Source organism: Streptomyces sp. NPDC088730 (assembly GCF_044751215.1).
Classification (GTDB): Bacteria; Actinomycetota; Actinomycetes; order Streptomycetales; family Streptomycetaceae; genus Streptomyces.
Genome location: NZ_JBIVLK010000013.1, coordinates 57672 through 171673, shown reverse-complemented (window position 1 = coordinate 171673; position 114002 = coordinate 57672). Strand labels below are relative to the sequence as shown.

105 protein-coding genes, 2 tRNA genes, 2 pseudogenes and 1 riboswitch (2 of these 110 cut by a window edge) are annotated in these 114002 nt (G+C 70.2%); of the genes and pseudogenes, 79 read left to right on the top strand and 30 right to left on the bottom strand.

Annotated elements, in window-relative coordinates; all coding sequences use genetic code 11:
- Together ACIP89_RS30285 and ACIP89_RS30280 are read left to right on the top strand one after the other, a co-directional pair.
- Positions 1-54, top strand: a tRNA-Gln gene (locus ACIP89_RS30285) (it extends 18 nt beyond the left edge of the window).
- Between the two features lie 28 nt (positions 55-82).
- Positions 83-155, top strand: a tRNA-Glu gene (locus ACIP89_RS30280).
- 90 nt (positions 156-245) lie between these two features.
- On the opposite strand, the gene ACIP89_RS30275 is transcribed toward ACIP89_RS30280, so the two are convergent.
- Entirely contained in the window at positions 246-887 is a 642-nt protein-coding gene (locus tag ACIP89_RS30275; protein WP_402117681.1) for a MerR family transcriptional regulator, read from the bottom strand.
- Positions 888-1047: 160 nt separating this feature from the next.
- Here ACIP89_RS30275 and ACIP89_RS30270 point away from each other — a divergent pair, with 160 nt between their 5' ends.
- A complete protein-coding gene (locus ACIP89_RS30270) occupies positions 1048-1560 on the top strand; it encodes a DUF4188 domain-containing protein (protein ID WP_402117679.1) in 513 nt (170 codons plus the stop codon).
- A 109-nt stretch (positions 1561-1669) separates the two neighbouring features.
- Here the strand turns inward: ACIP89_RS30270 and ndgR are convergent, their stop codons facing one another.
- Positions 1670-2386: an IclR family transcriptional regulator NdgR gene (gene ndgR, locus ACIP89_RS30265; protein ID WP_024490257.1), complete on the bottom strand. Its 717-nt coding sequence runs from the start codon at positions 2384-2386 to the stop codon at positions 1670-1672.
- 174 nt (positions 2387-2560) lie between these two features.
- Here ndgR and leuC point away from each other — a divergent pair, with 174 nt between their 5' ends.
- The 4 genes from leuC to ACIP89_RS30245 all read left to right on the top strand — a co-directional run bounded on the left by leuC (position 2561) and on the right by ACIP89_RS30245 (position 5746).
- On the top strand, positions 2561-3985 hold the full coding sequence (leuC, locus tag ACIP89_RS30260; RefSeq protein WP_401932073.1) for a 3-isopropylmalate dehydratase large subunit: 1425 nt from the start codon (positions 2561-2563) through the stop codon (positions 3983-3985).
- 5 nt (positions 3986-3990) lie between these two features.
- The gene (leuD, locus tag ACIP89_RS30255; RefSeq protein WP_401932364.1) at positions 3991-4584 is read left to right on the top strand and encodes a 3-isopropylmalate dehydratase small subunit; all 594 of its coding nucleotides are present in this window, start codon (positions 3991-3993) and stop codon (positions 4582-4584) included.
- Between the two features lie 104 nt (positions 4585-4688).
- A complete protein-coding gene (locus ACIP89_RS30250; protein WP_024490260.1) occupies positions 4689-4916 on the top strand; it encodes a hypothetical protein in 228 nt (75 codons plus the stop codon).
- A gap of 143 nt (positions 4917-5059) precedes the next feature.
- Positions 5060-5746: an HU family DNA-binding protein gene (locus ACIP89_RS30245; protein WP_402117677.1), complete on the top strand. Its 687-nt coding sequence runs from the start codon at positions 5060-5062 to the stop codon at positions 5744-5746.
- A 90-nt stretch (positions 5747-5836) separates the two neighbouring features.
- On the opposite strand, the gene ACIP89_RS30240 is transcribed toward ACIP89_RS30245, so the two are convergent.
- Both ACIP89_RS30240 and cofC read right to left on the bottom strand, forming a co-directional pair.
- Positions 5837-6040: a hypothetical protein gene (locus ACIP89_RS30240; protein WP_024490262.1), complete on the bottom strand. Its 204-nt coding sequence runs from the start codon at positions 6038-6040 to the stop codon at positions 5837-5839.
- A gap of 10 nt (positions 6041-6050) precedes the next feature.
- Positions 6051-6734 carry a 2-phospho-L-lactate guanylyltransferase gene (gene cofC, locus ACIP89_RS30235; RefSeq protein ID WP_401932082.1) on the bottom strand — a complete coding sequence of 228 codons (684 nt, stop codon included), beginning with the start codon at positions 6732-6734 and terminating at the stop codon, positions 6051-6053.
- Between the two features lie 159 nt (positions 6735-6893).
- Between cofC and ACIP89_RS30230 the strand changes: the two genes are divergently transcribed.
- From ACIP89_RS30230 to ACIP89_RS30220, 3 genes are all read left to right on the top strand, one after another.
- The gene (locus ACIP89_RS30230) at positions 6894-7646 is read left to right on the top strand and encodes a lysophospholipid acyltransferase family protein (RefSeq protein WP_401932085.1); all 753 of its coding nucleotides are present in this window, start codon (positions 6894-6896) and stop codon (positions 7644-7646) included.
- A complete protein-coding gene (locus ACIP89_RS30225) occupies positions 7643-8653 on the top strand; it encodes an NAD(P)H-dependent glycerol-3-phosphate dehydrogenase (RefSeq protein ID WP_401932088.1) in 1011 nt (336 codons plus the stop codon). Before ACIP89_RS30230 ends, ACIP89_RS30225 begins: the two co-directional genes overlap by 4 nt.
- 91 nt (positions 8654-8744) lie before the next feature.
- Positions 8745-9902: a D-alanine--D-alanine ligase family protein gene (locus tag ACIP89_RS30220; RefSeq protein ID WP_402117676.1), complete on the top strand. Its 1158-nt coding sequence runs from the start codon at positions 8745-8747 to the stop codon at positions 9900-9902.
- 50 nt (positions 9903-9952) lie between these two features.
- Here ACIP89_RS30220 and ACIP89_RS30215 read toward each other — a convergent pair whose 3' ends face one another.
- Entirely contained in the window at positions 9953-10441 is a 489-nt protein-coding gene (locus ACIP89_RS30215) for a DUF3515 domain-containing protein (protein ID WP_401932375.1), read from the bottom strand.
- 20 nt (positions 10442-10461) lie between these two features.
- Positions 10462-10695, bottom strand: a complete 234-nt coding sequence (locus ACIP89_RS30210) for an Lrp/AsnC family transcriptional regulator (protein ID WP_401932096.1) — start codon at positions 10693-10695, stop codon at positions 10462-10464.
- Between the two features lie 319 nt (positions 10696-11014).
- Here ACIP89_RS30210 and ACIP89_RS30205 point away from each other — a divergent pair, with 319 nt between their 5' ends.
- Positions 11015-11986: a thiamine-phosphate kinase gene (locus ACIP89_RS30205; protein ID WP_073738743.1), complete on the top strand. Its 972-nt coding sequence runs from the start codon at positions 11015-11017 to the stop codon at positions 11984-11986.
- Positions 11987-11996: 10 nt separating this feature from the next.
- Positions 11997-12806, top strand: a complete 810-nt coding sequence (gene thiD / locus ACIP89_RS30200) for a bifunctional hydroxymethylpyrimidine kinase/phosphomethylpyrimidine kinase (protein ID WP_401932100.1) — start codon at positions 11997-11999, stop codon at positions 12804-12806.
- Between the two features lie 120 nt (positions 12807-12926).
- Here thiD and rpmB read toward each other — a convergent pair whose 3' ends face one another.
- Entirely contained in the window at positions 12927-13112 is a 186-nt protein-coding gene (gene rpmB, locus ACIP89_RS30195; RefSeq protein ID WP_003965989.1) for a 50S ribosomal protein L28, read from the bottom strand.
- Positions 13113-13370: 258 nt separating this feature from the next.
- On the opposite strand from rpmB, the gene ACIP89_RS30190 reads away from it, so the two are divergent.
- From ACIP89_RS30190 to mutM, 9 genes are all read left to right on the top strand, one after another.
- Positions 13371-15014, top strand: a complete 1644-nt coding sequence (locus ACIP89_RS30190; protein ID WP_402117674.1) for a DAK2 domain-containing protein — start codon at positions 13371-13373, stop codon at positions 15012-15014.
- 150 nt (positions 15015-15164) lie between these two features.
- Positions 15165-17390: an ATP-dependent DNA helicase RecG gene (gene recG, locus ACIP89_RS30185; protein WP_402117673.1), complete on the top strand. Its 2226-nt coding sequence runs from the start codon at positions 15165-15167 to the stop codon at positions 17388-17390.
- A gap of 109 nt (positions 17391-17499) precedes the next feature.
- Positions 17500-18084 (top strand): 16S rRNA (guanine(966)-N(2))-methyltransferase RsmD, encoded by a 585-nt coding sequence (gene rsmD / locus ACIP89_RS30180; protein WP_401932107.1) that lies wholly within the window; start codon positions 17500-17502, stop codon positions 18082-18084.
- A gap of 26 nt (positions 18085-18110) precedes the next feature.
- The gene (gene coaD, locus ACIP89_RS30175) at positions 18111-18590 is read left to right on the top strand and encodes a pantetheine-phosphate adenylyltransferase (RefSeq protein ID WP_401932273.1); all 480 of its coding nucleotides are present in this window, start codon (positions 18111-18113) and stop codon (positions 18588-18590) included.
- Between the two features lie 98 nt (positions 18591-18688).
- Complete coding sequence (locus ACIP89_RS30170) at positions 18689-19789, top strand: cell division initiation protein (RefSeq protein ID WP_402117671.1); 1101 nt, start codon at positions 18689-18691, stop codon at positions 19787-19789.
- Positions 19790-19951: 162 nt separating this feature from the next.
- Positions 19952-20623, top strand: coding sequence for a YceD family protein (locus tag ACIP89_RS30165; RefSeq protein ID WP_401932276.1), 672 nt, complete (start codon positions 19952-19954; stop codon positions 20621-20623).
- A 2-nt stretch (positions 20624-20625) separates the two neighbouring features.
- Entirely contained in the window at positions 20626-20799 is a 174-nt protein-coding gene (gene rpmF / locus ACIP89_RS30160) for a 50S ribosomal protein L32 (RefSeq protein WP_003965982.1), read from the top strand.
- A 19-nt stretch (positions 20800-20818) separates the two neighbouring features.
- Positions 20819-21646, top strand: a complete 828-nt coding sequence (gene rnc, locus ACIP89_RS30155; protein WP_402117669.1) for a ribonuclease III — start codon at positions 20819-20821, stop codon at positions 21644-21646.
- Positions 21647-21761: 115 nt separating this feature from the next.
- Positions 21762-22616: a bifunctional DNA-formamidopyrimidine glycosylase/DNA-(apurinic or apyrimidinic site) lyase gene (mutM, locus tag ACIP89_RS30150; RefSeq protein WP_073738751.1), complete on the top strand. Its 855-nt coding sequence runs from the start codon at positions 21762-21764 to the stop codon at positions 22614-22616.
- Positions 22617-22790: 174 nt separating this feature from the next.
- Here mutM and ACIP89_RS30145 read toward each other — a convergent pair whose 3' ends face one another.
- Together ACIP89_RS30145 and ACIP89_RS30140 are read right to left on the bottom strand one after the other, a co-directional pair.
- A complete protein-coding gene (locus tag ACIP89_RS30145) occupies positions 22791-23210 on the bottom strand; it encodes a winged helix-turn-helix transcriptional regulator (RefSeq protein WP_401932115.1) in 420 nt (139 codons plus the stop codon).
- Between the two features lie 109 nt (positions 23211-23319).
- Positions 23320-24327, bottom strand: a complete 1008-nt coding sequence (locus ACIP89_RS30140) for a CAP domain-containing protein (protein ID WP_401932117.1) — start codon at positions 24325-24327, stop codon at positions 23320-23322.
- A 144-nt stretch (positions 24328-24471) separates the two neighbouring features.
- Between ACIP89_RS30140 and ACIP89_RS30135 the strand changes: the two genes are divergently transcribed.
- The 4 genes from ACIP89_RS30135 to ACIP89_RS30120 all read left to right on the top strand — a co-directional run bounded on the left by ACIP89_RS30135 (position 24472) and on the right by ACIP89_RS30120 (position 31201).
- Positions 24472-24753 carry an acylphosphatase gene (locus ACIP89_RS30135; RefSeq protein ID WP_329160551.1) on the top strand — a complete coding sequence of 94 codons (282 nt, stop codon included), beginning with the start codon at positions 24472-24474 and terminating at the stop codon, positions 24751-24753.
- Positions 24754-25191: 438 nt separating this feature from the next.
- Entirely contained in the window at positions 25192-25404 is a 213-nt protein-coding gene (locus ACIP89_RS30130) for a hypothetical protein (protein WP_024494492.1), read from the top strand.
- A gap of 351 nt (positions 25405-25755) precedes the next feature.
- On the top strand, positions 25756-29640 hold the full coding sequence (locus tag ACIP89_RS30125) for an AAA family ATPase (protein WP_402117667.1): 3885 nt from the start codon (positions 25756-25758) through the stop codon (positions 29638-29640).
- A 142-nt stretch (positions 29641-29782) separates the two neighbouring features.
- Complete coding sequence (locus ACIP89_RS30120) at positions 29783-31201, top strand: sugar porter family MFS transporter (RefSeq protein ID WP_402117665.1); 1419 nt, start codon at positions 29783-29785, stop codon at positions 31199-31201.
- A gap of 53 nt (positions 31202-31254) precedes the next feature.
- On the opposite strand, the gene ACIP89_RS30115 is transcribed toward ACIP89_RS30120, so the two are convergent.
- Positions 31255-32220, bottom strand: a complete 966-nt coding sequence (locus ACIP89_RS30115; RefSeq protein ID WP_402117664.1) for an LLM class flavin-dependent oxidoreductase — start codon at positions 32218-32220, stop codon at positions 31255-31257.
- 368 nt (positions 32221-32588) lie between these two features.
- Entirely contained in the window at positions 32589-34406 is a 1818-nt protein-coding gene (locus ACIP89_RS30110; RefSeq protein WP_402117663.1) for a pentapeptide repeat-containing protein, read from the bottom strand.
- A 685-nt stretch (positions 34407-35091) separates the two neighbouring features.
- Here ACIP89_RS30110 and ACIP89_RS30105 point away from each other — a divergent pair.
- The 3 genes and pseudogenes from ACIP89_RS30105 to ACIP89_RS30095 all read left to right on the top strand — a co-directional run bounded on the left by ACIP89_RS30105 (position 35092) and on the right by ACIP89_RS30095 (position 40483).
- Positions 35092-37518 (top strand): hypothetical protein, encoded by a 2427-nt coding sequence (locus tag ACIP89_RS30105; RefSeq protein ID WP_402117661.1) that lies wholly within the window; start codon positions 35092-35094, stop codon positions 37516-37518.
- A gap of 171 nt (positions 37519-37689) precedes the next feature.
- Positions 37690-38131, top strand: a pseudogene (locus tag ACIP89_RS30100) (transposase family protein); the annotation flags it as partial.
- 1218 nt (positions 38132-39349) lie between these two features.
- Positions 39350-40483: an IS630 family transposase gene (locus ACIP89_RS30095; protein WP_402117659.1), complete on the top strand. Its 1134-nt coding sequence runs from the start codon at positions 39350-39352 to the stop codon at positions 40481-40483.
- Between the two features lies 1 nt (position 40484).
- On the opposite strand, the gene ACIP89_RS30090 is transcribed toward ACIP89_RS30095, so the two are convergent.
- From ACIP89_RS30090 to ACIP89_RS30080, 3 genes are all read right to left on the bottom strand, one after another.
- The gene (locus ACIP89_RS30090; protein ID WP_402117658.1) at positions 40485-40949 is read right to left on the bottom strand and encodes a GNAT family N-acetyltransferase; all 465 of its coding nucleotides are present in this window, start codon (positions 40947-40949) and stop codon (positions 40485-40487) included.
- A gap of 665 nt (positions 40950-41614) precedes the next feature.
- On the bottom strand, positions 41615-41950 hold the full coding sequence (locus ACIP89_RS30085; RefSeq protein ID WP_402117657.1) for a helix-turn-helix domain-containing protein: 336 nt from the start codon (positions 41948-41950) through the stop codon (positions 41615-41617).
- A complete protein-coding gene (locus tag ACIP89_RS30080) occupies positions 41947-43062 on the bottom strand; it encodes a tyrosine-type recombinase/integrase (protein WP_402117656.1) in 1116 nt (371 codons plus the stop codon). Before ACIP89_RS30080 ends, ACIP89_RS30085 begins: the two co-directional genes overlap by 4 nt.
- A gap of 275 nt (positions 43063-43337) precedes the next feature.
- On the opposite strand from ACIP89_RS30080, the gene ftsY reads away from it, so the two are divergent.
- Positions 43338-44534, top strand: a complete 1197-nt coding sequence (ftsY, locus tag ACIP89_RS30075; RefSeq protein ID WP_402117654.1) for a signal recognition particle-docking protein FtsY — start codon at positions 43338-43340, stop codon at positions 44532-44534.
- Between the two features lie 79 nt (positions 44535-44613).
- Here ftsY and ACIP89_RS30070 read toward each other — a convergent pair whose 3' ends face one another.
- Complete coding sequence (locus ACIP89_RS30070; RefSeq protein ID WP_401932130.1) at positions 44614-45273, bottom strand: bifunctional DNA primase/polymerase; 660 nt, start codon at positions 45271-45273, stop codon at positions 44614-44616.
- A 427-nt stretch (positions 45274-45700) separates the two neighbouring features.
- Here ACIP89_RS30070 and ACIP89_RS30065 point away from each other — a divergent pair, with 427 nt between their 5' ends.
- The 6 genes from ACIP89_RS30065 to ftsH all read left to right on the top strand — a co-directional run bounded on the left by ACIP89_RS30065 (position 45701) and on the right by ftsH (position 55491).
- Complete coding sequence (locus ACIP89_RS30065) at positions 45701-47176, top strand: hypothetical protein (protein ID WP_401932133.1); 1476 nt, start codon at positions 45701-45703, stop codon at positions 47174-47176.
- A 365-nt stretch (positions 47177-47541) separates the two neighbouring features.
- Positions 47542-48894 (top strand): ammonium transporter, encoded by a 1353-nt coding sequence (locus ACIP89_RS30060; RefSeq protein ID WP_401932136.1) that lies wholly within the window; start codon positions 47542-47544, stop codon positions 48892-48894.
- A complete protein-coding gene (locus ACIP89_RS30055; RefSeq protein ID WP_003965965.1) occupies positions 48891-49229 on the top strand; it encodes a P-II family nitrogen regulator in 339 nt (112 codons plus the stop codon). The genes ACIP89_RS30060 and ACIP89_RS30055 overlap by 4 nt, the downstream gene beginning before the upstream one ends.
- 32 nt (positions 49230-49261) lie before the next feature.
- Positions 49262-51715, top strand: coding sequence for a [protein-PII] uridylyltransferase (locus ACIP89_RS30050; RefSeq protein WP_402117653.1), 2454 nt, complete (start codon positions 49262-49264; stop codon positions 51713-51715).
- Positions 51716-51846: 131 nt separating this feature from the next.
- A complete protein-coding gene (gene ffh, locus ACIP89_RS30045) occupies positions 51847-53397 on the top strand; it encodes a signal recognition particle protein (RefSeq protein WP_401932141.1) in 1551 nt (516 codons plus the stop codon).
- A 171-nt stretch (positions 53398-53568) separates the two neighbouring features.
- Positions 53569-55491: an ATP-dependent zinc metalloprotease FtsH gene (gene ftsH, locus ACIP89_RS30040; RefSeq protein WP_401932144.1), complete on the top strand. Its 1923-nt coding sequence runs from the start codon at positions 53569-53571 to the stop codon at positions 55489-55491.
- A 139-nt stretch (positions 55492-55630) separates the two neighbouring features.
- Here ftsH and ACIP89_RS30035 read toward each other — a convergent pair whose 3' ends face one another.
- A complete protein-coding gene (locus ACIP89_RS30035; RefSeq protein WP_402117652.1) occupies positions 55631-56485 on the bottom strand; it encodes a methyltransferase domain-containing protein in 855 nt (284 codons plus the stop codon).
- Between the two features lie 516 nt (positions 56486-57001).
- On the opposite strand from ACIP89_RS30035, the gene ACIP89_RS30030 reads away from it, so the two are divergent.
- From ACIP89_RS30030 to ACIP89_RS29945, 18 genes are all read left to right on the top strand, one after another.
- A complete protein-coding gene (locus ACIP89_RS30030) occupies positions 57002-57595 on the top strand; it encodes a hypothetical protein (protein ID WP_073739095.1) in 594 nt (197 codons plus the stop codon).
- 157 nt (positions 57596-57752) lie between these two features.
- Positions 57753-58196 (top strand): 30S ribosomal protein S16, encoded by a 444-nt coding sequence (gene rpsP, locus ACIP89_RS30025; RefSeq protein ID WP_384136853.1) that lies wholly within the window; start codon positions 57753-57755, stop codon positions 58194-58196.
- 2 nt (positions 58197-58198) lie between these two features.
- The gene (locus tag ACIP89_RS30020) at positions 58199-58438 is read left to right on the top strand and encodes an RNA-binding protein (RefSeq protein WP_024492228.1); all 240 of its coding nucleotides are present in this window, start codon (positions 58199-58201) and stop codon (positions 58436-58438) included.
- Positions 58439-58517: 79 nt separating this feature from the next.
- Positions 58518-59096: a ribosome maturation factor RimM gene (gene rimM / locus ACIP89_RS30015; RefSeq protein WP_401932408.1), complete on the top strand. Its 579-nt coding sequence runs from the start codon at positions 58518-58520 to the stop codon at positions 59094-59096.
- Positions 59096-59917 (top strand): tRNA (guanosine(37)-N1)-methyltransferase TrmD, encoded by an 822-nt coding sequence (gene trmD, locus ACIP89_RS30010; protein ID WP_401932154.1) that lies wholly within the window; start codon positions 59096-59098, stop codon positions 59915-59917. Before rimM ends, trmD begins: the two co-directional genes overlap by 1 nt.
- A gap of 165 nt (positions 59918-60082) precedes the next feature.
- Positions 60083-60433 (top strand): 50S ribosomal protein L19, encoded by a 351-nt coding sequence (gene rplS / locus ACIP89_RS30005; RefSeq protein WP_024492231.1) that lies wholly within the window; start codon positions 60083-60085, stop codon positions 60431-60433.
- 45 nt (positions 60434-60478) lie between these two features.
- Positions 60479-61249 carry a signal peptidase I gene (gene lepB, locus ACIP89_RS30000; protein WP_401932414.1) on the top strand — a complete coding sequence of 257 codons (771 nt, stop codon included), beginning with the start codon at positions 60479-60481 and terminating at the stop codon, positions 61247-61249.
- Complete coding sequence (lepB, locus tag ACIP89_RS29995; RefSeq protein ID WP_401932160.1) at positions 61242-62303, top strand: signal peptidase I; 1062 nt, start codon at positions 61242-61244, stop codon at positions 62301-62303. The genes lepB (ACIP89_RS30000) and lepB (ACIP89_RS29995) overlap by 8 nt, the downstream gene beginning before the upstream one ends.
- On the top strand, positions 62212-63105 hold the full coding sequence (gene lepB / locus ACIP89_RS29990) for a signal peptidase I (RefSeq protein WP_402117696.1): 894 nt from the start codon (positions 62212-62214) through the stop codon (positions 63103-63105). The genes lepB (ACIP89_RS29995) and lepB (ACIP89_RS29990) overlap by 92 nt, the downstream gene beginning before the upstream one ends.
- Before the next feature lie 99 nt (positions 63106-63204).
- A complete protein-coding gene (gene lepB / locus ACIP89_RS29985) occupies positions 63205-64110 on the top strand; it encodes a signal peptidase I (protein WP_401932500.1) in 906 nt (301 codons plus the stop codon).
- Between the two features lie 49 nt (positions 64111-64159).
- Entirely contained in the window at positions 64160-64909 is a 750-nt protein-coding gene (gene lepB, locus ACIP89_RS29980; protein WP_401932162.1) for a signal peptidase I, read from the top strand.
- Complete coding sequence (locus ACIP89_RS29975) at positions 64899-65387, top strand: NUDIX hydrolase (protein WP_401932164.1); 489 nt, start codon at positions 64899-64901, stop codon at positions 65385-65387. The genes lepB (ACIP89_RS29980) and ACIP89_RS29975 overlap by 11 nt, the downstream gene beginning before the upstream one ends.
- A gap of 61 nt (positions 65388-65448) precedes the next feature.
- Positions 65449-65757, top strand: coding sequence for a DUF2469 domain-containing protein (locus ACIP89_RS29970; RefSeq protein ID WP_003965949.1), 309 nt, complete (start codon positions 65449-65451; stop codon positions 65755-65757).
- An 84-nt stretch (positions 65758-65841) separates the two neighbouring features.
- Entirely contained in the window at positions 65842-66201 is a 360-nt protein-coding gene (locus ACIP89_RS29965) for a YraN family protein (protein WP_401932167.1), read from the top strand.
- A complete protein-coding gene (locus tag ACIP89_RS29960) occupies positions 66201-67826 on the top strand; it encodes a YifB family Mg chelatase-like AAA ATPase (RefSeq protein WP_402117650.1) in 1626 nt (541 codons plus the stop codon). The genes ACIP89_RS29965 and ACIP89_RS29960 overlap by 1 nt, the downstream gene beginning before the upstream one ends.
- A complete protein-coding gene (gene dprA / locus ACIP89_RS29955; RefSeq protein WP_402117649.1) occupies positions 67823-69136 on the top strand; it encodes a DNA-processing protein DprA in 1314 nt (437 codons plus the stop codon). Before ACIP89_RS29960 ends, dprA begins: the two co-directional genes overlap by 4 nt.
- Positions 69137-69435: 299 nt before the next feature.
- On the top strand, positions 69436-70272 hold the full coding sequence (gene whiG / locus ACIP89_RS29950; RefSeq protein ID WP_073739112.1) for an RNA polymerase sigma factor WhiG: 837 nt from the start codon (positions 69436-69438) through the stop codon (positions 70270-70272).
- Between the two features lie 118 nt (positions 70273-70390).
- The gene (locus ACIP89_RS29945; RefSeq protein ID WP_401932131.1) at positions 70391-70969 is read left to right on the top strand and encodes a TetR/AcrR family transcriptional regulator; all 579 of its coding nucleotides are present in this window, start codon (positions 70391-70393) and stop codon (positions 70967-70969) included.
- On the opposite strand, the pseudogene ACIP89_RS29940 reads toward ACIP89_RS29945, so the two are convergent.
- A pseudogene (locus tag ACIP89_RS29940) lies at positions 70875-71745 on the bottom strand (murein hydrolase activator EnvC family protein). The gene ACIP89_RS29945 and the pseudogene ACIP89_RS29940 overlap by 95 nt on opposite strands.
- A 276-nt stretch (positions 71746-72021) precedes the next feature.
- On the opposite strand from ACIP89_RS29940, the gene rpsB reads away from it, so the two are divergent.
- The 5 genes from rpsB to ACIP89_RS29915 all read left to right on the top strand — a co-directional run bounded on the left by rpsB (position 72022) and on the right by ACIP89_RS29915 (position 76642).
- Positions 72022-72960 carry a 30S ribosomal protein S2 gene (rpsB, locus tag ACIP89_RS29935; protein ID WP_401932064.1) on the top strand — a complete coding sequence of 313 codons (939 nt, stop codon included), beginning with the start codon at positions 72022-72024 and terminating at the stop codon, positions 72958-72960.
- A gap of 101 nt (positions 72961-73061) precedes the next feature.
- The gene (gene tsf / locus ACIP89_RS29930; protein WP_401932062.1) at positions 73062-73898 is read left to right on the top strand and encodes a translation elongation factor Ts; all 837 of its coding nucleotides are present in this window, start codon (positions 73062-73064) and stop codon (positions 73896-73898) included.
- A gap of 158 nt (positions 73899-74056) precedes the next feature.
- Positions 74057-74833, top strand: a complete 777-nt coding sequence (pyrH, locus tag ACIP89_RS29925; RefSeq protein ID WP_401932059.1) for a UMP kinase — start codon at positions 74057-74059, stop codon at positions 74831-74833.
- A 166-nt stretch (positions 74834-74999) separates the two neighbouring features.
- Positions 75000-75557 (top strand): ribosome recycling factor, encoded by a 558-nt coding sequence (gene frr / locus ACIP89_RS29920; protein ID WP_024488459.1) that lies wholly within the window; start codon positions 75000-75002, stop codon positions 75555-75557.
- A complete protein-coding gene (locus ACIP89_RS29915; RefSeq protein WP_401932056.1) occupies positions 75557-76642 on the top strand; it encodes a phosphatidate cytidylyltransferase in 1086 nt (361 codons plus the stop codon). Before frr ends, ACIP89_RS29915 begins: the two co-directional genes overlap by 1 nt.
- 72 nt (positions 76643-76714) lie before the next feature.
- Here ACIP89_RS29915 and ACIP89_RS29910 read toward each other — a convergent pair whose 3' ends face one another.
- Positions 76715-77242, bottom strand: coding sequence for a hypothetical protein (locus ACIP89_RS29910; RefSeq protein ID WP_401932054.1), 528 nt, complete (start codon positions 77240-77242; stop codon positions 76715-76717).
- A gap of 157 nt (positions 77243-77399) precedes the next feature.
- Between ACIP89_RS29910 and ACIP89_RS29905 the strand changes: the two genes are divergently transcribed.
- The 5 genes from ACIP89_RS29905 (at position 77400) to ACIP89_RS29885 (ending at position 83467) form a co-directional block, all read left to right on the top strand.
- On the top strand, positions 77400-78062 hold the full coding sequence (locus ACIP89_RS29905) for a histone deacetylase (RefSeq protein WP_402117648.1): 663 nt from the start codon (positions 77400-77402) through the stop codon (positions 78060-78062).
- Positions 78063-78132: 70 nt separating this feature from the next.
- Positions 78133-79239 carry a 23S rRNA (adenine(2503)-C(2))-methyltransferase RlmN gene (gene rlmN, locus ACIP89_RS29900; protein ID WP_123523265.1) on the top strand — a complete coding sequence of 369 codons (1107 nt, stop codon included), beginning with the start codon at positions 78133-78135 and terminating at the stop codon, positions 79237-79239.
- Between the two features lie 186 nt (positions 79240-79425).
- A riboswitch (TPP riboswitch) is annotated at positions 79426-79542 on the top strand.
- An 82-nt stretch (positions 79543-79624) separates the two neighbouring features.
- The gene (locus ACIP89_RS29895; protein WP_402117647.1) at positions 79625-80728 is read left to right on the top strand and encodes a thiamine ABC transporter substrate binding subunit; all 1104 of its coding nucleotides are present in this window, start codon (positions 79625-79627) and stop codon (positions 80726-80728) included.
- 86 nt (positions 80729-80814) lie between these two features.
- Positions 80815-82428, top strand: coding sequence for an ABC transporter permease (locus ACIP89_RS29890; RefSeq protein WP_401932016.1), 1614 nt, complete (start codon positions 80815-80817; stop codon positions 82426-82428).
- A 13-nt stretch (positions 82429-82441) separates the two neighbouring features.
- Complete coding sequence (locus ACIP89_RS29885; RefSeq protein WP_402117646.1) at positions 82442-83467, top strand: ABC transporter ATP-binding protein; 1026 nt, start codon at positions 82442-82444, stop codon at positions 83465-83467.
- Between the two features lie 11 nt (positions 83468-83478).
- Here the strand turns inward: ACIP89_RS29885 and ACIP89_RS29880 are convergent, their stop codons facing one another.
- Complete coding sequence (locus ACIP89_RS29880) at positions 83479-84171, bottom strand: response regulator (protein ID WP_402117645.1); 693 nt, start codon at positions 84169-84171, stop codon at positions 83479-83481.
- Complete coding sequence (locus ACIP89_RS29875) at positions 84165-85385, bottom strand: sensor histidine kinase (RefSeq protein ID WP_401932187.1); 1221 nt, start codon at positions 85383-85385, stop codon at positions 84165-84167. The genes ACIP89_RS29880 and ACIP89_RS29875 overlap by 7 nt, the downstream gene beginning before the upstream one ends.
- Before the next feature lie 142 nt (positions 85386-85527).
- On the opposite strand from ACIP89_RS29875, the gene ACIP89_RS29870 reads away from it, so the two are divergent.
- Together ACIP89_RS29870 and ACIP89_RS29865 are read left to right on the top strand one after the other, a co-directional pair.
- On the top strand, positions 85528-86820 hold the full coding sequence (locus ACIP89_RS29870) for a glycosyltransferase 87 family protein (RefSeq protein WP_402117642.1): 1293 nt from the start codon (positions 85528-85530) through the stop codon (positions 86818-86820).
- A complete protein-coding gene (locus tag ACIP89_RS29865) occupies positions 86745-87902 on the top strand; it encodes a glycosyltransferase family 4 protein (RefSeq protein WP_401932003.1) in 1158 nt (385 codons plus the stop codon). Before ACIP89_RS29870 ends, ACIP89_RS29865 begins: the two co-directional genes overlap by 76 nt.
- Before the next feature lie 323 nt (positions 87903-88225).
- On the opposite strand, the gene ACIP89_RS29860 is transcribed toward ACIP89_RS29865, so the two are convergent.
- The 5 genes from ACIP89_RS29860 to ACIP89_RS29840 form a co-directional block, all read right to left on the bottom strand.
- A complete protein-coding gene (locus ACIP89_RS29860; protein ID WP_401932001.1) occupies positions 88226-89347 on the bottom strand; it encodes an LOG family protein in 1122 nt (373 codons plus the stop codon).
- 78 nt (positions 89348-89425) lie between these two features.
- On the bottom strand, positions 89426-90610 hold the full coding sequence (locus ACIP89_RS29855) for a hypothetical protein (RefSeq protein WP_401931999.1): 1185 nt from the start codon (positions 90608-90610) through the stop codon (positions 89426-89428).
- Positions 90592-91329 (bottom strand): ABC transporter ATP-binding protein, encoded by a 738-nt coding sequence (locus ACIP89_RS29850; protein ID WP_401931996.1) that lies wholly within the window; start codon positions 91327-91329, stop codon positions 90592-90594. Before ACIP89_RS29850 ends, ACIP89_RS29855 begins: the two co-directional genes overlap by 19 nt.
- A 256-nt stretch (positions 91330-91585) precedes the next feature.
- On the bottom strand, positions 91586-92965 hold the full coding sequence (locus ACIP89_RS29845; RefSeq protein WP_401932197.1) for an aspartate aminotransferase family protein: 1380 nt from the start codon (positions 92963-92965) through the stop codon (positions 91586-91588).
- Complete coding sequence (locus ACIP89_RS29840; protein WP_401931993.1) at positions 92950-93456, bottom strand: Lrp/AsnC family transcriptional regulator; 507 nt, start codon at positions 93454-93456, stop codon at positions 92950-92952. Before ACIP89_RS29840 ends, ACIP89_RS29845 begins: the two co-directional genes overlap by 16 nt.
- 163 nt (positions 93457-93619) lie before the next feature.
- Here ACIP89_RS29840 and ACIP89_RS29835 point away from each other — a divergent pair, with 163 nt between their 5' ends.
- The 4 genes from ACIP89_RS29835 to ACIP89_RS29820 all read left to right on the top strand — a co-directional run bounded on the left by ACIP89_RS29835 (position 93620) and on the right by ACIP89_RS29820 (position 100485).
- A complete protein-coding gene (locus tag ACIP89_RS29835) occupies positions 93620-95059 on the top strand; it encodes a gamma-aminobutyraldehyde dehydrogenase (RefSeq protein ID WP_401932200.1) in 1440 nt (479 codons plus the stop codon).
- A gap of 230 nt (positions 95060-95289) precedes the next feature.
- Positions 95290-96453: a PotD/PotF family extracellular solute-binding protein gene (locus tag ACIP89_RS29830; protein ID WP_402117695.1), complete on the top strand. Its 1164-nt coding sequence runs from the start codon at positions 95290-95292 to the stop codon at positions 96451-96453.
- Positions 96454-96735: 282 nt separating this feature from the next.
- Positions 96736-98502, top strand: coding sequence for a glycosyl hydrolase family 28-related protein (locus ACIP89_RS29825; protein WP_402117641.1), 1767 nt, complete (start codon positions 96736-96738; stop codon positions 98500-98502).
- 48 nt (positions 98503-98550) lie between these two features.
- Positions 98551-100485, top strand: a complete 1935-nt coding sequence (locus tag ACIP89_RS29820; RefSeq protein WP_402117639.1) for a glycosyl hydrolase family 28-related protein — start codon at positions 98551-98553, stop codon at positions 100483-100485.
- A gap of 172 nt (positions 100486-100657) precedes the next feature.
- On the opposite strand, the gene ACIP89_RS29815 is transcribed toward ACIP89_RS29820, so the two are convergent.
- Positions 100658-100819 carry a hypothetical protein gene (locus ACIP89_RS29815; RefSeq protein ID WP_402117638.1) on the bottom strand — a complete coding sequence of 54 codons (162 nt, stop codon included), beginning with the start codon at positions 100817-100819 and terminating at the stop codon, positions 100658-100660.
- Positions 100820-100896: 77 nt separating this feature from the next.
- Between ACIP89_RS29815 and ACIP89_RS29810 the strand changes: the two genes are divergently transcribed.
- The gene (locus tag ACIP89_RS29810; RefSeq protein WP_401932208.1) at positions 100897-101067 is read left to right on the top strand and encodes a hypothetical protein; all 171 of its coding nucleotides are present in this window, start codon (positions 100897-100899) and stop codon (positions 101065-101067) included.
- Between the two features lie 25 nt (positions 101068-101092).
- On the opposite strand, the gene ACIP89_RS29805 is transcribed toward ACIP89_RS29810, so the two are convergent.
- The 3 genes from ACIP89_RS29805 to ACIP89_RS29795 form a co-directional block, all read right to left on the bottom strand.
- The gene (locus ACIP89_RS29805) at positions 101093-101899 is read right to left on the bottom strand and encodes an SAM-dependent methyltransferase (RefSeq protein WP_402117636.1); all 807 of its coding nucleotides are present in this window, start codon (positions 101897-101899) and stop codon (positions 101093-101095) included.
- A gap of 65 nt (positions 101900-101964) precedes the next feature.
- Complete coding sequence (locus ACIP89_RS29800; protein WP_401931980.1) at positions 101965-102669, bottom strand: glycerophosphodiester phosphodiesterase; 705 nt, start codon at positions 102667-102669, stop codon at positions 101965-101967.
- A 23-nt stretch (positions 102670-102692) separates the two neighbouring features.
- Positions 102693-103727 (bottom strand): adenosine deaminase, encoded by a 1035-nt coding sequence (locus ACIP89_RS29795; protein WP_401931978.1) that lies wholly within the window; start codon positions 103725-103727, stop codon positions 102693-102695.
- A gap of 124 nt (positions 103728-103851) precedes the next feature.
- On the opposite strand from ACIP89_RS29795, the gene ACIP89_RS29790 reads away from it, so the two are divergent.
- Positions 103852-104634, top strand: coding sequence for a DUF4190 domain-containing protein (locus tag ACIP89_RS29790; RefSeq protein WP_402117634.1), 783 nt, complete (start codon positions 103852-103854; stop codon positions 104632-104634).
- A gap of 60 nt (positions 104635-104694) precedes the next feature.
- On the opposite strand, the gene ACIP89_RS29785 is transcribed toward ACIP89_RS29790, so the two are convergent.
- Positions 104695-105249, bottom strand: a complete 555-nt coding sequence (locus ACIP89_RS29785; RefSeq protein WP_401932124.1) for an NADAR family protein — start codon at positions 105247-105249, stop codon at positions 104695-104697.
- Positions 105250-105464: 215 nt separating this feature from the next.
- Between ACIP89_RS29785 and ACIP89_RS29780 the strand changes: the two genes are divergently transcribed.
- The 8 genes from ACIP89_RS29780 to ACIP89_RS29745 all read left to right on the top strand — a co-directional run.
- Positions 105465-106979 (top strand): gamma-aminobutyraldehyde dehydrogenase, encoded by a 1515-nt coding sequence (locus ACIP89_RS29780; RefSeq protein WP_401931972.1) that lies wholly within the window; start codon positions 105465-105467, stop codon positions 106977-106979.
- A 43-nt stretch (positions 106980-107022) separates the two neighbouring features.
- Entirely contained in the window at positions 107023-108273 is a 1251-nt protein-coding gene (locus tag ACIP89_RS29775; protein WP_401931969.1) for a spermidine/putrescine ABC transporter substrate-binding protein, read from the top strand.
- 58 nt (positions 108274-108331) lie between these two features.
- The gene (locus tag ACIP89_RS29770) at positions 108332-109480 is read left to right on the top strand and encodes an ABC transporter ATP-binding protein (RefSeq protein WP_401932217.1); all 1149 of its coding nucleotides are present in this window, start codon (positions 108332-108334) and stop codon (positions 109478-109480) included.
- A complete protein-coding gene (locus tag ACIP89_RS29765; RefSeq protein ID WP_390092805.1) occupies positions 109477-110403 on the top strand; it encodes an ABC transporter permease in 927 nt (308 codons plus the stop codon). The genes ACIP89_RS29770 and ACIP89_RS29765 overlap by 4 nt, the downstream gene beginning before the upstream one ends.
- Complete coding sequence (locus ACIP89_RS29760) at positions 110403-111206, top strand: ABC transporter permease (RefSeq protein ID WP_073739146.1); 804 nt, start codon at positions 110403-110405, stop codon at positions 111204-111206. Before ACIP89_RS29765 ends, ACIP89_RS29760 begins: the two co-directional genes overlap by 1 nt.
- Positions 111207-111229: 23 nt before the next feature.
- Positions 111230-112645 (top strand): NAD(P)/FAD-dependent oxidoreductase, encoded by a 1416-nt coding sequence (locus ACIP89_RS29755; RefSeq protein ID WP_402117633.1) that lies wholly within the window; start codon positions 111230-111232, stop codon positions 112643-112645.
- A 127-nt stretch (positions 112646-112772) separates the two neighbouring features.
- Entirely contained in the window at positions 112773-113231 is a 459-nt protein-coding gene (locus tag ACIP89_RS29750) for a hypothetical protein (RefSeq protein WP_402117632.1), read from the top strand.
- A gap of 83 nt (positions 113232-113314) precedes the next feature.
- A protein-coding gene (locus ACIP89_RS29745; RefSeq protein WP_402117630.1) for a chitinase crosses the window boundary here: on the top strand, positions 113315-114002 show its 5' portion. The gene runs 1142 nt beyond the window's last position; only the first 688 of its 1830 coding nucleotides appear in the window; the start codon lies at positions 113315-113317; its stop codon lies off the right edge, out of view.

Genomic DNA, 114002 nt, shown 5'->3' with positions numbered 1-114002 from the left:
GCAACACTACGGTTTCTGGTACCGTCATTCTAGGTTCGAGTCCTGGTAGCCCAGCGTAAAACAAGCAAATCGCAGGACACAGGCCCCCGTTGTGTAGCGGCCTAGCACGCTGCCCTCTCACGGCAGTAGCGCCGGTTCGAATCCGGTCGGGGGTACAGGAGAGCAACAGACAGAAGGCCCCTCACTCCGGTGAGGGGCCTTCTGCTTGTGTGCGCCCGCGTGCCGTGTGCACGTGTGCGTACGGCTCAGAGCCCGAACCGCCGGGCGGACTCCTCCTCCTGGGCCAGCCGCCGCAGAGCGGCCAGCAGCGGTTCGTACAGGACCGCTGAGGCGACCGCGTGCTCCACCTGCTCCGCCTCGGTGGGATACGTCTCCATCATGTCCAGGTCCTGGACCGCCACTTGGTGCATCAGCCGCGCGTGCTCCGCCAAGTAGTCGCCCTCGCAGGGGTATCCCAGGCGGATGAGTGTGGCCAGTGACGCCACCACGGACCGGTGGGCGGGGGAGAGCGAACCGATCTCCTGGGCGGTCCTCCAGCCCAACCGGTCCAGGAGCCGGTCGGTTTCGGCCCGTGCGGCCACCGTCTCCGGCGCCTCCTCGTCCGGTTCCGGGCCGTGCGGGAGTGCCCAGAGCGAGGCGCCCAGGCGCATCGTCCGGCCCAGCGACTCGTCGTCGGCCTGCTTCAGCACCTCGCGGGCGGTGGCGACCGGCAGCCGGCCGACCTGGAGCAGCGCCCGGACCAGCCGCAGCCGGCGCAGATGGCTCTCGTCGTACTCGGCCTGAGTGGCGCTCACCCGCCCGCCGGGAGGCAACAGCCCCTCGCGCAGGTAGTACTTGATCGTCGCGGTCTTGACGCCGCTCCGCTCACTCAGTTCCGAGAGCCGCATGCCGTGCCTTCCCTTGCTCCCACCCTTGGGCAGTGCCACTATCCCACCATTGGATAGTGGCACTCTCCAATGTGATCAATGCGCAATGCGATCAGCGCGATCAGCGCGATCAAGGTGATCGGCGAGGTCGGCGCGACCGAAACGAGGCCAGGGGGCCCGCGTGTTCACGAAACCGGTTCCGGGACGGATAACCGCCGCAGCCGAGGGGGAGGTGGTGGTCCTGCTGATCGGGATGCGGATCAACCACTTCCGGGGAGTCCACCACTGGCTCCCGGTCCTCCTCGCGATGCCGCGCATGCTGCGGGAATTGGGCAGGGACAGCAGCAGGGGCCTGCTCGGGCACACCCTCCTGTTCGGCTCGCCCAGGACGTACTACGTCGTCCAGTACTGGGAGTCGAAGGAGAAGCTGTACGCGTACGCGGCGGCGCCCGACATGTTCCACCGCAGGGCGTGGACGATGATCAACCGCAAGGAGAAGAAGTCCCGCCGGCATGTGGGGCTGTGGCACGAGGCCTATGTGGTCCCCGAGGGCGGCTACGAGTCCGTCTACGCGGATATGCCGGCGTACGGACTGGCCGCGGCGACCGGGTCACTGCCGGTCGAGAGCCGGGGGCGCCGGGCGGCGGACCGCTTCGCGCACCGTTCACCGGCGAAGTCGGGTGAAGCGGGGTGAAGCTGGGTGCAGCGGGGTGAGGCGAGGTGGAGCGGGAGGTGACGTGAGGTTCTGAAGGGGCCGCCACGACGCTGGGGCGGCCGGTGCTGGAGGGCGGGGGCGGGCCGGCTCAGCCGGTGCGGCGCAGCGCCTCGCTCAGCCGGGCAGCCGAGTCGATGATGGCCTGGGCGTGCATCCGGCCCGGGTGACGGGTCAGCCGCTCGATCGGCCCGGAGACCGAGACCGCCGCCACCACCCGGTTCGAGGGGCCGCGTACCGGTGCGGAGACCGAGGCGACGCCCGGTTCCCGCTCGCCGATCGACTGGGCCCATCCCCGGCGCCGTACGCCGGAGAGCGCCGTCGCGGTGAAGCGGGCGCCCTGGAGGCCACGGTGCAGGCGCTCCGGCTCCTCCCACGCCATCAGGATCTGGGCGGACGAACCCGCCTTCATGGTGAGCGTGGAGCCGACCGGCACGGTGTCCCGAAGGCCGGACAGCCGCTCCGCCGCCGCCACGCAGATCCGCATGTCGCCCTGCCGGCGGTAGAGCTGAGCGCTCTCCCCGGTGATGTCGCGAAGGTGGGTGAGCACCGGTCCGGCCGTGGCGAGCAGCCGGTCCTCGCCCGCCGCCGCCGCGAGCTCCGACAGCCGGGGGCCGAGAATGAAGCGGCCCTGCATGTCCCTCGCCACCATGCGGTGGTGTTCCAGTGCCACGGCCAGTCGGTGGGCCGTGGGTCGTGCGAGCCCGGTCGCCGCGACCAGCCCGGCGAGGGTGGCCGGACCGGACTCCAGGGCGCTCAATACCAGAGCTGCCTTGTCGAGAACGCCGACGCCGCTAGAGTTGTCCATACGACGATACTCGCGTCTCACTCTGTGAAACGCAAGTTCAATTTTCCGGGGAAGTTGCGAACCTGTACGGGCGGCCCCACAACGGCCCGTAGCCACCGCCCCGCACGGGGGTCCGGACGGGGGCGCACCGAATCTCTAGTTGGGCCGGCGACGACGCCGGCCGGAGGGAAAGCGATGGGTAGGACACTCGCGGAGAAGGTTTGGGACGACCACGTCGTCCGGCGCGCCGAAGGCGAGCCCGACCTCCTCTTCATCGATCTGCACCTGCTGCACGAGGTGACCAGCCCGCAGGCCTTCGACGGTCTGCGGCAGGCCGGACGCCCGGTGCGGCGCCTCGACCTCACCATCGCCACCGAGGACCACAACACCCCCACCCTCGACATCGACAAGCCGATCGCGGACCCGGTCTCCCGCGCCCAGCTGGAGACCCTGCGCAAGAACTGCGCGGACTTCGGCGTCCGGCTGCACCCGCTGGGCGACGTGGAGCAGGGCGTCGTGCACGTGGTCGGCCCGCAGCTGGGACTGACCCAGCCCGGCACCACGGTCGTCTGTGGCGACTCCCACACCTCCACGCACGGCGCGTTCGGCGCGCTGGCGTTCGGCATCGGCACCAGCCAGGTCGAGCACGTACTGGCCACCCAGACGCTGCCGCTGGCCCGCCCGAAGACGATGGCGATCACCGTCGAGGGCGAACTGCCCGACAGCGTCACCGCCAAGGACCTGATCCTCGCGATCATCGCCCGGATCGGCACCGGCGGCGGCCAGGGCTACATCCTCGAATACCGCGGCTCCGCCATCGAGAAGCTCTCGATGGAGGCCCGGATGACCATCTGCAACATGTCGATCGAGGCCGGAGCGCGGGCGGGCATGATCGCCCCCGACGAGACCACCTTCGACTACCTCCGGGGCCGCGACCACGCCCCGCAGGGCGAGGACTGGGACGCCGCGGTGGCGTACTGGGAGACGCTGCGCACCGACGACGACGCGGTCTTCGACGCCGAGGTCGTCATCGAGGCCGCCGAACTGGCGCCGTTCGTCACCTGGGGCACCAACCCCGGCCAGGGCGCACCGCTGTCGGCCAGCGTCCCCGACCCCGCCTCGTACGAGGACGCCTCGGAGCGCAACGCCGCGGAAAAGGCCCTGGAGTACATGGGGTTGACCGCCGGGCAGCCGCTGCGCGAGATCAACGTGGACACCGTCTTCGTAGGTTCCTGCACCAACGGCCGGATCGAGGACCTGCGCAACGCCGCCGCCGTCATGGACGGCCGCCAGGTCGCCGACGGGGTACGGATGCTGGTCGTCCCGGGTTCCGTGCGGGTCGCCCTGCAGGCCGTCGAGGAGGGCCTGGACAAGGTCTTCAAGGCCGCCGGCGCCGAATGGCGGCACGCGGGTTGCTCGATGTGCCTCGGTATGAACCCCGACCAGCTGGCGCCCGGCGAGCGCTCCGCCTCCACCTCGAACCGCAACTTCGAGGGCCGGCAGGGCAAGGGCGGCCGCACCCACCTGGTCTCCCCGCAGGTCGCCGCCGCCACCGCCGTGCTGGGCCATCTGGCCTCGCCGGCCGACCTGTCCGACGCCCGTACGCCCGCCGGAGTCTGAGAATCATGGAAGCTTTCACCGCACACACCGGCCGGGCCGTCCCGCTGCGCCGCAGCAACGTCGACACCGACCAGATCATCCCCGCCCACTGGCTGAAAAAGGTCACCCGGGACGGCTTCGAGGACGGGCTCTTCGAGGCCTGGCGCAAGGACGAGAACTTCGTCCTCAACCGCCCGGAGCGCAAGGGTGCCTCGGTCCTGGTGGCCGGCCCCGACTTCGGCACCGGCTCGTCCCGTGAGCACGCCGTCTGGGCCCTGCAGAACTTCGGCTTCAAGGCGGTCGTCTCCTCCCGGTTCGCCGACATCTTCCGAGGCAACTCGCTGAAGAACGGGCTGCTGACCGTGGTCCTGGACCAGCAGGTCGTCGACGCCCTGTGGGAGCTGACCGAGGCCGACCCGACCGCGGAGATCACGGTCGACCTGGAGAAGCGCCAGGTGCTCGCCGAGGGCATCACGGCCGACTTCGAGCTCGACGAGAACGCCCGCTGGCGGCTGCTGAACGGGCTGGACGACATCAGCCTCACCCTGCAGAACGAACCGGACATCGCGGCCTACGAGGCGGCCAGGCCCGCCCACAAGCCACGTACAATTCACGCCTGAGCAGCGCCTTTCCAGTACTGCGCCCCCTGCCTTCTGGTAGGGGGCGCAGTCGCTTGTTGAGACCCCGTCGGGCGACAACTCGCCCCAGATGGCACAATCGGTGCATGGAACGCGACAGCCAACTCAAGCTTTACGGCCAAGTCGCCGACCAATTGAAGGAAGCGCACTCGCGAGTGCGTGCACTGCAAGTCCCGGAGAGCGTACGGATGGCGCTGTCCCGGAAGCTGCTGGTCGTCACGGCCGCGGCGAAGCACGATCTACCGGATGCGGCAAGGCGTCTGGACCGGTTGATGAAGGACCTCGATGAGGGCCGATTCCCCGAAGGTGACTGACTCTGCGGAACTGCGCAGCGGTCGACTTCGTTGCGGCACTAGGGTGATTAGCCCGTTTCGTGTTTGATTTGCGGTATATATCTGCCTAACGTGCGAAAAAGCTTGAACACTTTCGTTCTGGCTATGTCTCCGAAGGGGAAGACGTGAACAAGGCGCAGCTCGTAGAAGCGATTGCCGACAAGGTCGGCGGCCGACAGCAGGCCGCGGACGCCGTCGATGCGGTGCTCGACGCGATCGTTCGTGCGGTCGTCGCAGGTGACCGTGTTTCGGTCACCGGCTTCGGCTCGTTCGAGAAGGTCGACCGCCCGGCCCGCTACGCCCGCAACCCGCAGACGGGTGAGCGGGTGCGGGTCAAGAAGACGTCCGTGCCCCGTTTCCGTGCGGGACAGGGCTTCAAGGACCTGGTGAGCGGCTCGAAGAAGCTCCCCAAGAACGATGTGGCGGTGAAGAAGGCGCCCAAGGGCAGCCTCTCGGGCGGTTCTTCCACCCGTACGACGGCCAAGGCGGCCGCCAAGAAGGCCACCGCGAAGAAGGCCGTGGCGAAGAAGGCCACCGCCAAGAAGACCGTGGCGGCGGCGAAGAAGACCACCGCCCCCGCCACCGCCACCGCCAAGAAGGCGACCGCGAAGAAGACGTCCGCGGCGGCGAAGAAGACCACGGCGGCCGCGAAGAAGGCGACCCCCGCGGCGGCGAAGAAGACGACGACCGCCAAGAAGGCCGTCGCCAGCAAGACCGCGCCCGCCAAGAAGACCACGGCGAAGAAGGCGCCCGCGAAGAAGACCACCGCGCGCAAGACCACGGCCAAGAAGGCCACCGCACGGAAGAAGTGAGACCCAGCAGCACAGGGCTCCTCACACGCGCCGGGCCGGGCTCCCCTCGGGGAGCCCGGCCCGCGGGCTGTTCAGGGCATGGCGGCGGGCTCAGAAGGTCTGCAGCGTCACCAGCGTGATCCGCAGCCCGGCCCCCTCACCCCGGCCCTCGATCCGTACCCGCTGGCCCGGCCGCAGCAGCCGCAGGCCGCCGGCGTCGAAGGCCTGGGCGTCGAAATCCACCGGGGTGCCGTCGTCGAGCAGCACACTGCCGGTGCGGGTCTCGGGGTCGTACGTGTACGAGGTCGCCTGCATGAACGGCAGCCTAGCGGTCCATCGAGGGGACCCCGGCGGCCCAGCGCCCCGCCGTGTGGGGGCCGACCCCCAGGACGAGCGCCGCCCGCAGATCGTCGCCGGTGTCCACGTCCTGGCGCACCGAATCGATGCCGGAGAGCGTGATTTCCGCGGCTCCCGACGCGAGGTGCCGGTCCCGGGACCGACCGCCGAAATCGGGGCGCAATTCCACTCCTGGCCCAGCGGACAGAAATGTTGTTCCGATTCCCGCCGCATCGGTCACAAATGCGCGCGGAAAAGCGGCCGAAAAATCGAGCACCCGGGCCAATTCCGGGTGGCGAAGTGCGGGCAGGTCCGCGTTGAGCACGGCGACCGCCGCTCCGGGCCGGGCCGCGCGCACCGCACGCTCACCGTGCGCGAGGGCCGCGTTGAGCCCGGCGGCGGGGGAGTCGGCCACGACGCGGGCACCGAGGGCCGCCAGCGCGGTGCCCGCCGTCGCGTCGTCCGTGACTACCACCACATCCGCGACGGCCGGGCAGGCCAGCGCGGCGTACACGGTGTCCTGGGCGAAGGCCAGGGCCAGCCGGGGCCGCAACAGGGCGCCGGACGCGGGCATCAGCCTGCTCTTGGCCCGCGCCAGCGGCTTCAACGGGACGACCAGGGACCAGCGGCCGGTCGGGTCGGTGTTCGTGGCGGTCTCCCCCTCGATGCGCATCACCGCCTATTCTCGCCTGCCGGTGCGACAGCCTGGAGGGTCGGTCCCGAAGGTGAGGCGTACGGTGTTCTCGACAGAGCAGGGGCCTGGGGCGAGACTTGACCGTCGGTAGTCAGTCAGTAGTGCTCCACAGCCAGGTCCGTAGAGAAGGGTGTCCGGGTGTCCCGCCGCAGAATCGGCTTCTGGTACCGCTTGGCAGCGGTCATCGCAAAACCGCCGCTGGTGGTTCTGTTCAAGCGCGACTGGCGAGGGATGGAACATATTCCGGCCGATGGCGGCTTTATAACTGCGGTCAATCACAACTCGTATCTCGACCCGCTTTCGTACGGGCACTTCCAGTACAACACCGGCCGGGTGCCGAGGCTCCTCGCGAAGGCGGGGCTCTTCAAGACCCCCTTCGTCGGGATGATGCTGCGGGGCACCGGCCAGATTCCCGTGTACCGCGAGACCACCAACGCGCTGGACGCCTTCCGGGCCGCCGTCGCCGCCATCGAGCGCGGTGAGTGCGTCGCCTTCTACCCGGAGGGCACCCTCACCCGCGACCCCGAGATGTGGCCGATGGGCGGCAAGACCGGCGCTGCCCGCGTCGCGTTGATGACCAGGGCCCCGGTCATCCCCGTCGCCCAGTGGGGCGCCAACCTGGCGATGCCGCCCTACGCCACGGACAAGAAGCTGCGGCTCTTCCCCCGCAAGACGCTCCAGGTCCAGGCCGGTCCGCCGGTCGACCTCTCCCGCTTCTACGACAAGGAGCCGACGCCCGACGTCCTGCGCGAGGCGACCGAGGTCATCATGCTCGCGATCACCGAGCAGCTGGCGGACGTACGCGGGCTGCCGGCCCCCGCAGAGCTCTACGACCACCGAAAGGCCCGCGCGGAACAGCGGCGCAAGGCCGAACGAGAGGGACCCAAGTGACCCACCCCGTAAAAGCAGCCGTCTTCGGAACCGGCTCATGGGGTACGGCCTTCGGCGTGGTCCTGGCCGACGCAGGCTGCGAGGTCACCCTCTGGGGACGCCGTGCCGAGGTCGCCGAGGCCGTCAACACGACCCGTACCAACCCCGACTACCTGCCGGGCATCGAACTCCCCGCATCGGTCCGGGCCACCACGGACGCGGCGGAGGCGCTGCGCGGCGCCGACTTCGCGGTGCTCGTCGTGCCCTCCCAGACGCTGCGCGCCAACCTCGCGGCCTGGGCCCCGCACCTGGAGTCCAAGACGGTACTGGTCTCCATGATGAAGGGCGTCGAACTCGGCACCGCGAAGCTGATGAGCGAGGTCATCGAGGACGTCACCGGCGTCGGCGCGGACCGCATCGCCGTCGTCACCGGGCCCAACCTCGCCAAGGAGATCGCGGAACGCCGCCCCGCCGCGGCCGTCGTCGCCTGTCAGGACGAATCGGTGGCCCGCCGCCTCCAGGCCGCCTGCCACACTCCCTACTTCCGCCCCTACACCAACACCGACGTGGTCGGCTGCGAACTCGGCGGCGCCGTCAAGAACGTCATCGGGCTGGCCGTCGGCATCGCGGACGGCATGGGACTGGGGGACAACGCCAAGGGCTCCCTCATCACCCGCGGCCTGGCCGAGACCACCCGGCTCGGCCACGCGATGGGCGCCGACCCGCTGACCTTCTCCGGACTGGCCGGCCTCGGCGACCTGGTGGCGACCTGCTCCTCGCCGCTCTCGCGCAACCACACCTTCGGCACCAACCTCGGCCGGGGCATGACCCTTCAGGAAACCATCGCCGTCACCAAGCAGACCGCGGAGGGCGTCAAGTCCTGCGAATCGGTGCTCGATCTGGCGCGCAGGCACGGTGTGGAGATGCCGCTGACCGAGACGGTCGTCGGCATCGTCCACGAGGGAAAGCCCCCGATGGTCGCCCTCAAGGAGCTCATGTCGCGCAGCGCCAAGGCCGAGCGGCACTGAGGCCGGCGCCCCTCCCCGGCGCCGGGTTCACCCGCCGGGCGGCACCGGCGGCGCTGACTCGACCCGTACCAGCAGGTACGCTCATCGCGATATGAGCAGCGAGAACCTCCCCCAGAGCACGGAGCAGCAGCTCCGCAAGCCGCGTGTGGCCGTCGTGTTCGGCGGCCGCAGCTCCGAACACGGCATTTCGGTGGTCACGGCCGGTGCCGTCCTGAACGCCATCGACCGGACGAAGTACGACGTCCTGCCGATCGGCATCACGACGGACGGCCGCTGGGCGCTCACCGCCGACGACCCCGAACGCATGGCCATCACGGACCGGAAGATGCCGGACGTGGGCCAGCTCGCCGAGTCCGACGAGGGCGCGGTCGTGCTCTCCGTCGATCCCGGCAGCCGCGAAGTGGTCTACAGCGAGCCCGGCGCGGTCCCCAAGGTGCTCGGCGAGGTCGACGTCGTCTTCCCCGTTCTGCACGGCCCCTACGGTGAGGACGGCACGCTCCAGGGCCTCCTGGAACTCTCCGGGGTGCCGTACGTCGGCGCCGGCGTCCTCGCCTCCGCGGTCGGCCAGGACAAGGAGTACATGAAGCGGGTCTTCACCTCCTTCGGGCTGCCCGTCGGCCCGTACGTCGTCGTACGCCCCCGTGAGTGGGACCAGGACCCGCAGGCCGCCCGCAAGCGCATCGTGGAGTTCGCCGGTGACCACGGCTGGCCGCTCTTCGTGAAGCCGGCCAGGGCCGGCTCCTCGATCGGCATCACCAAGGTCGAGGACGCCTCCGGCCTCGACGAGGCGATCGAGGAGGCCCGCCGCCACGACCCCAAGTTCCTCGTCGAATCGTTGCTGCGCGGCCGCGAGATCGAGTGCGGGGTGCTGGAGTTCGAGGACGGGCCGCGCGCCAGCGCACCGGCCGAGATCCCCCCGGTCACCGCGCACGACTTCTACGACTTCGAGGCCAAGTACATCGACGCGGCGCCCGGCATCGTGCCGGCCCCGCTCACCGAGGACCAGACCGCGGAGGTCCAGCGGCTCGCCGTCGAGGCCTTCGAGGCGGCGTCCTGCGAGGGGCTGGTGCGCGCCGACTTCTTCCTCACGGAGGACGGCGGCTTCGTCATCAACGAGATCAACACCCTGCCGGGCTTCACCCCGATCTCCATGTACCCGCGCATGTGGCAGGAGAGCGGCGTCGGTTACCCGCAGCTGGTGGACCGGCTCATCCAGGCGGCGCTGAACCGGCCGACCGGACTGCGCTGAGACCTCGACCGCGCGGCCGAGGGCGTGCGCTCCGCACCGGGGCGCACGCCCTACAGGCTGTCGGGGACGGTCTTCCTGACCGCCGGGGCGAAGGCCGCCAGCGGACTCGCGTCATGCGCGTACGCCGCCGACAACGTCACCTCGACGTACGCCTTGCGGAGCGTGGTCGTGAACCGGGGCCGGCCGTCGTCCAGCTGCTCCAGCATCCAGTTGACGCCGCTCGCGTCGATCGCCTTCGACTGGGCGTCATCCATCTTCGCCGGGCGTGGGACACCGCAGCGCAGTACGATCTCCCCGTCCCCCCACCCGGCGGTCAGGTCCGAGCCGGACCCCGGGTCACTGCGCTCCTGACCGGCGACGGCACTCGGCAGCTCCTTGTGCAACGCACGGCAGTAGGCTGCGGCTTCCGGCGACGGGGTGGGAACCGTGACCGACGCCGAGGCATCTCCGGAGGAGCAGCCCGCCGCGGCCATGAGCACCAGGGCAGCGGACGGACCGAGGATCACGGGACGGGAAAGCCGGCGGCGGGTAGACGTCACCGGCCCAGCCTAGACGGGGGTTACAGGTGCACGACCGGGCAGGTCAGGGTTCTGGTGATGCCGTCCACCTGCTGGACCTTGGCGACCACCATGCGCCCCAGCTCATCGACCGTGTCGGCCTGTGCACGCACGATCACATCGTAGGGACCGGTGACGTCCTCTGCCTGGATCACTCCCGGGATTCTGGCGATGGTCTGGGCGACTGTCGACGCCTTGCCCACCTCGGTCTGAATAAGGATGTACGCCTGTACCACGGAACCTCCAGGGCGGCCACGAGGATCATGTGGGGGAAAGGGACGCCACGGTATCGCGTCGCCCCGGGCCGCGGGGAGACCTGCGGTCCGGATGACGCCCACAGCGTGGCGTACAGAACACACAAGTTGACGTATCTCTTGACAGTACCGACAGCAGTGACGGCCCGCGACCGCAAGTCCAGCGGTGCGGACGGGGGACCCGCGTGCCCGTGACGACCAGGACGGACCGCCCCCGGGGCCGGTCCGCGGTCCGGGCGCCCGCAGGCCGCCGAAACAGGCCGGACGCCCGTCCGGCGCGACAGATGAGGGGTGACACTCGGTGAAGGGAACCGTGGGCGAGTTGGGGGAGTTCGGGCTCATCAGAGAGCTGACGTCCCGGCTCACCACCACTCCGGCGGTACGGCTGGGCCCCGGCGACGACGCCGCGGTCGTGACCGCTCCCGACCGCAGGGTCGTGGCCAGTACCGACATCCTGCTGGAGGGACGGCACTTCCGGCGCGACTGGTCGACGGCGTACGACGTCGGCCGCAAGGCCGCCGCGCAGAACCTCGCCGACATCGCCGCCATGGGCGCCGTGCCCACCGCGCTGCTCCTCGGCCTCGTCGTCCCCGCCGAACTCCCCGTGACCTGGGCCGGGGAGCTCATGGACGGCATCCGCGACGAGTGCCAGGTCGCCGGGGCGGCCGTCGTCGGCGGCGATGTGGTGCGCGGCGACACCATCACCGTCGCGATCACCGCGCTCGGTGATCTGCGCAACCACGAACCCGTCACCAGGGCGGGCGCCCAGCCCGGTGACGTCGTCGCCGTCACCGGCTGGCTCGGCTGGTCCGCCGCCGGGTACGCCGTGCTCTCCCGCGGCTTCCGCTCGCCTCGCGCCTTCGTCGAGGCCCACCGGAGGCCCGAACCGCCGTACCACGCGGGCCCCGCGGCCGCCGGGCTCGGTGCCACCGCGATGACCGACGTCAGCGACGGACTCGTCGCCGACCTCGGGCACATCGCGGAGGCGAGCAAGGTCCGCATCGACCTGCGTTCGGGCCGGATCGACATCCCGTCCCAGATGTCCGACATCGGGCAGGCCGTCGGCGTGGACCCCCTCCAGTGGGTGCTCACCGGGGGAGAGGACCACGCGATCGTCGCGACGTTCCCGCCCGACGTGAAGCTGCCGGCCCGCTGGAAGGTGATCGGCGAGGTCCTTAACCCCTCGGCACTGCCCCAGGTGACCGTCGACGGAGCCCCCTGGACCAGCAAGAACGGCTGGGACCACTTCGGGGACATCGAGGACGCCCAGTAGATTGCGGGCCATGCCCATATCTCCCGCCGTACCTCCCCGTGTGCTCACCGTCGCCGGATCCGACTCCGGCGGCGGTGCCGGCATCCAGGCGGACCTGAAGACGATGCTGGCGCTCGGCACGCACGGCATGAGCGTGCTGACCGCCGTCACCGCGCAGAACTCGCTGGGTGTGCAGGGCGCCTGGGAACTGCCCCCGGAAGCCGTCCGCGCCCAGTACCGCAGCGTCGTCGACGACATCGGGGTGAACGCCGTCAAGACCGGCATGCTCTCCTCCGCCGCCCTCGTCGAGACCGTCGCCGCGCTGATCGCCGGGACGGACGCCCCGGCCGTCGTGGACCCGGTGGGCGTCTCCAAGCACGGCGACCCGCTGCTCGCCGCGGAGGCACTGGACTCGGTGCGCACGAAGCTGCTGCCCGTCGCGACCGTGGCCACTCCGAATCTCGACGAGGTGGCGCAGATCACCGGCGTGAGGGTCACCGACGAGGCCGGGATGCGACGGGCCGCGGCCGGACTGCTCGGCTTCGGACCCCGCTGGGTGGTGATCAAGGGCGGGCATCTGCCGGGCGATCCGGTGGACCTGCTGACCGACGGCTCCGAGGAACACTGGCTCCGCGCCCCCCGCCACGACAACCGCCACACGCACGGCACGGGCTGCACCCTCGCCTCCGCGATCGCCTGCGGACTGGCCAGGGGCCAGGACGTGCCCACGGCGGTACGGGCCGCCAAGTCCTACGTGACCGGGGCGATCGCGGCGGGCTTCGCACTGGGCGCGGGGATCGGCCCGGTCGACCACGGCTGGCAGCTGCGGAACGCCGGCTGACGGGGCCGGGGAGGGGGCCGAAGACACCCTCCCCGGCCCGCACGGGCACAGCAAAAAGCCGGTCCACCGAGATGGACCGGCTTTTTGGGCAACCGGTAAGGCTGCGCTACGACGGGAACGTCAGCGCGCGACCTTGCCGGCCTTGATGCACGAGGTGCAGACGTTGAGCCGCTTCGGCGTCCGCCCGACCACGGCACGCACGCGCTGGATGTTGGGATTCCAGCGACGGGACGTACGGCGGTGCGAGTGCGAAATGCTGTTGCCGAAGCTCGGCCCCTTGCCGCAAACGTCGCAGTTGGCAGCCACGGGTCACTCCAAAACTTCAGATGCACTTACAGTGAATTCCGGCACGCCGGATTCAATGACTGAAGTGGCGGTACCGGGGGAATGTCCCGACTCTCGTCGGGCAACCGAAGCAGCATACAACGGCTGCGTCGGAGATACGAAACTACCATGGGATCCACAGCTGCCCGCCCCGCCCCTGACCCCGCCGGGGAGCACCGGCCGGGGCTACCCTGCGGTGCAGCCCGCCGCCCCAGGCCCCGTTCCGAGGAGGACCGACAGGTGCCGCAGACCGCCGACGACCTGGACGCCGTCGCGGTGCGTACCTGGTGCTCACTGGCGCTGGACGCACTCGGCCGGGAGCGCGAGGCGATCGACGCGATCAACGTGTATCCCGTCGCCGACGGGGACACCGGCACCAACCTCTACCTGACCGCGGAATCCGCGGCGGCGGCCGTCGAGGCGGTGTTCGCCGCCCATGAGACCGGCACCTCCGCACCCTCCACCGCCGACGCGGTACGCGCCATGGCGCACGGGGCGCTGCTCGGCGCACGGGGCAACTCCGGAACGATCCTGGCGCAGTTGCTGCGCGGAATGGCCGGGGTGCTGGCGGAGGAGCCCGGTGTCCCGGCCGGGGCGGACCGGCTGCGCCTCGCGCTGACCCGGGCCGCGGCCTCGGCGCGCGAGGCTGTCGCCCACCCCGTCGAGGGCACGGTCCTGACGGTGGCCACCGCGGCCGCCGAGGCCGCGGGGCGCACCGGGGCCGGTGCCGGAGCGGGCGCGGTGGCGCGGGCGGCGTACGAGGGGGCGCGCACCGCCCTGGAGGCGACCCCAGGACAGCTGGCCGTGCTCGGCAGGGCCGGGGTCGTGGACGCCGGCGGGCGGGGACTGGTGGCGGTCCTCGGAGCGCTGGTCGAGGCGGTCTCCGGCCGGGCTCCGGAGCGGCCGTACGAGATGCCGGCCGCGCCCGTCCCGTTCGCCGCCGCCGACGGCTGCCCCGCGGCGGACGATCCGCCGGGCGGTCCGGCCTTCGAGGTCATCTACCTGCTGGAGGCCGGGGACGAGGCCGTGCGGCGGCTGCGGACCCGGCTCGACGCGCTGGGCGACTCGCTCGTCGTGGTGGGGGGCGACGGGCTCTGGAACGTCCATGTGCACGTCGACGACGCCGGTGCGGCGGTGGAGGCCGGGGTCGAGGCCGGACGCCCGTACCGCATCCGGATCACCCACTTCGCCGCGGACCGGCTGCACGCCCGCCCCGAGCCCGCCCAGCGCGCCGTCGTCGTGGTCGTCCCGGGCGACGGCCTCGGCGGCCTGTGCGCGGAGGCCGGGGCGACGACGGTGCTGGCCCGCCCCGGGGAGCCGCCCGCCAGCGGCGAACTGGTCGACGCGATCCGCCGCGCCCACGCCCGCGAGGTGGTGCTCCTGCCCAACGACGCGGACCTGCGCCACACCGCCGCGGCCGCCGCCGAGCAGGCCCGCGCCGAGGGTATCCGGGTCGCCCTCATCCCCACCAGGGCCGCGGTCCAGGGCATCGCGGCGCTGGCCGTCCACGAGGCCGACCGCAGCTTCGACGAGGACGTGGTCGCGATGACCGCGGCGGCCGGAGCCACCCGGTACGCCGAACTGGCCGTCGCGGAGCGGCAGTCCTGGACCATGGCGGGGATCTGCCAGGCCGGCGACATCCTGGGCCTCGTCGACGGCGATGTCGCCGTCATCGGCCAGGACGTCCAGCAGACGGCCCGCAGCGTGCTGGACCGGATGCTGGCGGCCGGCGGCGAACTGGTCACCCTGGTCCTGGGCGAGGACGCCCCCGACGCACTGGCCGCGACGCTGGAGGAACACGTCCGCGAGGGCTACCTCGCGGTGGACACGGTGGTCTACCGGGGCGGCCACCAGTGCGCCCCGCTCCTGATCGGCGTGGAGTAGGCCCGGCGAAACCACGGACCGGGCAGGCGGAATCAAGCCCGTCCGGCGACTGAGGAGAAGAGGGAGTGCGCCGGACGACCCCGGCGCCCCACCCCCGTACGGACCCACAACCCGGGCCGCGCCGGACAACTGTCAGTGGCGTGGTGTGCAATGGACTACGTGTCTGCGTTCGACGAACCCCTCAAGAAGCTGCTCGGCGGCGCCACCGCGAAGGTGATGGCCGAACACCTCGACCTGCACACGGTCGGTGATCTGCTGCACCACTACCCGCGGCGGTACGAGGAGCGCGGCCGGCTCACGGCGCTGACCGACCTCCCGCTGGACGAGCACGTCACGGTCGTCGCGCAGGTCGCGGACGCCCGCGTGATGACGTTCAACGGCGGCCGGGGCAAGCGCCTCGAAGTGACCCTCACCGACGGCCACGGACGGCTCCAGCTGGTCTTCTTCGGCCACGGCGTCCACAAGCCGCACAAGGAGCTGCTGCCGGGCCGGCGCGCCATGTTCGCCGGCAAGGTCTCCGTCTTCAACCGCAAGATGCAGCTGGCCCACCCCACCTACCAGCTCCTCGACGCCGAACTCACCGACGAGGCCGGGGCGACCGAGGCCGTGGACGCCTTCGCCGGCAAGCTGCTCCCGATCTACCCGGCTTGCAAGCAGCTCGACTCCTGGCGGATCGCCAAGGCGGTCGACGCCGTGCTGCCCAGCGCCCAGGAGGCCGTCGACCCGCTGCCGCCCGCACTGCGCGAGGGCCGCGGCTTCACCGCGCTGCCCGAGGCGCTGCTGAGGATCCACCGCCCGCAGACCAAGGCCGACGTCGCGGCGGCCAGGGACCGGCTCAAGTGGGACGAGGCCTTCGTCCTCCAGGTCGCGCTGGCCCGCCGCCGGTACGCGGACACCCAGCTGCCCGCCGTCGCCCGCAGACCCGTCCCCGGCGGGCTGCTCGACGCCTTCGACGCCACGCTCCCCTTCACCCTCACCGACGGCCAGCTCAAGGTCTCCAAGGAGATCTTCGACGATCTGGCGACTGAGCACCCGATGCACCGGCTGCTCCAGGGCGAGGTCGGCTCGGGAAAGACCATGGTCGCGCTGCGCGCGATGCTCGCCGTCGTCGACGCGGGCGGCCAGGGCGCCATGCTCGCTCCCACAGAGGTCCTCGCCCAGCAGCACCACCGCTCCATTACCGAGATGATGGGCGAGCTGGCCGAGGGCGGCATGCTGGGCGGCGCGGACCAGGGCACCAAGGTGGTCCTGCTCACCGGTTCCATGGGCATGCCCGCCCGCCGCCAGGCGCTCCTTGACCTGGTCACCGGCGAGGCCGGCATCGTCATCGGCACCCACGCGCTGATCGAGGACAAGGTGAAGTTCCACGAGCTGGGACTGGTCGTCGTCGACGAGCAGCACCGCTTCGGCGTCGAGCAGCGCGACGCCCTCCGGTCCAAGGCGCACTCCCAGGGGGAAAAGAGGTCGCCGCATCTGCTCGTCATGACCGCCACCCCCATTCCCCGCACCGTCGCCATGACCGTCTTCGGTGACCTGGAGACCTCCGTCCTGGACCAGCTGCCGGCCGGCCGTTCCCCGATCGCCAGCCATGTCGTCCCCGCCAAGGACAAGCCGCACTTCCTCAGCCGTGCCTGGGAACGGGTCCGCGAAGAGGTGGAGAACGGGCACCAGGCCTACGTGGTCTGCCCCCGGATCGGTGACGACGAGAACGAGACGGCAGCCAAGAAGGGGAAGAAGGCGGCCGCGGAGGAGGCGGACAAGCGCCCGCCGCTCGCCGTCCTGGAGATCGCGGAGCAGCTTGCCAAGGGGCCGCTGAAGGGGCTGCGCATCGAGGTGCTGCACGGCAGGATGCACCCCGAAGAGAAGGACGACGTGATGCGGCGCTTCGCCGCAGGCCAGGTCGACGTGCTGGTGGCGACCACGGTCATCGAGGTCGGGGTCAACGTCCCCAACGCCACCGCGATGGTGATCATGGACGCCGACCGGTTCGGCGTCTCGCAGCTGCACCAGCTGCGCGGCCGGGTCGGCCGCGGCTCCGCCCCCGGACTCTGCCTGCTGGTCAGCGAGGCCCACGAGGCGAGTCCCGCCCGCGCCCGGCTCTCCGCCGTCGCCTCCACCCTCGACGGCTTCGAGCTGTCCCGGATCGACCTGGAGGAGCGCCGCGAGGGCGATGTCCTCGGCCAGGCCCAGTCCGGGGTCCGCTCCTCGCTGCGGGTCCTCAGCGTCATCGACGACGAGGAGGTCATCGCCGCCGCCCGCGCGGAGGCCGTCGAGGTCGTCGCCGCGGACCCCGAGCTGGAGCACCTGCCCGAGCTGCGCCTGGTGCTGGACGCGCTGCTCGACAAGGACCGCGAGGAGTACCTCGACAAGGGGTGAGGGCGGGGGCGTCCGCCCCGGGGCGCCCCGGCCGCGCCGACGCCATATCGTGGGTGGCACGGCGCCCGCAGCACCCTGCGCGCCGCCCCGACCCGAGGACCAGACACCCATGACCCGCGTGATCGCCGGCTCGGCCGGCGGACGCCGCCTGGCCGTCCCGCCCGGTACCGGCACCCGCCCCACGTCCGACCGGGCGCGCGAGGGCCTGTTCTCCACCTGGCAGGCGCTCCTCGGCACCCTCGACGGCATCCGGATCGCCGATCTGTACGCGGGCTCCGGCGCCGTCGGCCTCGAAGCGCTCTCCCGGGGCGCGGTCCACGCCCTGCTCGTCGAGGCCGACGCCAAGGCCGTCCGCACCGTCCGGGACAACGTCCGCACCCTGGGCCTGCCCGGCGCGGAGGTCCGTACCGGCAAAGCAGAACAGATCGTGACAGGACCGGCGCCCGCGGAGCCGTACGACGTGGTGTTCCTCGACCCTCCGTACGCCGTCACCGACGACGATCTTGGCGAGATACTGCTCACACTCCGTACCCAGGGGTGGCTCTCGGCCGATGCGCTCGTCACCGTGGAGCGCAGCACCAGAGGCGGAGAATTCAGCTGGCCCAAGGGATTCGAGCCATTGCGGGCCCGTCGCTACGGCGAGGGAACGCTTTGGTACGGTCGCGCCGCCGCTGCGTGCGAAGACGCACGATGACCGGACCGGAGAGCGAGGGAATCAAGTTGCGCCGCGCCGTCTGCCCGGGGTCGTTCGACCCCATCACCAACGGACATCTCGACATCATCGGCCGCGCCTCGAAGCTGTACGACGTCGTACACGTCGCGGTGATGATCAACCAGTCCAAGAAGGGTCTGTTCACGGTCGACGAGCGGATCGACATGATCCGCCAGGTCACCGAGGACTTCGGCAACGTACAGGTCGAGTCCTTCCACGGACTGCTGGTCGACTTCTGCAAGCAGCGCGACATCCCGGCGATCGTGAAGGGCCTGCGGGCCGTCAGCGACTTCGACTACGAACTCCAGATGGCCCAGATGAACAACGGGCTCTCGGGCGTCGAAACGCTCTTCGTGCCGACCAATCCGACCTACAGCTTCCTGTCGTCCTCGCTGGTCAAGGAGGTGGCGACCTGGGGCGGTGACGTCTCGCACCTGCTGCCCCCGCTGGTCCGCGAGGCCCTGACCGAGCGCCTCGCCCAGCAGTGAGGCCCTGACAGACCGTCACTAGGTGTCGGGCGGGCGCCGACTGGCCGTACAGTCGTCCCGTCCGTCTCCAATCGGCAGTAGAGAGTGGCGAGCACACGGTGGACGTGCAGAAGAAGCTCGACGAGATCGTCGAAGCGGTCGGGAGCGCCCGGTCGATGCCCATGTCGGCGTCCTGCGTGGTCAACCGCGCGGATCTGCTCGCGATGCTCGAAGAGGTGCGCGAGGCCCTGCCCGGCTCCCTCGCGCAGGCCGCCGAGCTGATCGGCGGCCATGAGCAGCTGGTCGAGCAGGCCCGCCAGGAGGCGGGGCGGATCATCGAGGCCGCCCACGCCGAGCGCGGCTCGCTGATCTCCGACACCGAGATCGCCCGGCGCTCCCAGGCGGAGGCCGACCGGATCCTCGGTGAGGCCCGCAAGGAGGCCGACGAGATCCGCGCCGAGGCCGACGAGTACGTCGACAGCAAGCTCGCCAACTTCGAGGTCGTCCTCACCAAGACCATCGGCTCCGTCGACCGGGGCCGAGAGAAGCTCCTCGGCCGCGGCCAGGGCTTCGACGAGCAGGGCTACGAGGACCCGGACTTCGCGGAGGCCCCCGAGCGCAGCGCCGACCCGGCCACGCTCCAGCGCCGGGCCGACGAGTACGTGGACACCAAGCTCGGCGCCTTCGAGGCGGTGCTCGCCAAGACCCTGGAGGCGGTGGGCCGGGGCCGGCAGAAGCTGCACGGCCGGGTCGCCACCGACGACCTCGGCGCGCACATGGCCGCCCAGGACGCCGCGGGCGGCCGGGGCCACACCAGCGACGAGGACCACTGGGCGGGACTGGCCGAGATCGCCACCCCGCAGCCGCCGCAGGTGCCCCAGCAGGCCGATCCGCAGTACCCCGTGCGGCAGGAGTCCCAGTACCCCGTACAGCAGGAGCCGCAGTACGCGCAGACGTACCCCTACCAGGACCAGCCCCAGCAGGACGTGTACGGCTACCAGCAGCAGCCGGACCCCTACACCGGCTACCAGCAGCAGGGCTACGACCAGAACCAGGCCGTCCCGCCGCCCGCCCAGGGCTACGACGCCTGGCAGCAGCAGCCCGTCCAGGCCCAGCAGCCCCTCCAGCAGCACGGTGAGGGCGCGCTGGACGAGACCAGCCTGTTCGACACCAGCATGATCGACCTGGACCAGCTGCGCCGGTACGAACAGGAGCGCTGACCGGCCGGGAACCGGCGGGGGCCGCTGCCCTGCGCCCGGTCAAGGCCGGATTGGGAGCTGGGCGACGCGTCAAGTATCCTGGTTCTTCGGTCGCGCGTATGTCCGCGATCCTGGCTGCCCGCTTCGACTCCGGAGTCGGTCGGCCCCTCCCCACCACGCGTGATGCGCATTGATTCGAAAGCAGGAAAAGCCCTGAACGGCCACCTCGACCACCGAAACCCTCTCGTGTTCGATACGCACGAGCTGGGTCGGCGTCCGGGTGCCATGAAGCGGCTGACCCGCTCGGTGGACGCCCCCAAGGACTTCGGTATCGACGGAGTCGTCGGTGTGCCGGAAGGCGCACCCGTGGAGCTGGACGTCCGCCTCGAATCGGTCATGGAAGGTGTGCTTGTCACAGGCACCGCCCGTGCATCGGCCGAGGGGGAGTGCGTAAGGTGTCTGGAGCCGCTGAGCCTTGAGGTCGAGGCGGACTTCCAGGAAATGTTCTCGTACCCTGACGCCGATGACCGGAACCGCAGCAAGACGGCGGACCCGGTCGACGACGCCGAGGACGACGAGGACAGGTTCTTCCTTGAGGACGGCTTGTTCGACCTTGAGTCAGTGCTGCGTGATGCGGTAGTGCTCGCACTGCCGATGCAGCCGGTGTGCCGGGAGACCTGCGCCGGTCTGTGCTCCGAATGCGGAGTCAGGCTGGACGAGAACCCCGGTCACCACCACGAAGCCCTCGACATCCGTTGGGCGGCATTGCAGGGACTCGCCGAGACCGTTCAGGACGGCGAGAAGGACAACATGGGCGGCGCCGAACCTGGCGTCGACGAGAAGCAGGAGAAGTAGCCGTGGCTGTTCCGAAGCGGAAGATGTCGCGCAGCAACACGCGCCACCGCCGGTCGCAGTGGAAGGCTGCGGTCCCCACCCTGGTTTCGTGCGAGCGTTGCCAGGAGCCGAAGCTGCAGCACATCGCGTGCCCGAGCTGCGGCACGTACAACAAGCGCCAGGTCCTCGAGGTCTGAGCGGCTGGTGAGAGGCCCGATGTCTGAGTTGTCCCACGCCAAGAAGCAGGCAGACAACGTCAACACAGCCTCGTCCCACACGCTTCTGGAAGGGCGGCTCGGGTATCACCTTGAGTCCGCCCTTCTGGTGCGTGCGCTGACCCACCGTTCGTACGCGTACGAGAACGGCGGCCTGCCCACCAACGAGCGGCTTGAGTTCCTCGGGGACTCGGTGCTCGGCCTGGTGGTCACGGACACGCTGTACCGCACCCACCCCGACCTGCCTGAAGGCCAGCTGGCCAAATTGCGGGCCGCGGTGGTCAACTCGCGTGCGCTTGCGGAAGTGGGCCGCGGCCTCGAACTCGGCTCCTTCATCCGGCTCGGCCGCGGTGAAGAGGGCACGGGTGGCCGGGACAAGGCGTCCATCCTCGCCGACACCCTTGAAGCGGTGCTCGGCGCGGTCTATCTCGATCAGGGCCTCGGCGCGGCCTCCGAGCTGGTTCACCGGCTCTTCGACCCGCTGATCGACAGGTCCTCCAACCTCGGCGCCGGCCTGGACTGGAAGACCAGTCTCCAGGAGCTCACCGCGAGCGAGAGCCTCGGAGTCCCCGAGTACCTCGTCACGGAGACCGGCCCGGACCACGAGAAGACCTTTACTGCTGCTGCTCGCGTCGGTGGTGTCTCGTACGGCACCGGCACCGGCCGTAGCAAGAAGGAAGCGGAGCAACAGGCGGCGGAATCCGCCTGGCGCGAGATCAGTGCCGCCGCGGAGACGCGGGAGGCTGTGGCCGGCAAGGCCGCTGCCGACGGAGGGGCCGCCGACACCCCTGCCGAACCGCCGTCATCCACGGACGTCGCTCCGGCCTGACCCCGGAAGACCCCCCGGTGCCCTGCGCACCGGGGGGTTCTCTCTGTCCGGATCCTCTTCGGATACCCGGATTCTCTTCGGATACCGGATTCCTTCCAGATACAGGAGTGACACCGTGCCTGAGCTGCCCGAGGTCGAAGTCGTCCGACGCGGTCTCCAGCGCTGGGTGACCGGGCGCACGGTCGGTGAGGTCGAGGTACTGCACCCGCGTGCCGTCCGCCGCCATCTCGCGGGCGGCGTGGACTTCGCGGCCCGGCTCGACGGGGTCCGGTTCGGGCCCGCGATGCGCCGGGGCAAATACCTCTGGGTGCCGCTGGACGACACGTCCAGCTCGCTCCTCGGCCACCTCGGCATGAGCGGTCAGCTGCTCGTGCAGCCGCAGGACGCCGCCGACGAGAAGCACCTGCGGATCAGGATCCGGTTCGACGACTCCCTCGGCACCGAACTCCGCTTCGTCGACCAGCGCACGTTCGGCGGCCTCTCGCTGCACGACAACACTCCCGACGGAGTGCCCGACACCATCGCGCACATCGCCCGCGATCCGCTGGACCCGGAATTCGACGATGCCGCGTTCCACACCGCGCTGCGACTGCGCCGCACCACCGTCAAGCGCGCCCTGCTCGACCAGTCGCTGATCAGCGGGGTCGGCAACATCTACGCGGACGAGGCGCTGTGGCGCGCCAAGCTGCACTACGACCGGCCGACCGCGACCCTGACCCGCCCCAAGTCGGCCGAGCTGCTCGGCCACGTCCGCGATGTGATGAACGCGGCACTGGCACAGGGCGGCACGAGCTTCGACAGCCTCTACGTCAATGTGAACGGCGAGTCCGGCTACTTCGACCGGTCGCTCGACGCCTACGGTCGCGAGGACGAGCCGTGCCACCGCTGCGGTACGCCGATGAGGCGTCGCGCCTGGATGAACCGGTCCAGCTACTTCTGCCCGCGCTGCCAGCGCCCGCCGCGCCCCTAGGGTCTCTCGCCGGACCGCCGTCTGCCGCGCGACGCCGTGCGAGCCGAGAGCACGCACCTGACGCCGCGCGGCCCCTCGGGCGACGCCGGCGGTTCGACGACAGGCCCTTGGACTCGTTAGGGCCTGTCCGGCGGATCATGGCCGGGGGCGCGGCGCTGATCCACCGGACAGTCCCTAGCCCCCGCTGCCCGTTCGGGCCTCGTCGTAACGGGCGCGGGCGGCCAGGACCTCGTCCATCCGGCCCTCGACGAGGTGGATCAGTCCGAGCAGCCGCTCGGCGACCTGCCGCCCCAGCGGGGTGAGCTCGTAGTCGACGCGGGGCGGGTTGGTGAGTTGCGCCTCGCGGTGTACCAGGCCGTCCCGTTCCAGTGCGTGCAGTGTCTGGGAGAGCATCTTCTCGCTCACGCCGTCGACCCGGCGGCGCAGCGCGTTGAAGCGGAGGCTTCCTTCGTACAGGGCGCCGAGCGTCAGGCTTCCCCAGCGTCCGGTGGCATGCTCCAGGGTGCCGCGCGAGGGGCACTGCTTGGAGAACACGTCGAAGGCCCACGCCTCGTCCGGACAGCCGTCCGTCCCGCTGTCACCGTTCTCGTCCATGCAAACCAGCGTACGCCCGCACAGCGCTCTCTCCGGGGTTGCGCGATCCGGCGGAGAGCGTGTGGGGCGTACGGGGCAGCAGCTGTTGGTGAGACGGGGCGGGTGCGGCTCAGAAGCCGAAGTCCTGGGTCCACCAGGGACCGCCGGAGCCGAAGTGGACACCCACGCCGAGTGTCTTGTAGTCGCAGTTGAGAATGTTCGCGCGGTGGCCCTCGCTGTCCATCCAGGCGTCCATCACGGCCTGTGCGTCGGCCTGGCCGCGGGCGATGTTCTCGCCGCCGAGCCCGTCCACGCCGGCCTTGGCGGCCCGGTCCCAGGGGGTCTTGCCGTCGGGGTCGGTGTGGTCGAAGAAGCCGCGGGCCGCCATGTCGTCGCTGAAGTCCTGGGCGAGCGAGGCCAGCGGACCGCTCGCGGTGACCGGGCTGCACCCCACCTTGGCGCGCTCCTGGTTGACCAGGGAGAGCACGGCGGCCTGGGCCGAGGTGCCGGCGGCGGGCGGCGCCGTGGTCCGCGTGGCGGCCGGTGCGGACGCCGAGGGGGCCGGAGCGGCGGCCGCCGTGCCCGCGGCGCTCTTCGTGGCCCGTGCGGCGGGGGCATTCGAGGCGGCGGCCTTCCGGGACGGCTGCGTGCTCGCCGCCTTCCCCGCGTGCCGGCCGACGTCCGTGTCCTTGTCCTTGTTCTCGGCGTTCTCGGCGTTCTCGGCTTCCTTCGCCGGTCCGGAGGTCTTGGACGGGGACGAGGAGGGCTTGCCGTCCTCGGAGCGGCTCGGCTCCGTCGGCCCGTCGGCGCGGCCGGTGCCGCGGCTGGCCGTGTCGGACGCGGTGTGACGGTCGGCCGGCGGGGTCGTGGAGCCACCCTGGGACAGCAGGTCCGGGGCGCCCTGGGAACGCACCTGGTCGGCGGCCGAACCGCCGCTCAGGTAGTTGTCACCACCGGGCAGCAGTCCGGAGGCCACGGCGACGGCCCCGACGGCCATGGCCGCTGAGACACCGAGCAGTCCTGTGCGCACCGGCAGGCCGGACCGCTTCCCGCGCCGGTCTCCCCGGCTCCGGCCGGCGTCCCGTCCCGCGCTTTCCTCAGCGGTGGGAGCTGCGGCGGAGCGTCGATGGCGTCCCATCTGCTGTGCCCTTCTGACGACCTCGACGCCGTTTTCGACGCCACCATGACTCACCCGATCGAGTGAGCTTTTGCGAGGGGACTGTACGCCATCAGCTTTCGGCGAGATGTGCTCAGAAAGTAATGGGGCAGTTAGCGTTCGGGCATGAACGAAGATGTACGGCTCACCGCCTGGGTACGCGGCCGAGTACAGCAAGTAGGGTTTCGCTGGTTCACCAGGGCAAACGCTCTGGAGATCGGGGACCTCACCGGATTCGCCCTCAATCTCGACGACGGCAGAGTGCAGGTCGTGGCCGAGGGGCGGCGTGAGAATTGCCACCGTCTGCTGGAGTGGCTGCGCTCGGACGACACACCCGGCCGCGTTGACGGAGTCACTGAGATCTGGGACACGCCGCGGGGTGGATACGAGGGGTTCGCGATCCGCTGATCCGGTGCCCGGACGGGCACCGGAGATGTGCCGTGTTCGGGCTGTGTTCGAGGGGCGGCGCGGGGTGACAGCGAGGGGCGCCGTTCCACGTACACATGAAATGACCTGCGGAATGATCCGGTGGTTGCCAAGAATCGGTTGCCGTGCGAGGCTGCGGCGAGAAGGATGATCTCCGCGCCCCCGAGGGCCCCGCAGGAGAGTCGCGCCGCATGATCGCCAGGCCGCGCGCCCCCGGGACGCCCTTCTCTACGGGGTGTGATCGTGTTGACCGTCAAACTTTTTGGTGAGACGCTGAAAACCCCGCGCACCTTAGCTGTTCGGCAGAGCTGTTTGGCAGCAGAACAGCAGTGAACACAGAGCACTGCCGAGCACCGCGGGTGCGATTCCCTCACGACCCACACCGCATCGGTCGGTCACTCAGTGTGGAGGACCATCCTCATGGCAAAGGCGCTTCTCGGTTACGTCGGCGGTTCCGACCCGCGACTCCTCGCCGAGATGCGACGGCTTCAGCAGCGCGTCCAGGATCTTGAATCCGAGATCGTACGGATCCAGGACGAGAACGACGCGCTCAACGCCGCCGCTCAGCACCAAGAGTCGCTGCTCGACAGCATCGACATCGACGTACCTCAGGCGGAGCCGGCGCTGACCTGACCTATGGCCCCAGGGCCGGTCGGGCTGTACGCGTCAGCCGCACGGAATCATCGTCGGATCGTCACCGGATCATTGAAGATCGATCGCGCCTGATCATCGCTTGCTCGTGGAATGCGCTGATCTGCGTCTTCGGCTGCCCGTCATTGATCCGGCACGCGCGTCTCCACGGAGGCGCCGGATCCGTCGACAGAGCAATGCACAAGATTTACAGGGGACGCTTCGGCGTCCCTTCTTTCTTTTCCCCTCAGAACCGCGCCCGTCCCGCCCCGGACGTACACCCCTTCCCTTACCGTCTGATGTGCCCTGCACCTTCATCAGCGAAACCGAGAGCGAAAGGTAGAGTCCGGCGGCGTGCACCTCAAGGCCCTGACCCTGCGTGGTTTCAAATCGTTCGCCTCCGCCACGACCCTGCGGTTCGAACCCGGGATCACCTGCGTGGTCGGCCCCAATGGATCGGGCAAGTCCAATGTGGTGGACGCGCTTTCCTGGGTCATGGGGGAGCAGGGTGCCAAATCCCTGCGCGGCGGAAAGATGGAGGACGTCATCTTCGCCGGCACCACCGGGCGGCCTCCGCTCGGCAGGGCGGAAGTGTCGCTGACCATCGACAACTCCGACGGGGCACTGCCCATCGAGTACGCCGAAGTGACGATCACCCGGATCATGTTCCGCAATGGCGGCAGCGAGTACCAGATCAATGGCGACACCTGCCGGCTGCTGGACATCCAGGAACTCCTCTCCGACTCCGGCATCGGCCGCGAGATGCACGTCATCGTCGGCCAGGGCCAGCTGGACTCCGTCCTCCACGCCGACCCGATGGGGCGCCGCGCGTTCATCGAGGAGGCCGCCGGCGTACTGAAGCACCGCAAGCGCAAGGAGAAGGCGCTGCGGAAGCTGGACGCGATGGGGGCGAACCTGGCCAGGGTCCAGGACCTCACCGACGAACTGCGGCGACAGCTGAAACCACTCGGCCGGCAGGCGGCGGTCGCCCGCCGGGCCGCAGTCATCCAGGCCGATCTGCGCGATGCCCGGCTGCGGTTGCTCGCCGACGACCTGGTCCGGCTGCACACCGCCTTGCGCAGCGAGATCGCGGACGAGGCCGAGCTGAAGCGGCGCCGGGAGGCGGCAGAGGCGGAGCTCAAGGCGGCGCTGGGGCGCGAGGCGGAACTTGAGGACGAGGTACGGCGGCTCACGCCCAGGCTCCAGCGCGCCCAGCAGACCTGGTACGAGCTGTCGCAGCTGGCCGAACGGGTGCGCGGCACGATCTCACTGGCCGACGCCCGGGTGAAGAGCGCCACCGCCCCGCCGGAGGAGGAGCGGCGCGGCCGCGACCCGGAGGACATGGAGCGCGAGGCGGCCCGGATCCGCGAGCAGGAGGCGGAGCTGACCGCGGCGCTGGAAGCCGCGGAGCACGCCCTGGAGGACACCGCCTCCCACCGTTCCGAACTGGAGCGGGAGTTGGCGGCGGAGGAACGCAGGCTGAAGGACGCGGCCCGCGCCCTCGCGGACCGCCGCGAAGGGCTCGCCCGGCTCAGCGGCCAGGTCAACGCGGCCCGCAGCCGCGCCGGTTCCGCGCAGTCGGAGATCGACCGGCTGGCCGCCTCACGCGACGAGGCGCGGGAGCGGGCGGTCGCCGCTCAGGAGGAGTTCGAGCAGCTCAAGGCGGAGGTCGACGGGCTGGACGCCGGTGACGCCGAACTCGGTGAGCGGCACGAGGCCGCCCGGAGCGAGCTGAAGGAGACGGAGGCCTCGCTCTCCGCCGCGCGGGAGGCCGCCACCGCCGCCGAACGGAAGCGTGCCGCCGTCGCGGCCCGCCACGACGCGCTGGCCCTCGGGCTGCGCCGCAAGGACGGCACCGGGGTGCTGCTCGGTGCCCGGGACCGGCTGACCGGCCTGCTCGGACCGGCCGCGGAGCTGCTCACGGTGGCCCCGGGGCACGAGGTCGCGGTGGCCGCCGCACTGGGCGCGGCGGCGGACGCGCTGGCGGTGACGGACCCTGCCACGGCGGCCGAGGCGATCAGGCTGCTGCGGAAACTGGACGCGGGCCGGGCCTCGCTGCTGCTGGGAGCCGGAGGGGGAGGCGCCGGAGGGGGAGGCGCTGTTGGTGCTGACGTGCCTGGTGCTGGTGTTGGTGCTGACGTGCCTGGTGCTGGTGCTGGTGCTGGCGTGCCTGGTGTTTCTGCTGGTGCTGATGTGTCCCGTGTGCCTGGTGGTGCTGGTGTGCCTGGTGGTGCTGGCGGTGTCGGTCTCGGCGGTGTTGGTGCCGGCCACGTACCCGGGCAGGGCGTGGAAGCGGAGCCCGCGCCCCGGAGCGAGCCCGCCCGCGTCCCGGGCCAGGCGGCGGAGCGGCTCCCGGTGCGACAGGGCGCGGACGGAACCGGGGCGGCTCCGGCCGGCCACCCGGCCGCGTCCGCGCTCGGCGGCCTGGAGGACCCCGCCGTCGCGGACCTCGTCAGCGGCCCCGCCGGACTGATGGCCGCGGTGCGCCGGCTGGTGCGGGACATGGTGGTCGTCGGAACGCTGGAGGACGCCGAGGACCTGGTGGCCGCCCGCCCGGAGCTGACGGCGGTGACCGGCGAGGGGGACGTCCTCTCGGCGCACTTCGCGCACGGCGGTTCCGCGGGCGCGCCCAGCCTCCTCGAAGTCCAGGCGTCCGTGGACGAGGCCGCCGCCGAACTGGCGGAACTGGCGGTGCGGTGCACGGAGCTGGCCGGGGCCCAGCGGCTCGCCGCGGAACGTCGCGGCACCGTCGCGGCGCTCGTCGAGGAGCTGGGGGAGCGGCGCCGGGCCGCCGAGCGGGAGAAGTCCGGGGTGGCCCAGCAGCTCGGCCGGCTGGCCGGCCAGGCGCGGGGCGCGGCCGGTGAGGCGGACCGGATGGCCGCCTCCGCGGCCCGCGCCCAGGAGGCGCTGGAGCGCGCGACGCAGGACGCGGAGGAGCTGGCCGAGCGGTTGCTCGTGGCGGAGGAGGCCTCGCAGGACGGCGCCGACGAGGAGCCGGACAGCGCTGTCCGCGACCGGCTCGCCGCCGACGGTGCCAACGCCCGCCAGACCGAGATGGAGGCCCGGCTCCAGGTCCGTACCCATGAGGAACGGGTCAAGGCGCTGGCCGGCCGCGCCGACTCCCTGGACCGGGGTGCCCGCGCGGAGCGGGAGGCGCGGGCCCGCGTCGAGCAGCGCAGGGCGCGGCTGCGCCATGAGGCCGCGGTGGCCTCCGCCGTGGCGTCCGGCGCCCGTCAGCTGCTGGCCCACGTCGAGGTGTCCGTCGTACGGGCCGAGCAGGAGCGGGCCGCGGCGGAGGCCGCCAAGGCCGAGCGGGAACGGGAGCTGGCGGCGGAGCGGCTGCAGGGCCGTGAGCTCAAGGACGAGCTGGACAAGCTGACCGACTCGGTCCACCGGGGCGAGGTGCTCGGTGCCGAGAAGCGGCTGCGGATAGAACAGCTGGAGGCGAAGGCCCTGGAGGAGCTGGGCGTGGAGCCGGCCGGTCTGGCCGCGGAGTACGGGCCCGACCAGCTCGTGCCGCCGTCCCCGGCCGCGGAGGGCGAGGAGCTGCCGGAGGATCCGGAGCATCCGCGCAACCAGCCGAAGCCGTTCGTCAGGGCCGAGCAGGAGAAGCGGCTGAAGTCGGCCGAACGGGCGTACCAGCAACTCGGGAAGGTGAACCCGCTCGCCCTCGAAGAGTTCTCCGCACTGGAGGAACGGCACAAGTTTCTCTCCGAGCAGCTTGAGGACCTGAAGAAGACCAGGGCCGATCTGATGCAGGTCATCAAGGAGGTCGACGAGCGCGTCGAGCAGGTCTTCACCGAGGCGTACCGGGACACCGCCCGCGAGTTCGAGGGGGTCTTCTCGCGCCTCTTCCCGGGCGGCGAGGGGCGGCTCATCCTGACCGACCCGGACAACATGCTCACCAGCGGTGTGGACGTCGAGGCCCGCCCGCCGGGCAAGAAGGTGAAGCGGCTGTCCCTGCTGTCCGGCGGTGAACGGTCGCTGACGGCAGTGGCGTTGCTCGTCTCCATCTTCAAGGCCAGGCCGAGCCCGTTCTACGTGATGGACGAGGTCGAGGCGGCGCTCGACGACACCAACCTCCAGCGGCTGATCCGGATCATGGTGGAGCTCCAGGAGAGCTCCCAGCTCATCGTGATCACGCACCAGAAGCGGACGATGGAGGTCGCCGACGCGCTCTACGGCGTCTCGATGCAGGGTGACGGGGTCTCCAAGGTGATCAGCCAGCGGCTGCGCTGAGCCGCCCGCAGGCTTCGAAGACCGAACATCTGGCCCCTGTGCCGACGTTTCGTCTCCAAGTGGTGGCGCAGATGAACGTATGCGCCACTGGGTACAGCTCGCCCCCCACGCCTGCGTCTGCGGCCAGGCACCAGGAGTTCACGTGACCAGCACATCGCAGGGACCAGAGTCCGGAGCCAGAGCGGCCCACCCGGACCACCTCGGCCATGTCATCTTCATCACGGCAGCCGCTGCGATGGGTGGCTTCCTCTTCGGTTACGACAGCTCCGTGATCAACGGGGCCGTCGAGGCGATCCGCAGCCGGTACGACATCGGCTCGGGCACGCTCGCCCAGGTCATCGCCATCGCCCTCATCGGCTGTGCGATCGGCGCGGCCACCGCGGGCCGCATCGCTGACCGGATCGGCCGTATCCGGTGCATGCAGATCGCCTCGGTCCTCTTCACCATCAGCGCCGTCGGATCCGCGCTCCCGTTCGCGCTCTGGGACCTGGCGATCTGGCGCATCATCGGAGGCTTCGCCATCGGCATGGCCTCGGTGATCGGCCCGGCGTACATCGCGGAGGTCTCGCCGCCCGCCTACCGGGGCCGTCTCGGCTCCTTCCAGCAGGCGGCGATCGTCATCGGCATCGCCATCTCCCAGCTGGTCAACTACGGCATCCTGCAGATCGCCGACGGCGACCAGCGCGGCAAGATCGGCGGACTGGAAGCCTGGCAGTGGATGCTCGGCGTGATGGTCGTGCCCGCGGTTCTGTACGGTCTGCTGTCCTTCGCGATCCCCGAGTCGCCGCGGTTCCTGATCTCGGTCGGCAGGAAGGAGCGGGCCCGCCAGATCCTGTCGGAGGTCGAGGGCGAGGGGGTCGACCTCGACGCCCGGGTGACCGAGATCGAGACCGCGATGCACCGCGAGCACAAGTCGACCTTCAAGGATCTGCTGGGCAGCCGCCTCGGCTTCCTGCCCATCGTCTGGATCGGTATCGGCCTGTCGGTCTTCCAGCAGCTCGTCGGCATCAACGTGGCGTTCTACTACTCGGCGACGCTGTGGCAGTCCGTCGGCATCGACCCGACCGACTCGTTCTTCTACTCGTTCACCACCTCGATCATCAACATCATCGGTACGGTGATCGCGATGGTGCTGGTGGACCGGGTGGGCCGCCGCCCGCTGGCGCTCATCGGCTCCTGCGGCATGGCCGTCGCGCTCGCCTTCGAGGCGTGGGCCTTCTCCGCGAACCTGGTCGACGGCAAGCTCCCCAACACCCAGGGCGTGGTGGCGCTCGTCGCCGCCCACGTGTTCGTGCTCTTCTTCGCCCTGTCGTGGGGTGTCATCGTCTGGGTCTTCCTCGGCGAGATGTTCCCGAACCGGATCCGCGCCGCGGCGCTCGGCGTCGCCGCGTCCGCGCAGTGGATCGCCAACTGGGCGATCACCGCGAGCTTCCCGAGCCTCGCCGACTGGAACCTGTCGGGCACGTACATCATCTACGCCTGCTTCGCGACGCTCTCGATCCCCTTCGTCCTCAAGTTCGTCAAGGAGACCAAGGGCAAGGCGCTGGAGGAGATGGGCTGACCCCCGGTCCGCGCGGGGTACTGCTCACGCCGTACCCCGCGCGGACCACTCCTTCAGCCGCCGGCCGCCTCGCAGAACAGCCGCAGACTGCGCCAGCCCTCCTCGACCGGCATCCCGCCGCAGAGCGGATGCAGCACCAGGCTGTCCAGCTCCTGGCCCAGTTCCGCGCACTCCCGCGGGGTGACGATCCGGTAGACGCCCTCGTCGCGCAGCTCCGACACCGTCGTGGCCGCCGAGCGGACGGCCGAGCGGATGTCCTTGGACTGCCAGGAGGCGTACGTACGGGCCTCGTGCAGGAAGTGCTCCCCGTACTCGGCCCAGGTCCGGTCCGGGTCCTCGGACACGTGCAGCAGGGGCGTCTCGGCCGCGGGCATCATGCAGAACCCCTCGGTTCCGTGCTCCGCGCGCCGCTCGTGGTAATACGCCTCCAGCTCGGGGAGATGCGCGCTCGGGAACAGCGGCAGCCCCAGCCGCGCCGCCCGCCGCGCCGCCGCCCGGGAGCTGCCGCCGACCAGCAGCAGCGGGTGCGGCCGGGTGAACGGCCGGGGGGTCACCGTGACCGTGCGGCCGCGGAACTCGAACGGTTCCCCGGTCCACGCCAGCAGCAGCGTCTCCAGCAGCTCGTCCTGGATCCGGCCGCGCCTGCCCCATTCGACGCCCGCCCGCTCGTACTCCTCCGGCCGATAGCCGATCCCCGCGACGGTGACCAGACGGCCCGCGCTCAGCAGGTCCAGCACCGCGATGTCCTCCGCCAGCCGCAACGGGTCGTGCAGCGGCCCGATCACCGCGGAGACCGTGACCGCGATCCGGGCGGTCGCGCCGAAGACGGCCCCGGCCAGGACGAAGGGGGAGGGCAGCCAGGAGTTGGCGGCCCCGTGGTGCTCCTCGGTCTGCACGGTGTCGATGCCGTGCTCGTCGGCGTACGCGGCCATGTCCAGGGCCGCGCGGTAGCGGGCCGAGAGCGAGGCGGGCGTGGCGGCTGGATCGACGAGGTTGAACCGGACGACTGTGAAGGCCATGACACTGTCCCCTTCGCCGGGCGGGCTGGGCGAGGCCGGACAGTAGCTGACGTAGCGTCAGAAGTGTAGGGGTGCGTCGCACCGCCGTACGCCGGGGTGCGGCCGGGTGGCGGCGGGCCGACCGCGGCGAGGCGCGGTCGGCGTGCGGGGAATATCGTGCACCCGGGCCCCTGCGGAACGGCCATTCCCCGATTGTCCCCGCGGACTGACGACGTCGGATATTGAGACGTCGCGAGTTCCCGCCCGGAGGGCAAGGGGTGCGAGGTGTCAGAAGCTCGAAGAAGGCGGTGGCGCAGGCAAGTAGGGCACGCAGCCGGGAACGGTTCGGCCGAACCGGTCACAGGGCTTCGCCGGCCTGGGCTGGGCCGTCAGCGTTTGACGCGGTTGCGGATAGCGAGGACGGCCAGGCCGAGAAGGACGGGTTCGGCCAGGCGGGAGGTCATCTCGATGTAGGTGCCGGCGGTAGTCAGCTCCCGTCCGGAGGTGCGGAACACCACCGAGTTGAGGGTGACGTTCAGGGCGTTCTCGAAGCGCTCGCCGGTGAACCGATTGACGGTGGGGTTCTGCGGATCGTCCTTGTCGATCTCGAAGGTGACCTTGCCCCCGCCGGCCGGGACGGTGCCGGTCGCGGTCTGCTTCGGGGTGTCCTGGGCGAGGCCGACAGCCATCAGCAAGACGATGGTGAGGAGCATGGCGGCGCCGAGCCAGGCCAGGGCCCGGGAGGCGCGCAAGCCGTAGCCGGACAACGCCCAGTACGCGGTCAACAGCCCTCGTTCACTGCGGGGGATGTCGTCGGCGTGGCGGCGCATCTCCATCTCCCCGTAGTAGAAGTCCGCGGCCCCCGGCTCGTGCTTGCCGTCCTCGAAAGCCTTGCGCAGAGCCCGGTACACCGGGGCCAGCTGCAACGGCCCGGGGCGTCCAGCGCCGAGGACTGCCACGTTCCAGCCCTGCACTGCTCCCGGCTGGCTGGCACGCCAGTGGTGTTCCTCGGCCAGGACGCGGCGCTCGGTGAACCGCACGGGCGGCCAGCGCCACCACGCGGCTGGCGGGGCGGTGTCGAAAGTGCAGGCCCCCTCCAGACGGAGTTGGTCCAGGTGCACGGTGCCGACGAACAGGCACCCCGAAAGATCGAGGTCTAAGAGGACCAGATGGGCGGCGTCCACCCCACGCAGCGACGCCACCCGCACCCTGGGGTCGCAGGGGATCGGCAGGATCGGAAAGGGATCTTCGGCGAGCTGTCGGCCGTTGGTGAGCACGAACGGATCCGGCTCGGCGGCGATCGTGAGGGGGTACTCGAACACCGCATGTGCGAAGTCCACCGTGGCGTAACGCAGGCGGATCTCCGCTGTCGATGACCAGCGAGTACGAAGGCACTCCAAACGGCGCGCAGCGAACGAGAGGGTCACCGGGCCACCGAACGCCGCACCGGACAGCACAACCCGTCCAGCACACGCCAAAGGTCCGAACTGGTCAGCTGCTACGAAGGTCGTCGACTCGAACCCGGCGTCGCCCTCGAAGGTCGCTGAATCGAACCAGGTTTTGTTCTGGAAGGTCGCATCCATGAACAGGGCGTCGCCCTGGAAGGAGGCCGAGATGAACCTGGCGATGTCCTTGAAGATCGCCATGAGGAACCCGGCGTCGCCCGTGAAGGTCGCCGAATCGAACTGGGCGATGACCTCGAAGGTCGTCAGGCTGAACTCGGCGCGGCTCTCGAAGGTCGCCGCCTCGAAGGTTGCCGAGCCGAACCCCGCGCTCCCCATCTCGAAGGTCGCCTGGCTGAACCCGGCTTGGCCCTTGAAAGCCGCCGATGCGAAGTTGGCGCTGCCCTTGAATGTCGCCGACTCGAACAAGGCGTCGCACTCGAAGATCGCCGACTCGAACAAGGCGGTGCCCTCGAAGGTGGCCAATTCGAACTTGGCATGGCCGAACCGGGGGTGCCCGGTTTCGGGGTCGCGGAGGCCGTTGAGGAGGGCGTTGAGGAGGGGTTCGGTGAAGTTGGTGCCCCGGTGGTCGATGCTGGTGCCGGGAGTCAGGACGGCCAGGTAGGCGTCGCGTTCGTCGTCGGCGAGGTGGGCGAGGCATACGGTGTGGCCGGGGAGGTGGATGCCGCGGCAACCAACGGGGTCGGAAGCAGGATCTGCACCGTGTGCGCAGTGCTGCCAAGGCGGCGGTTCGGATGTGCTCATGGTGCGGCGGCTCCAGGGTGTCAGGGTGCCCATATGGACGCCCTGCGGACGGGAACGGTTCAGGCTCGACGGTGACAAGCAGCGTCGGGGGAGGCTCCCACGCCGCGAAGATGCCGTACTTGCCTGAAGAACCCGTAGATATCCGTCAGGGACGGAGCATTGAGGCACACATGCCTCACATGCCTGTTGCCTGTCGCCCGCTCGACACCCGAGATAACGGTAGGGATTCACGGGTTCACGGCAGAAGTTCGCACGAACACGGCAGAAAGTTACGGAGAGTAGCGGTGTGGGTATGATTTGCGTGCGGTGTGCCGTACGTCGAGCCTGTCGGTTCCGACTCCAGTGCTCAGCTGGAGAGCCGATGGCCCGGCCCGAAACGAGGACACGGTGAGTAGAGGTGAAGGGTATTGATCAACAGGAGTCGAAGGGGAGAATGGGAGCTGAGACGAATTCGGATCCAACTCCGGCGCAACGAGCAAGAAATCAACTGTTGTCGCAGCCTATTTTTGGTCGCAATAGTGGACGCGCGGCAGCCCGCCAGAATTAGCGTCGTACGTGTTCCGATGTCACCAGTGATACATGGTCAGACGATTGGCGGTGGGGGCCGTTCTCGGGGTTTCACTGGACATCGTTTTGCTTTGGCGATCTTCAATTAATGCTGTGCAGTACTTCAAGGAGGCGCATCGTGAGCGAGTCGACTTACCAAAACATTACCGCAACAGTGCGGCCACCTCGGTGCGCCATTTTCATTAACAAAAATCTTGAATATTGGAGGAAAGTGGCCAATGTTGCCATCACCCAAGCATCTCAAGTGTGGGGCGGTCGCTATTTTCTGATCGTGCCCACAGATGGGGAAGTGATTGAAGACAAATTTTGGGAGTTGCTTGAGGCCTACAGCCCGGATTATCTCGCAGTCTGCAATCTAACATTCACTGACTTGGAAGAAGCCAGCCCAGAAAAATATGCGGAGATCAAGCATTTTCATAAAAATGGCCAACAAACTAGGGATTGGACCGACGCAGAGTTCGAGGATTGGTTTACGAGTAGCGCTGCGCAGTCGCAAGTGGGCGAGCTGATCATCAGTGAAAGCCTAAGTAAGGAGCTCATCTACCGACTGAGTCCGTTTCATCACAGTGATGCGGTCGACCAGTATCTGACCAGTACGTCAGGCTTCGGGTACCCTTTCACGAAGATCGCAAAGATTATCTCGGCGACAACCAGACACATTGGATTCGTGAGGCTCCCGCCGGTAATTAGTGACCCAACGTTTCAGCTACTCGTCCATTCTGAGACGGGAGTGGGGAGTAGCGAGTATGTCGACGATATTAGCGAAGCTGGGTTCACCGCGAGGCGAGTGTCAGACACGTATAAACTGACAAACGTTTTGACTCATGTGCAAGGACCGCAACGGCCTTTCCTGGGTGAGCATGAAGAACCGCACCTAGATGAAGAGTTTATGTCAAACACTCCATTCGGTCTAAGTATGTTGCACCTGGGGCAATATTACAGGGCCGGCAATCACCGGTCAGATAAAGAACCAGTGGTGGTAGTGCTTGGCGACACTGTAGAGGACTTTTGCTTCTATTACTCGTTGTCCCGTATGCATGACGGAATTCGGTGGATTCCACAGGCCTGGCTGCGTTCTTCTACTAAGGCGCGGAATGCGGCCAGGAAACGTCATGAGCAGGGACTGGAAGTAGAAAAGTTCACGCTTGAGCAGCAAGGTGCACGCGAGCTTGTCGCTGTTATTTCCTCCCTAATTCGTTACGGTCATAGCGCCAAGCATGTGCAGTTGTGCAGCATGAGTCTTAGTCAGCCACAACTCGTTGCCTATCGCACCCAGATTGGAAGGCTCGCGTACTTTGAGCCTGACAAGTTTGTGTCCAAGATTGATTGTGTGCCCATTGACAGTGTATCTACCTCTTGCGTGCTTCGAGTCTACGAGATCGACAACTACGTCAACCATCGCAGTATGGTGTTCGTTGATGGGAAGAGCGTCAGTCCCTTTGAAACACCGAAGCCCAAGAGTTTTAGCTCAATCAGGCTCCCCGACCACTATTGGCTGACATCTCTTCAAATCGAAGGATACCAAGCGCCGTCGCTACCGACGCTGGGGCCGAAGCTTGCTAATCTTCACAACTCGACCACTGAGTCGCGAGTGGCTAACGACGGAATCGCTTACCTGTGTCCGAACTCTATGATTTTCGGCACTGATCTTGATGCCATCATGGTTCGGCCGAAGATTGAGATGCCAGACGCGTTGAGTCTCATCAACTTCTATTTCGCGAATGTTGGCATCACGGCAAGGTACTCGGATAAGGGCAAGTACTTCAATGACGCGATCAGTCGTTTCGGTGGCCTCAGTGCGTTGGGTGAGTTCATCAAGACCAAGATGACCCGATCCATTCTAGATAAGTTTATGCAGACCAATAAGAATGCCGAGAGCGGTGTCTTTTACGTCCGAACCGACCAGCGCTCTTATCTAGACCTTGATGCGTTTTCGCAATGCCTGGGCAGCCCGCAGGCGGCAGCAGATCTCATAGATGACATGCTTACCAAGGAGGTTATTTACCGGGGATACATCCTCAAGTGTGAGAGGTGCAGCCTTTCCTCTTGGTACAGCATGGACGCCCTATCTTCTGCCTTCACGTGTAATCGTTGTTCTTTCCAGCAAAAGTTTACGCAGAAGCATTGGAAGAACGGCATGGTGGAGCCTCGGTGGTGCTATAAGCTCGCTGAGACCGTCTACCAGTTCTATGAGAAGAACTCGCACCTTACAGCTCAGGTGCTCTATAAACTTAAGTCGCAGTCAAATGCGGCGTTTCACTATGCTCCCGAGATTGATTTGATCGATTTCTCTGGTCCGGGTGAGAGTCGCGAGATGGACGTTGCTTGCATTCTCGACGGTCAAATCATCTTTGGGGAGTGCAAGACGGAGACGCTAAAGTTGAAGGACGTTGTAAAGTTCGATCAGATTGCGCAGATGCCGATCAAAAATCCCGCTAGGGTCATCTTCGCGACGACGAAGCCTGTCTCGGAAGAATTCAAAAATCGGATGAGCCAAGTGCCCAACGCGGAGCTAATGGTTCGCGGCGATCTGTATGATGACTAACTGCAAGTTGTAGTGAGTCTTATCCAACTGGCGGTGTTGACCGTGAGCTGGACCGATGAAGCTCGCGGCAGACGGTTTCTCGACCAAGTCCACCCGTGTCTGGCAGGAGCTTCGCCCGCTCTTCTATCTGTCCTTAATTGATCTGGCCAACCGCACCTTGAGAGTTCCTGACTGGACAACACCCTGTTGCCGATCAACCGAGTCGACACCCCCTACTCCGGGAAGCGTTGGCCCGCACGGCATGAACGTGCAGATTCTCATCGATCCGTTCGGACGGTTGCTCGGGGCCTTGCCGACTCTGTCCGGCTCGGCTCACGACCTGACTGCCGCGCGGCAGCACGGGATCATCGATCCTTTACCGAAGCAGGACCTAAATGTTGGGCGGACAAGGCGTTTCAAGGCGCCGGCGGACCCGTCCGGGTACTGTTTCGGGGCTGGCGCCTCAAGCGGCGGAAACGCCGCCCCAACACCTCCACGCAAAGACCCGCTGTCTCGGTGAGCAGGCCGCGGCTGCCCTGAAGGATGGCGTCTTCTGCGGGAACTTCGCTGCAGCACCAATCGAATCACCGACGTTGTGAAGGCCGTTCTCGTCCTTCACGACGCATCAACATGAGGTTGGGGAAAGCTCAGTGCCCTCAGAAGATCTGGAGCTGCTTGCCGTGGTAGCGCCGGATGGATGCGTAATCCGCCCACGGGCGTCCTGCTCGTGCGGCGTGTAGTTCGGTGGCTAGGGGGCTGTAGCCGAGGGCCCTGGCTACCAGTGCCGGCGGCATCTCCAGGACAAGATCGCGCAGGGCTGAGTTCCGCCCGCGACGGATGGGGATACCGCCGTCCCACAGGCCTTTGTGGAGGGTTGCGATTGCCAAGGGCTGCCCTGGGACCGAGCCAGGGAAGAGCCAGCGGGTGCGGTTGTTGCGGGCAGTTGTCGTGTGGCGTCGTTGCGGCAGGTAGTCGCGAAAAGAGCTGGTCAAATGGGTGGGGAACAGGGACGGGTTCCCCACCGGTGAGGTGAACGATGACCTCCTCATCGGTGATCTCGATGTCGTCGATGCTCATGCGTGAGATCCGTGTCACTGGCTGAGCGAAGAGAAGGACGAGTAGCCCGAGTACTCGGGTTTCGAGACGGATAGAGCTGTCTTCGGCGATGCGTCGGAGGAAGTGCAGTCGCTCGGTCTGGCCGATGGAATCGAGCTTGGCCGAGCGGATCCAGGGGAAGTCGACCGGGGCCATGACGCGGGTGCGAACGGCCCAGTGCACGAAGGTTGCCGCGCTGCGCCGGGTACCTGTGCCGGTGGCGAGCCATTCGTCCACGTGCCCTTGTGTACAGGTCATAGGGGTGCGGCCGCGCTTCCGCAGCCAGGCCAGGAAGTCGGCTCCGGCACGGACGGCGGCGCGGGCCCGGGCCACGGTCGTCGGTGCGACAGCCCCGCGGGCATCGAGCTCACGCAGACGCCGTAGATGGTGCCAGGTGGCGAAGCGGCGAACTAGTGCCGGGTCAGGCAACGTTCGCTGTTGTGGTCGTGACTGCGCCGCAGTTGGCCAGTGAGCGCACGATTTGGTCAGCCTGAGCGTTCGCGGTACCCGGAAGTCCTCGTCGAGTGCGGCGAGCTGTGGGCTCCACTGTCCCGCGCTGAACCGCGTCCCGTGCACGAAGATGATGGGCGGTGCACCCGCTGCAGTCATAAGTCCCCCAGATCCCTCGAACCGACTCTACCGGCGGGCCATCTCGCCGTTGAGACGCGGAGATGCTGGCCAGCGAGGACGCTCAGTCACAGTGTGACGCGCCGCCCGGGAGCTGTGCCGGGCGGCCCGGGGCCGTCATCCTGTCCGGGTGGCGGAACGAGTGCGGGTTCGAGAGATCGATGACGACGAGGGGCAACGGCTGCTGCGGATCATCCGCAGGGGCACCGGGTCGGTGGTGACCTGGCGGCGGGCCCAGATGGTTCTGCTGTCCGCGCAGGGCATGCCGGTGGCGAGGATCGCCGAGGTGTCGTTCACCAGCGACGACCGGGTCAGAGACGTCATCCACAACTTCAACACGGACGGCTTCGACTCGCTGTATCCGAAGTACTCCGGCGGTCGGCCGAGGACGTTCACGCTGCCGGAGCGCCGTGAGATCAAGAAGATCGCCAAGTCCAAGCCCACTGAGCACGATCTGCCGTTCTCGACCTGGAGTCTGACCAAGCTGGCGGACTTCCTGGTCGCCGAGGGGGTGGTCGACGACATCAGCCACGAGGGCCTGCGCATTCTGCTCCGCGAGGAAGGCGTCTCCTTTCAACGCCTGAAGACCTGGAAGACCTCCCGTGATCCGGACTACGCGGCCAAGAAGGCCCGCGTCGAGCACCTTTATGCGATCGCCGACGGAGAGGTCATACCCGAGGACGGCGAACCCGAAGTCATCTTCTGCATGGACGAGTTCGGACCCCTCAACCTGATGCCGCACCCCGGGCAGCAGTGGGCCGAACGCGGCGGCAAGCACAAGGACCCAGACCGCGAGCCCCGCCGCAGACGCCGGGCGACCTACAACCGTTACGGCGGAGTACGGCACCTCTTCGCCGCCCTGGACCTGACCAAGGACAAGCTCTACGGCCACATCAAACCGATCAAGAAGCGCACGCAGTTCCTGGAGTTCTGCCGCTACCTGCGCAGCCTCTACCCGCCCGAGGTACGGATCGCGATCGTCAGTGACAACTTCTCCCCGCACCTGAGCACGAAGAAGTGCCAGCGCGTCGGAACCTGGGCGGTGGCGAACAACGTCGAGATGGCCTACACGCCGACCAACAGCTCCTGGCTCAACCGCATCGAGGCCCAGTTCACAGCCTTGCGCTACTTCACTCTCGACGGCACAGACCACGCCGACCACAAGGAGCAGGGCAGCATGATCCGCCGCTACATCATCTGGCGAAACCGCCACGCTGACGACCGGCGCCTACGCGCCGTCGTCGCCAAGGCCAACATCGCGTGAATCAGGCGACGGCCCGGCGATAGATCTGCCGGGAACCGCCTTCCGGCCCTGGACCGACAGCCTCGGCAGGGGCGAAGCCGAGTCGCTCGTAGAAGACACGCGCGCCGCTGGCGAAAGCACCGGGGTGTTCGACCCCGAAAGTGACCACCTCAATGCTGCCCGGGCTCTGCACCCATCTACGCATCGCGTCCGACATCAGTGCACGACCGGCGCCCTTCCCCCGTGCCTGCTCCGAGACGACAAGCCAGTGGACGTGGTAGGTGGACGCCTTCGCTCCGAATAGCAGCCCGCCGAGGAGACCCGGCTCCGAGGAAACAGCGACGAGCGCCCTGGACCGACGCATGTGCTTGCGCACAGCGTCATGGAAACCGACATCCTCCACCATCGGACCGAACCAGTGCTCGACCTGGGCCGCCAGGCCAAGGAAGCCGGGGAAGTCTTCATCTCCCGCGAGTCTGACGATCATCCGAGCAGTCTGACATGAACGAGGCGAACGTTGCCTGATGCGGCACTAGCTGCTGATCCTCGGGGTTGGCGATTTGCGGCGTCTTCCACTCCAGCCAGCGTAAAAATTCCACCTCGGCCCGGTTACGTTCTGCCAGGATCCCGGTAGTGACGAGAAGTTCGCGTGTGTGCTCTGCGGCCTGCCGTGGGGTGAAGTTGTCAAAGGTCTCGTGGCAGACTGCCGTCCGCGAGTCCGCGCAGGAGCGTCTTGACGTGTGGGAATCGGGCCCACAGCCGGGCGCTGACCGGTCGATCCTGGGTGACCAAAGCATCGACGAGCGGACGCAGCGGCGGCGCGATCTGGCCTGTGCCGTCATCGAGAAGGGTTGCCAGGTCGTCCTGGAGGCAGCAGCGATGGCAGAGGCCTCGACGGCCGCGGTCGGCTTCTTCCCCACAACGTGTGCAGTGGAGTCACGGGGGATGCCCGCGCAATCGCGGCAGATGGGGACACGGTCTGCGTCGAGGCCGGGCAGGAGCCGTTCGACGCCGCAGGCTGGGCAGGCGCCGCGGCACTGCATGGCACGGTAGTAGCAGCGGCCACAGACGAATCCCTCGGGCCATTTGGCGACGCCGTAGCGGCCGGTGACGACGCCGCAGCGTGCGCAGGGCTTCTTGCAGCGGGGCATATCAATCAGTCCGTCGTACTCGTGCCCGTCGCGGGCGGATGGTGCTGTTCAGGTCGATGACCGTGGGCCCGCCGGAGGCCGCTCGACGGGGCTGCTGAGTGGTCTGTACTTCGAATCGGCAGAGGTCCTCGACGCTGCACTCCAGCGCGTCACAGAGGGCGCCGAGCAAGGCCAGTGACAGGCGTTCCGGACGTTGGCCAACCAAGCGGTAGATCTGTGAGGCTGACAGGTCGATGCTCCGATCCTTGAGAAGCGGAATCAAGTCGGAGATGTTGTTGAGGCCGTGTGCTGCCATGATCTCCCGCAAACGCCAGGAGTACGTCACCGAACGGTTCATGGAGCGACCTCCCCCACAGTCACTCGGTGCCCGATGCGATCCAGGGCAGCCCGCACGGTGCGGGCCCGGTAATCGGGGGAAACATGCGTGTAGATCGTGGTGGTCGACGCATGTTCGTGGCCGACCTGCTGCTGCACGAACAGAGAGTCGTAGCCGGCCTCGATGAGGTGGGAAACGTACGACCTCCGCAGCGAGTGGAAGTCCAGTCCTTCCGCTAGCCCCAGCTCGTGCCGGCAGCGCGTGAACAGGGACGTCACGGAGGAGAGACACAGGAGCGATCCTCGCTCCGAGGGCCAAAGAACGGGGGAGTCGGCCTCTGCGAGCAACGGGCGGACCTCCTCGACCCACTGCCCGAGGGCGTCCGTTGCCCAGTCGAACAATGGGACCGTCAGCACGGCCCGCCGTTTGGGCGGTGAACCGCGCATGGCCTTCCCGAAGCGGACGTGGACGATGCCGTAGCTGCCGAACTCCGGAGCCTTGGGATTGCTGCCCAGATCGCACAGTTCGAGGCGTCGGACCTCGTTGCGGCGCAGGCCCCAGCTGTATGCGACCTTCAGCAACGTGGCATCGCGGAAGGCGGTGAGCCACCCCTTGCGGCCGGAGGACTGCGCGGCCACGGCGCGCTCGTCGGCGTGGTCGAACAGCGCCTGCAGTTCGTTGTGAGTGAGGGCTCGCTTGCCGGGCCCTGCCTGGGCTTCCTGGGTGTGGCGGGCAGTGTTCCACTCATGGCAGACCTGCACGGGATGGGTGCCGAACCGTGTCTCACACTCGGTCGGCCAGCCGTAGGCAGAATCGGTGAGATAGCCCATGAAGAGCCTGATCCCAGTCTGATAGCCGAGCACCGTCGAGCGGCTGTTCCACCGGACTCCTCGCGCCTCGGTGGTGAACTCGTCCACGTGCGCGGCCGTCCATAGCCACGGGTCGGCGGCGGTGAAGGCTCGGAAGCGCCGGATGAGCGCTTCTCGTTGCTCGACCGTACCGAAGCTGAGATTGCGGGCCAGCTGCTGGTTGCGCCAGCCGTCCAGCATTGCCTGGAAGACCTGGTCCTCCGGGCGCAGTAGGGGCACACCGGCCGCCAGATACAGGTGAGCCGATCCGTCAATGGGCGCCATGGGCCGCCTCGCATGGATCGCGAAAAATTCGCATGTTCTGCGAACGACGCTGGTCAGAGCAAGGACACGCGCGGTCATCATTGTGTGGGTGGAGACCGAAGGAGCGGCTGTAGCCCTGTGCTGACATGTATAAACACTCTCGACTGCACCAGACACGCAGCTCAGAGGTGTTCTGCTGGACGGACTCCGGTGGGCCGTGATCGCTCGTACGCGCACCGTCACGGGTTCGCACCTTCTGCGATTCCCCACCTTTCGTGACCGATACTGGGTGGGTTATGGAATTCGTCATCCTTGCTGTAGTCATCGCCCTGGTCGCGGTCGGCGTGATCAGCGGGCTCGTGGTCAGCAGCCGCAAGAAGAAGCAGCTGCCCCCGGCACCGTCGAGCACGCCGACCATCACTCCTCCCGCCGAGCCCCATGTCGGCGACGAGGCCGAAACGCCGCGCGAGGAATCGCGCCGCACCATCGAGGAGGTCGGGCTCCCGCCCGCGGAGGCCGAGGAGGAGCGGGCCCCGGAGGCCGTCGCGCCCCCCGCGCTCGACGTTCCCGAGCCCACCGCCGGCCGCCTCGTACGGCTGCGGGCCCGGCTCGCCCGCTCGCAGAACTCCCTCGGCAAGGGGCTGCTCACGCTCCTGTCCCGGGACAACCTCGACGAGGACACCTGGGAGGAGATCGAGGACACCCTCCTCACCGCCGATGTCGGCGTCGCCCCCACCCAGGAACTGGTGGAACGGCTCCGGGAGCGCGTCCGGGTCCTCGGCACCCGTACCCCCGAGGACCTGCGCTCGCTCCTGCGCGAGGAGCTCCTCACCCTGCTCGGCACCGACTTCGACCGTGCGGTCAAGACGGAGAGCGGCGCCGACACCCCCGGCGTCGTGATGGTCGTCGGTGTCAACGGCACCGGAAAGACCACCACCACCGGGAAGCTCGCCCGGGTGCTCGTGGCCGACGGCCGCAGCGTCGTGCTCGGCGCGGCCGACACCTTCCGGGCCGCCGCCGCCGATCAGCTCCAGACCTGGGGCGAGCGCGTCGGCGCCCGCACCGTGCGCGGACCCGAGGGCGGTGACCCGGCCTCGATCGCCTTCGACGCGGTGAAGGAGGGCATCACGGAGGGCGCCGACGTCGTACTGATCGACACGGCGGGCCGGCTGCACACCAAGACCGGTCTGATGGACGAGCTCGGCAAGGTCAAGCGGGTGGTCGAGAAGCACGGACCGCTCGACGAGATCCTGCTCGTCCTGGACGCCACCACCGGGCAGAACGGCCTGGTGCAGGCCCGGGTCTTCGCGGAGGTCGTCGACATCACCGGCATCGTCCTCACCAAGCTGGACGGCACCGCCAAGGGCGGCATCGTCATCGCCGTCCAGCGTGAGCTGGGCGTACCGGTGAAGCTCATCGGCCTCGGCGAGGGTCCGGACGACCTGGCACCCTTCGACCCGGAGGCGTTCGTGGACGCCCTGATCGGGGACTGAGACAGGCGGACCGGAAGCAGCCCGGCCGCCCGGACATCCGGGCGGCCGGGCTTTTCGCTGCGCGGAGCCGCCGGGCGGCTCAGCCGCAGAGGGCCCAGCGGTGGCAGACGTACGCCAGCGTGCCGAGCAGCAGCCGGGCCTCCGGCGGCGCCGCCGCGGTGTCCAGGGCCGGCGGGCGGAGCCAGCGGACCGGGCCGAGGCCGCCCTGGTCGGACGGCGGCGCGGTGACGTGGGAGCCGAGGCCGAGCGCCCGCAGGTCCAGCTCCGCGTCGTCCCAGCCCATCCGGTACAGCAGCTGGGGGAGTCCGGCGGCCGCGCCCGGTGCCACGAAGAACTGCGCCCGTCCGGCCGGCGTCACGGCCACCGGGCCCAGCGGCAGGCCCATCCGCTCCATCCGCACCAGCGCCCGGCGCCCGGACTGCTCGGCGACTTCGAGGACGTCGAAGCTGCGGCCCACCGGCAGCAGCATCGAGGCGCCGGGCACCTCGGCCCAGGCGCGCGCCGCGGTGTCGAGCGTCGCCCCCGCGGGCACCTCCCGTGCGAAGTCCAGCGGATGCGCGCCGGGGGAGGGGCAGTCGGCCGCCCCGCACGAGCAGGTGCCGTTCGAGGCCCGCGCACCCGGTGCGACGGCCCAGCCCCATAACCCCGTGTACTCGGCCACCGCGGTGCCCTCGGTCGCACGGCCGCGGCGCCGTGCGCCGGATCGCAGTTCGCGGATGCCGCCGATCGTGAAGCCCATGCCCCCTCCAACGGGTCCAGCTCGCGGTGGTTACGGACCGCGGTTCAATCGTGACACTCCGCCGTCCCTGCTGATCCGGCCGGACGCGGGGCGTGCACCAGAGTGTCCGAACTCATTCGCACGCCCCTGAATGCACCTTTGCGCCTACCGCTGGTCGTCACCTGTCAAGTGAATCGCGCCCGGCTGCGGTGACGTTCATCCGAAGGGGTGGCGAATGGTGGCGTTTCCGCAATCACCCTCCCCGAGGGGGTGATCGTAGGATTACCGTCGGTACACGAACCATGGAAGTATGTGCGCCCATGGGTATGCCGGAGGCAAACCGAGTTTCTGTTCGATGGTGTGCAACCTCCGTACGGACAGGATCGGTTCACGGCATTCTGAGAATGGTTCGCGGCGGACGGTATTTCGGCGGGATGGGGGCGTTCCAGTGAGTGGCAGCGGCGCAGGCGATTCGAATGCCGGTAAGCGCCCCAACGGGCAATTGGGATCGTGGTTCGTGCGCAGCGGCTGGTCGAAGGGCGAGCTGGCCCGCCAGGTGAACCGCAGAGCACGCCAGCTGGGCGCCCACCACATCAGCACCGACACCTCACGGGTACGGCGCTGGCTGGACGGCGAGCAGCCGCGCGAACCGATCCCGCGCATCCTGTCCGAGCTGTTCTCGGAGCGCTTCGGCAGCGTCGTCGCCGTCGAGGACCTGGGGTTACGCGCCGCGCACCAGTCCCCGTCGGTGGCCGGTGTCGACCTGCCCTGGGCCGGGCCCCAGACCGTCGCCCTGCTCAGCGAGTTCTCCCGCAGCGACCTGATGCTCGCCCGCCGCGGCTTCCTCGGCAGCTCCCTCGCGCTCGCCGCCGGTCCCGCCCTCATCGAGCCCATGCAGCGCTGGCTGGTGCCCGTCACCGCCGCCGCGGCCGCAGAGCCGGATCCGGAGGCCGCCGCCCGCCGCCCCTCGCGGCTCTCCGGACCCGAGCTCGACCTGCTGGAGTCCACCACCGCGATGTTCCGCCAGTGGGACGCGCAGTGCGGCGGCGGACTGCGCCGCAAGGCCGTCGTCGGCCAGCTCCACGAGGTCACCGACCTGCTCCAGGAGCCGCAGCCGGCCGCCACCGCCAAACGGCTGTTCCGCTGCGCCGCCGAACTGGCCGAGCTCGCGGGCTGGATGAGTTACGACGTCGGCCTCCAGCCCACCGCCCAGAAGTACTTCGTCCTCGCCCTGCACGCCTCCAAGGAGGCCGGCGACAAGCCGCTCGGCTCGTACGTCCTGTCCAGCATGAGCCGGCAGATGATCCACCTCGGCCGGCCCGACGACGCCCTCGAACTGATCCACCTCGCCCAGTACGGCAGCCGGGACTGCGCCACCGCGCGGACCCAGGCGATGCTGTACGCGATGGAGGCCCGCGCCTACGCCAACATGGGCCAGCCCAGCAAGTGCAAACGAGCCGTCCGGATGGCGGAGGACACCTTCCTCGACGCGGGAATCGACGGCGAGCCCGAGCCCGACTGGATCCGCTTCTTCTCCGACGCCGAGCTGAACGGCGAGAACTCCCACTCCTACCGCGACCTCGCCTACGTGGCCGGCCGCAGCCCCACGTACGCCTCGCTGGCCGAGCCCGTCATGCAGAAGGCGGTCCAGCTCTTCGGGGAGGACGAGGAGCACCAGCGCTCCTACGCCCTCAACCTGATCGGTCTCGCCACGGTCCACCTCCTCAAGCGCGAGCCCGAGGAGTCCACCGTGCTGGCGGAGAAGGCGCTGCGCGTCGCCAAGAAGGTCCGTTCCGAGCGCGTCAACACCCGGCTGCGCAAGACGGTCGACACCGCGGCCAGGGACTTCGGGGACATCCCCGAGGTCGCCCGGCTCACCGATCTCCTCACCGAACAGCTGCCCGAGACCGCGGAAGCGGTCTGAAGGCACCCGGTCCCCGGCCACGACGGCCACCCCGCACAGACCGACTTCGGCTCCCCCGATTGCCAGGTCAGTGGGTGGTCGCCGTGGCCGGTTCGTGTGGTCGTTCCCGTACCGGAGCGTCGTAACCGCACCGTATGCGGCCCCGGCCGCAGAGTAGGTGCGAGCGCGGGAACAGCACGGGCGGTTCATGGGGACGTAACACGTCGCTCGCCTTCGTCACTGCGGCGAAACACCACGCGGCATCCATGGAAACGGCGCTGAGCGAATCTCATGGCGCATAAGGACGGCCCCTTTCCCCAGTGGTTCCGCACGTGGTTGTGCCCCCACCGCCCGCACGCGGCCGCACCGACGACGAGGAGACGCCGATGCCCCCAGGCATCACGACGTTCGCAGCAGACGCCCCGACGCTGTCTGCCGCCAATACCGGATTCATGCTCATCTGCTCCGCCCTCGTGATGGTCATGACCCCGGCCCTGGCCTTCTTCTACGGAGGCATGGTCCGCGTCAAGAGCACCCTCAACATGCTGATGATGAGCTTCATCAGCCTCGGGATCGTCACGATCCTGTGGGTGCTGTACGGATTCAGCCTCGCCTTCGGCTCCGACATCGGGTCCTTCATCGGCTGGAGCTCCGACTTCGCCGGCCTCAGCGGGATCGGCGTCACGGAACTCTGGGACGGCTACACCATCCCGGTCTACGTCTTCGCCGTGTTCCAGCTGATGTTCGCCGTCCTCACCCCGGCCCTGATAAGCGGTGCCCTCGCGGACCGGGTCAAGTTCACCTCCTGGGCGCTCTTCATCACCCTCTGGGTCACCGTCGTCTACTTCCCGGTCGCGCACTGGGTCTGGGGCGCGGGCGGCTGGCTGTACGAACTCGGCGTCATCGACTTCGCCGGCGGTACGGCCGTCCACATCAACGCCGGTGCCGCGGCCCTCGGCGTGATCCTCGTCATCGGCAAGCGGGTCGGCTTCAAGAAGGACCCGATGCGGCCGCACAGCCTGCCGCTCGTGATGCTCGGCGCCGGACTGCTCTGGTTCGGCTGGTTCGGCTTCAACGCCGGTTCGTGGCTCGGCAACGACGACGGCGTCGGCGCGGTCATGTTCGTCAACACGCAGGTCGCCACCGCCGCCGCGATGCTCGCCTGGCTCGGCTACGAGAAGCTCCGCCACGGCTCCTTCACCACCCTGGGAGCCGCCTCCGGCGCCGTCGCGGGTCTCGTCGCCATCACCCCGGCGGGCGGCGCCGTCAGCCCGCTCGGCGCCATCGCGGTCGGTGCCATCGCCGGTGTGCTGTGCGCCATGGCGGTCGGCCTGAAGTACAGGTTCGGCTACGACGACTCCCTGGACGTCGTCGGCGTCCACCTCGTCGGCGGTATCGCGGGCTCCCTGCTCATCGGCTTCTTCGCCACCGGCGGGGTCCAGTCCGACGCCAAGGGCCTCTTCTACGGCGGCGGGCTCGACCAGCTCGGCAAGCAGGCCGTCGGCGTCTTCGCCGTCCTCGCGTACTCTCTGGTCGTCTCCGCGGTCCTCGCCTTCCTCCTCGACCGGACGATCGGGATGCGGGTCCAGGAGGACGACGAGGTCTCCGGCATCGACCAGGTCGAGCACGCCGAGACCGCGTACGACTTCAGCGGCGCCGGCGGCGGTCTGTCCCCCCGCCCCACGCCTCCCGCCCCCGGCACCACGGCAGCCCCGACGAACAAGAAGGTGGACGCATGAAGCTCATCACCGCAGTCGTCAAGCCTCACCGGCTCGACGAGATCAAGGAGGCCCTCCAGGCCTTCGGCGTCCAGGGCCTCACGGTCACGGAAGCCAGCGGCTACGGGCGCCAGCGCGGCCACACCGAGGTCTACCGGGGCGCCGAGTACACCGTCGACCTCGTCCCGAAGATCCGCATCGAGGTGCTCGTCGAGGACGAGGACGCCGAACAGCTCATCGAGGTCGTCGTCAAGGCGGCCCGGACCGGCAAGATCGGTGACGGCAAGGTCTGGAGCGTGCCCGTCGAGACCGCCGTCCGGGTCCGCACCGGTGAACGCGGCCCCGACGCACTCTGACCGACGATTGACGTGAACGGAAAGGCAGCTGGGTGACGAGTACCGAAGTGACCACCGAATCCGAGGACTCGGGACCCAGCGGCTATGCGGCGGCCCGGCTGCGCCTCCTCCAGGGAGAGGCGCGGTCCGGGCCGCCGCGCCGTGCGGCCCTCGCCTCGCTCACCGACGACTGGCTGAGCGCCCTCTTCACCTCCGCCGCCGCGCACGCCGGGGTCCGCGGCGCCGCCCTCGTCGCCGTCGGCGGCTACGGACGGGGCGAACTCTCCCCGCGCAGCGACCTCGACCTGCTGCTCCTGCACGACGGCAGCGCCGACGCCGGAGCCGTCGCCACCCTGGCCGACCGCATCTGGTACCCCGTCTGGGACCTCGGCCTCGCCCTCGACCACTCCGTGCGCACCCCCGCCGAAGCCCGTAAGACGGCGGGCGAGGACCTCAAGGTGCAGCTCGGGCTGCTCGACGCACGGCCCGTCGCCGGCGACCTCGGCCTCGTCGCCTCCCTGCGCACCGCGATCCTCGCGGACTGGCGCAACCAGGCCCCCAAGCGGCTGCCCGCGCTCGACGAGCTCTGCCGCGAACGGGCCGAGCGCCAGGGCGAGCTGCAGTTCCTGCTGGAACCCGACCTCAAGGAGGCCCGCGGCGGCCTGCGCGACGCCACCGCCCTGCGCGCAGTGGCCGCCTCCTGGGTCGCCGACGCACCCCGCGAGGGCCTCGCCGAGGCCCGCCGCGTCCTGCTGGACGCCCGCGACGCCCTGCACCTGACGACCGGCCGCGCCACCGACCGCCTCGCCCTCCAGGAACAGGACCAGGTCGCCGACGCCCTCGGCCTCCTGGACGCCGACGCCCTGCTGCGCCAGCTGTACGAGGCCGCCCGCACCGTCTCGTACGCCACCGACGTCACCTGGCGCGAGGTCAACCGGGTGCTGCGGGCCCGGTCCGTCCGCCCCAGGCTGCGCGCCATGCTGGGCGGCGGCAGGGCCCCGGCCGTCGACCGCAGCCCGCTCGCGGACGGCGTCGTCGAGGCGGACGGCGAGGTCGTGCTCGCCCGCACCGCCCGGCCGGAACGCGACCCGGTGTTGGTCCTGCGCGCCGCCGCGGCCGCCGCCCAGTCCGAACTCCCGCTCTCCCGCCACGTCGTACGCCACCTGGCCGGCACCGCCAAGCCGCTGCCGGTGCCGTGGCCGGCCGAGGCCAGGGAGGAGCTCGTCACCCTGCTCGGCGCGGGCGAGGCAACCGTGCCCGTCTGGGAGGCCCTCGAAGCGGAGGGGCTGATCACCCGGCTGCTGCCCGACTGGGAACGGGTCCACTGCCGCCCCCAGCGCAACCCCGTCCACACCTGGACCGTCGACCGCCACCTCGTCGAAGCGGCCGTCCGCGCCTCCTCCCTCACCCGCCGCGTCGGCCGCCCCGACCTGCTGCTCGTCGCCGCCCTGCTGCACGACATCGGCAAGGGCTGGCCCGGCGACCACTCCGTCGCGGGCGAGGTCATCGCCCGCGACATGGCCGCCCGGATCGGCTTCGAGCCGCACGACGTGGGCGTCATCGCCACCCTCGTACGCCACCACCTGCTGCTCATCGAGACCGCCACCCGCCGCGACCTCGACGACCCGGCGACGGTCCGCTCCGTCGCCACCGCCGTCGGCAGCGCGTCCACCCTGGAGCTGCTGCACGCGCTCACCGAGGCCGACGCCCTCGCCACCGGGCCCGCCGCCTGGTCCGCCTGGCGCGCCTCCCTCGTCACGGACCTGGTCAAACGCGTCGCGGCGGTCCTCGCCGGCGAGGAACCGGAGGAGCCGGAGCCCGCCGCCCCGAGCGCCGAACAGGAACGCCTCGCCATCGAGGCCCTGCGCACCGGCGAACCGGTCCTCGCCCTGCACGCCCAGGCCGGGACCCCGCAGGAGGAGGACGCCCCAGAGCCCGTCGGCGTCGAACTCCTCATCGCCCTCCCGGACCGGCCCGGGGTCCTCCCCGCCGCCGCCGGGGTGCTGGCCCTGCACCGGCTCACCGTCCGCGCGGCGGACCTGCGGGCCGTCGAGCTCCCCACCGAGCTGGGCGAGAGCGCCGACGTACTGCTGCTCAGCTGGCGGGTCGCCGCCGAGTACGGGTCCCTGCCCCAGGCGGCCCGGCTGCGCGCCGACCTCGTACGCGCCCTGGACGGTTCGCTGGACATCCGGGCCCGGCTCGCCGAGCGCGAGGCGGCCTACCCGCGCCGGCGCGGGGTGAAGGCCCCGCCGCCGCGGGTGAAGGTCGCGGCGGCCGGCTCCCAGCTGGCCACGGTGATCGAGGTGCGCGCCCAGGACGCCCCGGGTCTGCTCCACCGGATCGGCCGGGCGCTGGAGCTGAGCGCGGTACGGGTCCGCAGCGCGCATGTCTCGACGCTCGGGTCCAACGCCGTGGACGCGTTCTACGTCACCGGTCAGGACGGCCGGCCGCTGGCGGCAGAGCGTGCGGCGGAGCTGGCCCAGGAGGTCGAGAAGGCGCTCGGCTGAGCGCTTTCACCGTGTGCGACAGCCCTCGTCCGTCATGAGAACCGGGCGAGGGCTTTGCCTTCCAGCGCGTCCGGATACCCTGGGGGACGACTGACCCATCCCGCCCCCGACCCTGAGGACCGACGAGCGCCGTGTTCGATACTCTCTCCGACCGCCTTGCCGCGACTTTCAAGAACCTCAGGGGCAAGGGCCGCTTGTCCGAGGCGGACATCGACGCCACGGCTCGCGAGATCCGTATCGCCCTGCTTGAGGCCGATGTCGCCCTGCCCGTCGTCCGGTCCTTCATCGCCAACGTCAAGGAGCGGGCGCGCGGCGCCGAGGTCTCCCAGGCGCTGAACCCCGCGCAGCAGATGATCAAGATCGTCAACGAGGAGCTCGTCTCCATCCTCGGTGGCGAGACCCGGCGGCTGCGGTTCGCCAAGACCGCGCCCACCGTGATCATGCTCGCCGGCCTCCAGGGCGCTGGTAAGACAACCCTCGCCGGAAAGCTCGGCCTCTGGCTGAAGGGCCAGGGCCACTCCCCGCTGCTCGTCGCCTGTGACCTCCAGCGCCCCAACGCCGTCAACCAGCTGAGCGTCGTCGCCGAGCGCGCCGGCGTCGCGGTGTACGCGCCGGAGCCGGGCAACGGCGTCGGTGACCCGGTCCAGGTCGCCAAGGACTCGATCGAGCACGCGCGTGCCAAGCAGTACGACATCGTCGTCGTCGACACCGCCGGCCGCCTCGGCATCGACCAGGAGCTGATGCAGCAGGCCGCGGACATCCGCGACGCCGTCAGCCCCGACGAGATCCTCTTCGTCGTCGACGCGATGATCGGCCAGGACGCGGTCAACACCGCGGAGGCCTTCCGCGACGGCGTCGGCTTCGACGGTGTGGTGCTCTCCAAGCTCGACGGTGACGCCCGAGGCGGCGCGGCCCTCTCGATCGCCCATGTCACGGGCAAGCAGATCATCTTCGCGTCGAACGGCGAGAAGCTGGAGGACTTCGACGCCTTCCACCCGGACCGGATGGCCTCGCGCATCCTCGACATGGGTGACCTGCTCACCCTGATCGAGCAGGCGGAGAAGACCTTCAGCCAGGACGAGGCCGCCAAGATGGCCTCCAAGCTGGCGTCCAGCAAGGGCAAGGACTTCACGCTCGACGACTTCCTCGCCCAGATGGAGCAGGTCCGCAAGATGGGCTCCATCTCCAAGCTGCTCGGGATGCTGCCCGGCATGGGGCAGATCAAGGACCAGATCAACAACATCGACGAGCGCGACGTCGACCGCACCGCCGCGATCATCAAGTCGATGACCCCGAAGGAGCGCTCCGAGCCGACGATCATCAACGGTTCGCGCCGCGCCCGTATCGCCAAGGGCTCCGGTGTCGAGGTCAGCGCCGTGAAGAGCCTGGTCGAGCGGTTCTTCGAGGCCCGCAAGATGATGTCGAGGATGGCGCAGGGCGGCGGCATGCCGGGTATGCCCGGGATGCCGGGCATGGGCGGCGGCCCCGGCCGGCAGAAGAAGCAGGTGAAGCAGGCCAAGGGCAAGCGCAAGAGCGGCAACCCGATGAAGCGCAAGGCCGAGGAGCAGGCCGAGGCCGCCCGTCGCGAGGCGGCGGCGCAGGGCGGCGCGCTCGGTCTGCCGGCCGGTCAGGACGACAAGAACTTCGAGCTGCCGGACGAGTTCAAGAAGTTCATGGGCTGACCGAGCCCGTGTCCTGTCCCCGAGGGGGCGCCCGCTTCACGGCGGGCGCCCCCTCGGGCGTGTGCGGGGGAGCGGCGTTCCCTCCATGGGCCCAGTGCACCGCCGCTCCGAGGGCTTCGTCCGCGTTTCTCCCTTAATGTCGGCTCAACGGCTGTCGGCAGAGGAGCGCGCGTGACCAGTCCGGTACCTCCCCGCGACCGCACCGACCAGCCCTGGCGCTCCGAGGGCGCACCACCGCCCCCGCCGCCCCGCCGGAAGATGCCCGGAGGCTGGGGCGGACTGCTGCTGACCGCGCTGGCCGTCTATCTGATCGCCAACCTGCTGCTCTCCTTCTTCAACGGCGAGGAGGAGCGGACGATCTCGTACACGGAGTTCAGCAAGCAGGTCACCTCGGGCAATGTCTCCAAGATCTACTCCAAGGGCGATGCCATCGAGGGGCAGCTGAAGAAGGAGGCGAAGGTCCCGGGCAAGAAGGACGACAAGTACACCAAGTTCGTCACCCAGCGGCCCGCCTTCGCCGACGACAACCTCTGGGCCGAACTGGTCAAGGACGACGTCACGGTCACGGCCGAACCGGTCGTCAAGGAGCGCAGCTTCCTGGCCAACCTGCTGATCTCGCTGGCGCCGATGCTGCTGCTCGTCGTGCTCTGGGTGTTCATCGCCCGGCGGATGTCGAAGGGCGGCCTCGGCGGCGGGATGGGCGGCTTCGGCCGCAAGGCCCCGCCCAAGCCGGTCGAGCTGGAGGGCGGCAGGCGCACCACCTTCGACGACGTGGCCGGCATCGACGAGGTCGAGGGCGAACTCGACGACGTCGTGGACTTCCTGAAGAACCCGGACGCCTACCGCGAGATGGGCGCCAGGATGCCCGGGGGCGTCCTCCTCGCCGGTCCTCCCGGCACGGGTAAGACGCTGCTCGCGCGGGCCGTCGCGGGGGAGGCGGGGGTGCCGTTCTTCTCGGCCTCGGCCTCCGAGTTCATCGAGATGATCGTCGGCGTCGGAGCAGGCCGGGTCCGGGAGCTCTTCGCCGAAGCGCGCAAGGTCGCCCCCGCCATCGTCTTCATCGACGAGATCGACACCATCGGACGGGTCAGAGGCGGCGGCTCCGGCATGGGCGGGCACGACGAGCGCGAACAGACGCTCAACCAGATCCTCACCGAGATGGACGGCTTCTCCGGCTCCGAGGGAGTGATCGTGCTCGCGGCCACCAACCGCGCCGACGTCCTCGACCCGGCGCTCACCCGGCCCGGCCGCTTCGACCGGATCGTCCAGGTCAGCCCGCCGGACAAGACCGGCCGGGAGGCGATCCTGGAGATCCACACCCGGCAGATCCCGATGGCGCAGGACGTGGACCTGGGCCAGGTGGCCCGGACGACCCCGGGGATGACCGGCGCAGATCTGGCCAACCTGGCCAACGAGGCCGCGCTGCTCGCCGTCAAGCGGGGGCAGCGGGAGGTGAGCGGCGCCGATCTCTCGGACGCCCTGGAGAAGGTCCAGCTCGGTGCGGAGCGCTCGCTCGTCATGTCGGACGAGGAACGCCGCAGAACCGCCTTCCACGAGAGCGGGCACGCGCTGCTGGGGATGCTCCAGCCCGGCGCCGACCCGGTCCGCAAGGTCACCATCGTGCCGCGCGGCCGGGCCCTCGGGGTCACGCTCTCCACACCGGACGCCGACAAGTACGCCTACACCGAGGAGTACCTCCGTGGCCGGATCATCGGCGCGCTCGGCGGGATGGCGGCCGAACAGGTGGTGTTCGGCGTCGTCACCACGGGTGCGGAGAGCGACCTGGAGCAGGTCACCGGTCTGGCCCGGGGCATGGTGGGCCGCTGGGGGATGAGCCACAAGGTGGGCCGCCTCACGGCGATCCCGGCCGATGCCCAGCAGGCGTACGGCCTGAGCGCCGCACCCGCGACGCTGGACGCGGTGGACGGCGAGATGCGCCGCATCGTCGACGAGTGCTACGAGGAGGCGTGCCGGCTCCTCGGGAACAACCGGGACCGGCTGGACTCGCTGGCCGGGGCGCTGCTGGAGCACGAGACCCTGGACGAGGTGGCCGCCTACCGGGCCGCGGGCATCACCCGGCTGGACAAGCCGTAGCGCCCCGGCCGGCGGCGCCCGGCGGGACCCGGGACCGGCGGCCACGTCGCGCAGGCAGAGCCCGGGACCGGCGGTGGGTCGTGCAGACAGCGCCTGGGGCCAGCGGCCACGTCGTGCAGGCAGAGTCCGGGGCCGGCCGCTACGTCGTGCAGACGAGATAGCGGAACACGTTGGGCATCCAGACGGTGCCGTCCCGGCGCAGGTGCGGGTGCAGGGCCTCCGCCACCTCCTTCTCCACCTGGGTCCGGTCCGTCGCCCGTACCGCCGCGTCGAAGAGCCGGGTCGACAGCAGGCCCCGGACCGCGCTGTCCAGGTCCGCGTAGCCGAACGGGCACGCCACCCGTCCGGAGCCGTCCGGCCTCAGCCCGGTCCGGAGGGCCACGTCCTCCAGATCGTCCCGCTGCGCGCCCAGCCAGCCGCCCGCTCCGGGGGAACCCGTCCGCTCCGCGAGCCGGGCCGCCACCCGCAGCACCGCCGCGGTGGCGCACCGCTCCGGCGGGCCCCAGCCCGTCAGGACCACCGTGCTGCCCCGGGCCGCCAGCGGCACCGCGGAGCCGAGTGCGGCCACCAGCTCCTCCGCGTCGTCGGCCGAGCAGCCGATCGGTGTGAACGCGGTGATCAGCCCGTACGGCTGGTGGCCCGCCGCGACGGCCGGGACGCCGTCCAGGAGCCATGGCCCGGTGGCCGGGGGACCGGCGTCGGCCACGGGGCCCGGCAGCAGCCGGTCGCGGGCGAGCGCGAGGCGTTCCGGGTCGCTGTCGATGCCGGTGACGTGGGCTCCGCGGCCGGCCGCGATCAGCAGCGCGAGCCCGGAGCCGCAGCCGAGCGAGAGCATCCGGGTGGCGGCCCCCACCTCCAGCCGCCAGTACACCGCCTCGTAGAGCGGCGCGAGCATCCGTTCCTGGATCTCGGCCCAGTCCCGGGCCCGGGATCCGGTGTCCACCGGGGCGGACGACTCCGCGTGCCTGTGGTGCCGGACGAGCGTTGGTGTCATGGAATGCGCCCCAATCCGCCGAGATGCCGGTCAAGTCGGTCGTGTCCGAGTGGACGATTCCCCCGTGCCTGTGCGGCCGCGCTTCCCCCGTATGCCAGGGAACTGCGCATCCGCCGCCGCGTCCAGGGGTCTACGGGCAATGGTTGTCTCCGGTACCGCTCGCCGGTCCAGTCTCACCCGGCGGGCGGGGCCGGGCACGTCGAGCGCTCGGGGGAGGGTGCTCGGGGGAGGGGGTGAGCGGTGCGGACCGGGCCCGGTACTGTCGGGTTCCCGCGGCCCGTGCCCGCTGACGCTCCGGGCGCCCGGGCGGCGTGGGAACCGGGGGGCGTACGCGCGGTCTACGCGCTCGGGCGTACACGTCGCTACGTACCACCTTGGTGTGAGCTGTGAGAGTTCTCCGCAGATCAGCGCACCCGCCCTCGTCAGGACGCATGAACGGCAACTGACTGGTACGTGCAAATTATTTGGGATGGCCCGGAATCGGAACACCGGGGCACTCGCGCTCGTTGTCACGACGTGAGCACGACACCACCTGTACTTGCCGCAGAGCTGGCACAGGCGTGGGCCGACATTCAGCGGTACCACCCCGAGCTGCCCGATCTTGCCGCGCCCGAGTCCCTGATCGGAGAGTCGTCGTCCGCCTGTGGCGCCGAGCTCTCCTTCGAACGGCTGCTCCATGAGGCAGTCCATGGCATCGCCGCCGCGAGAGGTGTCCGGGACACCTCACGCGCCGGCCGCTACCACAACCGCCGATTCCTGGCGATCGCCGAGGAGCTGGGCCTCGACCACGCCGAGGAGCCCCACCCCAGCAGTGGCTTCTCCCTGGTCACGCTCAACCCCGAGGCCAAGCGCCGGTACCGGCCGACGATGGAACGGCTGCAGCGCGCACTCAAGGCGCACACCGTGGCCACCGCCGCCGACACCAAGCGCTCCTTCCGCGGCCCGGCCGCCCGGCACGGCTCCTCCGGAGGGGGAGTGCGGGTCAAGGCCGTCTGCGACTGCGGTCGCAATGTGCGCGTGGTCCCCTCGGTCCTCGCGCAGGCCCCGATCGTCTGCGGCGGCTGCGGAAAGCCGTTCCGGATCCCGGAGGCAGTGGTCGCGGTGGGGTGAACCGATGTGGTGTGGCACAATGGCTAGCTGTACTCGACAGTCGCATAGGACCCCTCTCTCCTCCGGCTGACGCGTCCATCGGGCACCCGAGTACCGCAACCCCACGTGGCATCTTCGTTGTGCCCAACCACGTCATAGACCAGGAGACACCACTTCCGTGGCAGTCAAGATCAAGCTGAAGCGTCTGGGCAAGATCCGTTCGCCTCACTACCGCATCGTCGTCGCCGACTCCCGTACCCGCCGTGACGGCCGGGCCATCGAGGAGATCGGCCTGTACCACCCGGTACAGAACCCCTCGCGCATCGAGGTCAACGCAGAGCGCGCGCAGTACTGGCTGTCCGTCGGCGCCCAGCCGACCGAGCCGGTCCTCGCGATCCTGAAGCTCACCGGTGACTGGCAGGCCCACAAGGGTCTCCCGGCCCCCGCGCCGCTTCTGCAGCCGGAGCCCAAGGCTGACAAGCGCGCCCTGTTCGAGGCCCTGACCAAGGACTCCGGCGAGGAGTCCAAGGGCGAGGCCATCACGCAGAAGGCGAAGAAGGCCGACAAGAAGGCGGACGAGGCTGCTGACGCAGCTGCGCCCGCCGAGTCGACCGAGGCCTGATCATGCTCGAGGAGGCTCTTGAGCACCTCGTGAAAGGCATCGTCGACAACCCCGAGGACGTGCAGGTCGCCTCGCGCACCCTGCGTCGCGGCCGTGTGCTTGAGGTCCGGGTCCACCCCGACGACCTCGGCAAGGTGATCGGCCGCAACGGTCGCACCGCACGCGCGTTGCGTACCGTCGTCGGAGCCATCGGCGGCCGTGGCATCCGCGTCGACCTCGTCGATGTGGACCAGGTTCGCTGACAGAGTTGAACACCGGCACGGGCCGGGGAGGGCCATGCGCCCGCCCCGGCCCGTCGTCGTATGACAGGAGAGACACAAGGTGCAGTTGGTAGTCGCGCGGATCGGTCGCGCCCACGGCATCAAGGGCGAGGTCACCGTCGAGGTGCGCACGGACGAGCCGGAGCTCCGGCTCGGCCCCGGTGCGGTACTGGCCACCGAGCCGGCGTCGACGGGACCGCTGACGATCGAGACCGGCCGGGTGCACAGCGGCAGGCTGCTGCTGCGTTTCGAGGGCGTACGGGACCGTACGGCCGCCGAGGCGCTGCGCAACACGCTGCTGATCTCCGAGGTCGACCCGGACGAGCTCCCGGAGGACCCCGAGGAGTTCTACGACCATCAGCTGATGGACCTGGACGTGGTTCTCGCCGACGGTACCGAGATCGGCCGGATCACCGAGATCACGCACCTGCCGTCCCAGGACCTCTTCATCGTGGAGCGCCCCGACGGCACCGAGGTGATGATCCCGTTCGTCGAGGAGATCGTCTCCGAGATCGACCTGGAGGAACAGCGCGCGGTGATCACACCGCCGCCGGGCCTGATCGACGAGAGCGAGGCGGTCGTCGCCTCCTCGCGGGACGAGGAGGCGGCCGGGGCCGCCGAGGGCGGGAAAGACGCCTGATGCGCCTCGACGTCGTCACGATCTTCCCCGAGTACCTCGAACCGCTGAACGTCTCGCTCGTCGGCAAGGCCCGCGCCCGCGGCCGGCTCGACGTGCACGTGCACGATCTGCGGGAGTGGACGTACGACCGCCACAACACGGTCGACGACACCCCCTACGGCGGCGGCCCCGGCATGGTCATGAAGACCGAACCGTGGGGCGACGCCCTGGACGAGGCCCTGGCAGGCGGCTACGAGTCCGGTGCGCACTCCCCGGTGCTCGTGGTGCCGACGCCCAGCGGCCGGCCGTTCACCCAGGAACTCGCCGTCGAGCTGTCCGAGCGGCCCTGGCTGATCTTCGCCCCGGCCCGCTACGAGGGCATCGACCGGCGGGTGACCGAGGAGTACGCCACCCGGATGCCGGTCGTCGAGGTGTCCATCGGCGACTACGTGCTGGCCGGCGGGGAAGCCGCGGTACTGGTGATCACGGAGGCGGTGGCCCGGCTGCTGCCCGGCGTGCTCGGCAACGCCGAATCGCACCGGGACGACTCCTTCGCACCCGGCGCGATGGCCGATCTGCTGGAGGGGCCCGTCTACACCAAGCCGCCCGAGTGGCGCGGCCGGGGGATTCCGGACGTGCTGCTCAGCGGCCACCACGGCCGCATCGCGCGCTGGCGCCGGGACGAGGCCTTCCGGCGTACCGCGCTCAACCGGCCCGATCTGATCGAGCGTTGCGAGGCGTCCGGCTTCGACAAGAAGGACCGCGAGATGCTCTCGATCCTCGGCTGGTCGCCCGAGCCCGGGGGCCGATTTTGGCGCAGGCCCGAGACCGTGGAAGAATAGGCCGCTGCTGTACGTCCGACGCGCGCCCCTGCCACAGGGGGAAAGCGGCCGTAGTGCTCCTCATGCAGATGGGGATGGTCCCGACGCTCGCCCGACGCGATCAGCACCCGAATCTCATCACTCTCCCGTCGATGACCTGTGGCATCGGCGAAGAAAGCAGACAACATGACTTCCCTGCTCGATGGCGTCAACGCCGCCTCGCTGCGTACCGACGTCCCGGCGTTCCGCCCCGGTGACACCGTCAACGTTCACGTCCGCGTGATCGAGGGCAACCGCTCCCGTATCCAGCAGTTCAAGGGCATCGTCATCCGCCGCCAGGGCGCGGGCGTCGGCGAGACCTTCACGGTCCGCAAGGTCTCCTTCAGCGTCGGCGTCGAGCGCACCTTCCCGGTGCACAGCCCGATCTTCGAGAAGATCGAGCTCGTCACCCGCGGTGACGTCCGTCGCGCCAAGCTGTACTTCCTCCGTGAGCTGCGCGGCAAGGCCGCGAAGATCAAGGAGAAGCGCGACCGCTGAGCTGGCTCCCAGGTCCGCGGCACGGCCGGATAAGCTCTGGCCCCGATGGACACGGAAGCAAGAACCACGGAGCGCGACCGCTCCTCCGCAGCCCCCACGGGGCCGGAGGAGGGGTCGCGCTTTTCGCGTATCCCGCACCGTTTCGCCGCCTCGATGTCATGGCGGCGCACGGTCGCGCTCGGTGCTGTCTGCTCGGTCTTCGTCCTGCTCTTCAGCATCTTCGTGGTGCAGCCCTTCCTGATCCCCAGCGGCTCGATGGAGGCGACGCTGCGGGTCGGGGACCGGGTGCTGGTCAACAAACTGGCGTACCGCTTCGGCTCCGAGCCCCGGCGGGGGGATGTGGTGGTCTTCGACGGCACCGGCTCCTTCATGCAGGAGGCGCCGCCGGAGAACCCCGTCACCGGGCTGCTGCACGGGGCCGCGGCTTCCCTGGGGCTCGCGGAGCCCGCCGAGACCGACTTCGTGAAACGGGTGGTGGGCGTGGGGGGCGACCGGGTGGTCTGCTGCGACAAGGGGGGCAGGATCCAGGTGAACGGCCGGCCGCTGGACGAGGGCTACCTGTTCGCGGGCGACGCGCCCTCGCGGGCCCCGTTCGACATCGTCGTGCCGGACGGCACGCTCTGGATGATGGGCGATCACCGCAGCCGTTCCCGGGACTCCCGCGACCACCTGGGCGAACCGGGAGGCGGCATGGTGCCCGTCGGCAAGGTGATCGGCAGGGTGGACTGGATCGGCTGGCCGCTGGGACGGGTGGCCTCGCTCCCGGGCACCGCGGCCTTCGACGGCGTACCCGCGCCGGGGGCGAAGCATGGGTAACCGGGGGCGGCGGCAGAACGCCGCCGGTCCCGGGGCGCGGCCGTCGGCGGGCGGCGGCACGGCGCCCCGCCCGTTGCCCACCCGGGCGGAGCGGCGCAGGCTCGCCCGCAAGGTGAAACGGAAGCGGCGCAGATCGGCCGTCCAGGAGGTTCCCCTGCTCATCACCGTCGCGGTGGTGATCGCGCTGGTCCTCAAGACGTTCCTGGTGCAGGCCTTCGTGATTCCGTCGGGCTCGATGGAACAGACCATCCGGATCGGTGACCGGGTCCTCGTGGACAAGCTCACCCCGTGGTTCGGATCCCGCCCGCAGCGTGGCGATGTGGTGGTGTTCAAGAACCCCTCGGACTGGCCGCCGCCGAATCCGGTGACGGCGAAGGAGTCGCCCGTCGTCATCAAGCAGGTGAAGGAGGCGCTGACCTTCATCGGGCTGCTGCCCTCGGACGACGAACAGGACCTGATCAAACGAGTGGTCGCCGTCGGCGGCGACACGGTGAGGTGCTGTGACGCGGACGGCCGCCTCATGGTCAACGGCCAGGCGGTCGACGAGCCCTATCTGTTTCCCGGCAATCCCCCTTCCACGATCAAATTCGAGGTAAAGGTTCCAGCCGGACGAATCTTCGTGATGGGTGACCATCGCTCCAATTCCGCCGATTCACGTTTCCACCTGGACAAGACGGCCGACGGCACGGTTTCCGAAGATGCCGTAGTGGGACGGGCCGTGGTGATCGGCTGGCCCGTCGGGCACTGGACGACGCTTGAGCAACGTTCCGCGTTCTCCTCGGTCCCGGACCCGCGCGCCGGGACGGCGGCTGCCCCGGGACCGTCGAATAGTGTGTCCCAGGATCCCAACGGAATGATCCGGCTCCCGACCCCTGCGGAACTCCCGCTCGTTATGGGAGTGGTTGGCCTGCACCGGCTAGGGCGCAGGCGGTGGCATGGAATAAGGAGCAGATGTGGGGGATTTGGCGGTGGGCGCACGATCCGGACACGACGAACCCGAGGACCGGCCGGACATTCCCGGGAACACCGAGCCGGCCGGGACGACGGAGGGTGACGGCGATGCCCCGGGCGGTGGCAGTGGCAGTACGGCCAGGAAGAAGCCGCGCTCCTTCTGGAAGGAGCTGCCGCTCCTCATCGGTGTCGCGCTGGTTCTGGCGCTGCTGATCAAGACGTTTCTGGTGCAGGCGTTCTCGATTCCGTCGGATTCGATGCAGAACACCCTTCAGCGGGGTGACCGGGTGCTGGTCGACAAGCTCACTCCGTGGTTCGGCTCCGAGCCGGAGCGCGGTGAGGTCGTCGTCTTCCACGATCCGGGCGGCTGGCTGGAGAACACCCCGACGGCCGATCCGAACGCGGTGCAGAAGTTCCTGAGCTTCATCGGGCTGATGCCGTCCGCCGAGGAGAAGGACCTGATCAAACGGGTCATCGCGGTCGGCGGTGACACGGTGGAGTGCAAGAACAACGGTCCGGTCATGGTCAACGGCAAGGCGCTGGACGACAAGTCGTTCATCTTCAAGGGGAACACCGCCTGCAACGACGAGCCGTTCGGCCCGGTCAAGGTCCCCAAGGGCCGTATCTGGGTGATGGGCGACCACCGCCAGAACTCCCTCGACTCCCGCTACCACCAGGAGCTGCCGGGCGGCGGCACCGTCTCCAACGACGAGGTCGTGGGCCGGGCCATCGTGGTGGCGTGGCCGGTCAACCGCTGGGCGACCCTGCCCGTCCCGAAGACCTTCGACCAGCCGGGGATCAACGCCGCGGCCGCGCTGGCTCCCGGCGCGCTGGGCTTCGCCGGCGCACTGCCCCTCGTGCTCTGGCGCAGGCGGAACAGGGCCGCGGCGGCGCGGCAGAAGTAGCCCCGGGAACCCCCGCTCGTTGTCCAGGGGGGTGGGTTTGTGATCGGCGGGCCCGGGTGGGCCGTCGTTGGCGCAGAGTGAGGAATGAATGTGAGCGACGTGGCAGACGGAGCGCGATCCGGACACGGGCAGTCCACGGAGAGGACCGAGCAGCCCGCCGACGCTGCCCTCGATCCCGTGGAAGGGACACCGGGTCCGGCCGCGCCGGAGGCCGCGCGCATCCCGGAACAAGGCGGCAGGCGGGCGAAGAAGCCCCGCCCCCTCTGGAAGGAGCTGCCGCTCCTCATCGGTGTCGCGCTGGTTCTGGCGCTGCTGATCAAGACGTTTCTGGTGCAGGCGTTCTCGATTCCGTCGGATTCGATGCAGAACACCCTTCAGCAGGGTGACCGGGTGCTGGTCGACAAGCTCACTCCGTGGTTCGGCTCCGAGCCGGAGCGCGGTGAGGTCGTCGTCTTCCACGACCCGAGCGGCTGGCTGGACGGCGAGCCGACACCCGAGTCGAACGCGGTGCAGACCTTCCTGAGCTTCATCGGCCTGATGCCCTCCTCGCAGGAGAAGGACCTGATCAAGCGGACGATCGCGGTCGGCGGCGACACCGTGTCCTGCAAGAGGGGCGGCCCGGTCGTCGTCAACGGCAAGCCGCTCGACGAGCCGTACATCTTCCCCGGCGGCACCCCCTGCGACGACATGCCCTTCGGCCCGTTCAAGGTGCCCGACGGCAAGATCTGGGTGATGGGCGACCACCGGCAGGACTCCTCGGACTCGCGGTATCACACCAACGACGTGAACAAGGGCTTCGTGCCGGTGGACGACGTCGTGGGCCGGGCCTTCCTGGTGGCGTGGCCGGTCAACCGCTGGGCGACCCTGCCGGTCCCGGACACCTTCGACCAGCAGGGGATCAACACCGCGGCCGCGCTGGCTCCCGGCGCGCTCGGCCTCGCCGGTGCCCTGCCGCTCGTGATCCGGCGCAGGCGGAAACTGACCGCTGGGCGTACCGCCGGGTAGGGTGCCGACTCGGATCAGCGATTGTCGATCTCCGATGGGGGACGCTGGGATGAGTGGAACAGGACGTACGGATGACGGCCGCGGCCGGCTCGGCAGCAAGCTGTCGGGGCTGGCGGTGGCCGTCGGCTGTGTGCTCTTCCTCGGCGGGTTCGCCTGGGCGGCCGTGGTGTACCGGCCGTACACGGTGCCGACCGAGTCGATGACCCCCACGGTGAACGCGGGCGACCGGGTCCTCGCGCAACGGGTGGACGGCAGCGAGGTGCGCCGGGGCGATGTCGTGGTCTTCACCGATCCGGCGTGGGGCGATATGCCGATGGTGAAGCGGGTCGTCGGCGTCGGCGGCGACAAGGTCGCCTGCTGCGAGAAGAACGGCCGGCTGACGATCAACGGCACACCCGTCGCGGAACCGTATCTGCGCTCCGACGACCCCGCCTCCGCGAACGGCTTCACGGCCCAGGTGCCCAAGGGGCAGCTCTTCCTCCTGGGCGACGACCGCCGGGTCTCGCTGGACTCCCGGGTCCACCTGGAGGACGGCGGACAGGGCTCGGTGCCCCGCAGCGCCGTGACGGCCCGGGTGGACGCCGTGGCCTGGCCGCTGGGCAGCATGGTGGAGCGGCCCAGCGCCTTCGCCGCCCTGCCCGGCGGGGTGTCCTCCGCGGGGCCGGTCAAGCTTCAGCTCGCAGCGGTGATCGCGGGCATGCTGCTCATCCTGGGCGGGTCCGTGTACGGGCCGCTCGCAGCCCGGTCCGGCCGGTCGAAGCGGAACAAGCAGGGCAAGGCGGCCGCCGGTGTCCGCTGAGAAGCGCAAGGTCTCCCGCCTGGTTCTGCTCGATCCGGACGACCGCGTTCTGCTGATGCACGGCTTCGAACCGGAGGACCCCGCGAGCACCTGGTGGTTCACCCCCGGCGGCGGGCTGGAGGGCGACGAGACCCGCGAGCAGGCAGCGCTGCGCGAACTGGCGGAGGAGACCGGGATCAGGGATGCCGAACTGGGCCCGCTCCTCTGGAAGCGGATGTGTTCCTTTCCGTTCGACGGCCGCCGCTGGGAGCAGGACGAGTGGTACTTCCTCGCCCGTACGGCACAGACCCTGACGGACACCAGTGGGCAGACCGGGCTGGAACGGCGCAGCGTCGCGGGCCTGAGGTGGTGGACCTCCGCCGAACTGTCGGCGACGCGTGAGACGGTGTACCCGACCAGACTCGCCGGGCTGCTGCACACGCTGCTCGACGAGGGTCCCCCGCGTACGCCGTTGGTTCTGGCTCCCGAAATCGCCTGAGCGTCCGGGCGCCCGGCCTGGCGCACAATGGGGGCACGCACGGCTGAAGGGGAACATGCCAATGAGCGCCGAGGACCTCGAGAAGTACGAGACCGAGATGGAGCTGAAGCTCTACCGGGAGTACCGCGATGTCGTCGGTCTGTTCAAATATGTGATCGAGACCGAACGGCGCTTCTACCTCACCAATGACTACGAGATGCAGGTGCACTCGGTCCAGGGCGAGGTGTTTTTCGAGGTGTCCATGGCGGATGCCTGGGTCTGGGACATGTACAGGCCGGCCCGGTTCGTCAAGCAGGTCCGGGTCCTGACGTTCAAGGACGTCAACATCGAGGAGCTCAACAAGAGCGATCTCGAACTTCCGGGTGGCTGAGTTCTCCACATCCGCCCGCTTGTCCACCAAGATCCACTAGCTGCGGGCGGACGCGTCAGAGTCGGTGCCGGAGGTGGTGCCGATATGAACGCACGGGGGGCACTCGGGCGGTACGGCGAGGATCTGGCGGCGCGGCTGCTGACCGAAGCCGGCATGGCCGTGCTGGAACGGAACTGGCGCTGTCGCACCGGCGAGATCGACATCGTCGCGCTGGACGGCGACGCGCTCGTCATCTGTGAGGTGAAGACGCGCAGGGCGGGCGGGTTCGAGCACCCGATGGCCGCCGTGACACCGGTCAAGGCGGACCGGCTGCGCCGGCTCGCCGAGCTCTGGCTGGACCGGCACGGCGGCCCGCCGCCCGGGGGCGTGCGGATCGACCTGGTCGGCGTGGTGCTGCCCAGGCGCGGTGCGCCGCGGGCCGAGCACGCGCGGGGGGTGGCCTGATGGCGTTCGCGCGTGCCTGCTCGGTCGCCCTGGTCGGCGTCGAGGGCGTGGTGGTGGAGGTCCAGGCGGACCTGGAGGCCGGGGTGGCGGCGTTCACCCTGGTGGGACTGCCCGACAAGAGCCTGGTGGAGAGCCGCGACCGGGTGCGGGCGGCGGTCGCCAACTCCGGCGCGGAGTGGCCGCAGAAGAAGCTCACGGTGGGCCTGTCCCCGGCGTCGGTGCCCAAGGGCGGCTCGGGCTTCGATCTCGCCGTGGCGTGTGCGGTGCTCGGCGCGGCCGAAAGGATCGACCCCGCGTCGATCGCGGATGTCGTGATGATCGGTGAGCTGGGGCTCGACGGCCGGGTGCGGCCGGTACGCGGGGTACTGCCCGCCGTGCTGGCCGCCGCGGAGGCCGGCTACCGGCAGGTGGTCGTCCCCGAGCAGACGGCGGGCGAGGCGGCGCTGGTACCCGGGGTCTCCGTGCTCGGGGTGCGGAGCCTGCGGCAGCTGATCGCCGTGCTCTGCGACGAACCGGTGCCCGAGGAACAGCGGCCGCACGACCTGGGGCGCCCCGACACCATGCTGGCCGGTCTGATGGTGCCCGGTGCCGGTACGGGCACCGGCATCGCCCGTGGCTCGGCACAGGGCGAGGGAAACCGGCCGGACCTGGCGGACGTCGCGGGCCAGGAGCGGCCGCGCAAGGCCCTGGAGGTCGCGGCGGCGGGCGGTCACCACCTCCTGCTGTCCGGACCGCCGGGCGCGGGCAAGACCATGCTCGCCGAACGGCTGCCCGCGATCCTGCCGGCCCTGACCAGGCAGGAATCCCTTGAGGTCACCGCGGTCCACTCGGTGGCGGGCATCCTGCCGCCGGGCGAACCCCTGGTCTCCCGGGCGCCCTACTGCGCGCCGCACCATTCGGCGACCATGCAGTCACTGGTCGGCGGGGGCAACGGGCTGCCCCGGCCGGGCGCGGTGTCGCTGGCCCACCACGGCATCCTCTTCCTGGACGAGGCGCCGGAGTTCTCGGTACGGGCCCTGGACGCGCTGCGCCAGCCGCTGGAGTCGGGGCACGTGGTGGTGGCGCGCAGCGCGGGGGTGGTACGGCTGCCCGCCCGCTTCCTGATGGTGCTGGCCGCCAACCCCTGCCCGTGCGGGCGGCACACCCTGAGCGGGGCAGGCTGCGAATGCCCGCCCGCCGCGGTCCGGCGCTATCAGGCCCGGCTCTCCGGTCCGCTGCTCGACCGGGTGGATCTGCGGGTGGCCGTCGACCCGGTCAGGCGCGCGGACCTGATGGGGCAGGGCGGTCGCGGCGAGTCCACGGCGACGGTCGCCGCCCGGGTGCGGGAGGCGCGGGCGCGGGCCGCGGAGCGGCTGGCCGGCACCCCCTGGACCACCAACAGCGAGGTGCCCGGCCACGAGCTGAGGACCCGTCTGGCGGCGGCGCCCGGGGCGCTTCTGGCCGCCGAGCGGGACATGGAACGGGGCATGCTCACCGCACGCGGCCTGGACCGGGTCCTGCGGGTGGCGTGGACCCTCGCGGATCTGCGGGGCGCCGGCCGGCCGGACGCCTCGGACATCGCGGTGGCGCTGGAGCTGCGCACCGGCATTCCGCGCGGGGCTCCGATGACGGCGGGGACGGCATGACGGGGCACCAGGCCGGGCCGGGCCGCCGGCCGTCGGGCGCCGCGACCGGCCCGCCGGCCGAGGTGCCACCGCCGGGACCGGGGGACGGGGAGCGGCCGGCGTGGACATCGGGTGGACCGGGGGACGGGGAACGGCCGGGGTGGTCTTCGGGTGGGGCGGGGGACGGGGAGCGGCTGGCGCGGGTCGCTTTGACGCGAGTCCTGGAGCCTGGGGACGAACGGGGCGGCCGCTGGCTGCGGGAGTGCGGCGCCGGGGAACTGCTGCGGCGGATCACGGCCCGGGACGGATCGGCCGAGCGGCTCAGCGGGATGACGGCGCGGCGGCTGGCCGGCTACCGGCTGCGGGCGGAGGCGGCGGACCCCGCCCGGGACCTGGCGGCGGTGGCCGCGGTCGGCGGGCGCTTCGTCTGTCCGGGCGACCGGGAGTGGCCGAGCCAGCTGGACGACCTCGGGGACACCCGGCCGATCGGGCTCTGGGTGCGGGGGAGGCCCGATCTGCGGCTCTGGGCGCTGCGTTCGGTGGCGGTGGTCGGCGCCCGCGCCTGCACCCCGTACGGGGCGCACATGGCGACGACCCTCGGCGCCGGTCTCGCGGAGCGGGGGTGGGTGGTGGTCTCCGGCGCGGCGTTCGGGGTCGACGGGGCCGCTCACCGGGGTGCTCTCGCCGCGGGTGGGGCGACGGCGGCGGTGCTGGCCTGCGGGGTGGACGTCGCGTACCCCCGCGGGCACGCCGAACTGATCGGGCGCGTCGCCGAGCAGGGGCTCGTCATGGGTGAGCTGGCGCCGGCCGAACACCCCACGCGCAGCCGGTTCATCCTTCGGAACAGGGTGATCGCCGCGTTGACGAGGGGAACCGTCGTGGTCGAGGCCGAATACCGCAGCGGTTCCCTGGTCACGGCGCGTTGTGCCCAGCGGCTCGGCCGCTTCACCATGGGCGTCCCCGGGCCCGCCACCAGCAGTCTGTCGGCAGGCGTCCATGAACTCCTGCGGGGTGAGGGGGTGCTGGTGACGGATGCCTCCGAAATCGTCGAACTGGTCGGTGACATGGGGGAACTCGCCCCACCCAGACGCGGTGCGGTGCTGCCCAGAGACCTGCTGGACACCGGCTGCGCCAGGGTTCTCGACGCGCTCCCGGCCCGCACCGCCGCCGGGGTACGCGAGGTGGCCCGTACCGCCGGGACGAGCGCCGACGAGGCACTCGCCAAGCTGTACGAACTGCACTCACTGGGGTTCGTCGAACGTCATGGCGAGGGATGGCGGTTGACGCGGCAGCCGACTTGCAATGACGACGCGCGGCGAGGCGGTACTTGACCTGGAGCATTCGGGTGAAAAGGTGATGCCGATGACCTCGGCGGATCGTTCGGCAACGCCTCCGGGGCCGGCGCGCGACGTGTCGGCCCCGGTCGCCAGTCATGTCCTCCGGGTGCGCGGCCGTCTCCGTGACCGGGTCCGGTCCCGCGTCCGGTGCCGTGTCCGTTCCCCCGGAAGTGCGCGGCTCCGATTCCATATCCTGCGCGCACCGCGACACTTCAGTCACGCTACGCTCACAAGGATTCCGCCCCAGACGCACATTCCCCAGCACTTCACTGCAGAACGGCTCAAGGCACCACATGCCCCAGCACACCTCCGGGTCTGACCGCGCGGCAGTACCACCGGCTGCGCGTGGCACTGTGCGCCCTCCCGCTCCCTCCTCCCTCGACGAGTTGTGGCGCTCGTACAAGACCACGGGCGACGAGAGGTTGCGGGAGCAGCTGATCCTGCACTACTCGCCGCTGGTGAAGTACGTGGCCGGCCGGGTGAGTGTGGGCCTTCCGTCCAACGTCGAGCAGGCGGACTTCGTCTCCTCGGGGGTCTTCGGGCTGATCGACGCGATCGAGAAGTTCGACATCGAGCGGGCGATCAAGTTCGAGACGTACGCGATCACCCGCATCCGCGGCGCGATGATCGACGAACTCCGGGCGCTGGACTGGATCCCCCGCTCCGTGCGCCAGAAGGCCCGTGCGGTGGAACGCGCCTACGCCACGCTGGAGGCGCGGCTGCGGCGGACCCCGTCCGAGGCGGAGGTCGCCGCGGAGATGGAGATCGGGCTGGAGGAACTGCACGCGGTTTTCAGCCAGTTGTCGCTGGCGAACGTGGTCGCGCTGGAGGAGCTGCTCCATGTGGGCGGGGAGGGCGGCGACCGGCTGAGCCTGATGGACACGCTGGAGGACACCGCCGCCGACAATCCGGTGGAAGTGGCCGAGGGCCGTGAGCTCCGGCGGTTGCTCGCCCGCGCCATCAACACCCTCCCGGACCGGGAGAAGACCGTGGTCACGCTCTACTACTACGAGGGCCTCACCCTGGCCGAGATCGGCAACGTCCTCGGGGTGACCGAGAGCCGGGTCAGCCAGATCCACACGAAGTCCGTATTGCAGCTGCGCGCGAAACTGGCCGACGCCGGACGCTGAGACCGCCTCCGGCGGCGCCCGGCGCTGTCCACCCGGGCCGGCCGATCGGGACCGCCCGCCCCCTCACGGGCAGCGGCCGCCGTAGAGTGGAGCCGTGCCCAGGATTCGAGCGGCCTCCGTGGCCGAGCACCGGACCATGCAGCGCGGCGCCCTCCTGGACGCAGCGCGTTCCCTGCTGTCCGAGGGAGGCACGGAGGCGTTGACCTTCCCCGCCCTCGCCGAGCGCACGGGCCTCGCCCGGTCCTCCGTCTACGAGTACTTCCGTTCCCGCGCCGCCGTCGTCGAGGAGCTCTGCGCCGTCGACTTCCCCGTCTGGGCGGCCGAGGTGGAGAACGCCATGGAACAGGCGGATACGCCCGAGGGGAAGATCGAGGCGTACGTACGACGGCAGCTCGATCTCGTGGGGGACCGGCGCCACCGCGCCGTCGTCGCCATCTCCGCGAGCGAGCTGGACGCGGGCGCCCGGGAGAAGATCCGCGCCGCCCACGGCGGGCTGATCGCCATGATCGTCGAGGCGCTCGGCGACCTCGGCCACGAGCAGCCCCGGCTGGCGGCGATGCTGCTCCAGGGCTCCGTGGACGCGGCGGTGCGGCGTATCGAACTCAGTGTGGCGGAGGAGCCCGCCGTGATCGCGGACACCGCCGTCGCCATGATCCTCCGCGGCGTCCGGGGCGCCCCCGGCGAGCAGGTCTCCTGACTCCGGTGCCTCACCACGGCCCCGTACAGGGGCGCGGTCGCGGCACCCCCGCCGTCCGCCGCCACCGGCTCCCCGCCCGGAGGCGGCCCGGGTCCGGGTTCGGGCACACCGGCCACCGGCAGCAGCCGGGACGGCCCTCGCCGCAGCAGCGCGGGCGGCAGCAGCGACAGCGGGTCCAGATACACCGCCGCGCGGCGCAGCCCCCAGTGCAGGCAGCCGGACGCGCAGTGGAACGGCCCCGTGGCCATCACCGCCACCACCTGCCCCGCGGTGACCTCGTCCCCCTTCGCGACCAGCGGGCGCACCGGCTCGTACGTGGTCCGCAGCGGCGGACCGCCCGTCCCCGCCAGCTCGATCGCCAGCACCCCCCGTCCCGCGACGCCGCCCGCGAACGAGACCCGGCCGGAAGCGGCCGCGAGCACCTGCGTACCCGGTCCGGCGCCGAGGTCCACCCCGCGGTGCCCCGGCCCGTAGTCCGAGGCGGGCGGCTCCCATCCCCGTACGACCACGGGCCGCCCGGCCAGCGGCCAGACCCGTCCTCCGACGGGCGGCGGATCAACCGTGGCAGAGGCGGACGGCGGCGCCGTCACGGGCGGGGGCGGCCGGTCCGCGGCGGCCGCCGTCCCGCCCCACCACCCCGCTGCGAGAAGCACCGCGGCGGCCGCCGACGAGACCGCCCGCGCCAGGCGCCCAGGCCCGCCGCCCCGCCTACCGCACGGTGCGTGGCGGCCCCCGGACCGGAGCCGGGATCCGTCCTGGTCAGATGTGTTTCGCATGGCACAACCGTCCCCCGGCGGCCCGGTCCGCGGGGATCATGGACCGGATCTGTGGAGTACCGGCCGGTTGTGGACAGCGCCGTCACCCGGCACTCAGCGGGTCCCGTACACTTCTTGTGGCGATCCGGGTCACCGGGTCGACTTCGCACGCCCCGCCATCTCCCTCTCAACGGAGGTGGCCGCGCTCCTCGGTCCCTCGTGGCACGGCGCGTCGGGGCGTCAGGCGCGACAGCAATCCTGCGGTCGCGATAACCGAGTACCTCAAGGAGTACGGCCATGGCCGTCGTCACGATGCGGGAGCTGCTGGAAAGCGGCGTCCACTTCGGTCACCAGACCCGTCGCTGGAACCCGAAGATGAAGCGCTTCATCTTCACCGAGCGCAACGGCATCTACATCATCGACCTGCTCCAGTCGCTGTCGTACATCGACCGCGCCTACGAGTTCGTCAAGGAGACCGTCGCCCACGGCGGCTCCATCATGTTCGTGGGTACGAAGAAGCAGGCCCAGGAGGCCATCGCCGAGCAGGCGACGCGCGTCGGCATGCCGTACGTCAACCAGCGTTGGCTCGGTGGCATGCTCACCAACTTCTCCACCGTCTACAAGCGCCTTCAGCGTCTGAAGGAGCTTGAGCTCATCGACTTCGAGGACGTGGCCGCCTCCGGCCTCACCAAGAAGGAGCTCCTGGTCCTCTCCCGCGAGAAGGCCAAGCTGGAGAAGACCCTCGGTGGTATCCGCGAGATGCAGAAGGTGCCGAGCGCCGTCTGGATCGTCGACACCAAGAAGGAGCACATCGCCGTCGGTGAGGCGCGCAAGCTCCACATCCCGGTCGTCGCGATCCTGGACACCAACTGCGACCCCGACGAGGTCGACTACAAGATTCCGGGCAACGACGACGCGATCCGCTCCGTCACCCTGCTCACCCGCGTGATCGCCGACGCCGTAGCCGAGGGCCTCATCGCCCGCTCCGGCGCTGCGACCGGCGACTCGAAGCCGGGCGAGAAGGCCGCCGGCGAGCCGCTCGCCGAGTGGGAGCGTGACCTGCTCGAGGGCGACAAGAAGGCCGACGCCGAGGTCCAGACCTCCGCCGAGACCGAGAAGGTCGCGGACGCCGAGGCCGCTGACGCCCCGGCCGCCGCCGAGGCGCCCGCCACCGAGACGCCGGCCGTCGAGGCCCCCGCCGCCGAGGCTCCGGCCGCGGACGGCGAGCAGGCCTGACACCCGTCACGGCTGACGACGGCGGGGGCCGGTGCCGCACAGGCACCGCCCCCGCCGTTCACCCGTAGATCTTTCAGACTTCGAGAGAGAAATTCAGACTCATGGCGAACTACACCGCCGCTGACGTCAAGAAGCTCCGTGAGCTCACCGGCGCCGGCATGATGGACTGCAAGAAGGCGCTCGACGAGGCCGACGGCAGTGTCGAAGGCGCCGTCGAGGCCCTTCGTATCAAGGGCCAGAAGGGCGTCGCCAAGCGCGAGGGCCGTTCTGCCGAGAACGGCGCCGTCGTCTCCCTCATCTCCGAGGACAACACCTCCGGCGTCCTGCTTGAGCTGAAGTGCGAGACGGACTTCGTCGCCAAGGGCGAGAAGTTCCAGGCCGTCGCCAACGCGCTGGCCGCGCACGTCGCCGCCACCTCCCCGGCCGACCTGGCCGTGCTGCTCGCCTCCGAGATCGAGGCCGGCAAGACGGTTCAGGCGTACGTCGACGAGGCCAACGCCAACCTCGGTGAGAAGATCGTCCTGGACCGCTTCGAGCAGTTCAACGGCGCCTACGTCTCCGTGTACATGCACCGCACCATGCCCGACCTGCCGCCGCAGATCGGTGTCCTGGTCGAGCTGGACAAGGCCGACGCAGAGCTGGCGAAGGGCCTTGCCCAGCACATCGCCGCCTTCGCGCCGAAGTACCTCTCCCGCGAGGACGTCCCGGCCGAGGTCGTCGAGACCGAGCGTCGTGTCGCCGAGGAGACCACACGCGCCGAGGGCAAGCCCGAGGCCGCGCTCCCGAAGATCGTCGAGGGTCGCGTCAACGGCTTCTTCAAGGAGGCCACCCTCCTCGGCCAGCCGTACGCGCTGGACAACAAGAAGTCCGTCCAGAAGGTCCTGGACGAGGCCGGTGTCACCCTGAAGCGCTTCTCGCGCATCAAGGTCGGCATCTGAGTCCGTCCGCGAAAAACGGTGGACCCCGATAGGGTCTGGTGCAGTCGACGGCCGCACACCGCCGTACGACCGCAGATCTGACGAGGAGGCCATTGCCGCTGAGGGACATCGGACCCACCGGCAATGGCCTTCTTCGTATGTGCACGAGGAGAATCTCCATGAACAAGGGCGCGGACGCCGCAAAAGGTGACCACAGGCGCGACGACGGCAAGGTGCCCGGACGCTTCATGCTGAAGCTGTCCGGAGAGGCGTTCGCCGGTGGCGGGGGTCTCGGTGTCGACCCCGATGTCGTACACGCCATCGCACGCGAGATCGCGGCGGTCGTCCGGGACGGCGCGGAAATCGCGATCGTCATCGGCGGCGGCAACTTCTTCCGCGGCGCCGAGCTCCAGCAGCGCGGTATGGACCGGGCCCGGTCCGACTACATGGGCATGCTCGGCACGGTCATGAACTGCCTGGCGCTCCAGGACTTCCTGGAGAAGGAGGGCATCGACTCCCGCGTCCAGACCGCCATCACCATGGGCCAGGTCGCGGAGCCGTACATCCCGCTGCGCGCCGTACGGCACCTGGAGAAGGGCCGCGTCGTCATCTTCGGCGCCGGTATGGGCATGCCGTACTTCTCCACCGACACCACCGCGGCCCAGCGCGCCCTGGAGATCGACGCCGAGGCGCTGCTGATGGGCAAGAACGGTGTGGACGGGGTCTACGACTCCGACCCGAAGACCAACCCCGGAGCGGTGAAGTTCGACGCGCTGGAGTACGGCGAGGTGCTCGCCCGCGACCTCAAGGTCGCCGACGCCACCGCCATCACGCTCTGCCGTGACAACCAGCTGCCGATCCTCGTCTTCGAGCTGACGGCGGCGGGCAATATCGCCCGAGCCGTCAAGGGTGAGAAGATCGGCTCGCTCGTGAGCGACCGGAGCACCCGGGCCTGAGAACCGGGGGACCGGACCGGGGAGACCCGGTGGTTCCCGGGGCCCGAGCAGGGGCCCGAAGGATGGACAACGGCCTGCCGGTCGGACACCGTGCAGGTGAGGACGCGACGCAGGACCCGCCGGGCCCGAGCACGCCGGGCCCACTCAAGACACGCAGGAGCACGTGGTGATCGAAGAAACCCTCCTTGAGGCCGAGGAGAAGATGGAGAAGGCCGTCGTGGTCGCGAAAGAGGACTTCGCCGCGATCCGTACCGGCCGTGCGCACCCGGCGATGTTCAACAAGATCGTCGCCGACTACTACGGCGCGCTGACCCCGATCAACCAGCTGGCCTCTTTCTCGGTGCCCGAGCCCCGGATGGCCGTCGTGACGCCCTTCGACAAGACGGCGCTGCGCAACATCGAGCAGGCCATCCGCGACTCCGACCTCGGCGTCAACCCGAGCAACGACGGCAATATCATCCGGGTGAACTTCCCCGACCTCACCGAAGAGCGCCGTCGCGACTACATCAAGGTCGCGAAGACCAAGGCCGAGGACTCCAAGATCTCGATCCGCGCGGTCCGCCGCAAGGCCAAGGAGACCCTGGACAAGCTGGTCAAGGACAAGGAGTCCGGCGAGGACGAGGTCCGCCGCGCCGAGAAGGAGCTCGACGACACCACCGCGAAGTACGTCGCGCAGGTGGACGAGCTGCTGAAGCACAAGGAAGCCGAGCTGCTCGAAGTCTGATGAACGACTCTTCCTGGGGCGTCCCGCGGGACGCCGGCCACGGGGCCGCTCCCGAGATGCGGTCCGCTCCGGCGGGTCCTGCATACGATGTGCATAACGCCCAGCAGACTCGGCCCATGCCCATCGTGCCGGACGTTCCCGACGCAGGTAGAGACGCTGACGACCGTGATGACCGGGACCAGGGGGCCGCACGCCTGAGCGGCGGCCCCCTGTTCCGCGACGAGAAGCCGCAGGAGCCCATGTCCACCGCGCCGCCACCTCCGCAGAAGAAACGTGCGGGCCGTGATCTCGGGTCCGCCATAGGGGTCGGCGTGGGGCTGGGCGCGGTCGTCGTCGCCTCGCTCTTCATCGTCAAGGCCGTCTTCGTCGGCGTGATCGTGGTCGCCGTCGTCGTCGGCCTCTGGGAGCTCACCTCCCGGCTGGAGGAGCGCAAGGGCATCAAGGCGCCGCTCGTACCCCTCGCGGTCGGCGGCGCGGCCATGGTCGTGGCCGGTTACGCGCGAGGTGCCGAGGGCGCCTGGGCCGCGATGGCCCTGACCGCTCTGGCGGTGCTCGTCTGGCGGATGACCGAACCGCCGGAGGGCTACCTCAAGGACGTCACGGCCGGCGTCTTCGCCGCGTTCTACGTACCGTTCCTGGCCACCTTCGTCGCCTTGCTCCTGACGGCGGACGACGGGCCGATGCGGGTGCTGACCTTCCTGCTGCTGACCGTGGTCAGCGACACCGGCGCGTACGCCGTCGGCTGGCGGTTCGGCAAGCACAAGCTCGCACCCCGGATCAGCCCCGGAAAGACCCGCGAGGGCCTCTTCGGAGCCGTGAGCTTCGCGATGGTGGCCGGTGCGCTGTGCATGCAGTTCCTGATCGACGACGGCTCCTGGTGGCAGGGGCTGCTGCTCGGGCTCGCGGTCGCCGCCAGCGCCACCCTCGGTGACCTGGGCGAGTCCATGATCAAGCGGGACCTCGGGATCAAGGACATGGGCACGCTGCTCCCCGGGCACGGCGGCATCATGGACCGGCTGGACTCCCTGCTGCCGACCGCGCCGGTGGTCTGGCTGCTGATGGTCCTCTTCGTCGGCTCCGGCTGAGCGTCCGTACGCGTCACCACGGGTGAGGGCCCACCGTCCACGGACGGTGGGCCCTCACCCGTGTCGGTGACGTCAGCCGCGTTCCCGCAGGGCCGAGCGCATGTGCTGATAGAGCTCCATCGCCCGCTTGCGCATCCACACGATCCAGCAGCAGAAGGCGATCACGCCCACGGCGAAGACCACCGGAAAGGCCGGCGAGCCGGTGGTGAACCCGAGGACCAGCATGCCCACCGCGATCAGACCCATGAATCCCAGCCAGTAGGGCTGCCACCGGCTGCCCCGCTCCATCTTCCCGAGCTGGTCCTCGACCAGCCGGCGCATGACCGCCCGCTCCTCGGGGTCCTTGGGCACCTCGCGGTGCCGGATCCTGCGGTTGAGGTCGACGACCGTGCCGGGCCGCGCGCCGGTTGCAAGGCTGGTCCTGCGGCGCTGGTACGCCAGGATGCCGACGATCACGGCGGTGTAGACCAGACTCTGGACCGCCCATAAGGCCGGATGACCGTCTCTGCGGAACACGGCTCCGAGCCCCAGTCCCAGTACGAAGAGCACCAGGGCCTGCGCGGCCAGGCTGTGGCTGAACCAGTGCTTCACGGTGTGCACGGCTGATACCTCCTGCTGGGTCGGCGGGCTTGCTCCTGTCACTGCGGGTACCCCGTCCGGCCCGGTTCAGGGGTGCTCCGGCGGTCCCGGCGCGTGTCTGCGACGCTGGAGAGCGGAAGACGCTGGCGGAACGCAAGCAGAGCGGGGAAGGGGCGTCATGGCCGGCGCGCATTCGATCGAGCCCGGAGCCGTGGAGGAGTCCGCGCCGCAGCGTGTCTGGTACACCTCTTACGGCTCGAACGCGCATCTCGACCGGCTCGCCTCCTACATCGAGGGCGGCCGGCCGCCCGGCGCGGGCCGTGCGCATCCGGGATGCAGGGACCGCCGCATGCCCGGCCGGTCCGTTCCCGTGGAACTGACGGGCGCCCTGTACTTCGCCACGGAGTCGCCCGTCTGGGGCGGCGGACGAGCCTTCTACGACCCGGAACAGGAGGGGCGGGTCCTCGCCCGCGCCCACCTTGTCTCGGCGTCACAGTTCGCGGACATCGCCGCTCAGGAGATGTACAGGAGCCCCGGTGAAGATCTTGATCTCGGTCCGGTGCTCAGGTCAGGTGTCGCGCGGCTGGGAGACGGGCGGTACGAGACGCTGGTGTGTGCCGGACAGCTGGACGGACTGCCCGTCCTCACGTTCACGGCCCCCTGGCGGGCCGGCGAAGTGAACCCGGTGCCTCCTTCCCGGGCATACGCGCGCCTCCTCGCCGCCGGCCTGCTCGACGCGGGTGCCTGGGACGTGGACACCGTGGCGGCCTACGTCGCCTCGTCGCGCGGAGCCGCCGGCCACTGGTCGGAACAGGCGATCCGGGCCCTGGTCACCGAGTGACCCGTACCTCAAGCAGGCCGGACCGCGATGACCGATCGCACCCCGGCGTGTCTGCGACACTGGAAGAACCATGCCTAAGCCCGGAGAACTCACTTTCGTCGCGCCCCGCGGAGCCAAGAAGCCGCCGCGGCACCTCGCCGACCTCACGCCCGCCGAGCGCAAGGAAGCCGTCGCCGCGACCGGCGAGAAGCCCTTCCGCGCGCAGCAGCTCTCGCAGCACTACTTCGCGCGGTATGCGCACGACCCCTCGGAGTGGACCAACATTCCGGCCGGGTCGCGGGACAAGCTCGCGGAGGCGTTGTTCCCCGAGCTGATGTCCGTGGTCCGCCACATCAGCTGCGACGACGACACCACCCGCAAGACCCTGTGGAAGCTGCATGACGGGACGCTGGTCGAGTCCGTCCTGATGCGCTACCCCGAGCGCGTCACGATGTGCATCTCCTCGCAGGCGGGCTGCGGGATGAACTGCCCGTTCTGCGCCACCGGGCAGGCCGGTCTCGACCGCAACCTCTCCACGGCGGAGATCGTCCACCAGATCGTGGACGGCATGCGGGCGCTGCGTGACGGCGAGGTCCCCGGAGGCCCCGCGCGGCTCTCCAACATCGTCTTCATGGGCATGGGCGAGCCGCTCGCCAACTACAACCGGGTGGTCGGCTCCATCCGCCGGCTGACCGACCCCGAGCCCGACGGGCTGGGGCTGTCGCAGCGCGGGATCACCGTCTCGACCGTCGGTCTGGTGCCCGCGATGCTGCGTTTCGCGGACGAGGGCTTCAAGTGCCGTCTCGCCGTCTCGCTGCACGCCCCGGACGACGAGCTGCGCGACACCCTCGTCCCCGTGAACACCCGGTGGAAGGTGCGCGAGGTGCTGGACGCGGCCTGGGAGTACGCGGAGAAGTCCGGTCGCCGCATCTCCATCGAGTACGCGCTGATCCGTGACATCAACGACCAGGCCTGGCGGGGCGACCGGCTCGGCCGGCTCCTCAAGGGCAAGCGGGTACACGTCAACCTGATCCCGCTGAACCCGACACCGGGCTCGAAGTGGACCGCCTCGCGGCCGGAGGACGAGAAGGCGTTCGTCGAGGCCATCGCCGCCCACGGGGTGCCGGTGACCGTGCGGGACACCCGGGGCCAGGAGATCGACGGGGCCTGCGGGCAGCTCGCGGCGTCCGAGCGCTAGGGTCTGCCGTCAAACTTACGTCGTCGCCCGAAGGGCGGCCGCGCGGCGTCAGACGGCAGTGTGACGACAGCCCCTGGGGCGCCCCGGCCATGATCCGCCGGACAGACCCTGGGGTGCGTCGCCCGGACTCCGGGGCAGGCTCTGCGGCCGGAACCAGCCGTGTAGCCTGGGCGTGAAATCAACTTCATATTCCGACAGGGGAGCGCCACAGCGCTGAGAGTGCGGCACCGAGGACAGGTTGGCCGCAGACCCTCTGAACCTCGCCCGGGTCATTCCGGGTAGGAAGTTCGGACCTTACTCAAGCTGTTGCGCCCTGCCCGCTTCCGGTTCGCCACCGGCGCGGGCGGGGCCGCGTCTCTTCCTGGTCACCCCCAGGAGGAATCACATGAGCACCACCAAGAAGGTCGCGGTGACGGCCGTCGCCGCCGCGATCGGCGCGACCGCGCTCGCCGGCTGCGGCAGCTCGGACGACGCGTCGTCCGGCTCGTCCGGCACCAAGGGCACCGGCTCCAAGACCGTCACGCTCGTCAGCCACGACTCCTTCAACGCCTCCAAGGGTGTGCTGAAGGAGTTCACCCGGGAGACCGGCTACACCGTCAAGGTCCTGAAGAGCGGTGACGCGGGCGCCGCCCTCAACCAGGAGATCCTGACCAAGGGCTCACCGCGCGGTGACGTGTTCTTCGGCGTCGACAACACCCTGCTCTCGCGCGCCCTCGACAACGGCCTCTTCACGCCGTACGCCGCCAAGGGCCTCGGCCGGGTCGCGTCCGACGTCCAGCTGGACGCGGGAAAGCACCGGGTCACGCCGGTCGACACCGGCGACATCTGCGTCAACTACGACAAGAAGTACTTCGCCGACAAGAAGCTCGCTCCGCCGAAGACCTTCGACGACCTGGCGAAGCCCGCGTACAAGAACCTCCTCGTCACCGAGAACGCCGCGACCTCCTCGCCCGGCCTCGGCTTCCTCCTCGGCAGCATCGCCACCTACGGCGAGGACGGCTACCAGGACTACTGGAAGAAGCTGAAGAGCAACGGCGTCAAGGTCGTCGACGGCTGGGAGCAGGCGTACAACGAGGAGTTCTCCGGCTCCGCGGGCGGCAAGAAGGCCAAGGCCGACCGGCCGCTCGTGGTCAGTTACGCCTCCAGCCCGCCCGTCGAGGTGCTGTACGCGGACCCGCGGCCCAAGACCGCTCCGACCGGGGTCGCCACCGGGACGTGCTTCCGGCAGATCGAGTTCGCCGGCCTGCTCGACGGCGCGAAGAACGAGGCGGGCGGCAAGGCCCTGCTGGACTTCATGATCGGGAAGAAGTTCCAGGAGGACATGCCGCTCAACATGTTCGTCAGCCCGGTCACCAAGGGCGCGAAGGTGCCGGAACTCTTCACCAGGTTCGGGGCCACCCCGGACAAGCCCGCGACCGTCGCCCCGGACGCGATCGCCAAGAACCGTGAGCAGTGGGTCCAGTCATGGTCCTCGCTGGTAGTGAAGTAGCGAAGCCTCCCGTACGCGGACCGGGCGCGGGCGGGAAGGCCGCACGTTCCCGGTCGCGGCGCGGGAGCGCGGTCCGGCTCGGCCTGATGGCCGTGCCCGTCGCCTTCTTCGCGGTGTTCTTCGCCTACCCCGTCGTCGCGATCGTGGGACGCGGGCTCAAGGACGGCGGGGCGTGGCAGTTCGGACGGATCGGCGAGGTGCTGAGCCGGTCCGACATCCAGGACGTCCTCTGGTTCACGCTCTGGCAGGCGCTCGCCTCGACCGCGCTGACCCTGCTGATCGCGCTGCCGGGTGCCTATGTGTTCGCCCGGTTCGACTTTCCGGGCAAGCAGGTGCTGAGGGCCGTCGTCACGGTGCCGTTCGTCCTGCCGACCGTCGTCGTGGGCACCGCCTTCCTCGCCCTGCTGGGGCGCGGCGGCTTCCTCGACGATCTGTGGGGGGTCCGGCTCGACACCACGGTGTGGGCGATCCTGCTGGCCCATGTCTTCTTCAACTACGCGGTCGTCGTGCGCACCGTCGGCGGGCTGTGGTCACAGCTCGACCCGCGGCAGGAGGAGGCCGCCCGGGTGCTCGGCGCCGGACGGTTCGCCGCCTGGCGACGGGTGACGCTCCCGGCGCTCGCCCCCGCCGTGGCGGCGGCCGCGCTGATGGTCTTCCTCTTCACCTTCACCTCCTTCGGCGTCGTCCAGATCCTCGGCGGCCCCGGATTCTCCACGCTGGAGGTGGAGATCTACCGCCAGACCGCGCAGCTGCTCGCCCTGCCGACGGCCGCCGTGCTGACGCTCGTGCAGTTCGCGGCGGTCGGCGCGATCCTCGCCGTGCACGCCTGGACCGTGCGGCGCCGGGAGAGCGCGCTGAAGCTCGTCGACCCGGCGCAGACCGCGCGCAGACCACGAGGGGCGGGTCAGTGGGCGCTGCTCGCGGGCGTCCTGCTGACCGTGCTGGTACTGATCCTGCTGCCGCTCGCCATCCTGGTGGAGCGCTCACTCGACCTGCCCGGCGGCCACGGCCTCGGCTACTACCGGGCGTTGGCCTCGGCGGACGCGAACAGCGGCACGTTCCTGGTCGCGCCGCTCGAAGCGATCGGGAACTCGCTGCGGTACGCCCTGGTCGCGACCGCCATCGCGCTGGTCGTCGGCGGCCTGGCCGCGGCGGCCCTGACCAGGCGGGCCGGGCGGCTGGTCAGGGGCTTCGACGCGCTGCTGATGCTGCCCCTCGGGGTCTCCGCCGTCACCGTCGGCTTCGGCTTCCTGATCACCCTGGACAAGCCTCCGCTCGATCTGCGGACCTCCTGGATCCTGGTGCCGCTCGCCCAGGCGCTGGTCGGGGTGCCGTTCGTCGTACGGACCATGCTGCCGGTCCTGCGCGCGGTGGACGGGCGGCTGCGCGAGGCGGCCGCGGTGCTCGGTGCCTCGCCGCTGCGGGCCTGGCGCGAGGTGGATCTGCCGCTGGTGCGCCGGGCGCTGCTGGTGGCGGCGGGCTTCGCCTTCGCCGTGTCGCTCGGGGAGTTCGGCGCCACGGTGTTCATCGCGCGGCCCGACAACCCGACGCTCCCGGTCGCGGTGGCGCGGCTGCTGGGGCGGTCCGGGGATCTCAACTACGGCCAGGCGATGGCCCTCAGCACCATTCTGATGCTCGTGTGCGCGGTGTCGCTGCTGCTGCTCGAACGCATCCGCACCGACCGATCCGGCGAGTTCTAGGGATGCTGACACAATGCTGACTCTCGAATCGGCCACCGTGCGCTTCGGCGACCGGGTGGCGCTGGACGCGGTGGACCTGGAGGTCGCGGACCACGAGATCGTCTGTGTGCTCGGGCCGAGCGGCAGCGGGAAGTCGACGCTGCTGCGGGTGGTGGCCGGTCTCCAGCACCCGGACGGCGGCCGGGTCCTGCTCGACGGCGCGGACCAGACCGGGGTGCCGGTGCACCGGCGCGGACTCGGCCTGATGTTCCAGGACCACCAGCTCTTCCCGCACCGGGACGTCGGCGCCAACGTCGCCTTCGGGCTGCGGATGCGCGGCGTGGGCCGGGGCGAGCAGGAACGCAAGGTCGCCGAACTCCTCGACCTGGTGGGGCTGCCCGGCGCCGGGCGGCGGGCCATTGCCGCGCTCTCCGGCGGCGAGCAGCAGCGCGTCGCCCTGGCCCGCGCGCTCGCGCCCCGGCCCAGGCTGCTGATGCTGGACGAGCCGCTCGGCCAGCTCGACCGCAGCCTGCGCGAACGCCTCGTCGTCGAACTGCGCACGCTCTTCGCCCGCTTGGGCACGACCGTGCTCGCCGTCACCCACGACCAGGGCGAGGCCTTCGCGCTGGCCGACCGCGTCGTCGTGATGCGCGACGGACGCATCGCCCAGGTGGGCACTCCGCTGGAAGTCTGGCAGCACCCCGCGTCGGCCTTCGTCGCCCGCTTCCTGGGCTTCGACAACGTGGTGGAGGCGACGGTCACCGGCGAGGCGGCCGACACGGAGTGGGGCAAGGTGCCGGTGCCCGCCGGATCACCGCAGGGGGCCTGCGATCTGCTGGTGCGGCCGGCCGGCGTCCTGATCGGCGCCCCGGAGGACGGCCTGCGCTGCACCGTGGCCGCCCGCACCTTCCGCGGCAACCACGTCGCCGTCACGCTGCGCCCCGAGCACGGACCGGCCCTGGACGCCGAGTGTTCGCTGCGCGGCACACCGGAGGAGGGCGCGGTCGTCGGCGTCACCTTCGACGCGGCGGAGAGCGTCGTACTGCCCGCCGTGCTGTGACCGGCCGCGGCTCACCGGCCCGTCCCCGGCCGGGACCGGCCCGCGCCGTGTCCGGCCACGACCAGCCCCAGTTCGTACGCGAGAATCACCGCCTGCGCCCGGTCCCGCAGCTCCATCTTCGCGAACAGCCGGTTGATATGGGTCTTGACCGTGTGGGCGGTGATGGTGAGCCGGTCCGCGATGTCGGCGTTCGACAGACCCCGGGCGATCAGGACGAGCACCTCCACCTCCCGTGTGGTCAGACCCTCGACGGAGCGCGCGGGCGGAGCGGCGACCCGCTGGCGGGTGAACTCCGCGATCAGCCGGCCGGTGATGTCCGGGGAGAGCAGTGCCTGGCCTTCGGCCACCACCCTTACCGCGTGCAGCAGTTCGGGAAACGTCGCGTCCTTCAGCAGGAACCCGCTGGCCCCCGCCGTCAGCGCGTCGTACACGTACTCGTCGAGTCCGAACGTCGTCAGCATCAGCGCCCTGGTCGCACCGCCTGAGCCGGCGATGATCTCGCGCGCCGCCTCGATGCCGTTCAGCCCCGGCATCCGGATGTCGAGGAGCGCCAGATCGGGGCGGTGCTCGGCGGCCATCCGGACGGCCGCGGCCCCGTCCTCCGCCTCGCCCACCACCTCGATGTCCGGCTGGGTGGCGAGCAGTCCGGCGAACGCGGTCCGTACGACGGCCTGGTCGTCGGCCACCAGCACCCGGATCACCACGGCAGCTCCGCCTCGACGAGAAAACCGCCGCCCGGACCCCGGCCCGCGGTGAGCCTGCCGCCGAGCAGCGCGGCCCGCTCGTTCATCCCGACCAGCCCGTGGCCGGTGCCCTCGCCCAGCGGGCCGCGGGGCCCCGGACCGTCGTCACCGACCCGGACGGCCAGCAGACCGCTTTCGTAGACGAGCTCCACCACCGCCCGCGCCCCCGGAGCATGGCGGCGCACATTCGTCAGCGCCTCCTGCACGATGCGGAAGGCCGACAGCTCCCAGGACGGGGGCAGCTCCGGCTGCTCACCGCTGATCCGCAGCTCGGCCCTGCCCCCCACCGTCCGGTGCTGCTCCACCAGGTCCTCCAGCCCGGCCAGTGTCGGCTGCGGTGCCGTCGCCGTACCCGGCTCCCGGTCGGTGCGCAGCACCCCGAGCATCCGCCGCAGCTCGCTCATCGAGGCACGCGCCGTCCCCGCGATCTGCTGGAAGGCGTCCCTGGCCTGCGGGGACAGTCCGGGCGTGGTGTAGGTTGCGCCCTCCGCCTGCACAGCGATCATGGAGACGGAATGGGCGATCATGTCGTGCAACTCCCTGGCTATGGCTGCCCGTTCCGCCTCCGCAGCCTGCCGCCGCTCCATCACCAGCAGTCTGGACTGGGCTGCCGCTCGCTCCTTGCGGCTCTCCTCGCGTGCGCGCACCGCGTCGCCCATGCTCACGGCTCCCAGGATCAACACCGTCAGCGCCAGCGTCTCGGCGTACAGCCCGAGGCTGAACCGGTCGGTCCCCTGGATCATGGGCAGCCCAGGCGATCCGGCGCGGGCCCAGCGGTCGATGTGCACGAGGTTGACCGTGAGCGAGGCCAGCGCGCCGCCGACGACGAGCAGGGCCGGGTGCTGGACGCGATGCCGGCCCAGCGTGTAGCTGCCGATCAGGGTGCCGGCCACGGTCGCGTACGCCATGTTGCCGTCGGTCCCGAAGCTCAGCAGGGCCGCGCCGACGGTCAGGAAGCCGACCGCGGGCCGCGTGCCCCGCCACATCAGGGAGGCCGTACAGACCAGCACGCCGAACGTGGTGATCACCGAACCCGGAACGGCGATCAGCTCCCCCGTCGCGAACAGCGTCAGCGCGCCCCCGGTCAGCCATGGGTACGCGGGCGCCGCCGCCCACCGGCGCGCCCACAGGCGCAGCCGCTGGACCCGGGCGCGGGGTGTGATCGTGCTGTTCATACCCAGGATTGTTCGGCACCGGGGGCCGTCGGCGCATCGGAGCAGGGGTGGAATTCCCCGTCGCGTCTCATGCCACGGGTTGAGAGCGAAGACCGGATTCCGGTGTGACGTGCCGTGGGAGCCGCGTTCCTAGCCTCGGTTCATGGACGTGACAGCAGGTCCCGCGGCGGCCGCGGGGACCGTACCCCTCTCTCGACGCGGAGCCCGCGCGGCCCTGTTTGGCTCCGGTCCGCGACGTGCCGCGGCCGGGTGGGCGGGCTGCGCCGCGGTGGCCCTGCTCCTCGCGCTCCACTCCGGACTCGCCCCGCACCGCATCTGGGGTGCGTCGGCCGCCGTCGGATACGCGAGCGCGGTGTGGCCGGCCGCCCGCGGGAGGCACCGTACGGCGGCCGCGCTCGCGGCCGCCGGCGCGGTGGGGCTGCCGCTGCTGGTCCTCGTACTCATGGGCCGGGCCCAGCTGGAGGTCGAAGTCGTCGCGCGCTCGGCGCGGTTGCTGCTGACGACCGGATCTCCTTACGCCCCCGATCCGGTGGCGGTGGCGGACTTCGACCCCTACCTCCCCGCGATGGCGGTCTTCGGGATTCCGCACGCCCTCTTCGGTGCGGGCCCGCTGACCGATCCCCGGCTGTGGACCGGAGCCGCCTTTCTCGCCGCACTCGCACTCTGCGCCAGGCGGCCACCGCTGCTCGCGCTGGCCGCCTGCCCCCTCGTCGCCCTGCCGCTGGCGGTGGGTGGCGTCGACCTTCCGGTGGCCGGACTCATGTGCCTGGGCCTCTCCCTGGCCGGACGGGACAGGCCGGTCGCCGCCGGACTGGTGACGGGGCTGGCCGCAGCGCTCAAGTGGACGGCCTGGCCCGCCCTCCCGGTGGCCGTCGTGCTCCTGATGTCGATGCGGCGGAGCGGCACCGCCGGGCGCGGGGCGCCGCTGCGGTGCGCCCTCGTGGCGGTACTCACCACCGCTGTACTGGTGCTCCCGGCGGCCCTGCGCGATCCGGCGTCCTTCGGCACGCACGTCGTCGGATACCCGCTCGGCCTGACCGGTGCCGTGTCACCGGCCGCCACCCCCTTCCCCGGACATCTGCTCGCCGCCGGGCTGCCCGGAGGCCGGGCCGTCGCCCTCGTGCTGCTCCTCTGCTGCGCTCTGGCAGTGGCCGGTTCGCTGATCGTCCGGCCACCGGGGACGGCGTCCGCCGCCGCGCTGCGGCTGGCCCTCGGACTGGGCCTCGCCACCGCCCTCATGCCCGCCACCCGGTTCGGCTACCTCGTCTATCCGTTGGTGCTCGCCGTCTGGGCCGTGTCGCAGCACGGCCGGGCGCGGCACAGCACAGCGGCCCGACCCCACCTCGAAGGAACGCCCCGATGGCCCGCACTCTCGTCGTCACCAACGACTTCCCGCCCCGCCAGGGCGGCATCGAGACGTTCGTCCATGCGATGACCAGCCGCTTTCCCGCCGATTCCGTGGTCGTCTACACCTCGTCCGAGCCCGGGGCCGTCGCGTACGACGCCGAGCTGTCCTACCCGGTGATCCGCGACCGGGCCCGGATGCTGCTGCCCACCCCGCGCGTCGCGGGCCGGGCGGCGGCTCTGGCCCGGCGGTACGGCTGCGACCGGGTCTGGTTCGGTGCGGCCGCGCCGCTGGCCCTGATGGGCGACCGGCTGCGCCGGGAGGCCGGGGTGCGGCGGATCGTGGCCACCACCCACGGCCACGAGGTGTGGTGGGCGCGCGTCCCGGGTGCCCGGTCCCTCCTGCGGCGGATCGGGGCGGTCACGGACACCGTCACCCATCTCGGAGAGGCGACCCGGCTGCCGATCGCGGCCGCCGTCGGCCCGGTGGCCGCGCGCCGGATGGTGCGCCTGGTGCCCGGGGTGGACGCCGACGCCTTCCGCGCGAGCCCGGGGGAGAGCGCGGTCCGTCGGCGGTACGGGCTGAACGACCGGCCGGTGGTCCTCTGCGTCGCGCGGCTCGTTCCCCGCAAGGGCCAGGACACGCTGGTTCGCGCGCTGCCGGAGGTCAGACGGGCGGTCCCGGGAGCGACCCTGCTGCTGGTCGGCGACGGCCCCGCCGCAGGCTCCCTGCGCCGTGCGGCGGCCGCGGCCGGGCTCGCCGACGCGGTCGTCCTGGCAGGCGGGCATCCGCATGCGGCGATGCCGGAGTTCTTCACGGCGGCCGACGTCTTCGCGATGCCGTGCCGCACCCGGCGCCGGGGCCTGGAGGTGGAGGGCCTCGGCATCGTGTTCCTGGAGGCCGCCGCGGCGGGACTCCCGGTACTGGCCGGGGACTCGGGCGGTGCGGCCGACACGGTCCGCGACGGGGTGACCGGGCATCTGGTCGACGGGCGGGACGTGCCGGCCGTCGCAGCCCGGCTCATCGGCCTCCTCCAGGACCGCGACACCGCCGCCGCGATGGGGGAGAGGGGGCGCGAGCGGGTGCGGGCGGAGTGGGGCTGGGACGGGACGTACGAACGGCTGGCGGGGCTGCTGGCGGTTGAGCCGGGGCACGGCGGCGGTGAGCGGTGAGCGGCGCCCCGGCCCGGCGGCGGTTCCTGCCGGGCCCGCCGGCCCGGCGGTGAACGGGCCCTGGCCCGGCGGTGAGCGGCCCGTCGGCCCGACGGTGAACGGGCCCCGGCCCGGCGGTGAGCGGCCCGTCGGTCCGGCGGTGAACGGGCCCCGGCCCGGCGGTGAACGGGCCCCGGCCCGGCGGTGAGCGGGCCCCGGCCCGGCGGTGAGCGGCCCGCCGGCCCGGCGGTGAGCGGCCCGCCGGCCCGGCGGCGAACGGGCCCCGGCCCGGCGGTGAGCGGGCCCCGGCCCGGCGGCCGTCGGTGGGCCGCGTGCGGGCCCGGTTACTTCGCCGACAGCCGGGCGAGCTCCGCGGGTGCCTCCTCCACCGTGTCGACGAGCGCGATACGGGACTCCATCTGCCGGTCCGCGGCGAGTGCCCGCAGGAGCGGCCACGCGGGCAGTTCCCTGGTCCAGTGGTCCCGGCCGACCAGCACCATCGGGACCGGCTCCCCGCGTGAGCCGTAGTAGTTCGGGGTGGCGCTGTCGAAGATCTCCTGGACGGTGCCGGCCGCGCCCGGAAGGAAGATCACGCCCGCGGTCGAGCGGGCCAGCAGCCCGTCCTCACGCAGAGCGTTGGCGAAGTACTTGGCTATGTGGTCGGCGAACGGGTTCGGCGGCTCGTGTCCGTAGAACCAGGTGGGGACCGACACCGAGTCACCGCCGTCCGGCCACCGTTCCCGCACGGCGAAGGCGGCCAGCGCCCAGTCGGAGACCGAAGAGCTGAACGAGGGTACGGCGGCGAGGAGTTCGCAGGCCTGGTCCAGCATCGCGTCGGGGTGCGGCGCCGCGTAGGCGCCGAGGTTCGCCGCCTCCATCGCACCCGGCCCGCCGCCGGTGGCGACCGTGTGTCCGCCGCGGGCCAGGGTCCGGCCGAGACGGGCCGCGGCCGCGTACGCATCACTGCCGCGGGCCGTCGCGTGACCCCCCATCACGCCGACCACCCGCGCTCCGACAAGAAGTTCGTCCAGCGCGTCGGAGACCGCGTCGTCGTGGAGCGCGCGCAGCATCGACGCGAACGCGTCACCGTTGGACCGGGTCCGCTGGAACCAGCGGTAGGCGAGGGCGTCGGGCGTGGTCTCGTAGCCGTTCTTGGCCAGCCCGTCGTAGAGCGCGTCGGGGGAGTAGAGGAGGCCTCGGTACGGGTCGAAGGGAAGGCCGGGCACCGGCGGGAAGACGAACGCGCCGTCGGCCCGTGCCTTCGTCGCCGCGTCGGGCTCCATCGGGCAGCCGAGGAAGACGGCGCCCGATGTGTCGGAGGCCAGCAGGGCGGCGGTCCGGCCGGTCAGATCGACGGACTGGACGCGGTGCCCGGCCAGTGAGCCGGCGGCGACCGCCTCGTCGAAGGCGGCGAGCGACTCGATCTCGGCGCCGGGGGCGGGAAAGCTCTCGTCGGGATTTTCCACGGCCTCATGCTACGAACCGGTGTCCTGCCGGTCCGCGCCGGCCCGGCGCCCGGCCCCGGCCCGGTGGCGGCCGGGCGCTCAGGCGGTCAGCGGCAGCGCGGCCAGCTCCGCGATCGCCCAGGTCAGCGGCGCGAAGACGAGCAGCAGTGTGGCCGCGCGCAGCGCTGTCGCGGCCCGCAGCGCCGAGGCCGGGGCGCCGAGCCGCAGCAGGGCCCGTGCCGTTTCCGCGCGGGCCTGCTTCGCCTCCAGCGCCGAGGTCAGCAGCGTCGCCGTCGTGCAGCCGATGACGAGTACGGCGCCGAGTGCGGTGAGCGGTCCGAAGGGACGGGGGCCCGTCCCGTACAGCGCGAAAGCGGCGATGACGGCCGAGAGCACCGCGCAGACGACGCCCAGCGGCCGGCCGATCCGGCGCGCCTCGTCCATCAGCACCCGGCCCGCCAGCAGCCGTACGGCTCCGGGGCGCACCGCCTGGAGCAGCCGTCCGGCGAGATGGGTCAGCCCGGGGCCCGCCGTGGCGAGGCCGATCGCCGTCAGCGTCCACCCCACCAGGACCCAGGCCGGGGTGGAGTCCAGCTTTCCGGGGAGCGGGAACGGGCTGCCCGACGAACCCCGGCTCGCGTACGCCTCGACCGCGAGGCCGGCGGCCGTCAGGGCGACGCCCCACGGCAGCCCGGCAGGCGGCGCGGCCGGGGCCGGCACCTGCTCCTCGGGCAGCAGGTCCCGCGCACCGTCCTGCACGTCCGCCGCCCGCACCGGACTGGTGCGCAGCGCCAGCGCGCTCGCGGTCGCCGCGGCCGCGGGCACCAGGGTCAGCAGGAGCACGACGGCGGCCAGCGGCAGCGACGCGTCGGCGCCCAGCAGCCCGGCCGCCGCGCCGTCGAACGGCAGCCCGGACAGATCGCCGCGCAGGTGGAGGAAGAAGAGCAGCGCCACCATGGAGCCGAGGGTGCAGGAGACGGCGGTGGAGACCGCGGCGAGCACACTGAGCCGGACCGGGCCCATGCCGACGGCGGAGAGTCCGGCGCGCGGGCGGGTGCTCGGGTCGGTCCGGGCCACCGCGACGGCGAACTGCACGGTGGCGGCCAGCGGCACGAAGCACCACAGCAGCCGCAGCACCGAACCGGCGGAGTGCGCCGGGTGCCCGGAGGCGTAGCCCAGGGTGCACAGCAGGAGGAAGCCGACCCCGGCGGAGGCGGCCGCGACCAGCAGCCGCCGCACCAGGACCAGAGGATGGGAGCCGCGGGCTAGACGGAGAGCGAGCACGCCGCGCGGCCTTCCGTGTCGGTCCCGGTGCCAAGCTTGACCGTGGCGACCCGGCGGCCGTCCAGCAGTGGCACCGCGCGGTCCGCGAGTGCGGCGATCTCCGCGTCGTGCGTGGCGAGGACCACCGTGATGCCGTGCGAGCGGGCCGCGCTGGTCAGGGTGCGCAGGACATGGGCGCGGTCGGTGCGGTGCAGGGTCGCGGTGGGTTCGTCGGCGAAGATCACCGCGGGGCCGGCGGCCAGCGCGCGGGCCACCGAGATCCGCTGGCGCTGGCTCTGCTGGAGGGTGTGCGGCCGCTTCCTGGCGCACATGCCGATGTCGAGGCGCTCCAGCCACTCCATGGCGGCCTTCTTGGCCTCCCGGTGCGAGGCGCCGCGCAGCAGCAGCGGAAGGGCGGTGTTCTCCCAGGTGGTCAGCTCGGGGACGAGCTGCGGCTCGGGTGCGATCCAGCCGAACTTGTCCCGGCGCAGCCGTTCGCGCAGCCGGGGTCCCATGGTGTGGACGGGGACGCTGTTGAACCACACCTCCCCCTCGGTGGGCACCAGTTGGCCGGACAGGCAGTGCAGCAGGGTCGTCTTGCCGCTGCCGCGCGGGCCGGTCACGGCGAGGATCTCGCCGTCGCGGATCCCCAGGGACACCCCGCCGAGGGCGGGCGAGCCGTTGTGGGAGTGGTGCAGGGAGCGCGCCCAGATCACGTCGTTGTCCGGCGGGGCCACCATGGCGTACACCTCGGTTCAGATCAGATATCCCGTTCCCCCGTACGGGGGAACGAAGAGAGGGCCGATCGGTCACTCGGCACGGTAAGGATTCGGACCGCGGTGTGCGCACAGCACGCGGCCCGGATGCGCCGCTTCCCACTCGATTGGGCGCATCCGGGCCGCTTTGGACCGTATGAAATGACCGCTGGAGGACCGTCCGTGGAGGGTCAAGCGGTGGTCAAGCCGGGCTCGCTCGATCAGCCGGTCGAGCGATCGGTCAGAGCTTCGTCCAGGCCTCCGTCAGGACGGACCGCAGGATGGACTCGATCTCGTCGAACGTGGACTGGTCGGAGATCAGCGGCGGCGCGAGCTGGACGACCGGGTCGCCCCGGTCGTCGGCCCGGCAGTACAGGCCGCTCTCGTACAGCGCCTTGGAGAGGAAGCCGTACAGGACGCGCTCGGTCTCCTCGTCGGTGAACGTCTCCTTGGTGGCCTTGTCCTTGACCAGCTCGATGCCGTAGAAGAAGCCGTTGCCGCGGACGTCACCGACGATCGGCAGGTCGTGCAGCTTCTGCAGCGTGGTGAAGAAGGCGTTCTCGTTGTCGAGGACGTGCTGGTTGAGGCCTTCCTTCTCGAAGATGTCGAGGTTGGCGAGGCCGACCGCCGCGGAGACCGGGTGGCCGCCGAAGGTGTAGCCGTGCAGGAAGGTGTTGTCGCCCTCGTAGAACGGCTCGGCGAGCCGGTCCGAGATGATGCAGGCACCGATCGGGGAGTAGCCAGAGGTCATGCCCTTGGCGCAGGTGATCATGTCCGGTACGTAGCCGAACTTGTCGCAGGCGAACATCGTGCCGAGCCGGCCGAAGGCGCAGATGACCTCGTCGGAGACGAGCAGTACGTCGTACTGGTCGCAGATCTCGCGGACGCGCTGGAAGTAGCCGGGCGGGGGCGGGAAGCAGCCTCCGGCGTTCTGCACCGGCTCCAGGAAGACCGCGGCGACGGTCTCGGGGCCCTCGAAGAGGATCTCCTGCTCGATCTGGTCGGCGGCCCAGCGGCCGAAGGCCTCGGGGTCGTCACCGAAGAGCGGGGCGCGGTAGATGTTGGTGTTCGGCACCTTGTGCGCACCGGGCACCAGCGGCTCGAAGGGGGCCTTGAGGGCCGGCAGGCCGGTGATCGACAGGGCGCCCTGCGGGGTGCCGTGGTAGGCGACCGCGCGCGAGATGACCTTGTACTTGGTCGGCTTGCCCTTGAGCTTGAAGTACTGCTTCGCCAGCTTCCACGCGGTCTCGACGGCCTCGCCGCCGCCGGTGGTGAAGAAGACCTTGTTGAGGTCGCCCGGGGCGTAGTCCGCGAGGCGCTCGGCCAGTTCGACGGCCTTCGGGTGGGCGTAGGACCACACCGGGAAGAAGGCCAGCTCCTGCGCCTGCTTGTACGCGGCCTCCGCGAGCTCGCGGCGGCCGTGGCCGGCGTTGACCACGAACAGGCCGGACAGCCCGTCGAGGTAGCGCTTGCCCTGGTCGTCGAAGATGTAGGTGCCCTCGCCACGCACGATGGTGGGAACGGGCGCGTTCTCGTAGTCCGACATGCGGGTGAAGTGCATCCACAGGTGGTCGTACGCGGTCCGGCTGAGGTCCTTGCTCACGGCTATCGGGTTCCCCACATATAGGTCTGCTTCTTGAGCTTGAGGTAGACGAAGCTCTCGGTGGAGCGCACTCCGGGAATGGCCCGGATGCGTTTGCTGATCGTCTCCAGCAGGTGGTCGTCGTCCTCGCAGACGATCTCCACCATCAGGTCGAAGGAGCCCGCGGTCATCACCACGTACTCGCACTCGGCCATGGCCGACAGGGCCTCCGCGACGGGATCGAGGTCGCCCTCGACGTTGATCCCGACCATCGCCTGCCGTCTGAATCCCACAGTGAGCGGATCGGTGACGGCGACGATCTGCATCACGCCCTGGTCGAGCAGCTTCTGGACGCGCTGCCGCACGGCCGCCTCGGAGAGGCCGACGGCCTTGCCGATCGCGGCGTACGGACGCCGCCCGTCCTCCTGGAGCTGTTCGATGATCGCGAGGGAGACGGCATCGACCGTGGAGGACGATCCGTTCCCGGTCCTGGTGTCTGCGCTGCGACTGGCCACGGAGCCACTGTGCACCGGGACTCGTCTGTCTCGCAACCCTCGATCGATGAAATTCGTTGTTGAGCGACCTGAATCTCACTGAATCCGAAGTTCACGACGGTTGGGTATGTCGAAAGCGTTACCCGAGCGACTACGCTGGGCGTCTCACCCATTGGACTTCAGAGCAGGAGGGCCGGCTGTGACCACCGAGGTGCGCCGTCTGCGCAACTACATCAACGGAGAGTTCCGCGACGCCGCCGACGGGCGGACCATCGACGTGGTCAACCCGGTGACGGAAGAGGTCTACGCGACGTCCCCGCTCTCCGGCGCCGCCGACGTGGACGCCGCCATGGAGGCAGCCGCCGCGGCCTTCCCCGCCTGGCGCGACGCCACCCCCGCCGAGCGCCAGCGCGCCCTGCTGAAGATCGCGGACGCCTTCGAGGAGCGGGCGGAGGACCTCATCGCGGCCGAGTCCGAGAACACCGGAAAGCCGGTCGGGCTCACCCGCACCGAGGAACTCCCGCCGATGGTCGACCAGATCCGCTTCTTCGCGGGTGCCGCCCGGCTGCTGGAGGGCCGCTCGGCCGGCGAGTACATGGAGGGGCTGACCTCCATCGTCCGCCGCGAGCCGGTCGGGGTCTGCGCCCAGGTCGCGCCGTGGAACTACCCGATGATGATGGCCGTCTGGAAGTTCGCCCCGGCGCTCGCCGCGGGCAACACCGTGGTGATCAAGCCCTCCGACACCACCCCCGCCTCCACCGTGCTGATCGCGGAGATCATCGGGCAGATCCTGCCCAAGGGCGTCTTCAACGTCATCTGCGGCGACCGGGACACCGGCCGCGCGATGGTGGAGCACCGGACCCCCGCGATGGCCTCCATCACCGGTTCGGTCCGGGCCGGCATGCAGGTCGCCGAATCCGCCGCGAAGGACGTCAAGCGGGTCCACCTGGAGCTCGGCGGCAAGGCGCCGGTCGTCGTGTTCGAGGACACCGACATCGCCAAGGCCGTCGAGGACATCTCGGTCGCCGGCTACTTCAACGCCGGCCAGGACTGCACGGCCGCCACCCGGGTGCTGGTCCACGAGTCCATCCACGACGAGTTCGTCACCGCGCTGGCCAAGGCCGCCGCCGACACGAAGACCGGACAGCCGGACGACGAGGACGTGCTCTACGGCCCGCTCAACAACGCCAACCAGCTCGCCCAGGTCAGCGGCTTCATCGAGCGCCTTCCCGCCCACGCCAGGGTCGAGGCGGGCGGCCACCGCGTCGGCGAGAAGGGCTACTTCTACGCCCCGACCGTCGTCTCCGGCCTCAAGCAGGACGACGAGATCATCCAGCACGAGGTCTTCGGCCCGGTCATCACCGTCCAGTCGTTCAGGGACGAGGCGCAGGCGCTGGAGTGGGCGAACGGCGTCGAGTACGCCCTGGCCTCCTCGGTGTGGACCAAGGACCACGCCCGCGCCATGCGGATGTCCAAGAACCTCGACTTCGGCTGCGTGTGGATCAACACCCACATCCCGCTCGTCGCCGAGATGCCGCACGGCGGGTTCAAGAAGTCCGGCTACGGCAAGGACCTCTCGGCCTACGGCTTCGAGGACTACACCCGGATCAAGCACGTCATGACCTCGCTCGACGGCTGAGACCCGTCGGCGGACCCCCGCTCCATGGCTACGGATACGGCCCCCGGGCGCACTGTGCGAGTGCCCGGGGGCCGTATCCGTGTCTCCGGGGGCGGTGTCCCCGCTCGCCGGGTCCGTCCGCCCTCGACAGGGTGTGCGCGGCGGACGGCCACCGCTGGACGGTTGGTCCATTGCCCGCCGTACCCCCCGACCGGCATCCTGCGCAGGTGCGAGCGATCCCGAAGAACCCCATGTCCCGCCGGTCCCTGCTCCGCGCCCTCGGGGCGGGGGCGGCCGGTGTCACGCTGGCCGGCTGCGGAGTGCCCGCCGCCTATGTGCGGCCCGCCGACCGGGCCGGGCGCGACTCCTCCGCCAGTGACCACACCCTGCACTTCGCCAACTGGCCGCTCTACATCGACACCGACGACGAGAACCAGTCGAAGCGGCCCACCCTGGACGCCTTCAGCAAGCGCACCGGGATCTCGGTCACGTACACCGAGGAGATCAACGACAACGACGAGTTCTTCGGGAAGATCAGCCCCGCGCTGATGAACCACCAGCAGACCGGGCGCGACCTCATCGTCATCAGCGACTGGATGGCCGCCCGGTTCGTCCGGCTCGGCTGGGTCCAGGAGATGGACCGGGCCAAGCAGCCCAACGTGGCGAAGTACCTCGATCCCCAGCTGCGCTCGCCCGCCTTCGACAAGGGCCGCACCCACAGCGTCCCCTGGCAGTCCGGGATCACCGGCATCGCGTACAACCGCAAGCGGCTGGGCCGCGAGATCAAGCACCTGAGCGACCTGTGGGCGCCCGATCTGCGCGGCAAGGTGACGCTGCTGTCCGGGCTCGACGAGTCCTTCGCGCTGCTGATGCAGGGCAACGGTGTCGACATCACCCGCTGGAAGCGCGACGACTTCTACGACATCTGCGAGCAGGTGGAGAAGCTGGTGCGGACGAAGCACATCCGCCGCTTCACCGGCAACGACTACATCAAGGACCTCTCCACCGGGGACGTGCTCGCCTGCCAGGCCTACTCCGGCGACGTCATCCAGCTCCAGGCGGACAACCCGGAGATCGAGTTCGTCGTGCCGGAGGAGGGGGCCGAGCTCTGGGCGGAATCACTCATGATCCCCAACCTCGCCCACCACAAGCGCAACGCGGAGAAGCTCGTCGACTACTACTACGAGCCCGAGGTCGCCGCCGAACTGGCGACCTGGGTCAACTACGTCTGCCCGGTCCCGGCCGCCCGCGAGGTACTCGCCTCCGCCAAGGACGAGGAGACCGCCGCACTCGCCGAGGACCCGCTGATCTTCCCCGACGACGCCATGCGCAAGCGGCTCGCGATCGCCCGCGACATCACCTCCGAGGAGCGCACCGGGTTCGCCAAGAAGTGGAACTCCATAGTCGGGTTGTGAGAGAGCCACCCCGATCGCCTGCGGCCAGGGCTTTCGGCGGGCACTGAAGGCCAGGAACCGGCATCACGCGGAATGCGCGTGGTGCCGGTTCTTCGTGGTACGGCCCGGCTCTCCTCGGCCTGCACCTGAGCGACAGCTGGTTGTTTCAACGCGCTGTCGAAAATTTGCGAAATCTGAGCGACATCTTGTGTTCACGTGGCCGTGATGCTTGAGTGACAGGCGCTTCCCCCGCCCCCCACCTCCCCCACCGGGAAGCACCAGTCACAGCAGAATTGGAGTGTCATGCGCACGTCATCCCCCACACGCGGTTCGTATGTCCTCGCCGTCGCGGTCGCCCTCGTGGGCACGGTCATCGGCGTCACCGGCCAGGCCTCCGCCCAGCGGGCCCCGGAGCCGAGAGCGGCGGCCGCGGCCGGCGCCACCCTTCCGTTCAGCTCCACGGAGGCGGAGTCCGCCGCCACCACCGGCCAGAAGATCGGCCCCGACTACACCCAGGGCACCCTCGCCTCCGAGGCGTCCGGCCGGCAGGCCGTGCGGCTGAGCAGCGGGCAGAGCGTGGAGTTCACCCTCGACCGGGCCGCCAACGCGGTGAACGTGGCGTACAACGTGCCCGACGGGCAGAGCGGTTCACTCGCCGTCTACGTCAACGGCACCAAGCTCGACGCGTCGCTGGCCGTCACCTCCAAGTACAGCTACGTCGACACCCCCTGGATCGTCGGCGCCAGGACCCACCACTTCTTCGACAACGCCCGCCTCCTGCTCGGCCGCGACCTGGCGGCCGGCGACAAGGTGAAGCTGGAGGCCGCGTCCACCGAGGTCACCGTCGACGTGGCCGACTTCGAGCAGGTGGACGAGCCCGCCACCGCACCCTCCGGCGCGGTCTCCGTCGTCGACAAGGGCGCCGACGCCACCGGACAGCAGGACTCCACCCAGGCCTTCCGCGACGCGATCACCGAGGCCAGGGCCGGCGGCGGCACGGTGTGGATCCCGGCCGGCGACTTCAGGGTGGACTCCGAGCTGAGCGGCGTCGAGAACGTCACGATCCAGGGCGCGGGCAGCTGGCACTCGGTCGTGCACGCCTCCCGGTTCATCAACCAGAGCAACTCCGCGGGCAAGGTCACCATCAAGGACTTCGCGGTCGTCGGAGAGGTCACCGAGCGGGTCGACAGCAACCCGGACAACTTCGTCAACGGCTCCCTCGGCCCGGACTCCCGGGTCAGCGGCATGTGGCTGCAGCACCTCAAGGTCGGGCTCTGGCTGACCGGCAACAACGACAACCTGGTCGTCGAGAACAACCGCGTCCTCGACACCACCGCGGACGGACTGAACCTCAACGGCACCGCGAAGGGTGTGCGGGTGCGCGACAACTTCCTGCGCAACCAGGGCGACGACTCGCTCGCCATGTGGTCGCTGAACGCCGCCGACACCGACTCCACCTTCGCGAACAACACCATCTCCCAGCCCAACCTGGCGAACGGCATCGCCATCTACGGCGGCAGCGACATCACCGTCAAGGACAACCTGATCAGCGACACCAACGCCCTCGGCAGCGGGATCGCGATCTCGAACCAGAAGTTCGCCGACCCGTTCTTCCCCCTCGGCGGCACCATCACCGTCTCCGGGAACACCCTCGTGCGCACCGGGGCCCTCAACCCCAACTGGGGCCACCCGATGGGTGCGCTGCGCGTGGACGCGTACGACAGCGCCATCGAGGCGAACGTGAACATCACGGACACCACCATCAAGGACAGCCCCTACAGCGCCTACGAGTTCGTCTCCGGCGGCGGCACCGGCCAGGACGTCAAGAACGTGACCGTCGACGGGTCGGACGTCGACGGCGTCGGCACGGTCGTCGTGCAGGCCGAGACGCCCGGCGCCGTGACGATGTCGGACGTCACCGCCACCGGGACCGGCGTGGCGGGCGTCTACAACTGCCCCTACCCCGAGGGCTCCGGCACCTTCACGCTCACCGACGGCGGCGGCAACACCGGCTGGGACACCACCTGGGACGACTGCTCCGCCTGGCCCGAGCCGGACAGCGGCAACTAGCAGCCCCCACGCACGCACCATCCCCCCACACCGAGAGGAACGCACGCTGTGACAAGGAGAGACTGGAGCCGGCCGGGCATCGCCGTCGCACTCGGCGCCGCGCTGACCGCCGCATGGCTCGTACCGGCCGCACACGCGGCGCCGGTGGCCCCCGAGCCGTCCGCCGCGGCCGCCCGTGGTGCGGCATCCCCGTTCGCCGAGTACGAGGCGGAGGACGGCAGCTACAACGGCACCCTGCTGGAGACGGACGCCACCCGCACCTTCGGACACACCAACTTCGCCACCGAGTCCTCGGGCCGCAAGTCGGTACGCCTCGACTCCACCGGCCAGTACGTGGAGTTCACCTCGGCCGGCAGCACCAATTCCATCGTCGTCCGCAACTCCATTCCCGACGCGCCGGGCGGCGGCGGCCAGGACAAGACGCTGAGCCTCTACGCCGACGGCACGTTCGTACAGAAGCTGGACCTGTCGTCCAAGCACAGCTGGCTGTACGGCAGCACCGACGACCCGGAAGGCCTGACGAACAACCCCGGCGGCGACGCGCGGCGGCTGTTCGACGAGTCGCACGCGCTGCTCGACAAGACCTATCCCGAGGGAACCACCTTCCGGCTCCAGCGGGACGCCGGCGACGACGCCGCGTACTACGTCGTCGACCTGGTCGACCTGGAGCAGGTCGCGCCGCCCGCCGCCAAGCCCGCCGAGTGCACCTCGATCACCGAGTACGGTGCGGTGCCCGACGACGGGAAGGACGACACCGACGCGATCCAGGCGGCCGTCACCGCCGACCAGAACGGCGAGATCGACTGCGTGTGGATTCCGCCGGGGCAGTGGCGGCAGGAGCAGAAGATCCTCACCGACGACCCGCTGAACCGGGGCCAGTACAACCAGGTGGGCATCAGCGACGTGACGATCCGCGGTGCCGGGATGTGGCACTCGCAGCTGTACACGCTGACGGCGCCGCAGGACGCGGGGGGCATCAACCACCCGCACGAGGGGAACTTCGGCTTCGACATCGACGACAACACCAAGATCTCGGACATCGCGATCTTCGGTTCCGGCACCATCCGGGGCGGTGACGGCAACGCCGAGGGCGGCGTCGGTCTCAACGGCCGCTTCGGCAAGGACACCAAGATCAGCAACGTGTGGATCGAGCACGCCAACGTTGCCACCTGGGTCGGCCGCGACTACAGCAACATCCCGGAGCTGTGGGGCCCCGGCGACGGACTCGAATTCACCGGGATGCGCATCCGCAACACCTACGCGGACGGCATCAACTTCACCAACGGCACCCGCAACTCCTCCGTCACCGACTCGTCCTTCCGCAACACCGGGGACGACTCGCTGGCGGTGTGGGCCAGCAAGTACGTCAAGGACCCCGCGGTCGACGTCGGCCACGACAACGTCTTCAGCAACAACACGATCCAGCTGCCCTGGCGGGCCAACGGCATCGCGGTCTACGGCGGTTACGGCAACACGATCGAGAACAACATCGTCTCCGACACCATGAACTACCCCGGCATCATGCTGGCCACCGACCACGACCCGGTGCCCTTCTCCGGGGAGACCCTGATCGCGAACAACGGGCTCTACCGGACCGGTGGCGCGTTCTGGAACGAGGACCAGGAGTTCGGCGCGATCACCCTGTTCGCCCAGGGCTCCGGCATCCCCGGTGTCACCATCCGTGACACCGACATCGAGGACTCGACGTACGACGGCATCCAGTTCAAGACCGGCGGCGGCGAGGTCCCGGACGTCAAGATCAGCAACGTGAACATCTCCGGTTCCGCCAACGGCTCCGGCATCCTCGCCATGGGCGGCGCGCGGGGCAGCGCCACGCTCACCGATGTGACGATCAGCGGATCGCGTGACGGGGACGTGACGGTCGAACCCGGATCGCAGTTCGTGATCAACGGGGCCCCGGCGGGGTCCTCCGGCGCGGCGCGGTCCTCCACCGGGGAACGGGGGAGTGGCCAGGGCCGGTAGCGGTTCGCGGCGCGGGCTCCCGCCCCGCCGCTGCCACCGGGCCGCCCGGATCCGCGTACCGGATCCGGGCGGCCCGGTGGCGTCGCGTGCGCCCCGCTCACTCCGGGTCCGGCGTGCGTCGGCTCCAGCCTGGCGGGCCCGGTCCTCCACCGCCGCGGACACGCCTTCCGGGTCACGGCGAGCCGGCCGCGGCGAACACGAACAGGGAGGAGAGCGGCTCCCGCAGGCCGGTGCTGTCGAGCCCGGTCGAGACCGGCACCGCGGCCGCCGTGACCAGTGCGCCGGCGATCCGTTCCGGCGGCGAGGAGAGCTCGGCGACGGTGTGGAACGGCATCAGCCCGGTGTACGGGAGCGGCCGGCCCGGTCCGTCGGCGGCGAACTTGTACAGGGCCGCCGGCCGCGAGCACGGCGATGAGCACCGTGAGGGCCGCCCGGCGGCGGGCGGCCAGCGGCAGTACCAGCAGGGTCGTCAGCCCGTACGACGTCCACGTCGCCCTCGGCAGCTCCGGTGCGCACGGCACGACGAACGGCATGGTGACGGCGGCCTGCACCAGCGGGGCGACGCCTCGGGGCCGGCCGTGACGTCCCGTGCGCGCGCCGGGCGCCCTCAGCGCTTTCTGGCCACGGCGCCGAACTGGGCGACCTCGGCCGGCCGGGTGCCGGGCGCGGGGCGCCAGTGCGCGCAGGAGACGATGCCCGGCTCGACGAGGTCGAGACCGGTCAGGAACGCGGCGAACTCGAAGCGGCTGCGGGCCGTGATCGGGGGCGTGGCGTTCTCGTTCCAGAACCGCATCGCCGCCTCGTTGCCCTCGCCGCCCAGCTCCAGCGTGGGATGGGTGAGGACCAGGTAGCTGCCGGGCGGCACCGCGTCCATCAGCCGCCGGACGATGCGCAGCGCCTCGTCCGTGTCGAGGACGAAGTTGAGGATGCCGAGGAGCATGACCGCGACCGGCCGCTCCAGGTCGAGCGTCCGCCCGGCCGCGCGCAGGATCTGCTCCGGCTCGCGGGCGTCCGCGTCGAGGTACTCGCTCGCGCCCTCCGGTGAACTGGTGAGCAGCGAGCGGGCGTGCGCCAGGACGGTCGGGTCGTTGTCGACGTACACGACGCGGGCGTCCGGCGCGGTGTGCTGGGCGACCTCGTGGGTGTTGTCCGCGGTCGGCAGCCCCGTTCCGATGTCCAGGAACTGGCCGATGCCCGCGTCACCGGCCAGGTACCGCACCGCGCGCCCCAGGAACGCCCGGTCGGCCCGCGCCACCTCCTTGATGCTGGGGTACATGCCGGTGACCTGGTCGCCGACGGCCTGGTCCACCGGGAAGTGGTCCTTGCCGCCGAGCCAGTAGTTCCAGACCCGGGCGTTGTGGGCGACATCCGAACGGACCTGTGCGGGAAGGGAGTTGTGGTGGGGGACGGGCACGTGTGCTCCTCTGGCGCCGGGCCTGGCATCGGGACGATGAGGTGGCGTCCATGATGCCGGACCGATCAAGAAGAGGCATGGTCCGGGGAGTTGGCGATCAGCTTGCGCAGTACATCGACCCGGTTGGTGGTGATGGAGTCCACGCCCTGCCGCAGCAGCCTGCGCATGGTGCGGCCGGTGTCCGCCGTCCAGGCCGAGACCAGCAGCCCGTCCCGGTGGTTGCGGTCCGTCAGCTCCCGGCTCACCAGGCCGAACCGGTAGTTCAGCCAGCGCGGCCGTACCGCCTCCAGCAGCGCCGCCCGGGGCGGCGCGAGGGTCGTCCAGGTCATCGCGATCTCGGCCGACGGATCGGCGGCCCGTACCCGCAGCATCGACTCGGGGCCCGCGCAGTAGTAGGCCCGCTCGCCGGCCCCGCACTCCCGTACCGTCCCGACGATCTTCCGTACCGAGGCCTCGTCGGAGCCGGGCAGATCGACCATGACGCGGTGCGCCCCGACGGCGAGGAGCGCCTCGCGCAGGGTCGGCACGCCGCCCGCCGTCAGCTCGGCCAGCTCCTGCCGGGTGAGCCGGTCCAGCCGCACGTCATGACCCCACAGCCGCTCAAGCGTGGCGTCGTGCAGCAGGACCGGCACACCGTCCCGGGTGACCCGGACGTCGATCTCGACCGCGTCCGCCCCCCGTTCGAGGGCGGAGCGGATCGAGCGGAGGGTGTTCTCGCGGACGCGGTACGGATCGCCGCGGTGCGCGACGGCGGTGACTGGGGTGGCCATGGGGCCATTGTCACCGCCCGGGGTCAGCGGCCGGTGCCCGCCAGCCAGTCCGTCGTGTACGTGTCGATCTCCTCGGCCAGCCCGCGCTTGCCGGCCGGGTCGAGGAAGGACGCCTCGACGGCGTTCTTCGCGAGCGAGGCGAGCCCCCGCTCGTCGAGATCGAGCAGGCGGGCCGCCACCCCGTACTCGCTGTTGAGGTCGGTGCCGAACATGGGCGGGTCGTCGCTGTTGATCGTGACCAGCACACCCGCCTTCACCATCTCCTTGACCGGGTGCTCCTCGATGTCGGCTACCGCGCGGGTCGCGATGTTCGACGTGGGGCAGACCTCCAGCGCGATCCGGTGCTCGGCCAGGTGCTCCAGCAGCTTCGGGTCGCGGACGGAGCTGGTGCCGTGGCCGATGCGCTCGGCGCGCAGCGCGGTCAGCGCGTCCCAGACCGTCTGCGGTCCGGTCGTCTCGCCGGCGTGCGGCACGGAGTGCAGGCCCGCCGCGATGGCGCGGTCGAAGTACGGCTTGAACTGCGGGCGGTCCACCCCGATCTCGGGCCCGCCGAGGCCGAACGAGACCAGCCCCTCCGGCCGCAGGTCGACGGCGAGCCGGGCGGTCTCCTCCGCGGACGCGAGCCCGGCCTCGCCGGGGATGTCGAAGCACCAGCGCAGCACCACGCCCAGCTCGGCCTCAGCCGCCTTGCGGGCGTCCTCTATGGCCTCCATGAAGCCCTGTTCCGGAATGCCGCGCCGGGTCGAGGAGTACGGGGTGACGGTCAGTTCCGCGTAGCGGATGTTCTGCCGTGCCATGTCGCGGGCGACCTCGAAGGTCAGCAGCCGGACGTCCTCCGGGGTGCGGATCAGGTCCACGACCGAGAGGTAGACGTCGATGAAGTGCGCGAAGTCGGTGAAGGAGAAGTAGTCGGCCAGCGCCTCCGGGGCGGTGGGGACCTTGGAATCGGGGTGCTTCGCGGCCAGTTCCGCGACGATGCGGGGCGAGGCGGAACCGACGTGGTGGACATGCAGCTCGGCCTTGGGCAGCCCCGCGATGAAGGGGTGCAGATCGGACAACGGATCCTCCGGGGGCAGGGGGTGGCGCGGGGCCCGGACATACCTGGGTACCGGGCGGCGGACGGAAGTCATCGTAGGACGGGGGCGGGCCGTAGCATGACGGGCATCACGATGGGGGAGGCCCATGTCAGACAACACAGAGCAGCCCGAGGACGGGGCCGTGGCACGCGATCCGTGGGCTCCGCCGGACAACAGGGTGCCGCTGGATAAGAAGAGCCCCCCGGACGACAGCCCGCCGGCCGTGCACGACCAGCAGACCGTCACCGCGATGCCGGGCGCCGACGGGCCGCAGGACGCCGCGCCCACGGCCGGTTTCGGCCCGTCGGGCGGATTCGGCCCTCCGGCCGACACGGGGCAGCCGTCCGGCCCGTACGGTGCGGGGGACGTACCGCCACCGCCCGTCGGCCCGAACGGTCCCGGTCAGCACAGCCCGCCGGCCGCCGGCCAGTACGGCTACCCGGTGGGACCGGCCCAGCCGTCCGCGGGCCAGTACGGCTACCCGGCCGCCCCCCAGTACGGCGGCGGCTACCCGGGCTACCCCGGCTACGGCCAGAACGCCTGGGGGCCGCAGCCCGCGAACGGGCTCGGTATCGCCTCCATGGTGCTCGGCATCATCGCGGTGGCGGGCTTCTGCCTGTACGGGCTGGGGATCATCCTCGGCATCCTCGCGCTGATCTTCGGTCTGATAGGCAGGGGCCGAGCCCGCCGGGGCGAGGCCGACAACGGCGGAGTCGCCCTCGCCGGTATCATCCTCGGTTCGATCGGCATCGTCGTCAGTGCCGTGTTCCTCGGGCTGGTCATCTGGGCCATCGCCAGCGACGACTTCGACGAGGACAGCGGCTCCGGCTACGAGCCGTACTCCGCGTCCCTGGTCATCGACGCCCCGGTCGCCGGAGTGATTCGCTAGGAGGCGGGCCCCGGGCGGACTACCGCCCGCCCGGGGCTCCGCTTCGCCCCGCTGGCCGGTTCATATCCGGCCGGCGTCCTTCCGCCGCAGCTCCGTCCGCGCGTCCATCAGCGCGAAGCCGAGCAGATTCAGCCCCCGCCAGGCCGCCGGGTCCTCCGCACGCGGATCGTCCGCCGCCAGCCCGATGCCCCATATCCGGTCCATCGGACTCGCCTCGACCAGCACCCGCTCGCCCGTGCCCAGCAGGAACCTCCCCAGCGCCGGATCCTGGCCGAACTTGTGCAGGCTGCCCGTCACCACCAGCCCGTACCGCTCGCGCTCCCAGACCGTGTCGTCGAAACCACGGACCAGCCGGCCCGTCTTCTTCGCCTCTGCCGGGCTCTTCGCCGCCACCGCACGGGTCTCCGCCTCCGCGTCACCGAACAGCCGCGCCTTGCCGGCCATCATCCAGTGCTCGGCCGAGGCGTACTCCACCCCGTCGACCGTGAACGGCGACGGCCACCACTGACTGAGGCAGCCCGCCCCGATCTCCCCGTCGGCCCGCGGCCGGTGCCCCCAGAACCTCAGGTACTTCACGCGCTCGCCCCGCCCGGTCCGCGCCACGAGGTCGTCCATGTGTTCCATGACACGTGAGTCTGGCATCCGCCACTGACACTACGTACGGGGAATTCCGCACTGACACGACACATGGTCGACAGATTCCGTTGCGTAACCAAAAGGCAACAACGGAATCACTTGTTGGGCTCGGTCCCCTCTGTCAGGATCGGCACTCAAATCGAGCAGGAGCTACGCCGCCCCGCACTCCGGGAACAGCGGCGGAGGAGAGCGTGATGGGCAACAGCTTCCAGGTACAGGACCGCTTCGCGGACGGCGCGCAGTACATCGGCGGAAGACTGCGACCCGGCACTTCGGGACGCAGCCACGACGTGGTGAACCCGGCCACGGGCAAGACCGTCCACACCTACGAACTGGCCGGCACCGCTGACGTCGACGCGGCCGTCGCCGCCGCACGGGCGGCCTTCCCCGGCTGGTCCGGAGCCACCCCCGCCGAGCGCTCGGAGGCGATGCACCGGTTCGCCGCGGTCCTCGCCGAGCAGGCGGACGACTTCGCGTACGCGGAGTCCCTCCAGTGCGGCAAGCCGGTCAAGCTCTCCACCGAGTTCGACGTGCCCGGCACCGTCGACAACGCCTCCTTCTTCGCGGGCGCCGCCCGCCACCTGGAAGGCAAGTCCGCCGCCGAGTACTCCGGCGACCACACCTCGTACGTACGGCGCGAGGCGATCGGCGTCATCGGCTCCATCGCCCCCTGGAACTACCCGCTCCAGATGGCCGCCTGGAAGGTCCTCCCGGCCGTCGCCGCCGGCAACACCATCGTGCTGAAGCCCGCCGAGATCACCCCGCTGACCTCGCTGATGTTCGCGCAGGCGGCCACCGAGGCGGGCATCCCGGACGGTGTGATCAACATCGTCAACGGCGCGGGCAGGGACGCCGGTGAACACCTCGTCGGCCACCCCGACGTCGTGATGACCTCCTTCACCGGCTCCACCGCCGTCGGGAAGCGGGTCGCGGAGATCGCCACCTCCACCGTCAAGCGCCTCCACCTCGAACTCGGCGGCAAGGCCCCCTTCGTCGTCTTCGACGACGCCGACCTCGAAGCCGCGGTCCACGGAGCGGTCGCCGGCTCCCTCATCAACACCGGCCAGGACTGCACGGCGGCCACCCGCGCCTACGTCCAGCGCCCGCTGTACGACGCCTTCGTGCAGGGCGTCGCGGAGCTGATGGAGACCGTCCGGGTGGGCGACCCGTTCGCCCCGGACACCGACCTGGGCCCCCTGATCAGCCACGCCCAGCGCGACCGGGTCGCCGCGTTCGTCGAGCGCGCCCGCGCCTACGCCACCGTCGTCACCGGCGGCGAGGCCCCCGGCGGCGAGCTGGCCGACGGCGCCTACTACCGGCCGACCCTGATCGCCGGAGCCGCCCAGGACAGCGAGATCGTCCAGGCCGAGATCTTCGGCCCGGTCCTGGTGGTGCTGCCCTTCGACACCGACGACGAGGGCATCGCGCTCGCCAACGACACCCCGTACGGACTCGCCGCCTCCGCCTGGACCCGCGGCCTGTACCGGGCCAATCGCGCCACCCGCGAGATCAAGGCGGGCTGCGTCTGGATCAACGACCACATCCCGATCATCAGCGAGATGCCGCACGGCGGATACAAGGCCAGCGGCTTCGGCAAGGACATGTCGTCGTATTCCTTCGAGGAGTACACGCAGGTCAAGCACGTCATGTACGACAACACGGCGGTCGCCCGCAAGGACTGGCACCGCACGATCTTCGGGGACCGATAACCCGGCCGGTCCGGCCGCACACCCACCCGAAAGGGCAACGCGCATGGAGCAGTACGAGCCCGAGCGTCTCTCCGCGGCCCAGCTGGCCGCGATGCGTCGCACTCTGACCAGCGGCAGGGGAGCTCTCACCCGCCGATCACTGCTGCGCGCCTCCGGTACCGGCGCGCTCACACTCGGCGGGCTGGGCGTGCTCAGCGCGTGCGGAATCCCTCCCGCCAAGCGGGAGGAGGACGCCGCGGCCGCCTCCGACGACCACTCGGCCAAGGAGAAGCAGGTCAACTTCTCCAACTGGACCGAGTACATGGACGTCACCGACGACGGCAAGCACCGGCCCACGCTGGAGCAGTTCACCCGGCGGACCGGGATCAAGGTCAAGTACACCGAGGACATCAACGACAACGTCGAGTTCTTCGGCAAGATCAAGCCGCAGCTCGCGGCCGGCCAGGACACCGGCCGCGACATCATCTGCGTCACGGACTGGCTGGCCGCCCGCATCGTCCGGCTCGGCTGGGCGCAGAAGCTCGACCCCTCGAACCTGCCGCACGCCTACGCCAACCTCTCGGCCCAGTTCCGCTCCCCGGACTGGGACCCCGGCCGCGCCTACTCCTACCCCTGGGCCGGCATCCCCACGGTCATCGCCTACAACGCCAAGGCGACCGGCGGCCGCAGGATCGACTCCGTCAGCCAGCTGCTCGACGACCCGAAGCTCAAGGGCCGGGTCAGCTTCCTCTCGGAGATGCGCGACTCCATCGGCATGACCCTGCTCGACATGGGCAAGGACCCCGCCGCCTTCACCGACGCCGACTACGACGCCGCGATCGGCCGGATCCAGAAGGGCGTCGACCGGAACCAGATCCGCCGGTTCACCGGCAACGACTACACCGCGGACCTCGACAAGGGCGACATCGCCGCCTGCGTCGCCTGGGCCGGCGACATCATCCAGCTCCAGGCCGGCAACCCCGACATCAAGTACGCGATACCCGCCGCGGGCTACGTCATATCCAGCGACAACATGCTGGTACCGGTGAAGGCACGGCACAAGACCAACGCCGAGAAGCTCATGGACCACTACTACCGGCCACCGGTCGCCGCCGAGCTCGCCGCCTACATCAACTTCGTCTGCCCGGTCGACGGCGTCCGCGAGGAGCTCGCCAGGATCGACCGGTCGATGGCCGACAACCCGCTGATCCTCCCGGACAAGAAGATGGCGGCCGCCTCGCACGCCTTCCGGTCCCTGACCGCCGAGGAAGAGACGGCGTACGAGGAGAAGTTCGCCAAGCTCATCGGCGCCTGACACCGCCCCGTCCCGAAGAAACCCCGATCCCCCTCTGACACCACAGGGACCGCCCTCCATGACACAGCAGCAGACAGGCGGCGATGTCCGCCTCACCGGGATCAGCAAGAGGTACGGCTCCTTCGCCGCCGTCCAACCGCTCGATCTGACCGTCCCGCAAGGCTCCTTCTTCGCGCTGCTCGGCGCGTCCGGCTGCGGCAAGACCACCACCCTGCGGATGATCGCGGGCCTGGAGGAGGCCACCACCGGCACCGTCTCGCTCGGCGGCCGCGACATCACCGCCCTCCCCCCGTACAAGCGGCCCGTCAACACCGTCTTCCAGAGCTACGCGCTCTTCCCGCACCTCGACATCACCGAGAACGTCGCCTTCGGACTGCGCCGGCGCGGCATCAAGTCGGTCAAGAAGCAGGTCGACGACATGCTGGAGCTCGTCCAGCTCGGCGACTTCGCCCGGCGCAAGCCGCACCAGCTCTCCGGCGGCCAGCAACAGCGCGTCGCCGTCGCCCGCGCACTGATCAACCACCCCCAGGTGCTGCTCCTCGACGAGCCGCTCGGCGCCCTCGACCTCAAGCTGCGCCGTCAGATGCAGCTCGAACTCAAGCGCATCCAGACCGAGGTCGGCATCACCTTCGTCCACGTCACCCACGACCAGGAAGAGGCCATGACCATGGCCGACACCGTCGCGGTGATGAACGCGGGCCGGGTCGAGCAGCTGGGCGACCCCGCCGATCTCTACGAGAACCCCCGGACGACGTTCGTCGCCAACTTCCTCGGCACCTCGAACCTCATCGAGGGCGAAGTCGTCTCCACCGGCACCGACATCGTCGTATCGGCGGGCGGCGGGAAGCTGCGACTGCCCGAGGGCCGATGTCCCGCGCCGGCCGCGAACGGCGGCAAGCTGCTCCTCGGCATCCGCCCCGAGAAGATCTCCCTCGCGCACCGCGACGACGCGGACGCGATAGCGGAGGGCCGCAACCGGGTCACCGGCCGGATCGTCGACTCCAGCTTCATCGGCGTCTCCACTCAGTACGTGGTGGAGAGCCCGGCCGGGAAGTCGCTCCAGGTGTACGAGCAGAACATCGAGCGTGATTCCAGGCTCACCCCCGGGGCCGAGGTCGTCCTGCACTGGAACCCGGCGCACACCTTCGGCCTCGACGCCGACCAGGACATCGCCGCGGGTGTGGAGACGGTGGAGGACGCGGCGTGAGCGTCACCCAGGAGGCGCCACCCGCTCCCGCCGAGGAGCCGAAGGTGCGCAAGCCCTCCACCCGCAAGCGCCTCGTCCCCTACTGGCTGCTGCTGCCCGGCATCCTCTGGCTCGTCGTCTTCTTCGCGCTGCCGCTGATCTACCAGGGGTCGACCTCCGTCCAGACCGGATCCCTGGAGAAGGGGTTCGAGGTCACCTGGCACTTCCAGACGTACTGGGACGCGCTGAGCGACTACTACCCGCAGTTCGTCCGGTCCCTGCTGTACGCGGGCACCGCCACGATCCTGTGCCTGCTGCTCGGCTACCCGCTGGCCTACCTCATCGCGTTCAAGGCCGGCCGCTGGCGCAACCTGGTGCTGGTGCTGGTCATCGCCCCGTTCTTCACCAGCTTCCTGATCCGCACGCTCGCCTGGAAGACGATCCTTGCGGACGGCGGCGCGGTCGTCGACGTACTGAACACCCTGCACGTCCTCGACGTCACCAGCTGGCTCGGCTGGACCGAGTCCAACCGGGTGCTGGCCACCCCGATGGCGGTGGTCTGCGGTCTCACGTACAACTTCCTGCCGTTCATGATCCTGCCGCTCTACACCTCGCTGGAGCGGATCGACGGCCGGCTGCACGAAGCGGCCGGGGACCTGTACGCCACCCCCGCCACCACCTTCCGGAAGGTGACGTTCCCGCTCTCGATGCCGGGCGTCGTCTCCGGCACCCTGCTGACCTTCATCCCGGCCAGCGGCGACTACGTGAACGCGGAACTGCTGGGATCCACCGACACCAAGATGGTCGGCAGCGTCATCCAGACCCAGTTCCTGCGCGTCCTCGACTATCCGACGGCGGCCGCGCTCTCCTTCATCCTGATGGCGGTCGTCCTGATCGCGGTCACTGTCTACATCCGCCGCTCCGGGACGGAGGACCTGGTCTGATGCCCGTACTGCGCTGGCTGCGACGCCACCTCATCGTCATCGCGGGTCTGCTGACCCTCGCCTACATGATCCTGCCGAACATCGTCGTGATGGTGTTCTCCTTCAACAAGCCCAACGGGCGGTTCAACTACTCCTGGCAGCGCTTCTCGCTGGACGCCTGGAAGGACCCCTGCGGAGTGGCCGACATGTGCGGCTCGCTCTCGCTCTCGCTCCAGATCGCCGTCTGGGCCACGGTCGGCGCGACCGTGCTCGGCACGATGATCGCGTTCGCCCTGGTCCGCTACCGCTTCCGGGCGCGCGGCGCGATCAACTCGCTGATCTTCCTGCCGATGGCGATGCCCGAGGTCGTCATGGCCGCGTCCCTGCTCACGCTCTTCCTCAACATGGGCGCGCAGCTGGGCTTCTGGACGATCCTCATCGCGCACATCATGTTCTGCCTCAGCTTCGTGGTGACGGCGGTCAAGGCGCGGGTCATGTCGATGGACCCCAGGCTGGAGGAGGCGGCCCGCGATCTGTACGCCGGGCCCGTGCAGACCTTCGTACGGGTGACGCTGCCGATCGCCGCCCCCGGAATCGCCGCGGGAGCGCTGCTCGCTTTCGCGCTCTCCTTCGACGATTTCATCATCACCAATTTCAACGCGGGCTCGACCGTGACCTTCCCCATGTTCGTCTGGGGATCGGCACAGCGCGGCACGCCCGTGCAGATCAACGTCATCGGTACGGCGATGTTCATCATTGCGGTACTGGTGGTTCTCGCCGGCCAGCTGATAGCGAACCGGCGGAAGAACAACGCACGACCCTGAAAGTCCCTAAGGAGTTGGAAAACATGGCCCCAGTCGCCATGAGTGCCGCCGCCCAGTCAATCGCCGGTGCCAAGCCGCTGTCGTTCTGGCTGGACGACCCCGGCAGGCCCGAGGCGCTCCCCGCGCTCACCGGAGACGAGCACTGCGACCTCCTCGTCATCGGCGCCGGCTACAGCGGACTGTGGACCGCGCTGCTCGCCAAGGAGCGCGAACCGGAACGCGATGTCGTACTGATCGAGGGGCACGAGACGGGCTGGGCCGCCTCGGGCCGCAACGGCGGATTCTGCGCCGCATCGCTCACCCACGGCCTGTCCAACGGGCTGGAGCGCTGGCCCGACGAGATCGGGAAGCTGGAGGAGATGGGCGCGCGCAACCTCGACGCCATCGAGGAGGCGGTCGCCCGCTACGGCATCGACTGCGAGTTCGAGCGCACCGGTGAGATCGACGTCGCCACTCAGCCCCACCAGCTCGAAGAGCTGCGGGAATGGCACCAGGAGCTGGAGCGTCGCGGCTTCGGCGGCGTCGAGTTCCTCGACGGTGACGCGCTGCGCGACCAGGTCGACTCACCGACATTCCTGGGTGGCCTCTGGGACCGCCGCGGGGTCGCGATGCTGCACCCCGCCAAGCTGGCCTGGGGCCTGAAGCAGGCCTGCCTCGATCTGGGGGTCCGGATCTACGAGCACACCCGGGGCCTGGAGCTGGCCAGAACCGGAACCGGAATGGCGGTCCGGACCCCGGCCGGAAGGGTGCTCGCCCGCCGCGTCGCCCTCGGCACGAACATCTTCCCCTCGCTCGTGAAGCGGGTGCGCCCGTACACCGTCCCGGTCTACGACTACGCGCTGATGACGGAGCCGCTGACCGCCGGACAGCTCGACGCCATCGGCTGGAGGAACCGGCAGGGGCTGGGGGACAGTGCCAACCAGTTCCATTACTTCCGGCTTTCCGCGGACAACCGGATCCTGTGGGGCGGATACGACGCGATCTATCCGTACGGGGGACGGCTCAGTGCCGCGCTCGACCAGCGTCCGGAGACATTCCTGAAGCTCGCCGGACAGTTCTTCGAGTGCTTTCCGCAATTGGCTGGAGTGCGTTTCACCCATGCCTGGGGCGGCGCGATCGACACCTGTTCCCGGTTCTCCGCGTTCTTCGGCACCGCGCATCAGGGCCGGGTCGCCTATGCCGCCGGATACACCGGACTCGGCGTCGGGGCCACCCGGTTCGGCGCCGAGGTGATGCTCGACCTGCTGGCCGGCGAGGAGACGGAGCGGACCGCGCTGGAGATGGTGCGCAGCAAGCCGATGCCGTTCCCGCCGGAGCCCTTCGCGTGGGCCGGCATCGAGCTGACGAAGCGCTCGCTGGCACGGGCCGACGACAACGGCGGCCACCGCAATCTCTGGCTGCGGACGATGGACCGGCTGGGGCTCGGCTTCGACAGCTGAGCCGGGGCGTGACCCAGTTCACTACCGGCTGGTAGCCGAACTCGCGTAATGGATCGGCTCCACCGCGCTCTCTCCCGTGAACGCACCCGCGACTCGCCGCGGGTGGGATACGGAACGGAGGCGGGTCATGGCTGGCTCGGGGGTCAGGGCAGCGGTCGAGTGGCTTGTGTCGGTGGCGCCGGACCCGGACGCCTGCCGGTGGGAGTGGGAGCGCAATCCCCGGGGGATCGCGCTCCTTCCCGCCGGCCTGCGCTGGGACGTGCTGATTCTGCCGGGGAGGCTGGGCTATCCGGCGCTCGATGTGCTCACCCGGCTCATCGACCGGCCGGGGCCGGTCCTCGCCGGCTTCGGTGACGCCCGAATGGGGTTCTTCGTGCCGCCGGGCACCGCGGACCGGTGGATCGGGACGGGGGTGCGGGGCGCGGGCCGGGGGACCTGGATCGTGGTGCCCTACCCAGGACGGGTCACGGGCGGGGTGCGCTGGCTGGTTCCGCCGGACGGATCGGGCACGCTCACCGACGTCGCCCTGCTGGAACTCGCGATGCACGAGGCCGCGGGAGGGGCCGCCGCGGGGGAGGCCACATAGGCGCCGGGTGCCAGAGGTCTTGACAACCGGATTGGTCTGGACCATGTTGTGGCCACCCGATTCCCCCCTGCACGGAGGCCGTTGTGGAACGTACGGGACCCCCTGCCCGCATCACCGGACTGCTGGCCGCCTTCACGGCCGCCCTGCTGGCAGCGGGCGGCCTGGCCGCCTCGGCGCCGAGTGCCGCCGCTGCCGACGCCGATCTGGCCCGCAACGGAACCTTCGAAGCCGGCCTGGACGGCTGGAGCTGTACGGGCGGCAGCGGAGCCGCCGTCAGCACCCCGGTGCACGGCGGCACCTCCGCGCTGAAGGCGACCCCGGCCGGCAGCGACTACGCCAAGTGCTCCCAGGCCGTCACGGTCAAGCCCGACTCCACGTACACGCTGAGCTCCTGGGTGCAGGGCGGCTACGTCTACCTGGGCGCGGAGGGCACCGGCACGACCGACGTGTCCACCTGGACGCAGTCCGCCGGGGCCTGGCAGAAGCTCTCCACCACGTTCAAGACCGGCGCGTCCACCACCTCGGTCAAGGTGTACACGCACGGCTGGTACGGCACCCCCGCGTACTACGCCGACGACCTCAGCCTCGTCGGCCCCGGCGGCGACCCGGTCGCGCTCCCGGCGGTACCGGCGGGCCTCAAGGCGGGCACCGCCACCGCGTCCTCCGTCCCCCTTTCGTGGACGGCGGCCTCCGGCGCCACCGGCTACAACGTCTACCGGGGCGGCACGAAGGTCCTCTCCACCACCGGTACCTCCGCCACCGTGACCGGCC

Excerpts from the sequence above, each read along its gene's own strand:
- ACIP89_RS30275 (WP_402117681.1), bottom strand. The coding sequence starts at position 887 with ATGCGGCTCTCGGAACTGAGTGAGCGGAGCGGCGTCAAGACCGCGACG.
- ndgR (WP_024490257.1), bottom strand. The coding sequence starts at position 2,386 with ATGGACAACTCTAGCGGCGTCGGCGTTCTCGACAAGGCAGCTCTGGTA.
- leuC (WP_401932073.1), top strand. The coding sequence starts at position 2,561 with ATGGGTAGGACACTCGCGGAGAAGGTTTGGGACGACCACGTCGTCCGG.
- leuD (WP_401932364.1), top strand. The coding sequence starts at position 3,991 with ATGGAAGCTTTCACCGCACACACCGGCCGGGCCGTCCCGCTGCGCCGC.
- ACIP89_RS30250 (WP_024490260.1), top strand. The coding sequence starts at position 4,689 with ATGGAACGCGACAGCCAACTCAAGCTTTACGGCCAAGTCGCCGACCAA.
- ACIP89_RS30240 (WP_024490262.1), bottom strand. The coding sequence starts at position 6,040 with ATGCAGGCGACCTCGTACACGTACGACCCCGAGACCCGCACCGGCAGT.
- cofC (WP_401932082.1), bottom strand. The coding sequence starts at position 6,734 with ATGCGCATCGAGGGGGAGACCGCCACGAACACCGACCCGACCGGCCGC.
- ACIP89_RS30220 (WP_402117676.1), top strand. The coding sequence starts at position 8,745 with ATGAGCAGCGAGAACCTCCCCCAGAGCACGGAGCAGCAGCTCCGCAAG.
- thiD (WP_401932100.1), top strand. The coding sequence starts at position 11,997 with ATGCCCATATCTCCCGCCGTACCTCCCCGTGTGCTCACCGTCGCCGGA.
- recG (WP_402117673.1), top strand. The coding sequence starts at position 15,165 with ATGGACTACGTGTCTGCGTTCGACGAACCCCTCAAGAAGCTGCTCGGC.
- rsmD (WP_401932107.1), top strand. The coding sequence starts at position 17,500 with ATGACCCGCGTGATCGCCGGCTCGGCCGGCGGACGCCGCCTGGCCGTC.
- ACIP89_RS30165 (WP_401932276.1), top strand. The coding sequence starts at position 19,952 with ATGCGCATTGATTCGAAAGCAGGAAAAGCCCTGAACGGCCACCTCGAC.
- rnc (WP_402117669.1), top strand. The coding sequence starts at position 20,819 with ATGTCTGAGTTGTCCCACGCCAAGAAGCAGGCAGACAACGTCAACACA.
- ACIP89_RS30145 (WP_401932115.1), bottom strand. The coding sequence starts at position 23,210 with ATGGACGAGAACGGTGACAGCGGGACGGACGGCTGTCCGGACGAGGCG.
- ACIP89_RS30140 (WP_401932117.1), bottom strand. The coding sequence starts at position 24,327 with ATGGGACGCCATCGACGCTCCGCCGCAGCTCCCACCGCTGAGGAAAGC.
- ACIP89_RS30135 (WP_329160551.1), top strand. The coding sequence starts at position 24,472 with ATGAACGAAGATGTACGGCTCACCGCCTGGGTACGCGGCCGAGTACAG.
- ACIP89_RS30130 (WP_024494492.1), top strand. The coding sequence starts at position 25,192 with ATGGCAAAGGCGCTTCTCGGTTACGTCGGCGGTTCCGACCCGCGACTC.
- ACIP89_RS30115 (WP_402117664.1), bottom strand. The coding sequence starts at position 32,220 with ATGGCCTTCACAGTCGTCCGGTTCAACCTCGTCGATCCAGCCGCCACG.
- ACIP89_RS30110 (WP_402117663.1), bottom strand. The coding sequence starts at position 34,406 with ATGAGCACATCCGAACCGCCGCCTTGGCAGCACTGCGCACACGGTGCA.
- ACIP89_RS30090 (WP_402117658.1), bottom strand. The coding sequence starts at position 40,949 with ATGATCGTCAGACTCGCGGGAGATGAAGACTTCCCCGGCTTCCTTGGC.
- ACIP89_RS30085 (WP_402117657.1), bottom strand. The coding sequence starts at position 41,950 with ATGAACCGTTCGGTGACGTACTCCTGGCGTTTGCGGGAGATCATGGCA.
- ACIP89_RS30080 (WP_402117656.1), bottom strand. The coding sequence starts at position 43,062 with ATGGCGCCCATTGACGGATCGGCTCACCTGTATCTGGCGGCCGGTGTG.
- ftsY (WP_402117654.1), top strand. The coding sequence starts at position 43,338 with ATGGAATTCGTCATCCTTGCTGTAGTCATCGCCCTGGTCGCGGTCGGC.
- ACIP89_RS30070 (WP_401932130.1), bottom strand. The coding sequence starts at position 45,273 with ATGGGCTTCACGATCGGCGGCATCCGCGAACTGCGATCCGGCGCACGG.
- ACIP89_RS30060 (WP_401932136.1), top strand. The coding sequence starts at position 47,542 with ATGCCCCCAGGCATCACGACGTTCGCAGCAGACGCCCCGACGCTGTCT.
- ACIP89_RS30055 (WP_003965965.1), top strand. The coding sequence starts at position 48,891 with ATGAAGCTCATCACCGCAGTCGTCAAGCCTCACCGGCTCGACGAGATC.
- ACIP89_RS30035 (WP_402117652.1), bottom strand. The coding sequence starts at position 56,485 with ATGACACCAACGCTCGTCCGGCACCACAGGCACGCGGAGTCGTCCGCC.
- ACIP89_RS30020 (WP_024492228.1), top strand. The coding sequence starts at position 58,199 with ATGCTCGAGGAGGCTCTTGAGCACCTCGTGAAAGGCATCGTCGACAAC.
- trmD (WP_401932154.1), top strand. The coding sequence starts at position 59,096 with ATGCGCCTCGACGTCGTCACGATCTTCCCCGAGTACCTCGAACCGCTG.
- rplS (WP_024492231.1), top strand. The coding sequence starts at position 60,083 with ATGACTTCCCTGCTCGATGGCGTCAACGCCGCCTCGCTGCGTACCGAC.
- lepB (WP_401932414.1), top strand. The coding sequence starts at position 60,479 with ATGGACACGGAAGCAAGAACCACGGAGCGCGACCGCTCCTCCGCAGCC.
- lepB (WP_401932160.1), top strand. The coding sequence starts at position 61,242 with ATGGGTAACCGGGGGCGGCGGCAGAACGCCGCCGGTCCCGGGGCGCGG.
- lepB (WP_401932162.1), top strand. The coding sequence starts at position 64,160 with ATGAGTGGAACAGGACGTACGGATGACGGCCGCGGCCGGCTCGGCAGC.
- ACIP89_RS29970 (WP_003965949.1), top strand. The coding sequence starts at position 65,449 with ATGAGCGCCGAGGACCTCGAGAAGTACGAGACCGAGATGGAGCTGAAG.
- ACIP89_RS29965 (WP_401932167.1), top strand. The coding sequence starts at position 65,842 with ATGAACGCACGGGGGGCACTCGGGCGGTACGGCGAGGATCTGGCGGCG.
- ACIP89_RS29960 (WP_402117650.1), top strand. The coding sequence starts at position 66,201 with ATGGCGTTCGCGCGTGCCTGCTCGGTCGCCCTGGTCGGCGTCGAGGGC.
- dprA (WP_402117649.1), top strand. The coding sequence starts at position 67,823 with ATGACGGGGCACCAGGCCGGGCCGGGCCGCCGGCCGTCGGGCGCCGCG.
- whiG (WP_073739112.1), top strand. The coding sequence starts at position 69,436 with ATGCCCCAGCACACCTCCGGGTCTGACCGCGCGGCAGTACCACCGGCT.
- rpsB (WP_401932064.1), top strand. The coding sequence starts at position 72,022 with ATGGCCGTCGTCACGATGCGGGAGCTGCTGGAAAGCGGCGTCCACTTC.
- tsf (WP_401932062.1), top strand. The coding sequence starts at position 73,062 with ATGGCGAACTACACCGCCGCTGACGTCAAGAAGCTCCGTGAGCTCACC.
- pyrH (WP_401932059.1), top strand. The coding sequence starts at position 74,057 with ATGAACAAGGGCGCGGACGCCGCAAAAGGTGACCACAGGCGCGACGAC.
- ACIP89_RS29915 (WP_401932056.1), top strand. The coding sequence starts at position 75,557 with ATGAACGACTCTTCCTGGGGCGTCCCGCGGGACGCCGGCCACGGGGCC.
- ACIP89_RS29905 (WP_402117648.1), top strand. The coding sequence starts at position 77,400 with ATGGCCGGCGCGCATTCGATCGAGCCCGGAGCCGTGGAGGAGTCCGCG.
- rlmN (WP_123523265.1), top strand. The coding sequence starts at position 78,133 with ATGCCTAAGCCCGGAGAACTCACTTTCGTCGCGCCCCGCGGAGCCAAG.
- ACIP89_RS29895 (WP_402117647.1), top strand. The coding sequence starts at position 79,625 with ATGAGCACCACCAAGAAGGTCGCGGTGACGGCCGTCGCCGCCGCGATC.
- ACIP89_RS29890 (WP_401932016.1), top strand. The coding sequence starts at position 80,815 with ATGGCCGTGCCCGTCGCCTTCTTCGCGGTGTTCTTCGCCTACCCCGTC.
- ACIP89_RS29885 (WP_402117646.1), top strand. The coding sequence starts at position 82,442 with ATGCTGACTCTCGAATCGGCCACCGTGCGCTTCGGCGACCGGGTGGCG.
- ACIP89_RS29875 (WP_401932187.1), bottom strand. The coding sequence starts at position 85,385 with ATGAACAGCACGATCACACCCCGCGCCCGGGTCCAGCGGCTGCGCCTG.
- ACIP89_RS29870 (WP_402117642.1), top strand. The coding sequence starts at position 85,528 with ATGGACGTGACAGCAGGTCCCGCGGCGGCCGCGGGGACCGTACCCCTC.
- ACIP89_RS29865 (WP_401932003.1), top strand. The coding sequence starts at position 86,745 with ATGGCCCGCACTCTCGTCGTCACCAACGACTTCCCGCCCCGCCAGGGC.
- ACIP89_RS29850 (WP_401931996.1), bottom strand. The coding sequence starts at position 91,329 with ATGGTGGCCCCGCCGGACAACGACGTGATCTGGGCGCGCTCCCTGCAC.
- ACIP89_RS29830 (WP_402117695.1), top strand. The coding sequence starts at position 95,290 with ATGTCCCGCCGGTCCCTGCTCCGCGCCCTCGGGGCGGGGGCGGCCGGT.
- ACIP89_RS29825 (WP_402117641.1), top strand. The coding sequence starts at position 96,736 with ATGCGCACGTCATCCCCCACACGCGGTTCGTATGTCCTCGCCGTCGCG.
- ACIP89_RS29815 (WP_402117638.1), bottom strand. The coding sequence starts at position 100,819 with ATGCCGTTCCACACCGTCGCCGAGCTCTCCTCGCCGCCGGAACGGATC.
- ACIP89_RS29810 (WP_401932208.1), top strand. The coding sequence starts at position 100,897 with ATGAGCACCGTGAGGGCCGCCCGGCGGCGGGCGGCCAGCGGCAGTACC.
- ACIP89_RS29800 (WP_401931980.1), bottom strand. The coding sequence starts at position 102,669 with ATGGCCACCCCAGTCACCGCCGTCGCGCACCGCGGCGATCCGTACCGC.
- ACIP89_RS29790 (WP_402117634.1), top strand. The coding sequence starts at position 103,852 with ATGTCAGACAACACAGAGCAGCCCGAGGACGGGGCCGTGGCACGCGAT.
- ACIP89_RS29785 (WP_401932124.1), bottom strand. The coding sequence starts at position 105,249 with ATGGACGACCTCGTGGCGCGGACCGGGCGGGGCGAGCGCGTGAAGTAC.
- ACIP89_RS29780 (WP_401931972.1), top strand. The coding sequence starts at position 105,465 with ATGGGCAACAGCTTCCAGGTACAGGACCGCTTCGCGGACGGCGCGCAG.
- ACIP89_RS29775 (WP_401931969.1), top strand. The coding sequence starts at position 107,023 with ATGGAGCAGTACGAGCCCGAGCGTCTCTCCGCGGCCCAGCTGGCCGCG.
- ACIP89_RS29770 (WP_401932217.1), top strand. The coding sequence starts at position 108,332 with ATGACACAGCAGCAGACAGGCGGCGATGTCCGCCTCACCGGGATCAGC.
- ACIP89_RS29760 (WP_073739146.1), top strand. The coding sequence starts at position 110,403 with ATGCCCGTACTGCGCTGGCTGCGACGCCACCTCATCGTCATCGCGGGT.
- ACIP89_RS29755 (WP_402117633.1), top strand. The coding sequence starts at position 111,230 with ATGGCCCCAGTCGCCATGAGTGCCGCCGCCCAGTCAATCGCCGGTGCC.
- ACIP89_RS29750 (WP_402117632.1), top strand. The coding sequence starts at position 112,773 with ATGGCTGGCTCGGGGGTCAGGGCAGCGGTCGAGTGGCTTGTGTCGGTG.